Raw genomic sequence first — 115,343 nt, 5'->3', positions numbered from 1 at the left:
GGATTATTCGCAGTTGAATATGCGCATGATGATAGCGAATGAGTTGGTGCAAAGGTTTGGTAATGAAGCGGTAAAGCCCTTGAAAAAGTGGATGGAGGAGTTGTATGTAAGTGTACACCCGTCTGATGTAACTTCGAAAGAACTGCTGGCCGAGGCTAAAAGTTATGTGCAGGGCTTGTGGGCTTTGTATCGATTGAACGGCCTGACGGATGTGCTGATTAATAATGGTTTGGACCATTGGGAGCCCCTGGTAAGGGTGCATACTTTTAGGATATTGGCCGAGATGAAGGAGATTTCTGCTGCGCAGAGAGCGCGGACAATAACGGCGCTTACTTATAGGGATGTGCATGTGCGAAGGGCGGCTGGAGAGGTGCTAGGCAAGCATGTGGAGGGGGGAAGTATTGCGCCTTTGCTGGCTTTATATGAGCAGACTGAGGAAAAAGATGGTCACTTGCGGTATACAGTGTTATTGGCCTTAAGGAATAACATGAGAAATAAAGCGGTAATGCAGGCTGTAGTAGCGGGTAATTGGTCGGATGCGCAGCTTAGCGTGCTGATGAATGTGGTGCGGGATGTGGCGTCTTCAGAAGGGGCATTATTTGCGATGAAGTATTTGGAAACCCATGATTTGCCGAAGGCGGAACTATTGGGCAGTTTGGAATATATAGGCAGATTTTTGCCTGCTGGGGAGATGGAAAGGCCAATTAAGTATATTGAGAAGAAGTTTGCGGATGATGTGAACACGCAATATTTGTTGTTTAATACGATGCAGCAGGGTTTGCAGCAGAGTGGTGGTGTGGTGGTGCCGAAGATGAAAGAATGGGGGATTAGTCTGGCTGTGAAAGCATTGGAAGGGGTTGCGCACCCACTGATAGGTACATCGGCCGATTGGAGCAACAGGCCTTTGCTGGAGACGGGTGATCCGGAGAATCCCTGGGCCATGATAGACAGGGCGATAGTGGGTGAACTGCCGAGGGTAAAGCTGATGTGGAGCGAGTTTAACTGGTATGCGCCTACGGGAGTGTTGGTTTCGCCGGTATTTAAATTGCCTGCATCGCTGAAGATCAGCGTGTTTGACAATGATGTGCACAATACGGAAGCGAAGACGGGAGTGTCTAAGAACAGTGTGCGGATTGTGCTGGCAAAGTCGAGGAAAGTAATTGGCATGTACAGGTCGTCGTTTACGACACCAATGACTAATGCAGATTTAATGAAAGAAGTGCCATTTGATCTGTCTAAATATGCTGGGCAAATGGGGTATGTTGAGGTGGTGGACAGTACGAAGACAGGTTCTATTGGCGTTGGGGGCTTTAAGCCTGCAGTGCTGAGCATACCTGATATTGGACTGGCTGAAGCTGCAGAAAAGTATACGCGGGCGGCAGAGATTGTGGGTTTGTACAAGGTGGCATCGCAGGGGGCTGTAATGAAGACTTTATTGCTGAACAAGCGTGCGGATTATAAAACCCGGACGGCTGCTGCAGGGGCTTTATTGTCTATTGATCCTGCGGGGAACAGTGGCTTGGTAGAGGGCGTGTTTTTGGACCTGGATGAAAGTCAGCTGATCAAGGAGAAAATGGCGCAGGTATTGGGACAGAGTTCATCGCCATCGCGGTTTTTGGTATTGCAGAAGGGACTGGCAGGTAGCGGACGTGCGCTTCAGTTGGCCATTGCCACGATACTGGTGAATTCATCGGACGGAGCAGGAAAGTTGCTTGATGCGGTGAAACAGGGTGATGTTAAGTATGATCTATTGACTGAGATAGCGGTAAAGGAGCGTTTGGCGAGTAATATGAATGCGGTGCAACGTGTGGAATTTGAAAGGCTTTCGGTAGGGCAGGCGTCTGAAAGCGAGGCGCGTAAGGTGCTGATCGCTGCTCGGATGGCTTCGTATGACCCGTCTGCTGTGAGTGTGGAGGAAGGCAAGGCGATGTTTGCGCAGCACTGCAGCATGTGTCACCAGATAAAAGGTGTGGGAGGTATGATTGGCCCGCAATTGGATGGCATAGGAAATTGGGGGCGACAGGCGCTGACGGAGAAGGTGCTGGATCCTAACCGGAATATTTCGCAGTCATTCAGGACGTATACGATTACGCTGAAGAATGGGAAAGTGCTGTCAGGTTTGTTTAGGAGAGAGGAAGGCGCGGTATTGGTGTTTGCAAATCCGGGAGGTGAGGAGTTTTCTGTAGTGAAAGGGGATATTAAAGAACGGGTGGTGTCTAAATATACGCTAATGCCTGACCAGTTCAGGAACACGATCGCGAAGAAGGATTTTGATGCGCTGATGAAGTTTTTACTGGCAACGAGGGAAAAATAACAGAGAAAAATAACCGTTCTCTTCGAAGAATGGAATAAATGCGCTGAAGAAGCGCAATGATTCCTATGTCTTCTCTGAGAAGGTGATTTTTCTGGGATAAGCAGGTAGCAGGGAAGATTGATCATGGAATATTTAAGAATAAATGTAAATTGAATAATTTAATACAAAGAAAACCGAATAAGACGAATATGAAAATGAATGGTAAACTATTGGTAGCGGCCTTAATGGCGGGTACGGGGCTATATGGCGGGGCGGCAGCTGCGCAGAAAAATAAGGAACTTAAATTTAAAAAGCATGTGATCAGTACGGAGTTTTACTCTGAGGGGGGAGCGATTGGAGATGTGAACAAGGATGGCAGGATGGATGTCATCGCGGGTGCGTTTTGGTATGAGGCACCGGCAGCAAAGAAGGGCGAAGCGGCAGTATGGACTAAGCACGAGGTATACAAGCCGGGCAAGTTTGACTGGAATACGGGCTATAGTGATTCGTTTTTGAACCATGCGATGGATGTGGACCAGGATGGCTGGATAGACTATATCAGGGTAGATTTTCCGGGGGAGGCAGCGGTATGGTACCAGAATCCGGGGAATGCCGTAGGGCACTGGAAGGCACATCCACTGTACACTTCTGTAGGAAATGAATCGCCGCTTTTTGTAGATGTGGATGGAGACGGAAGGGAAGATCTGATCTGTGCTGATTCAAAAGGTAACAGAATGGTATGGCTGGAATCGCCTAAGGCTAAAGGTGCTACTGAATGGACAGCGCACGTGATCAGTGATGTGAAGGACAGGGGTACGCACCAGTTTACACACGGACTTGGTTTTGGAGACGTGAACAAGGATGGTCGCAAGGATGTGGTGATCCGGTCGGGATGGTGGGAATCGCCTGCTGACCCCAAGCAGAAGAACTGGGCCTGGCATCCGGCAAATCTGGGTGAAGATGCATCACAGATGTATGTGATGGACCTGGATCAGGATGGAGACATGGATGTGATCAGCTCTTCGGCACATGCGTACGGGATTTGGTGGCATGAGCAGGTGGTGGATGCTGATGGCGGCATTACCTGGAAAAAGCATGATATTATGACTACGTTTTCGCAAACACACGGGCTTGGATTGGTGGATATGAACAAGGATGGGAATGCGGATTTGGTAACTGGTAAAAGGTTTTGGGCACATCAGGGACATGATCCGGGTGAGCGCGAACCAGCAGTGTTGTATTGGTTTGAATATAAGCCAGGTAAGGTGCCGTCGTGGACACCACATTTGATTGATTCAGATTCGGGTAATGGATTGCAGACCAATGCAGTGGATATGAATAAGGATAAGCTGGTTGATATTGTGGTAGTGAATAAGAAGGGCGTGTTTTATTTTGAAAGGGTTAAGAAGTAGTGTTAGTTAAATACGCATTCTTCAGCATGGTCTTGATGCTTTCCAGTTTCATTGGCTTGGCCAGATAGTCGTTCATTCCTTCTCTGAGGCAGATGTTGCGGTCTTCGGACATCGCATTACCGGTCATGGCAGTGATGTAGGGCTGGGATATGTTTTGCTGCCTGATCTTTCTAGTGGCTTCCAGTCCGTCCATTTCGGGCATTTGTATGTCCATCAGGATCAGGTCGTACACTGCTTTTTTCAGGTGTTCGAGTACCTCATAGCCATTTTTGGTCATTGAGGCAGTATAGCCCAGTTTCTTTAAGATCTGCAAAATCAAGCGCTGATTGACCGGATTGTCTTCTGCCACAAGGATACGCAAAGGAAAGTCTATGGCAAATTGCTCATCCAGTACATTCTGGTGCTTGTGAACACCCAGTTTGTCTGACTCCTCTCTGAGCGATTCCTGTATGCTTTTGCAAAGCAATCTTTTCTTGACAGGCTTGGTAAGTATAGCAGAGAAAAGACCGGGATATTTCTTCTTGGTCTCGTCGCCTATGGAACTGAGCATGATTATCGGAAGCGGTTTGGCACTGTTCTTATTGACCCTGGCCAGGCCTACACCATCCATGCCGGGCATTTCCATATCGGTGATGATGAGGTCAAAGGAGGCATCCATAGTTAATATTTCCAACGCCTGAGTGGCCAAAGAGGCAACGACAGGCAGCAGCTTCCATTGCTCAAGCTGGGCTTTTAAAATAACAAGATTGGTGCGGTTGTCGTCTACGATCAGGACACGTTTTCCCTCCAGGTCCTGCATGTTATAGCGTTCGCCGCTGTCCTGCGAATGCAGGGTGCTTATACCGGCAAGGATACTGAAAGAGAAGGATGACCCCTTTGCAGGGACACTTTCGGCCGTGATACCGCCGCCCATAAGTTGTACTAACCGCTCACTGATGGCCAGGCCAAGACCGGTACCTCCGTATTTGCGGGTGGTAGAAGAATCGACCTGTGAAAAGGCTTTGAACAGGTTACTGATCTTGTCGTCGGTGATGCCTATGCCCGTATCGCGTACGGTAAAGCCGATTGATATAGTCCCATTGTCCAGGATGCTTTTTTGGTAGACGTTGACAAAGACTTCGCCTTTGGCGGTAAACTTAATGGCATTGCTGATCAGGTTGATGAGTACCTGTTTAAGGCGGAGGCTGTCGCCGACGATTTGCTCAGGAAGGTGCTGGTCTATCTGATAAATGAGATCGATGTTCTTTTTCACAGCTTCCTGTGCAAAGACATCCATTACATCTTCGATGATGAGGCGCAGCTCAAAGTGTTCTTCCTCAATGTCCATCTTTCCCGACTCTATCTTTGAGAAGTCGAGGATATCATTGATCACACTTACGAGGCTGTCGCCACAGGAAACGATGGTTTCTGTATATTCCCGCTGCTCGTCGGTAAGTTCAGTTTCGCCGAGGAGGGAAGCCATACCAATCACGCCGTTCATAGGTGTCCTGATCTCGTGGCTCATGGTTGCCAGGAAAATGCTCTTGGCCTGGTTGGCCCGCTCTGCTTCTTCGCGTATGGCCTGCTCGTGTTCCTTTTGTTCCAGCAGCTCTTCAGACTGTACTTGCAGTTCTTCAGACTGCGCTTGTAGTTCCTCATTGAGCGATTGGAGGTTTTCAGACTGTGTCTGCAGTTCATCTGCCTGGTTCTGGATGGTGAGTGTCCGTTCGTTTACCATTTTTTCCAGCCGTTCTTTCTGGCGGAGAATGTTATTAATCCGATAGCGGTAAAGGACATAGATAATTGTAATCAATGCTATCGCAGCCGCTATTTTGAACCACCAGGTGAGCCAGAAAGGAGGGACTATAGTAATATTAAGGCTGACCATACGAGGCGACCAATCGCCTGCCGTATTGCGGCTCTTTACTTTGAATGTATAAGGGCCTGGCGCCAGGTTGGTATACACCGCCGTGTTTTTACTGCCTACATAATTCCAGTCTGAATCAAAACCTTCCAGCATGTAGGCATAGCTTTTCCTTCCGGCAGAGATGACATCGAGGGCGGAAAATTCAAAGGAGATAAATGACTGTTCATGAGACAGGCGTATTGATGTTGCTTCCGCAATATCTGTTTTTAATGGTGAAGGGTCATTTTTATCTTTGGCTACATTGATGTCCTTATTAAAAATCTGAAACCTGGTAAGTATTACCCGGGTGTCATATTTCTTATTGATCATACGGCCTGGATTGAACTCGTTAAACCCGTTGCTGCCCCCGAAGAATAAAGTACCTGTGACGCTTCTTCTTGCAGATTTGGCTTTAAACTCTCCACGTTGCAGTCCATTTTCTGCGGTGAAGTTTTTAAAACTCCCCGTAGTGGGGTTGAAACTTGAGATTCCGGAGTTGGTGCTGATCCACAACAATCCGAAGTCATCTTCAAGGACGGCCTGGGTAGAATTATGGGCCAATCCCTGCTCAGTGGTATACAGACTGAAATTGCCGGTTTTAGGATCAAAGCGGTTCAGTCCCTGGAGCGTAGTGATCCAGACGATGCCTTTGCTGTCTTCAAGTAAACTGGTAATGGCATTGTCACTCAGATCTTTCTTTGTCTTTCCTTTTTTATAACGTGTGAAGGTGTTGGTTTTGGTATTGAGATAGTTTAACCCTGCATCAAAAGTACCTATCCATAGATTGCCATTTTTATCTGGCAGCAGCGAACTGATGAGGTTACTGCTCATGCTGTTTGTATTGGTTGGATCGTTCTGGTACCTTACAAAACCATTGGTTTGATGATTGTAAGAGGCTAGTCCGTTGCCAAAGGTGCCAATCCACATCTTTTGGTCGGTAGTGCGGGCAATGTCGTATATATTATTGCTGCTCAGGCTGCTTGGATTGCCAGGATCGTGCGTTAAGGAAGTAAATTTACCAGTCCGTGGATTTAATATGCTAATGCCGTTGCCCCATGTACCGATCCAGATATTACCTTTAGCATCATCCTTTAAGGCCAGGATGTAATTGCCGGAAATGCCTGAATTGCCGCGCGTGAAAGATTTAAACGCACCGGTCTTCTTGTCAAACCTGTTGAGGCCACCACCATCGGTACCTACCCAAAGGGTGTTTTCGTTATCCTCGTAAAAGCTCAGTACAAAATTATTGGTCAGGCTGGCGGGAGAGCTGCTGTGCGTGTAATGTCTGAAGTTTCTGGTATTTTTGTAGAGGCTGACACCGCCGCTGTAAATGCCTATCCACATATTTCCGTCCCTGTCTTTGATGATGGCATCTATGGAGTTATTGCTAATGCTGGTGACGTCAATTTCATCGTGTAGATTGGTACTGAACCGCCAGTTGCTGAAGTCAAGGATACATAGGCCGCCGTTTTCTGTGCCGATCCAAAGCCTGCCTTCGGGGCCTTCATCAATGTGTTTTACATTGTCGTGCGCCAGGGATCCAGGGTCTGCCGGATTATTTCTGAACTGCTGAAAAGTACCTTTGGCATTACCTTCAAAAAGGTTGAGCCCTGCGCCAATAGTACCGACCCAGAACCTATGCTTGCTGTCTTCGAAAAGGGCAACTATCTGATTGCCAGAAATGGCGCCGGTGCGGCCGTCTGCTACAAATCTTTTAAAAGTATTGGTTTTCCTGTCCAGCAGGTTCAGACCAGCATTGGTACCCGCCCAGATGTTGTTCCTGCTATCGCGGTATACGGTATTGACCGTATTGTTGCTCAGGCTGTTTGGTTTGTCAGGATCATGCGTAAAGTGTACCGCGGTTTTTTTGCCAGGATCAAAAAGATCTAGCCCATTTGTGGTAGCCAGCCAGATTTTGCCGTCTTTATCAGGAGCAATGTTCATGATATAATTGCTGCTGATGCTCTGTCTGTCGGTGCTGTCGTGCAGAAAGGTGTAAAATTTATTTGTTTTTCTGTCGTATTTATTCAGGCCGCCTTCCTTGGTAGCGATCCATAATATTCCATTGGCATCCTCGGCGATATCGACCACGTAATTGGTGCTGAGGCTGTGAGGATCTTTCGAACTGTTTCTGAATACTTTAAAGCTGGTTCCGTCGTACCGGTTGAGGCCATCGCGCGTACCTATCCATATAAAGCCCCTGCTGTCCTGTATGATACTGCTGACATTGTTTTCGGATAGCCCGCTGTTTGTGCTGAGGTGTTTGAAATGAAGTTGCCGGTTTTGAGCGTACCCCGCCAATGCCGCGATTTGCAGCAGGACCAACAGCGTCCCTTTCAATACTTTTATGAAATTGCCCATAACTACCCTGTCCACTAATGTGTTTTTGGGGTAGGGGCTATTGGAATTGGAAAGGAGATTAGCTTCTTCATATATGACAGTAAATTTGGTTGTTGCAATATAAGCAAAAAGCTTGTTACAAATATGTTATATATTTAAATACAGCTCAGGATGGTGAAAAATTAATAATTTCCTTCATTTGGTTGCACAGATCAATTCCGGGATGAGGGGTATCGCTCAACTATTCAATACAGCGAGCGGAGGGGTATTGAGTACTTTTCTGCTGCTCAATACTCCGGTAAGTACTACCAGGAAGCATATGGAGACGAAAAGCAGGATAACGGGCAGGAATGGCGGCGTAAAACTGCTGTCGAAACTATATATGGCGAGTAGCCAACTTCCTGTAAGTGCCAGGATGATCCCTGCACCGGCAGATAATGCACCCAGAAACAGATATTCTATGGCGGTAATGGCCATGATCTGCTTTCTGCTGGCACCGAGTGTACGGAGCAGCACACTTTCTTTAAGGCGCTGTCCTCTGCTGGTGAGTACAGCCGAGATGAGTACGATCCAACCGGTGGCCATGCTGAATGCGGCCATGAACTGGATGACAAAGCCTATTTTGGAAAGGAGTTCATCAAGTACTTTGAGAATGAGGCCCAGGTCTATCATAGAAACATTGGGAAACTTTCTGACCACTGCGGCCTGGTAACTGGCAGAGGTGCTGTTGGACGGCACCCTGGTCATGAGTACATGGAACTGGGGCGCGTCTTCGAGTACTCCTGTAGGAAATACTACCCTGAAATTGGTCTGCATACTGGCCCAGTTTACTTCTCTGAAACTTCCAACAATGGTTGGAATAAGTAAGCCCTGTACATTAAATACGATGCTATCGCCAATCTTTACGTCTATCCGCCTTGCGTAGCCTTCTTCTAAGGAGACGGGTATTTTTCCATTTGGGTTAGCTTTGCCCGTCCATACCCCCTGGGTTACTTTCTCTGCCGCGGTAAGGGTATCCTGGAAAGTGATCCTCAGTTCACCTCTGAAAGCGCGTTCTGATCGTCCGCTCGTATCCTGCGAAGCAGCTTTTCCATTGATCTTTTCTATCCTTACGGTGATGACGGGCACCTGATTCATTACCGGAAGTTTGTATGCTCTGGTAAGGTCGGCAACTGCATCTTTCTGGTCGTTCTGGATATCGAACAGGATCATATTGGCCTGGTTTTCTGAGGAGGAGATGGTGACGCGTTTCATCAGGATTCCCTGTACAAAGAACAAAGTACAGATGAAAGTAGTAGACAGACCAATGGACACGGTGAGCATAATGGTCTGGTTGTTTGGCCGGAAGAGGTTGGCAAAGCCCTGTCGCCATAAATAGCTAAAGGAATCCGGCATTAGCTTTCTGACCAGCCACATGAGCAGCCTGGAGAGCGCGAACAGCAACAAGAAAGCAATGAGAATGCTGGCGGTAAAGACTGCGGCTTCCATCCAGTTCTGCATTTGGAGGCGTGTGAAGCAAAGGACGAAAATTAGTATAAGGAAATATACCAGCCATTTTAAGGGATCCCTTCTGCTGGTAGCTTTCTCAAAAGATTGCCTGATGGCATTTAAGGGTGAGATGCTACGGACAGAAAGGAGCGAAGGCAGGGCAAAAAGTACAGAAATGATGAGGCCTAATAATACACCCTGTGAGATGGATACCCATGAAATTTGTATGTGGAGCTCTACAGGTATAAAATCTTTGAGTACGACGGGCAGTATAAACTGGATGACCGTGCCGAGGGCAGCACCAAGAACAGCGCCTATGAAACCAATACATACGATCTGGATGAGGTAGATCAGGAAGGCCTCCCGGGCTTTGAGGCCGAGGCAGCGAAGGGTAGCAATGGAGCTTAATTTTTCACCGATGTATACATGAATGGCACTGCCTACGCCAATACAGCCGAGCAATAAGGCAATGAAACCGGATAGGGCAAGAAATCTGCTTACATCCCGGAATGACCTTCCGGTGCTTTCTTTTTTGGAGGCTACAGTCTCTGTATCGAGACCTTCTTTGTCGAGGAATTTCTCGAGTTTCTTTAGCTGCTTGTCTATGCCTGCAGGATTGTTGTACCTGAAGAAGTAGCTGTATTGTATGCGGCTGCCGATTTTGGTGAGGCCGGTCTGTTCCAGGTATTTTAAGGGGATATAGACCACGGGGGCGACAGTAGCCGAAATGCCGGATTGTCCGGGTGCTTTTTCGAGTATACCAGCGATCTTGAAGTTGAGGGCGCCGACCTTGATCGAATCGCCCGGGCGGGCGCCAAACTGCAACATTACTGTACGGTCTACCAGTGCTTCTCTCTGAGACCTGAAAGATTTTGCAGCGCTGCTGGGGCTGGTTTCGATGCTTCCGTAGTAAGGATAATTTCCTTCGAGGGCACGTACCTGTACCAGTCTGCTGCCTTCATTTTTGATGAAATAGATCATAGAAGCAAAGCTTCTTTCGGCTGATTGCTCATTGCCGAGTGTATCTAGTGTGGCCCGGGCTTCTTTGCTAAGGGGCTTGCGGGACTGGACGATGAGGTCGGCACCAGTCAGTTCTTTGGCTTGGTTTTCGATGTCTTGCTCCAGGTTGTCCCTGAATGAGTAAACAGCCACCAGCGCTGCAATACCCAGGATGATGGAAGCAATGAAGAGGAATAGGCGCGAACGGTTGCGGCGTGCATCACGCCATGCCATTTTGAACAGCCAGCCTATGTTGACCGATCTGCTGAGTACGGAATTATCTGCCATTTGCTTCGTCTGAAATGATCATTCCCCCTTTTATTTTAATGATTCTGCTGGTTCGCTGTGCCAGTTCCAGGTCGTGCGTTACGATCACAAGCGTAGTACCCGCATCCGTATTGAGTTCGAACATCAGTTTCTCTATTTTCTCACTGGTCTCCGCATCGAGGTTTCCGGTGGGCTCATCTGCAAATAGAATAGCCGGTTTATTGGAAAATGCACGTGCCAGGGATACGCGCTGCTGCTCGCCTCCCGAAAGTTGCACAGGATAATGATGTGACCTTTCGGCCAGGCCAACCTTGTCCAGCAGGTCCATGGCGTGGGCACGTATGTTTTTAGTGCCTCTCAACTCCATCGGTACCATCACATTTTCGAGCGCGGTAAGGGTGGGCATCAACTGGAAGTTCTGGAAGATAAAGCCAACGTAATTATTTCTTACTGCGGCACGCTGATCTTCTGTGAGCTCATCCAGACGGATGTCATTGAGCTTTACCGTACCTGAGGTAGCCCGGTCGAGGCCTGCACACAGCCCTAGCAGCGTGGTCTTGCCACTTCCCGAAGGCCCGGTAATGGCCAGGGTAGCGCCGCTTGCTACGGAGAAGTTGATGTTGTTGAGAACAGTGAGTTCTTTGCCTGCACTTTTGTATATTTTATGTACGTTTTCAATGTTTAAGATATTTTCTGGATGCATTAGCGAAGAATAGGTTATTTTTACGTTGTTAAATATAGCAGGCCTTGGTTTAATGTTTAACATCCAAAGGTTTATTTTAGATTTATATTACATAGATATGTTACGGAGCAAAGTTTTATCGATAGTTGTCATAGGGTGTATGATGCTGGCATCCTGCGGAAATAATAATAAGCAGGCAGAAGGATCTGTTGCTGTCAAACCTTCTGAAGCGGCGCCTGTATCCACAGAAACCGCATTGAAAGACAGGAATATCCTGTTTTTTGGAACTAGTTTGACAGCAGGTTATGGGCTGGAGCAGAATGAGGCCTATCCGGCATTGCTGCAACAGCGCATAGATTCATTGAAGCTTCCTTATAAAACGATCAACGGGGGACTGAGCGGTGAGACCTCCGCAGCAGGCAAAAGCAGGATAGACTGGTTGCTGAAGCAGCCTGTGGCGATCTTTGTATTGGAACTGGGCGCCAATGACGGCCTGCGCGGAATAGCGGTGAAGGAAACCACAGGCAATCTGCAAGCAATCATAGATAAGGTGAAAGAGAAATACCCGCAGGTGAAACTGGTACTGACAGGAATGGAAGTACCGCCGAATATGGGGGATAAATACGCTACAGATTTCAGGAATATGTTTAAAGATCTGGCTGTTAAGAATGAGATGGTGTTTGTGCCGTTTTTGCTGGATGGGGTAGCGGGAATACCGAAACTAAACCAGGGAGACGGTATTCATCCGACAGCAGAAGGGCAACATATATTAGCAGATAATGTATGGTTGAAATTAAAAGATTTGCTTTGAGTGTAGTATAGTTGCAATTTATTGCGCTATATTGCTTGTCGAATGAAAAAAATCTCTTCTACGCTAATAGTTTGTTTGTTGCTGCTGGCAACTATCACAAGCAAAAGCCAGACAAAGTCGCTGGATATCGGCCTCCGGTTTCAGAAAACACAGGACTTGTATTATGAGAACGGTATTACTGCTCAATACCAATTGAGCAAACGCTGGGCTATCGGGGGCAGTTACTATACAAGCAGACTTGGATCGGCCTTATCATCAAATGCCATTAAGCAGGATAATTTTATTGTATCTGCCGCTTATTTGTTTAGGCCTGAGCGGAAACTAAGGCCTTTTGTAAGGGCGAATGTAGGTTACTTTATTGCCGATTATGAATCTGAGCTATTCGATAACCTTTCTAATACCTCTGCCATAGCTTCCGCAGATGCGGGTCTGGCTTACGAGTTTAATTGTCCGTTGAAGGTTAGTTTATCTCTTGGCTACAACGGCATTACAGGAAGTGGTGATGAGGGTGCAGGTACCTTATATCCTGTTTTTTACCAGGCAAGTGTGACCTGGAATATATTTAAAACCCATTCACGATGAGAAAGCTGATATTGATATGCGCAATTGCAATTGTTTATACCTCATGCAGTAAAGAACCGGCCATTGTGGATACCGATCTGGACAGCGGGACGTTTTTTGACCAGTCGGTTTATCAGCCTGAGAAATATCTGGTTTCCGTGGCACGGCCAAATCCTACTGCACTGGAAGCGCAGAAGCCTGTGGTCATTGCTATACATGGCTATGGAGCGAGTACTTTTGAGTGGGATGAATTCAGGACCTGGGCGGGGGCGAGAACAGATTTTTCTATTTCACAGGTATTGCTGGGCGGACATGGCAGAGATTATCAGACATTTAAGGCGGCCTCATGGAAGGACTGGAGACAGCCAATCGTAAATGAATATGAAGCGCTGGAACGTCAGGGATATACCAATATTAGTTTTGCCGGTTCTTCTACCGGATGTACATTGATCCTGGAGATGCTGGCGGACGGTTATTTTGAAGGACATATCAAGCCAAAGCATGTATTTTTGGTAGACCCGATTGTTGTACCAGGTGATAAATCATTGTCGCTGGTAGGCGCTCTGGGCCCTATATTAGGATATACTACGGTCGACAATACCAAGGCTGAGGAGAAATATTATTATCATTATCGTCCCTATGAAACGCTCAAAGAGCTTCGTAGTGTCATAAACGTGGTGAGAAAAGAACTGGAAGATGGAGTAAAATTGCCTGCCGGTTGCAGTCTGACTGTGTTTAAGTCGGAAAAGGACAACGTAGCAGATCCGGTAAGTGCTGTGATGATCTATAAAGGAGTAAGGACCAGCGCGGGAGGCCGTATTGATGTGAACATGGTAGCTTCTTCCTTACATGTGTATACGAGGCTGTCGGGCAGGGATATAGCTGGTTCGGCTAAGGATCTGGAAAATCAGAGAACGACTTTTACAAATATGGCCGCTGCCTTAGTGCGCGTAAAGTAACACCTTCCGGTAGAGTTCATCAGGAAGGAATGGTTTTACTACATAGTCATTGATACCTGCTTCAGCTATTTCGGTCCTTATTTCTTCAGGTAAGTTGGCAGTGAGGGCAATAATAGGAGTGGTGATGCCATCTGCGCGGATCTTTCTTGCTGCCTGATAACCATCCATTTGAGGCATATGGAGGTCCATCAAGATGAGTTTGTGCTTTTGTGGGTCTAATTTAGCTATAGCTTCCAGTCCGTTTACGGCAAAATCTATGCTGGCACCCCAGCGTTCGAGGTACTTTTGTGCTACGAGTGCATTGATGGGATTGTCCTCCACCAGCAAAATATTAATGCCGGTCAGGGGCTTGTCGTGCTCAGAAACTTCCAGTCTGGTGCTTTCTTTTTTCGACAGGATTTCACCTTTTTTAAGGGTTTGCGTGAAATAAAAGGTGGAGCCTTTGCCTTCTTCACTGATCAGATTGAGGTTTGAGTTTTGCAGTTCCAGGATCTTTTTAGAGATCGCGAGACCGAGGCCGGTGCCCCCAAAACTTCTGGAGGTAGAAGAGTTGGCCTGCGTAAACTGATCAAATATGATGGCCTGTTTGTCTGGGGGAATGCCTATACCAGAATCTTTAACTGCTATCCTGATGGTTATTTCGGTTTCTGTCTGGTTTATTACTTCCACATTTACCAGTACCTGACCTTTTTCTGTGAATTTTATGGCGTTGTGTACCAGATTGGTAATAACCTGCGTAGTACGGGTAGGGTCGCCCCAAACGTTGTTCTGAAGAGACTGGTCTACATTGAGCATGAGCTTGATTCCCTTATCCTCTGCCGAACTTTTAAGCCCTTTTGTGATATAAGAGGTAATTGATAAGATGTTCATCTCAATGTTTTCAAAAGTTATCTTTCCGGCTTCAATTTTATTGTAGTCCAATATGTCATTGACAATGGTCAGCAGGTTATTGGCCGAGAAGAGCATCACATCCAATTGCTCCACCTGGTCGTTTCTGGGGTCACTTCTCAGGAGGAGGTGGCTCATACCTATTACGGCATTTAGCGGTGTCCTTATTTCATGGCTCATGATACTCAGAAACTCACTTTTTGCTTTCAGGCCCTGTTCGGCAGCTGCCTTGGCCTGTTTCAGGGCATAAGAAACCCTGTGTGAGAGTACGAGTGACTGTAAAAAGAAGAAGCTCAGGTATAAGAAGAGATTGAGGACCTGCATGGGTGGTATGAGTGACCAGTAGTACAATAAGCTGAGGGCAAAGACTATGAGTATAGAAAAGGAACTGGAAAGGGTATAAATGGCACCCGGCCTCCGCTGTCTAAAAGCCTTAACATACACGTAAGGTACATAAACGAGGCAAATCACCATTACCACTAAAAATGGGTTGATCAACTGGGTAAAGTAATAGGTCGGTAATATGAAAACGGAGAGCGAGAAGGCAATGCATAACCAGAAGATCACTTTCACAACAGTTCTGTTGACATCTATCGGATACAGATAACGTGTATAGAGGCTGAAAGATCCTATACCAAGAAAGAGGCTCAGGTATTCTAACCTAATGGTGATCTGCCAGTTAATATTGGGAATGATGGTGTGGAGCATATAATTGTCCGTACCGGCAATCCTATAACTGTAGATGATGGAAAACAGGGCAAATAACAGCACGGCTTTGTCCCGATTGCCCATTAAATAGAGGCCCAGGAAATAGAAACCGCTCATCAGCAGACATCCTGTGAGCAGCAGATCGATGGCTTCTATCTGTTTTCTCTTTAGCATGACGGTGCTTTTGTTGCCTATGGTAATGTGTTTTTTTATCCCGCCTTTGACATGGGCGAAATTGGCAACCTGCAGGGTAATGCTAAGGGTGTCAATGCCTTTTTTTATGTCGACAGTTTTATGCTCCCAATAGGGCACAAATCCCTTGGCACTGGTTGTGATGGTGCCATTAGAAGCCTCCAGCTTGCCATTGATGAATAATTTGTAAGCGCAGTATACTTCTGGCATTAGTAAACTGAGGTCTTCATCCGTTTTAGGCAAATAGATGCGTATTTTGTAGGTAGCATAGCCGAAAGAAGGATATTTGATGCCGTTGACCTGACTAGTCCAGCTGGAAGGAAAATCTATTAATATGCCGTTTTTTGTTTTTTCATCCGGGGCTATCAGCTGGTTCCAGAAGAAGTGCCATTTTCCATCGAGTGGTATTTCTTCTACCAGCGACTGCTGCTGAAAGTCGATTATCCCGTTTTGGGCAAGTGGAAAGCTTTTAGACTTTTGTGCATAACTCCGTACAAGACCTAGTAAGCTCAGGACTGCAACAACATACAGGACTTTTTTTAGCATTTGATTGAAAAAGAAAACGAATGAACCAAAACTACATATATTTTTATTTTTTACAAGGATTAATGCTAATTTGCCGACACCAAATATTAGTTGAACACAGAATGAGCATGCATCCCTTTGAATCATTAGAAGCTATATAGGATATGGTGGATTATAGCGGCCATAACGAACAGGAGCTAACCAGGCTATTTATGGCTGGTGATGATGCTGCATTTAAAGAAATTTACCTTCGTTATGATAAGCCCTTGTATTTATATGCCTACCACAAGTTGGGCAATAAGGAAGAATCAAGGGATATGGTGCATGATGTGTTTGCCTGGCTGCTGAGTAACCGGAAGCAGCTGGATTTAAAAACTACGCTGTCAGGATATCTCTACAGATCAGTACTCAACAAGATTTACAATTTATATAAGCATAAAGAAGTGCTTCGTAAATATGCCGACGAGGGAAATCAATACCTGGATATAGAAAGTACAGGCACAGATTATCTGATCAGGGAGAAGGACATCACCGCCATGATTGAAAAGGAAATCTCGGCGATGCCTCCCGGAATGCGTATCGTATATGAACTAAAAAGTAAAAAATACCTGACCGCTAAAGAAATAGCAGCAGAACTTGGAGTGGCTGAATCAACTGTCAATACCCAGTTGAAGCGTGCAATGAAGCATTTAAAATTAAATTTAAAAATATTTCTATTGCTTGTACCCATTCTGCTTTGCTGAGTTGCCTTTAGTGATATCAGGGTTTATTAATAACTCAATGCAATGGAAAGAAAAAGAAATGATGAGGAACAGGCGGCCAAATACAGGTTGCATTATTTTCGCAGGAATGACGTCCCTGCGTTAACTGAATCCGAATTGGAGGAGGAAAGCGCAAGGATTTATCAATCCCTGATGGAAGGCCATGCTATTCAGCCTGTGAAAAGCTCGCGTTTATGGTATTCTGGTGCGGCCGCAGCTGCAGTGGGCCTGATTGTAGCCGGCTTGTTTTACTTTAATGAGGTACCTGTGAGTAAGCCAACCGGGGTACAGGTTGTTTATTCAAATGACATTGCGCCAGGTAAGCTGGGTGCGACCCTTACCCTGGCCAATGGGAAGAAGATAGATCTGTCGGCAGCAGCCAACGGGCTCATAGCAGAACAGGAAGGGGTGTCCATTTCCAAAACTTCAGATGGGAAACTGGTGTACACCATTAAAGATTCAAAATCAACTAATCAAGAATTCAATACGCTGTCAACTGTGAACGGGCAGCAATACGAGGTTATTTTGCCGGATGGTTCAAAAATATGGCTCAACGCCGCCTCTACGATTACTTATCCTGCAAATTTTGCTAAACTAAACAAAAGAAAGGTGGAGCTGAATGGTGAAGCTTATTTTGAAGTAGCAAAAGACAAAAGCCGCCCTTTTGTAGTACGTACAGATCGACAGGAAGTAGAAGTATTGGGTACTCATTTCAATGTTAACTCTTATGGAAATGAGGACGCAATCAAAACTACTTTACTGGAAGGATCTGTAAGGGTGTCTGATAGTAAGTCGCAAAAAGTATTGCTGCCCGGGCAACAGTCATTGCTCACTGATGATGCACTAAGCATCAGCAAAGCGGATGTTGACGAGGCAGTGGCCTGGAAGAACGGAGATTTTATCTTTAAAGATGAAGCGTTTAACACTATCCTCCGCCAGATAGCTAGATGGTACAATGTAGAGATTTCAGATAGTAAAGATAGGCCTGATTTGCGGTTGAGTGGTACGATATCTAAGTCGAAGAATCTGTCGACTGTATTGAAAGCCCTGGAAGTAACCGGAGAGATTAAATTTAAAATTGAAGGAAAGCGTGTTACAGTATTGGAATAATGAGGGTTATAGCTTTAATATTTTTAGTGGCCATTCTGCACATGGGTGTATTGTCATATGGGCAAAAGATCACTTTACAGCTGAAGAACGAAAGACTGGAGACGGTCTTTAAAGAAGTAAGAAAGCAGAGCAGGTATGATTTTTTGTACAATGAAGCATTGATAAAAGATCTGAAGCCGGTAAGCATAGATGTAAAGAATGTAAGTGTGGAAAGTGTACTTGATTCTCTGCTTTTGCATTCACAGCTAGGATATTCTATACAGGATAAACTAGTGATGATCTCGAGGAAAGACATGACCCCTTTGGCCCAGGAATCTTTTACGATCTCAGGGATTGTTAAGGATAAAGAAGGAAGAATAATGCCTGGAGCGGGGATTTTGCTGAGTAACTACAAAAGGGGTGCGGTGGCAGGGGATGACGGTAGGTTTAAGATTGAGCGGTTAAAACCGGGTAATTACAATGTACTGGTAGAAATGATGGGATATCAGCCGGCCAGTAATAATGTGCTGATTACCAACAGGTCTGAAGAGGTTGAGTTTATTTTATCGGAAAATGCCAGGTTGCTGAAAGAAGTAGCCATTTATGCTGATCCCAACCGCAGCAAATTCCTTAAAATATTTAAAAGGACATTTATTGGTACTTCGCCAAATGCCAATGACTGTGAGATACTAAATCCGGAGGTGTTGTTTCTTGAGTATGATTATCAGAATCAGCTTTTGAAGGTTAGTGCAGACGAACTGCTCGTGATTGAAAACAAGGCTTTGGGATACCGGATAAAGTATCTGCTTAAGTATTATGAGCGGGATGATCAGACAAATGTGGTGGTGTTTTATGGCTATCCGTATTTTGAGGAACTGGAAGCCTCGGGCAGACAAAGGAGGAAATACCAAAAAAAACGTGAAGTAGCATATGTGGGCTCGCCTCAGCATTTTTTCAGGGCATTGTATCATAACAAGACGAATGAAGAAGGTTTCATTATTAACGATCTGATCAAGGCGCCTAATAGTATGAAGTATTCTGAGGCGATGCTGGACAGGAGTAATAAACTGAGGGGCGGTATCCGCATAAAAGGAAATACCTGGACAAAAAAAGATTCGCTGATGTATAAAGCATTGATGAACAAGGTGTCTGACACACTTGAGGTACTGGTAAGGCGTGATGTAAACGCTGATGACCTGGTAAAATCCAGCTCCGGTCCGCTGAAATTGCTTGATTTAAAACAGGCGCTCTACATCACCTTTAAAGGCGAGAAGGAAATCGGGCCGTATCTCCACTCTGGTTATCAGATCAAAAGGCCCAGAGATTTATCACCCTTTCAGGTGTCGCTCGTTTATCAATTGAGAGGCCCGATTGGTTTTTATGAAAATGGTGGGCTTTATGACCCTGGATCATTGCTGTATGAAGGGGTATGGGGCTTTGAAAAAGTTGCGGATATGGTGCCGATGGATTACACCTTAGAAAAATAGATTTTATGAAAAATAAGCGCTCTCTTATTATTGTTTCATCGTTGATGATGCTGATCTCTCTTGCTTTTATACCCCGTGAAGATGGGGGAATAGAAAAGCTGGTGGCCTCATTGCAGCGATGGACAGATAATAATCCCCAGGAAAAAGTTTATCTGCATACTGACAAGCCATATTATGCGCTTGGAGACACACTGTGGTTTAAGGCCTATGTGACCGTTGGCAGCAGGCATCAGCTATCTGCAATGAGCGGGGCTTTGTATGTAGAGTTACTTAATCCCCAGGATTCAATGGTTAGCTCCCTGAAGCTCCCGTTGATCACAGGTACCACCTATGGAGACTTTACACTTGACGAGGAACTGCCAATAGGCAGTTACCGGCTTCGTGCATATACCCAATGGATGCGTAATGCGGGTGAAGATTACTTCTTTGACAGAACAATTATAGTTGGCTCGATCGGAAGTTCGGACGCTGTGGCAGGAGATCCGGCATTTAAGAATATAAAAAATAAAAGTAGTAGAAAAAGTATAAAGGAAGAAGTTGGTGTCCAGCAGGCAGATGTACAGTTTTTCCCGGAGAGTGGTAGTTTGGTAGATGGCATTACATCAAGGGTAGGGTTTAAGGCCGTTGGCGCGGATGGTAACGGGATAGCGGTTAAGGGAATGATCCTGGATGATTTGGATAAAGAGATCATCGATTTTCAGTCTTTATACGCAGGAATGGGCAATGTGGTTTTAAAGCCCCAAACGGGCAGGAGTTATCGTGCAAAAGTAGTATTTCCGGATAGTTCGATGAGGGTTATTGAGTTGCCAAAGGTGCTGGAAAGCGGATATGTCCTTGGAGTTTATCAGACTATGAAAGACAGCGTTTTGGTGAGGATCAATGCATCAGCCAGCATGGTCCAGCAAGGGTCGCAAAGCGTAAACCTAATGGTTCAGTCGGGCGGGGAAGTTGTATTTACATCACCAGTAAAGATCAGCAGATCGATTACTTCTATTTGGCTGCATAAAGCATTATTTCCTTCAGGTATCGCCCAGTTTAGCTTATTCCACAGCAATAACGAACCATTGAACGAACGTGTTGCTTTTATCCGTAATCAGGATCAGATGAGCTTGGAAGTTAGCACTGAGAAACAAAGTTACAAGAGCAGGGAGCCCATTAGCCTGAACGTTATCGCTAAAAATGCGGAAGGAATGCCCACTGGAGGTAGTTTTTCAGTTTCTGTAATTGATGAAAGCAAAGTGCCGTTTGACGAAGGATTGGGGCACACCATCTTTTCCGACATACTGCTCGATTCTGATCTGAAAGGGTTCATTGAAACCCCGAATTATTATTTCCACAAGGAAACAGAGGAGGTTGATGCCGCGTTGGATAACCTGATGCTTACGCAAGGCTACCGGAGATTTGACTGGAAAGCAATTAGTGCTGACAGCGTTCCGAAACCGCAATTCGCAGCAGAAGGAATTGGCACCATCTTTTCGGGCAAAGTACTTGGATTGAATGGAAAGCCTCAGCCGGGTGCTTCTGTGATGATGATGTCGCTAAAAGCAGACCTGATCAAGAACAGCAAGGCTGATATGGAAGGTAGGTTTAGGTTTGATGAAGAGCTGGTGCTCACTGACAGCATCCGAATTACATTTCAGGCCAGGAATCAGAAAAACAGCAGCAAAGTAGAGCTGATATTAGACAGTGTACCTAAGCCCCTGCCTGCCAAACCAAGGAAGAAAACATCTATAAACGAGAAGATTGAAGAGCAGCTACAGGTATATATTGAAAATAGTAAAAAGCTGGATAGTATTTACTCCAAAACCGGTCAGTTTGATCGCGTGCGGAGGTTGAAAGAGGTCAATATCCAGGCAAAGAAAGTATATCAACGGTATAGCGGTCAGGGTGGGTTAAGGGTTCCTGAAGGGCATGCAGATCTGACTATAGACATGAGTAAGGAGAAGAATTTTGCTTCTATGGAGAGTTTTATCAGGCAAAAATTATCTGGAAGGGGTGTAAAGTTTAATAGTTACAGACCAGATCCACAAGGTCCGGAGGTAATGAATTATCCCTATGCAGCTCAGAGAATGGATTATGTACCGATGAGAATAGTAGTAGATGGTCGGAGGATGAATCCTGAAGAAGCCGTCGATATCTTCAATAATTCGACTCTGGATCAGTCAGACATTGCCAAGATAGATGTTGTAATAACGGGCGCAATGGCAAACATGTTTGATGGCCCAGTAATTATGTTTTATACCAGACCAGACAGATTCATCAGGAAAGCTGAGCTTAACGTCGTCAACTTGTCACCAAGGGGCTTTAATAAGGTCAAAAGCTTTTACAGTCCGAAGTATGACCGCGGCAATACCAATCATTTTGCGGATTTGCGCAGTACCGTTTACTGGAACCCTAACCTCCGGGTGTATGCATCGGGTAAGGCAGCTTTCAACTATTTCAATGCAGATGGCCCTGGAAGTTACAAAGTCATTATAGAAGGAATTAATGCGGCTGGCGAGATGGGCAGGGCGGTTTACCGTTACAAAGTGGAAGCGTCGGGTCATGAATATAAAGCTCCTGTTGATTACAACAACAGCATTGTGGCTTCGCTTGATAGTTTACATAAACGCCTGCCTGTAGAAAAAGTTTACCTGCATACAGATAAGCCTTATTACAATCTCGGAGATACGCTGTGGTTTAAGTCTTACTTGCTGAACGCGGGAAATTTTACGGGTTCTTCAAGAAGCGGACTGTTGTATGTAGAGCTGGTTAATGACAGTGCTGAAGTGGTACGGAGGATCAGTGTTCCGGTAACAAAAGGCTTGAGCTGGGCCCAGATCCCTTTGACTGCTACCATCTTCCAGGAAGGGGGATATACCTTAAGGGCTTATACCAACTGGATGCAGAATTTTGGGCGCGACCTTGTTTTTACCCGGCGGCTTTATTTAGGTAAACCTTCTATTAATACCTGGCTGGTGCAGTCAGATTCCAGGATCAACCGGGTCAATAACCAGGATGAACTTGAGGTGAATATACAGCTTAAAAGATCGGACAATGCCCCTGTGGGCCTGAAAGATGTGGAGGTGAGGATTTATGAGGCCGACCGGTATATCAGTAAGCAGTCACTGAGTACCTTACAGGATGGGACGCTTAAATTTAGCAGTAAGCTGAAGGAGAAGGCTGATGGGAGGAACCTTAATGTAGAGATCAGAAATGTCAATAAAACGGACGGCAATCAGCTGCTGCATGTTCCCTTAAGGATCAAGAGAAACCAATTCATAGACTTGCAATTTCTGCCCGAAGGCGGGCATTTGGTAGGTGGTCTGCGGTCTTTGGTTGGCCTTAAAGCCATAGGGGAAGATGGATTGGGCATTAATATAGCCGGGAAGATTTACGACAGCGGTGGAGCTGAGGCGGCAACGTTTGCAAGCCTGCACAATGGCATGGGTTCCTTTGAATTTACCCCACGGCCGGATGAAACTTATACAGCGAAAATCACCTTGCCTGAGGAATTGACCAATGAATACAAGCTTCCGATGGTAAACAAGGAAGGGATGGTCCTTCGTCTGAGAACCGACCAGCAGTCGGATTCGATAATTGTGGATATTGCCTCCAGTAATAATGCAGTTCAGATGGACAGTGTCTATTACCTGGTAGGTACGGCCAGGGGCAAAGCATATTATGCTACAGCTGTAGATTTTGACAAGTCGACGTTGAAGGTGTCCAAAAAGACCTTTCCTACGGGGATAGTAAGGTTTACTTTGCTGAAGGGGAAGCGGCCGTTGAACGAAAGGATTGTTTTTATAGACCATAAAGATCAGTTGGATGTTAAGCTAATTGCAAATAAGCCAGCTTACCTGCAACGAGATAGCATCGCTTTGGAAGTGGAGATAAAGGACAAGATGGGAATCCCTGTACAAGGAAGTTTTTCGGTAGGGGTGACGGATGATACCCAGGTAAAACCTGACAGCCTGGGTAACTATGGAATTGGGGCTAGTTTACTTCTTAGTTCAGATCTGAAGGGTAAGGTAGAAAATCCGGGCTACTACTTAAACGGTGAAAGTCCGGAAAGGCCGGCAGCGCTGGACAATTTGATGCTTACACAAGGCTGGACGGGCTATGACTGGAAGGATGTTTTTGCACCAGCTGCTGTGCCAAAGTTTTTGGCGGAGAAAGAATTTAAAATTACGGGACAGGTAGTTAATATCAGCAAGAAGCCAGTAGTTGGTGCACAGGTGTTGATTTCCTCACAAAAACCAAGTTTTATAACGACTACTAATACGGATAATGCAGGAACTTTCACTTTTATGAACCTGCCTCAGATAGATTCAGGATCGTTTTTCATTCAGGCAAAAACTTCAAAAGGAAAAACAAGGTATTTTGGTGAAGTGTCGGTAGACCGGTTTCAGCCGGCACCTATTCTTCCGACTTTCAGGGACCAGCTGATGCCTTGGTATGTAAACAGCGATCAGGAGCAGTTGAACTATGTGCAGCAGATTGCTAAAAAAACAAAAGAGGAGTTTTTTAGACCATCCGGTATTTCGTTGAAGGAAGTAAAGATTGTATCCAAAAAGATCATCAAAGGAACTTTCAACCGAAATGGACCGGGAAATGCGGACCTGATATTTGACGAGAAGGACATTAAAGAATCGGCCGTGATGGATCTGTATCAGTTGATTAAGCAAAAGTTGCCAGGGTTTCGGGTGGTAATGGAAGATGGGTTGCCGACTTTAAGGTATAATAATTATATGGTCAACATAGAGATAGATCAGGGACCGCTGCCAGTTCGGTTAAATTCAAACCCAACAGTGGAGGAGCTGATTGAAGAACTTAGCCAGTTCAAGATAGCGGGATTTGTTGGCATGGAGGTCATGTACAGCACCAAGTATATGCATTCTTATGCCGAGCCACCAAGAATAATAACTTATACCAGCGACCAGATCTTTCAATCTGAAGTTGCTTTACGTACCGGGATCATCGATGATGACGGTCAGGATATGAATATAGACGCGTTTGTAAAAACTAGAGCACAGGGCCCGATGGGACCACAGGGTGGGGGATTACATGCGTTTTACAAACCTGGATTTAAAGGTATCGGATATCTGGATGCACGGGTAAATGTGCTGACAAATAAGACCCGGCAATTAGCAGTAATTGGCATAACTACTTCGCAGCGGGTTGGCTGGCACAGGATCAATAAACCTGACGTGGTGACCTACAGGCCATTACCTTTGATGAAACCACAGGAGTTCTATAGTCCGAAATACTCCGTCAATCAAGCTGATGTTGCGGAACCTGACTTTCGGTCGACTATTCTGTGGGTACCCAATGTAATTACTGATGCGAATGGGAAGGCTATTATTCGTTTTTATTCGGCAGATACCCCGGGTAAATATACGGTGTCGCTGGAGGGTAGTAGTACAGATGGGAATATAGCGAGTAAGAAAGTTAAACTGACAGTAGGCAATCAGCCGGGTAAGACGACAAATTGAAAAGTTAATTAAAATGGTTGTCCCCATTCAGCATGGCTGAAGTGTCTATAACAATATATTAACTCAATCTTGTCATGAAAAATAAACGTTCTCTCTTATTTTCCTTGCTGATTTCTGTATTTGGTGTCTTGGCTTTTATTCCCCGTGAGGATGGTGGCATAGAAAAATTACTATCTTCTTTGCAACGCTGGACAGATACCAACCCGCAGGAGAAAGTATATCTCCATATGGACAAGCCATACTACGCACTAGGCGACACTTTATGGTTTAAAACCTATGTGACAATTGGGAGCAGGCACCAGCTATCTGCCCAGAGCCAGGCATTGTATGTAGAGCTGATCAGCGAACGGGATTCTCTGCTGCAAACCCTAAAGTTACCGCTCATAGCCGGTATGGCGATGGGTAGCTTTACGCTGGACGATGAACTTAATGAAGGAAATTACCGCGTAAGGGCTTATACTCAGTGGATGCGGAATGCCGGTGAAGATTATTTCTTTGACAAGACTTTTGCAGTTGGGAGTCCGGGGGGTGATGAAGTGCAGGTTAAAGTAGATTACCAATATGAACTGGGTAAAGGAAAGCCGATGGTCCTCGCACATTTAAATTATAAAGACGACGATGGAAAGCCCTTATCTGACAAGAATGTCAGGTATGAACTTATTCTGAATGATAAAGTGATTTATAACAAGGAGTCGGAAACGGATATGTCGGGCAACATAATAGTACGCATTGCTAATGATGAGGCACTACAGTCAGGAAACGGTTTTCTCAGAACCACGGTTTATACTAAGGATAGGAGGAAGCTGATAAAGACCTTTCCCATCAAAGCGGCATTAGCGCGAAGTGACTTGCAGTTTTTTCCTGAAGGAGGAACATTGGTTGGTAATATTACTTCCCGTATAGCTTTCAAGGCCGTTGGCGTCGATGGTGCTGGGATTGTGGTAAAAGGAATTGTGATAGATCAGCTTGGCAAGGAAGTGACGAGTTTCGAAAGCCAGCATGCAGGAATGGGCAGTTTTCTGTTAAAGCCGGAAGCTGGAAAGCAGTATATTGCGAAAGTAATATATAAAGACAGCTCTACGGCCGAAGTGAATTTGCCTGTGGCGCAGCCCGAAGGCTATACGCTGTCAGTTTACCAGTTGGACAATGACAGCCTTTTGGTGCGGCTGACAGCTTCGGCCGGGCTGACGAAAAGCCCACAGGGTTTGGGACTGATAGTACAGTCGGGCGGAGAAACGGTATATGCATCAAAGGTACTGACCAACAGGCAAATCAATTCGGTAAGATTGCCGAAGAAGAGCTTTCCTACAGGTATAGCTCAGTTTACGCTGTTTGATTATAAGAATGAACCGATAAGCGAACGTATTGTATTTGTGCGCAATCAGGATCAGATGAAGGTGAAGATAAAAACTGCAAAAAAAAGCTACAATAGCAGAGAAAAGGTGGAAGTGGAACTGGAATCAACTGATCCGACAGGAAAACCGGTGGCCGGTAATTTTTCTGTAGCTGTGATTGATGAAAGTAAAGTCCCTATAGAAGAGCAGATGGAAAGCACTATTTTTTCAAATATCCTGCTGACCTCAGACCTAAAAGGGTATATCGAAAAACCAAACTACTATTTCACTGCTGAAAATGATGCGGTAAACAGAGCGCTGGATAATTTGATGCTGACACAAGGCTATCGGCGGTTTAGCTGGAAAGAGATCACTAAAACAGGCAGTAAGTCTGCTGAGGCCAAACCCGTCTTTAAAGCAGAAAAACTGGGGATGGATATATCTGGAAAAGTATTGACCCTTGGTGATCAGCCTTTGCCAGATGGAAAAGTTACGCTAATGTCCCTTAAAGCTGGGATTGTCATGCAGGCTATCACAGACTCGGCTGGTAAATTTAGATTTGAGGACCTGGTGCTTCAGGATAGTTTAAGATTTGCTGTGCAGGCCACTTCGGCAAACAACAGGAAGAATGTCCAGATCATGTTAGATAGCATCGAAAGGCCAAAGCTTACAAAGAACAAAAACTTCCCTGATATGGATACCGATATTGCAGGATCGATCGATTCCTATCTGGAAAATAGCCAGAAACAGGATGCACAGATGGAAAGAATGGGAAAACTTAACCGCGTGCAAAGGTTGAAGGAAGTTATGATCAGAGGTAAGCAATGGGAAAAACATAAATATGCTACTCAGGGAATGATGAGGATTCCCGAGGGGCATGCCGACCAAACGTATGTGCTGGAGCGGCCTGAAAAGTGCGGTACGCTTGGGGTTTGTCTGCAGGGAATGCTGACCGGTATAGTATTTAGACCCTTGGTAAGAAATTATTCCAGGGTTAACAATTACCCATATTTGGGTACGGTTCCTATGCAAGTGATACTTAACGGAAGAGTAATTGACAATATAGATGAGGTCGCCGAGATTTTCGATCAAAATATCGTTGATCCAAGGGACATTGCTAAGATCGAAGTAGTCAGGACTAGTTTAGCATTAAAAGCTATGCTAGGAGCGCCCTCCATCATGATTATCACTAAAAAGAACCGTTCACCGCGTATATTCCTAAACGTAGTCAACCTATCAAGAAAAGGCTTTAATAAAGTCCGTGAGTTTTATTCTCCAAAATATGATTACAGCAATGCGAACAGTCAGGTACCTGATCTCAGGTCTACGGTTTACTGGAACGCAAATGTGAAAACCCACGGCCTGGGTAAGTCGACTTTCAGCTATCACAATGCAGACGGGCCCGGCCGGTATAAAATGATTGTAGAAGGCATTAATGCTGCAGGCGAACTGGCAAGAGCTGTATACCGTTATGAAGTATCTGCGGGCGGAGCAACGACGGCAACTGCTAACACTTCATCACCGATGGTGCAGGGCTTTGTTAAGGTGGTAGACAGTGTGCGGCAGCGGCTGCCCATCGAAAAAGTTTACCTGCATACTGATAAATCCTATTATAACCTGGGCGATACACTATGGTTTAAATCATACCTGATGAATGGTACTGGACTGGCAGCCTCGTCCATCAGCGGGTTGTTGTATGTAGAGTTGCTGAATGATAGTGCGGATGTGGTAAGAAGGATCAGTATCCCGGTTGCAAAAGGCTTAGGCTGGGCGCAGATCCCCTTACCCCGTACTATTTTTCATGAAGGAGCTTATACACTTAGAGCGTATACAAACTGGATGCAGAACTTTGATGAGGACTATTTCTTTACCAGGAGGTTTTATTTAGGCGTTCCTACCGGAGACACCTGGCTGGTAAAATCGGGCACTAAAGTGAGCACTGTTGAAGGAAAAGACTTGCTGGATGTAAACCTGGGTCTCAGCCGTTCAGACCTGACGCCCGCAGGGCTTAGGGATGTAGAAGTGCGCCTGATGGAAGGGGACAGGCTAAGGGATAAAGAAATTGTACAAACCAGAGCTGACGGGGGGCTATCGCTAAAATATGAGCTAAAGGACCGTTTTGATGGCAGAAATATGCGTGTGGAAATACGGAACGTGCATAAAAATGATGGAAATCAGCAATTGTCGGTACCCCTGGTTGTCTCAAGAAACCAGGATATTGACCTGCAGTTTTTGCCTGAAGGTGGTCATATGGTCGCTGGTCTGAGTTGTGTTGTAGGCTTTAAAGCACTTGGGGAAGATGGAAAGGGAATTCAGGTTGAAGGTGAAATCATAGATAGTAAGGGAATAAAAGTGAGTACATTCGCCAGTTTTTATAGAGGGATGGGTTCATTTGAATTTACACCGCAGGCCGGCGAAATATACACTGCGCGGCTGCTGCTGACAGGTGCTGTGAAAAACTATCCTTTGCCTTTGGTAAAACCTGTCGGAACTGTGATAAATGTCCGGAATGTGGAAGAGGCCGATTCTATTAAGGTCAGTATTTTCATTTCGGACAAGGTTTTTAACCCTGCAGATTCATGGTTTTTAACGGCTTTGTCCGGCGGCAGGATCACGTATATGGAGCCGGTGAGCCCGTCTGCGTTGACCCATGTGATATCAAAAAGACAGTTTCCATCGGGGCTGACACGTTTTACGTTGCTCAAAAACAGGATACCCCTAAATGAAAGATTAGTCTTTGTAGATCATTTGGATAGGTTGCAGATTGGCATGGAAACAGATAAACCGAACTATTATAAACGTGACAGCGTATCCCTGGCGATTTATGTGAAGGATGCTGACGGGCAACCGGTAAAAGGTAATTTTTCCCTGGCAGTGACAGATGATACACAGGTAAGGTCCGACAGCACCGGTAATAACGATATTGGCACAACGCTGCTATTGACCACTGAGTTGAAAGGTAAGGTTGAAACACCGGGCTATTACCTCAGCAGGAAAGATAAAGAAAGCTGGAAAGCACTGGACAACCTGATGCTTACACAAGGCTGGACAAACTATCAATGGGCGGATATTTTTAGTAAACCTGAGACACCTGCATTTGAACCTGAGCTAAAACTTAAAATAACGGGTACAGTCACCAATATATTTAATAAGCCAATTAAAGGTGCGCAAATGCTGATCTCTTCGCAAAAGCCGGCTTTTTTAGCAAGTACATTGTCAGACACCGCTGGAAGATACAGGTTTGATAACTTGCCTGAAATAGATTCGGGGTCGTTTTTTATCCAGGCCAGGACACCAAAAGGAAGAAGCATGAACTTTGGTGAGGTTACAGTGGAAAGTTTCAAACCGCCGGTTATCGAAACCAGGTACAGGGACCAGATCGCACCTTGGTATGTGGACACAGATCCTGTACAATTGAACTATGTGAAAAACGTACTTAATGGAGGAGATGAGACACGTCTGAGAAATTCTGGGATAGCCCTTAAGGAAGTCAAGGTACACGCTAAAAAGGTAATAAAAGGAGCTTACAAAGTGTTCCGTGAACCAGATATGGCATTTGATGAGCAAGATATTAAGGAGTCGGCTGCAATGAGCCTTTACCAGATATTGAGACAAAAGCTGCCCGGTTTTAAGGTAGTAAGTGAAGAAGGTATGCCCACGGCGAAATTTAACAAATACATTGTTGATATCTTTGCAGACGGTAATGCGATTCCAATCAGGATGAATTCAAATTTCGACGTCGCTGATCTCCTGCAACAGCTTAATTCTACTATGATCGCGTCATTTGTTGGAATTGCGGTTTACTATAGTAAGCAGGGTGGAATTGGGGTAAAAGGTGCATTCGCAAATGCAAACTTGCAGGCTATTCATGCAGCTCAGCATAAATTACGATCGCGTGGCTCCGATTATTACCTCCATGCGCGTACCGTTCTTGCACAGACATCGGCAAGACAGTATGAATTTGCGACCATCCATATCACTACTAAATTCAGAACAGGCGGAGTATATAACAACAACCCTGACTTTGCCACCTTAAGGCCGGTACCCATCATGCATCCGCAGGAGTTTTATAGTCCGGGATACGGAGCTGCTGAAAATGCAGACAAGGCTGACTACCGCGCTACGGTGTATTGGGCTCCGGACATTGTGACTGATAGTCAAGGAAAGGCAATTGTATCTTTTTATACTGCAGATATACCAGGTACCTACACCCTGAATATTCAGGGAAGTGATATGAAAGGCAGTCTGGGAAGTGGCTCATCAAAGTTGAAGATCATTACTCAGGTTAAGTAAATATTTTGCTCCGATGTCCCTATTTTAATTACCTGAGTTGTCTTTATCTGTATATCCAGTTTAATATCATCATATGAAAAATAAACGCGCTCTCTTATTTTCTTTATTGGTTTCTGTGATTAGCCTACTTGCTTTTATCCCCTTGGAAGATGGCGGGATAGAAAAGCTGGTTGCTTCACTACAACACTGGACGGATACCAATCCGCAGGAAAAGGTACACCTCCATATGGATAAACCTTATTATGCACTGGGTGACACGATATGGTTTAAAGCCTATGTAACCGTGGGCAGCAAGCACCAGTTGTCTGCCCAGAGCCAGGCAATGTATGTGGAACTGATTAGTGAACAGGATTCTTTAATTCAAACACTCAAGCTGCCTGTGATAGCTGGTTTGGGTATGGGTGATTTTACGCTGGATGATGACCTGAACGAAGGCAACTATCGCATCAGGGCATATACCCAGTGGATGCGGAATGCGGGTGAAGACTATTTCTTTGATAAGACTTTCACAGTGGGTAGTCCCGGAGGTGAGGGAGTAGTGGCAAAAGTGGATTGTCAGTACGAGCTGGTTAAGGATAAGCCAATGGTAATGGCCTTGCTGAACTATAAAGATGATGAAGGCAAGCCATTATCAGAGGAGGAGGTGAGGTATGAGGTCATTTTAAATAACAAAGTTATCTATACTAAAGCCCTAAAGACCGATGCTTCGGGCAGCATGTCGGTCAGTATGGCCAATGATGCAGCAATGAACGCAGGCAGCGGGTTTCTTAGGACTACTATCTACACCAAAGGTAAGAGAAAGGTAATCAAGACTTTTCCAATCAAAGCGGCATTGTCTAAGAGTGATGTGCAGTTCTTTCCAGAAGGGGGAACACTGGTAAGCGGGGTTATCTCAAGGATAGGTTTTAAAGCGGTGGGTATGGATGGAGCAGGCGTTCCGGTAAAAGGAGTGGTGCTGGATAACCTGGGACAGGAAGTGATCAGTTTCGATAGCCAGCATGCTGGGATCGGTAGTTTTGTGTTGAAACCCGAAGCGGGAAAGCAGTATAAAGCAAAGATAATTTATCAGGATAGTTCTGAGGCTTTGCTGGATCTGCCTGTGGCACAACAAGAAGGCTATACGCTTTCTGTATACCAGATCGAAAATGACAGTCTGCTGGTGCGTGTGAGTGCTTCGGCCGGGCTGAGTAAAAGCCCGAGGACTTTAGCACTGATAGCCCAATCGGGTGGGGAGACTGTGTATGCCTCAAAGGTAACCACCAGCAAACAGATCAATTCGGTATTGTTGCCAAAGAAAAGCTTTCCGACCGGTATCGCTCAGTTTACCCTGTTTGATGACAAGAATGAGCCGATCAGCGAGCGGATCGTGTTTGTCCGTAATCCCGATCAAATGACGGTTTCAGTTAAGACTTCAAAGAAAAGCTATAAGAGCAGGGAAAAGGTGGAGCTTGAACTGGAATCTTCTGACCCAACAGGTAAGCCTGTAGCAGGTAGTTTTTCGGTATCGGTGATAGATGAAAGCAAAGTGCCGGTGGAAGAGAGCATGGAGCGTACTATTTTTTCTAACATCCTCCTGACCTCAGATTTGAAAGGTTATATAGAAAAGCCCAACTACTATTTTACTGCTGATAATGATACAGTGAACAAAGCCCTGGATAACTTGATGCTCACACAGGGATATCGCAGGTTTAGCTGGAAGGAAATCAGCAAGGCATCGCCAACTGAAATGAAGCCCTTGTTCAAAGCAGAAAGCCTGGGTATGGAGATTTCGGGCAAGGTACTGACACTCGGGAACGATCCATTGCCCAATGGCAAAGTTACCCTGATGTCTTTAAGGAGCGGGATCCTGAGAGATACAGTGACGGATGCTTTGGGCAGGTTCAGCTTTCAGGATATGGTACTGACGGACAGCATCCGCTTTGCGGTACAGGCAAGGACGGAGAAAAAGGGAAAGAAAGTGGAGATTGTCCTGGATACTGTACCTAAGATAAACCTTGGCAAAAACAGAAACCTTGCTGCTGCCAGCACCAATATCTCAGGAATACTTACCAGCTATCTTGACAACGTAAGGCATGCGGACAAGGCGGTAGAGAGAATGGGAGGTTTGAGCAGGGTTCAGCGGCTGAACGAAGTAGTAATAAGGGCCAGAAAATTAAAAAACACCCAGTTTTCTGCACAAGGCATGTATAAAATACCTGAGGGACATGCGGACCAGACCTTTTTGCTGGAGAATGCAAATGCCTGTGCTTCCCTGGGGATTTGTTTGCAGGGGAGGCTTGCGGGTGTAAATTTCCTTTCCAACGGTATCGCAAGGAGTTATCCGCATAGTTACGTTTCCGGGAAAGATGGGGGCTGGAAACCCATGCAGGTGTTTGTAGACGGAAGACGGATGGAAACAGATATAGAAGTTTCGGATGTATTTGACAACAATGTTATTGACCCGACCGATATAGGAAAGATTGATGTAGTTAGAACTAACCGCGCGCTGATCACCCTGTTAGGTGGCCCGTCTATACTCATCATTACAAAAAACGGATACTTAAGGAAGCGGTATGATCCAAGTATAGTAAACATTCGTCCGAAAGGATATAACAAGGTGCGTGAGTTTTATTCGCCGAAATATGATTATAACAACAACGCAAGCCCGGTACCTGATCTACGGTCTACCATTTACTGGAATGCTAATGTAAAGACCCATGGACTCGGAAAGACGACCCTTAGTTACTATAATGCCGACGGTCCCGGTACTTATAAAGTAATTGTAGAGGGTATTAATGCAGCCGGCGAACTGGCAAGAACTGTTTACAGGTATGAAGTAGAGCAGGCAACCAGTGTGGTTCAGGCCCCGGTAGACCACACAAATAGTATTGTGGCATCGCTGGACAGTCTGCATAAACGGCTGCCCGGAGAAAAGGTCTATGTACACACTGATAAACATTATTATAACCTGGGCGACACGCTCTGGTTCAAAGCATATTTAATGAATGCAGCTAGTTTCACCGGATCATCCCGAAGTGGATTGCTCTATGTGGAAATGACCGACGATAGCACTGAAATAGTCAGGCGGATCAGCATCCCGGTCAGTAAGGGACTGGGCTGGGCACAGATTCCATTGCCCCGAAAGATCTTTCATGAAGGTGCATACACTTTAAGGGCGTATACCAACTGGATGCAGAATTTTGGGGATGACTACATTTTTAAAAAGCGGATTTACCTGGCAAGACCCTCTGTCAACAAATGGCTGGCACAGTCGAGCGCCAAGATCGTTACAGTAGAAGATAAAGACCAGTTGGAAGTAGCCATCCGCCTCAGGCGATTGGATGATAGTCCTGCAGGCAGGCGAAATGTGGAAGTGAAGATTTATGTGGCAGACCAGTATATCAGTAAACAGGAACTGATGACCACTCAGGATGGTGAATTAAAATTCAGTAGCAAGCTGAAAGATAAGGTAGACGGGGCAAATGTCAGGGTTGTGGTCAGAAGTTTGCATAAGAACGATGGCAGCCAGTTGCTGCAAGTTCCGTTAAAAATCAATCGGACTGAGAAAATAGATTTGCAGTTTATGCCTGAGGGCGGACAACTGGTGGCTGGTTTGAAGTCGGCGATTGCCTTTAAAGCAATAGCCGAGGATGGTAAAGGCACCGATATAGCCGGGGAAATATATGACAGCGCTGGCCAGAAGGTTAGTTCGTTCACTAGCTTGCATAATGGTATGGGATCTCTTGACTTTGTTCCAAAATCCGGAGAAATTTATACTGCTAAAATAACCAAACCTGAAGCTACAGAGAAAAGCTACTCTTTGCCATTAATAAATGCTGCAGGTACGATACTGCATGTTGCGAATAAACCTGAAAGTGATTCTGTTCAGGTTAGTATAAGTGCGAGTGCTGAAGCTTTAAATCCAGACAGTGTATTTTATCTGACTGCCACTTCAAGAGGGAAGATGTTGGTTATTCAACAGGTTGATCTTAACAAGACCAGCTTTTCTTTTCCTAAATCAAGCTTTCCTACAGGGATAACCAGGTTTTCTTTGCTGAAAGGCAAACGGCCGCTGAATGAGCGTATCATTTTTATTGACCATAAGGATCAGCTGGATATTAAAATTACCCCAGGTAAATTGACATTTGGAAATCGGGAAACAGCAGAACTACTGGTAGAGGTAAAGGACAAAAGCGGAGTACCTGTAAAGGGTAATTTTTCGCTGGCGGTAACAGACGATAGTCAGGTCAAGCGTGATAGTGTGGGCAATTACAGCATTGCCGCCAGTTTGCTGCTCAATTCGGACTTAAAGGGAACTGTGGAAAATCCCGGCTACTACTTAAATGGAGACGACGGGAGTTTGCCAGGGCTGGACAATCTGATGCTTACGCAAGGCTGGACAGGCTATGACTGGAGCAACGTGTTTTTACCTGCAACAGAACCAAAATTTCTGGCCGAAAAGGAGTTCAAAATTATGGGCCAGGTAACCAATATCCTTAAAAAGCCAGTGAAAGGAGCGAATATGCTTATTTCCTCTCAAAAGCCAAGTTTTATTACAACTACTGTAACCGATTCTTTGGGCGTATTCGAGTTTAAAGAGCTGCCGCAGATAGATTCAGGATCTTTTTTCATCCAGGCAAGGACCCCAAAAGGCCGGAGTATGAACTTTGGGGGAATATCTGTGTCTAAGTTTGAGCCTGCACCAGTTCCACCTACATTCCGCGACCAACTGATTCCCTGGTATGTAAATAGTGATACTGTACAATTAAACTACGTACAGAATTTTGCTATTAAGACAAAAGAAGAACCAATTAAACAGGAAGGCATTAGTTTGAATGAAGTGAAGATTGTAGCAAGTAAGATCATTAAAGGCTCCTTCAATAAGAATGGACCGGGCAAAGCAGATCTGGTATTTGACGAAAGGGATATCAAGGAATCAGGGGTGATGAATTTATGGGAGCTGATCAAACAGAAACTTCCGGGGATAAGAGTAGTAAAAGATGAGGGAGTACCGGCGCTGTTGTATAATGAGTACCTCGCAGTTATAGAAATTGATGGTGTCGGACTTCCCATGCAATTGAATGAGCCTCCCAAAGCAGACGAATTAAAAGCGGCAATCAGTGAGTTTCAGATCGCCAATATGGTCGGCATGGAGGTAATGTACTCGAGAAAATATGTACTAAATAAATACGCTATTTTTAGACCCGGCTCGCCTGACGCTTATCCTATAGAATGGAGAGATGACAATTCGTATCTGGTAAGGCGTGCAAACGGACCCAATAAAAAAGACAGGAGCCATGCAGTAATCGGCATCACTACCTTAAACAAAACAGGATGGCATATCAATGGCAGGCCTGACTGGGTAACACTGAGGCCATTACCAATTATGAAACCACAAGAATTTTATAGTCCGAAGTATACGATTAAGAATATCGGTGTAAAAGAGCCGGATTTACGCTCGGTTATATTTTGGGAACCCAATATTGTGACAGATGGTAGTGGGAGGGCGAAGGTTATCATTACTACCGCTGATATCCCTGGTACTTACAGTGTCAGCGTGGAAGGCAGCGATATGAGCGGAAGCATCGGCAGTGGAACAGGCAAGGTTAAAGTCAATCCGGTCTCCAGCCTTAGTAAGGTGCCATGATGAAGTATAGGTACCTCCTTATCATCCTTTCAGTTATCTCCCTTGGGAGTATGCTGGCCTTTATATCCCTGGAAGAAAGCCCGGTAGAAAGGATAATTGCTGCACTGGATAAATGGGAAGATACCCATCTGCAGGAAAAGGTCTATATACACACCGACAGGCCCGGGTATTCAATTGGCGATACCATCTGGTTTAAAGGTTACGTAACGATAGGCAGTAAGCATCAGTTGTCGGCATTGAGCGGGGCACTGTATGTGGAACTCGTAACTGAAAAAGATTCTGTGGCCCAACTGCTTAAACTCCCTATAACGGCAGGTATGGCAAAGGGAAATTTTGCTTTGACAGAATCGATGAAGGAAGGTAATTACCGGCTTCGGGCCTATACCCAATGGATGCGCAATGCAGGAGCAGATTACTTCTATGATAAGCTTTTCCAGGTAATGAATGCAACGAATGATATCGTCTTCACCAGTATAGATTATTCGTATACCACGTCCGGTAATGGCACTTACCTTACCGCAAATTTGAATTACACAGATTCAATGGGTAAACCGTTAACCTATCTGCCCATAAAGTATAACCTCAGGAAAAGCTATAATACCCTGTTTAAGGGAGAAGGGATCACTGATAATAAAGGCAAAGTAAGTGTGGTATTGAAAGATTTCAAGATCGATGAGATCAGCGGTACGCATCTCAATACTACTATTGAAATGGAAGAGTTTGCTGTGGTTTCTAAAAGCTTCCCCATAAAAATAATCGCGGGTTCAGCTGATGTCCGGTTTTTCCCGGAAGGAGGAGAACTGGTGAATGGCATCCGTACAAAAATTGCCTTCAAATCAGTAGGTCAGGATGGTTTAGGTTTGCTGGTGAAAGGGACCATAACAGATCAAACAGGAAATGAAGTGGGGCTGATTGAAAGTAACAGATTCGGGATGGGTGCTTTCCTGTTAACACCGCAAAACGGAAATCAATATCAGGCAAAAATTAATTATCCTGATGGCAGTACAAAAACAGTAAAATTACCTATGGCACGTGATTATGGCTATACACTGGAGGCAAGTTACGATAAAGAGGCAGATTTTGTTGCGATCAGGGTTGGCCGCCAGCTTCCATATCCTTCTCCGGAAGATGAAGTTTATCTGATCCTTCAATCGGGAGGTAACGTCAAATACAGTGCCCGCATGCCGATGAAAAATTCATCTGTTGTATTAAATATTCCAACGGGAGAGCTGCCATCAGGCATTGCGCAGATCACCTTATTTTCTGCCACCGGGGAACCCATGAATGAAAGAATCTTTTTTGTACAGCATAACGACCAGATGGACTTGAAGTTGGCTTCGAAGCAGGGAGTCTACAAGCCGCGTGAATTGGTAGAGATCAACCTGGATGCTCAGGACAGCAAGGGTATGGATGTCACTGCCAGTTTCTCTGTGTCTGTTGTTCATGAGGATACGGTTCCCGCAGATGAGCGGAAAGAACATACGATATTTTCTCATATCCTGCTCAGCTCAGATATTAAAGGGTACATCGAACAGCCAAATTATTACTTTCATGCCCCTGACAAGAAAACCAGGAAGGATCTCGACCTGCTAATGCTCACACAGGGGTACAGGCGGTTTAATTGGAAAAAACTGTTGGGCGACAAACCTTTTTCTGCACATTATATACCCGAAACAATAGTGACAGATGTGAGTGGCAGGCTGGTAGACCTCTGGGGTGCAAAAGTACAACACGGTAGGGTTTATATGATTAATAATAACCTGGGGCTCGTATTGAGTGAAGCTACTGATGAAGTTGGTCGTTTTAAGTTTAAAAATCTTATCATCACAGAGGGGCTCCGCTTTTCTGTGATGGGCCGGAAAAAAAATAACGGGAAGCGACTGGAGGTATTATTGGATAAATATGCATTACAGCGACTAACGGTAAATGCAAACCTGCCCGATATCCTTACAGATTTTAGAAAGGTAAAGAAAGCCATGCCGGAACAGTTAACGAAAGAAGAAGAGGCGCGAGTGCAGCGTAGTTTGGCACAGGGAAGATTGCTTAAAGAAGTAAAAATCCGGGCAGTACAGCGAACCCCAGGCATTAATACCATTAAAGGCCAGATTTCTCAAACGATCATTTTTGATGAGCGTGATTCGGGTAAGACAATTCTTAAAGCGCTCAGGGATAGGGCTATTTTGGATATAACATTTGTGCGTCGGCAGAAAGGTAGTTATGCAATTGGTACTTACCTAGCTATTGATGCATATATAAAACAGCAAAAAATGGACATAGTGATCAATGATTCAATACGGCACGAAGATTCTATTTTTGATGTGTTGGGATGGGATGTAGAGGATGTGATCAAAGTAGATATCGTCCGTTCCGGCGATGTGGTAAAACCTACCATGCTAATTTATACTAGAAGTATCTATGTCAGGAATCCAGTTGACCCCCTGGATCCAAGATCTCCTTCTAAATGGACACCCGAAATAGTCAATATTTTCCCTCGGGGATTTGACAAAGTCAAGGAGTTTTATGTGCCGCGATACGATGTGCGATATGCCGACAGCAAGGCCGATTTAAGGAAAACAGTTTACTGGAACCCATCTGTTAGCCTGAACGGGAAAACAAAAGGTATCAGTTTTTATAATGGCGACAGAAAAGGTAACTACCGCATAGTGGTGGAGGGGATTAACACCGAAGGTCAGCTGGGCAGGCAGGTTTTTCGTTATCGTGTAGAATAGGGCCGACCTTTAAACATCATCTTCTTCCAGATATATTTCGTGTACCACGAACTTCACCTTGTTAGATTTCTCCAGAAGCTCTGTCACGTCTTCCGAATGGATGTTATAAATCGTTTCCCCCGTATCTGGTATTTCAGAATTGGGAACAAGCTCGAAGAACTGAACGGCCAGGTCGGTATCCAAAGCTACTATCTTAATATAGTTTACGCCGTTGTCTTTCCAATCCTTCAGAATGCTCGAAGTAAAAAGGACATAAGGGTTTCTTTCGTCGTTTTCCATAGGCTAAAGGTAATCGTTATTGTTTTATGCAGAGGAGATTTATATATTTATTGCAAATGAAACCAAATATTCTTCTAACACTCATAGGACTCGCCCTGTGTCCAGCACTATCCAATGCCCAACAATCCAGGAATCAACCTATAGGCATGATCGATATGAAATATACCCTGACAACCGATGTAAAGGAAGCTCAGGGCTTGAAAACAGCTTGGGATGATGTGCATCTCGTAGCTACCTTACAGGGAATTGTGAATAGAAAAGAACCTTTATTGTACATTAACATGGTACAGAATGGCAACGTCAATGTTGACAATTATTGGTGGAATAAGTATCGAAGGACAGGAAAATGGCTGAATGGCCGGGATACTGTACTTTATCCTGATATAGTTGAATTAGTGAGCGCCTATAAAACTGCGGTGAAAGGGGTTGTTGTATATGATCCTGCCGTTGCCTCAACAAGCAACGTAGCTTCTTCCATATCAGGCATCGAAGACCTGCTTGCTATCCGCTATGATACTGCAGCAACAAGTCTATATACTAGAATAATACTTAACGGACCTAAACTACCTGTTAAAGTATGGCTGATAAATCCTGACGGTACCAGTAAATTTACGGCTGCAACGGGTAGTATACCGGAGACTTCAAGGGCTTCCACTGGTTCGGCAAAGAACGATGCCTATATCTGGTTTATGGAACACTACCTGAAGACGGGAAAATGCAATACGAAATATGGGGCCTACTATATGGACCAATCCTGGATGAAGAATCCCGGAGCTGCCGGACGAAACCACCATACGCTCTCCAATCATGATTTTTTCATAAGCCGGAAGGGGTTCTTCTTCGATCTCAGTCCCTGGGGAGACGAGCCCGCTACGGATGATAAGCTACAGAAGCCTGGAACAGATCTGAGTACACTTAAAGAATTCCTGCTCAGTGCATACCGCCAGAATAAGGGAAAAGAGTTTGCCTACCTGGGGGGCTTTCCGCCATGGGCATTTAAATATACCAAACATGCCGGCGGCAAGCATGCGGATGTAGAAACTGAATGGGAATATTCGAGGATCATCAGTGCCTACAATGCTTTTAAAGATGCCGATGCCATAGGATATGGAGCGCTGGCCAATGCTTCTTTCTGGCAGCATTTTCCATTGAAGAAACAGTATAAGCAGTCATGGGTGACGCATGCTGATCTGAAAAAGAAAGGATATCTGACACCAAAGGGAAAGGTAGATTTCAAAGGCCGCAATTTTATGATCTTTTACGTAGGCGATTACGATGCATCCTCTTGGGTATCACAGATGACACCTGTATTGTGGGACAACAAGGAAAGGGGCAAGGTACCGATGATGTGGAGTATCAGTCCGGTTTTGCAGGAGAGGGTGCCGATGGCGATGGATTATCTGCGCGAAAGCGCTTCAGAGAATGATTATTTCGCAGCTGCGGATAATGGTGCAGGATACCTGATGCCGGGCATGCTGCAGGCCCCACGTCCTATATCGGGTTTGCCAGATGGGATAGATGCCTGGACGGCACATAACAAGCCGTATTATAAGCGCTGGGACATTACCATCAGTGGGTTTATCATAGACGGGGAAGCGCCTGGATTGAACAAAAATGGCTTGGATGCCTATGCTAAATTTAGCCCAAATGGCATTGTGCCGCAAAAAACACCACTGACACTCCTGCATGGAAATATGCCGGTCTTAAGGTCGGACTCAGATGTGATGGATGATGATCCGGCCAAGGCCGCAGCGATGGTGATGGACAGGATTAAGAAGCGCCCTATACCTTTTCATTGGTTTAGGAATATTTTGAAAAGCCCTGAGTGGTATGTAAAGGTAGCAGAGGAGATAAAAAAAGCAGACCCAACGATAGTTTTATTGGATGCGCCTACGTTTTTTGAACTTTACAGGACTTATTTAAAGCAAAATCCGGAAGCAGCAAAAGGGTTGATCAAATAAGAAAAGGCACTATGAAAAACATAGTGCCCTTACATATATAGAAATTTAGGTTAATTACTTAATACTCATTTTTGAGGTTATCGTACTTCATCTGCATATCTGTTTTAAAGCCTTTGGCTTTGTCCATCCATTCAGGAGCTTTATCTTTCAGATCGTCAACAATTGACCTTCCGTTTTCGTCCTTCTTTGTGATATATTTAATAGCTCCGTATACTGCGGCTCCTATTAATGCTGTTTTTAATAATCCCATGGTTTTATCTGTTTTTTTAAATATAACAAGGTGCGTAAATAAATTGTTTTGATAATTTTTGTAAATACATCAGACTAGGGTTTTGCGCTCTTTTCTGGTCTTATAATCAGACGTAGGGTAGGGTCATTTGTTACAAAGCTCCAGAACCAGTTGAACGCAAGTTTGCCTTTGTTTCTGAACCCTGCGATAGGAATGATGTGGATAAACAACCATACTATCCAGGCAAAGAAGCCTTTGAAAAAGCCTTTCGGCAGGTCTACAACTGCTTTATATTTGGCAATGATGGCCATGCTACCTTTATTGGTGTACTTAAATGCTTTCATGGACTTGCCATCTGCCAGATTGATCAGGTTAGCCGCCAGAAGTTTTCCTTGCTGTATCGCTACCTGGGCCAGTTGCGGGTGACCATTGGGATAATCCGGATCGGCAGTCTGGAAACTTTGATCTCCTATGGCATATATATTGGTTGTTCCATTGACTTTGTTAAATCCATCGACCAGAATCCTTCTGCCCCGGGTAATTGATTCAACAGGCAATCCGGGAGCCTCCTTTGCGATGACACCAGTAGACCAGATCAGTGTGGAAGTATTAATGCTGTTGCCATTCCCAAGGATCACTTTGTCGTCTATAAAGTCTTTTACAGTAGTATTCAATAAGATCTGAACGCCAAGTTTTTTCAAGATGCTATGGGCCTCTTCCTGCGATTTTTTACTCATAGGGCCCAATAATTCCGCACCTGAGTCTACCAGGTAAATTTTAGAGGTGCCTCTTCTTGTTGTTGGGTAATCTTTCGCAATGATGTTGCTGCCCATCTCGGCAAGCATCCCTGCTATTTCAACGCCCGTAGGTCCGCCACCGGCTATGACAATATTGCCTAGCTTTTCTTTCTCACGCAGGTCAGGTGATCTTACAGCCTTTTCCAGCATCAGGAGTATATGGTTTCTGAGATGTAGCGCATCGTCAATTGTTTTCATTGGTAAAGCCTTTTCCTTTACATTTTCCATTCCAAAGAAATTTGTCTCGGTGCCCATTGCAAGGACGAGGTAGTCGTACGTCAGGCGCCCATTTTCAGTTTCGATACTGTTGTCTGAAGCATTGATGTTCAGCAGCGAGCCCATATAAAAACTCAGGTTGGGTTTGTTCTGAAACATCCTCCTGAATGGATAACTGATGTTTGAGGCCTCAATAAAGGCTGTAGACACCTGATATAGCAATGGCGGAAAGAAATGATAGTTGTTTTTGTCCACCAATACTACTTCATAATGCTGGTTATTGGACAGTTTTTTAGCTAAATTAAGTCCGGCGAATCCTCCGCCTACGATCACGATTTTCTTTGAAGATGACGTCATATCCTATAAACTCTATAAATAAAAGAAATGTTTTTAATCTTTACCGGTAAAGGTATTATATTGCCCCTTTATTGCGTATAAATGATTATAACTATACAATGCAGTGACCAGATTGGATTGGTTGCAGATATTTCAAGGATACTTTCTGAGCACAGGCTAAACATTGTTTCTATGCGGGAACACGTGGATAAGATAGAGCGTATGTTTTTTATGCGGCTGGACGTAGACGGATCAGCTGCGGAAGCGGAACTTACCAATAGATTGGAAACGGTTTTGCCGATTGAAGCTGTGGTCCATGTAAATCCATCACCCAATAAGCGAATCGTGGTTATGGTAACCAAAGAATATCATTGCCTGGCAGATATCCTGATCAGGAATAACTTCGGTACATTGGGCGCTTCTGTAGTTGCCGTGATTGGAAATCATGATGTTCTCGAAAAAATCTGCAACAGGTTTGATATCCCTTTTTACCTAATCACTTATGATGAAGAAAAGGCTGGTTCTGAAGATAAGATCATTGAACTGATAAAATCCTATAATCCTGATTTTGTAATCCTTGCCAAGTTTATGCGTATCCTGTCGTCATTGTTCGTGGCAAACTTCAAAAACAAGATCATCAATATACACCATTCATTTTTACCGGCCTTTGCTGGTGCCAACCCGTACCGTCAGGCTTTTGAACGGGGAGTGAAATTAATTGGGGCTACGGCACATTTTGTGACCGATGACCTGGATGAGGGGCCAATCATAGCCCAGCAAATCGTTCCGGTAAATCATTCATTCACTGCACAGAGTATGGTTAAATCAGGTAAAGAGATAGAAACTGCTGTACTGGCTAAGGCCATGGACCTTGTATTGACCGACCGGGTGTTTGTTTATAAGAACAAAACAGTGGTATTTGAGTAAATAGCAAAAATATTTTATAGGACTTTTCTGCTATTTCCTTGTCCTAGCAAAGCCGGAATAAGGCATTGATATGCCCAATAATCGATGTTTCACAGTATTTTTATTACAAAGTATTAATAATTTTACAAATTAACAGAAAAATGATACCTTTATATGGAACGATATCTCGAATAAAATGATAACGTTGAACAGCGAATAACAAAACCAAATATAGAATAGCATACCAACCAAATAAAACCAAACAAACCAACAACCAATTTCCTACATATTAGAATTAATGTGTAGGAATTCTTATCAATTAGAACGATTAACCACTACTGTATGAAGAGACTTTACCCATCACTCATTTGTCTGATTTTATTGGCAGGTTGTAAACAATCCGGAAAAAAAGATGCCGATAGTATTTCAGGAAACCCACTTTTCAAACTCCTTGACCCAAGCTATACTAATGTAACTTTTAACAATGTGATCAAGGAAGAATTTGATAACAATATACTTAATTATCAGGGTTTTTATAACGGTGGTGGGGTAGCTGTGGGTGATATAAATAATGACGGACTGGAAGACGTGTATTTTTCGGGCAACATGACCGGAAATAAGCTCTATTTCAACAGGGGAAATATGCAGTTTGTAGACATTACAGAAATTGCAGGTGTTTCCGGCAGAGCAGATTCCTGGAAAAACGGGGTAAACATGGCTGATGTAAATGGCGACGGGCTACTGGATATTTATGTATGCTATTCTGGCAAGGGAGATGGGGCGACCAGAAAAAACCAGCTATTTATTCACCAAGGCCTGAATGCAGATGGTATGCCGGAGTTTAAAGACCAGGCTGAGGCTTATGGGCTGGCCGATTCGGCTTACAGTACACAATCTATTTTCTTTGATTATGACCGCGACGGAGATCTGGATATGCTGCTGGTAAATGAAAACATCAAGATACTAAGTAATCTGGACGATGTAACGATCAGGGAATTACAAAAGCAATATGATCCGCTTTCAGGAACTAAGTTGTTCAAAAATGATGGCGGACATTTTATAGATATCAGCAAGGATGCTGGCATTAACGGTTCAACCCTGTCTTACGGTCTTGCTGCGGGTGTATCCGACATTAATGGTGATGGATGGCCGGATATTTACGTTTCCAATGATTATGCGGTACCCGATTTTCTATATATCAATAATGGCAACGGTACTTTTACAGATCAGGTAAGGTCTACGCTGGAGCAGATCACACTGTTTTCAATGGGCAACGATATTGTAGATGTGAACAATGACGGATTGCCAGATATTTTTACACTTGACATGCTTCCTGAAGATAACCGCAGGCAAAAGCTACTGGCTGGCCTGGACAATTATGAATCCTTTAACATCAATTTGAGAAACGGATTTTATTATCAGTATATGCGCAATATGCTGCATATAAATAACGGCAATGGCACTTTTAGCGAAGTGGGTCAGCTGGCGGGTATATCCAATACCGACTGGAGCTGGGCTCCCTTATTTGCTGATTATGACAATGATGGATGGAAAGACCTCTTTGTAACCAATGGTTACATGCGCGATTTCACCAATATGGATGTAATTAAATACAATGCCAATTATTTTAAAAGTATCAATGGAAATGTAGAGCCAAAGCACGTGCTGGACATGCTCGATAACATGCCTTCATCAGATGTAAAGAATTATATCTATAAGAATAATGGCAATCTGACCTTCAGTAATAAAGGGTTTGACTGGGGTGTAAATACTCCCTCAAACAGCAATGGAGCAGTATACGCTGATTTGGACAATGATGGCAACCTTGATCTGATCGTTAACAACATCAACAAAGCAGCTTACATCTATCAGAATAAAGGTGATTCATTACAACATTATCTCAAGGTAAAACTGGTAGGACTGAACAAGAATACGGCTGGATTTGGTGCTAAGGTTACTGTTTATTCAGCAGGTAAACTGCAATTTCTGGAACAAATGCCTTCAAAAGGCTACTTGTCGAGCGTGTCACCGATACTGCATTTCGGACTTGGGAAAATTAAGCAGGTAGATTCTATTCGTGTAGTATGGCAGAGCGGAAAGCAGCAGATGATCAGTAAGGGTAATGGCGACAGGTTAATTTCTCTCTACGAGAAAGATGCTGCCCTTGATTATCAGAAGCCAAAAGGTGCTGCACCATTATTTACTGAAATAGCTCCTCAGCTAACAGCCTCACAGGTTAAAAATGAAATTAATGATTTCAAACGTCAGCCCTTAATGGTGAATCCGATGTCATTTTCAGGTCCATGCATGACTAAAGGAGATATAAACGGTGATGGCCTGGAAGATGTATTTGTAGGAGGGGATGTGCATGCACCAGGTACTTTATTCATTCAGCAAAAGAATGGAAAATTCAGTGCTGATCAGCAACCATTTACCGCAGATAAAGAATGTGAGGATACGGATGCCGTGTTTTTTGATGCCAATGGAGATGGTTTTACCGATCTGTATGTAGTCAGCGGCGGATATCACAATTATAGTCCCGGTGAACAGAGACTGCAGGACCGCCTTTACCTGAATGATGGCAAAGGTAGCCTTGTCAAAGCCGTAAAAGCTTTGCCTGAGATGCTGGCCAGTAAAAGCTGTGCCAGGGTGGCAGATTTTAACGGAGATGGGCATCCAGATATTTTTGTAGGTGGCCGGGTGGTTCCTTCCCGCTATCCTGAACCGCCAAAGAGCTATCTGCTGATCAATGATGGCAAGGGCCACTTTACCGATCAGATCAAAAAGATTGCCCCGGAGCTTGAGCTTTCAGGGATGATCACAGATGCTGCCTGCATAGATCTGAACGGTGATAAAAAGCCAGATTTGGTAGTGACAGGTGAATGGATGCCATTGAGTGTATATCTTAATGAAAACGGCAAACTGACGAATAAAACGACTAAATATTTTGACAAGGAATACAGTGGCTGGTGGAACAAGCTTCAAGTGGCAGACATGAACAACGATGGCAAGCCTGACCTGATCCTGGGCAACCTTGGTCTCAACAGCCAGTGCAAGGCCAGTGATGCAGAGCCTGCAGAGCTGATCTACAAAGATTTTGACGACAATGGCGCCATTGATCCCATTCTGTGTTTTTACATCATGGGCACCAGCTACCCATACCTGACCAGGGATGAACTGCTGGACCAGATGAGCATCATGCGCCCCCGCTTTCCCGACTACAAAAGCTATGCTGAGGCTACCATGAAAGATGTTTTTACCAAAGAGGAGCTCGAAGGGGCAAAGACCTTGAAAGCCAACTATCTGAAGAGTGCATATTTCGAAAGCACCAATGGCAAGTTCAAAGAAAAGCCACTGCCCGTACAGGCACAGTTTGCCCCTGTATATACCATTACCCCGCTGGACTATGATGGTGACGGCAACAAAGACCTGCTGCTGTGCGGCAATATGAACCAGGCACGCATCAGATTTGGTAAATATGCAGCCAATCATGGTGTTTTGCTAAAAGGAAATGGCAAAGGAGGCTTTGTCTATATTCCGGAACAGCAGAGCGGATTAAAGCTTAAGGGTGATGTGAGAAGTGTGATAGCCCTAAACAACACTTTATATGTAGGCCTCAACCAGCAAAAAATAAGGGCATTTCAGTTTAACCAACAACAGACCAAATAACATGATGAAAAAACTATTCTATTGCTGTGTGCTGCTGTTTTTCATATGCAGCTGCAAACAAGAAAAAACACCGGTACTGAGCAACAATGACATTGTAAAAGTCATTGACGCGATGACAGAAATGATGATTCACGACGTTACCAATCCACCACTTGCGGCCAGGTTCTTTTCCTATGCTTGCCTGTCGGGATATGAGGTAGTAGCGCTCAATGATTCCAATTGTGTATCCATGGACGGGATCTTAAATGATTTTCCAAAAATAGTAAGACCACTGGATTCAGGGAAATACAATTATCAGCTCAGTGCCGTTCTGGCTATGATCGCCACGGCAAAAAAAATGCAGCCTTCAGGTAGCAACTACGCACAGTTTGAAGAGAAGTTTCTTGATTCATGTCGTAACATAGGCTTCTCTGATAAAGTCATTAAGAACTCCAAATCGTATGCGATGCAGGTAAGCAAGCAGATCCTTGGTTATGCTAAAAAAGACAGGTACAACAGGATCAGCAATTATCCCCGCTACACCCCACTGGAAGCTGAAGGAAGCTGGTATCCTACGCCACCTGCCTTTTTTGCGCCGGTAGAGCCATATTTCAGTACCGTACGCCCTTTTATGCTTGATTCGAGTTCGCAGTTTAAGCCCGTACCTCCTGTACCTTTCTCTAAAGACAAAAACTCTGAGTTCTATAAAATGCTTGTTGCGAACTACAAAATAGGAGGTACTGAGCTTAGTGAAGACCACCGCGAGATCGCTGCTTTTTGGGATTGCAATCCTTTTGCATTGAAAAATGAAGGACACCTGCTGGTAGGAATGAAAAAGATCTCTCCGGGAGCACATTGGCTGGGTATTACAGGTATTGCCTGCCGCCAGTCTAAGCTTGGCTTTTCTAAATCCATGGAAGTCTTTAGCATGGTATCTTTTGGCCTGATGGACAGTTTTCTTGGATGCTGGGATGAGAAATTCAGAAGCAACCGTATCCGGCCTGAAACTGCTATCAGAAACCTAATAGACCCTAAATGGAAACCGCTATTGCAAACACCTCCATTTCCGGAGTACCTAAGTGGTCACTCGTGTATTTCCTCCACATCAGCCACTATATTAACTCATTACTTTGGAGATAATTACCAATATACAGATAATGTGGAGGTAAAATATGGCCTTAAGGAAAGAAGCTTTACTTCATTTAACCATGCCGCCCAGGAAGCAGGCATCAGCCGCTTTTATGGAGGTATCCATTTTATGGATGCCATAGACAATGGTATGAAAATGGGCAATGGAGTAGGTAAATTCATTATAGAAAAATTAAAAACCAAACAACTTAAACAACCAATTAAATCCCAATCTTAAAACATGAAGAAAATCTTACTATTCCTCTCTATTATTTTAGCAACAGGCAAAGTTTATTCGCAGGGTTGTGTGGCTATCCGTAGTACAGGTGGTATTTGTACCATGACAGAACATCCGGACGACGCCATGTCTGGCAGTTGGGTATTCAATGCCAATACCCGCTATTTTATGTCCAACAAACATTTCAAAGGCGATGTGTACCAAAAAGAAAGAATTGAGCTAGGCACTGAGGTGATCAACCATCAGTTTGCTACTGACCTTTCCCTAACTCGTGTGTTTAACAACAGATGGTCGGCCATGATCGACATACCCGTTATTTCAAATGCCAGGTCCTCTTTATATGAGCATGGCCGTGCATCCAGACACAGCATGCACTCTTTTGGTCTGGGTGATATTCGTTTTGCAGCATACCGCTGGTTATTTAATCCTGCTACCAGTAAAAATGCCAATATCCAATTGGGACTGGGCATTAAATTACCTACAGGAGATTATGACTATAAAGACTACTGGCAGAACGTTGGTCCGGGTGGTACGGCAGAACTGCGCACAGTAGATCAGTCAATTCAACTTGGCGATGGCGGAACGGGGCTTACTTTGGAACTCAATTCTTACCTTAACCTAAAATCTAACCTTGGCTTGTATGCCAATGCATTTTACCTGAGCAATCCACGCGAGCAAAATGGTATAAGAACCTATAGGGAACAAGTGAGTGCTACCATAGCCAATGAGGCGATCAGCAGTGTGCCGGATCAGTTTATGGCCAGATTAGGTGCCAATTATGCAGTCAACAAACTGATCATATCTGCCGGCGGACGTGTGGAAGGTATTCCGATCCATGATGTGATAGGTGGCAGCGGAGACTTTCGCAGACCTGGTTATGTGATCTCTATCGAGCCAAGCCTTACCTACCAATTTAGCAAAGTAAATGTCTACGCTTCAGTTCCCGCTGCGATATACAGAAAAAGGACCCAGAGTGTTACCGACCGTCAGCGTTCCACCGCTACGGTGTTTGCCAATGGAGATGCTGCTTTTGCAGATTATGCAATTAACGTAGGTATTTCCTTCAAACTTTAAAATCAGGAGGTGTAGGTCAGCATACACCTTATTTCAAAAGATAATCTAGATGCAGTAAAATCAATAGTGGTCCTCCTTGGGGGACCATTGTTCTTTTGTACTGGTTATATGCCTGTTACCTTATCCGTACTGGTGGGTATCTAAAGATACCTTTGAGCGGGGATTTCAGCTCCAAACATGCATAAGTACCTTTATCATAATCAAATAAGCATATATAATTTCAATTGATTATGAAAAAAATCTACATGTTGGCCTTCTGTTTTATATATACAGCAATGCCTGCCTCAGCACAGTTCGGTAAACTAAAAGCGCTTGCCGGAAAAAAGGACAAAAATGCTGCGCAAACAGAAAGCCCGCAAGCCATCGTGGGAGAGACCGACCCTGCATCTACCGGTGGAGCAAACGAAGATGGTATCCAGGTCACAAATACCAATGCCGTTAATCCTTCAGGCAAAACCTGGACGATGGATTTTGATAGGGGAATTGACTGGTTTAGGCTGAGCCCTACTGGAAAACTGATAGCAGGCACAAATGATGGTCTCTATGGCATTGACCCTGCTACAGGCAAGGTGGCATGGAAGCATGACTTTTTAAAGAACCTAACCAAGACCAATTACAATCCGATAAGCAATTCCCCTTTTATAGCGATCGTTACCGGCAGCATGTTCAACATGCAGCAGGTTGTCCTGGATGTTAGTTCAGGGAAGATCATTGCCAGCACGGCAGATCTTGGGATGAAAATGGTCAATAAACGATATACCGTCCCTTCATTAGGGGGCATCTTATTTTCCGGGTACCTGAACAACGCCCCATCGCTGGTATTTATAGATGCGGCCACGGGCGAAAAGAAATGGGTGCTGAGTAAAGTATTTGAAAATAACAGTGAAATAATGGTGGCAAGGCCCCTTGCCACTGATAAAAATTCGCTGCTCCTCGCTACCAATAAGCGCCTGTATAAAGTAGATGTGGCCACGGGAACTGTAACCTGGAAAGCGGATTTCAAAACTAATACAGACGACGGTATCCTTGCCACAGAAGCAGCTGAGGAAGTTGACGAGAAAGAAAGTACCAAAAGTGGAGAGAAAAAAGGAGGCCTGATGGGTTCACTTGGTGGCCTGGCCAAAGTTCCCGGTCTTGGGGCAGTAGGAAATGCTGCCGGTGCAGCAAATTCCGCCAGTAAGATCGGCGGAATGGGTGGTGGAATGAAAGATGGCATTGCGGTGCTGGCAGATGCAGCCTATGGTAAGTTTCTGATCCTCGATCAGCAGCCCGACATTGTTTACTACTATTGCAACCAGCAGATGTCCGCTTTTAACCTGGCTACTGGTAGTCCGGCATGGCCGACAGTTAAATTCTCTGATCCCATAGCTGATGTATTGTTCGATGAGCGTGGTTTTTTAATCTCTACCGATGATAAAAAAGCAGAGTTGCTATTGTTGGACTATAAAACAGGCGCGGAAAAATGGAAACCGGTAACGCTAAGGGGCAGGATCACCGCGCTGAAATTGAATGGTTCCAGCCTTGCCATCGCATCTGCGAAGGAATCGGGTAATAACTATGTAAACATTGTAGACATGAATACCGGTGCTACTGCGGCCAGATCTGATATGAAAGTATCCGGAATGATCCGCGACATCAAGCAAAATGCTTCGGGTCTGATCTACAGAACGGACAGGGAACTAAATATTCAGAACATGAATACGGGAAAAGACCTGTGGCCAAAGTCTTTCTCTTATAAACAAGGTGGAGGATTAGGCATAGACAAAGGCGATCTGAGTTATTTTTATGCAGACAACCAACTGTTCGTAATGGACAATAACGCAGGCACCTACAAAGCATTGGGCAAAGGTGTAAAATTTGGAGGGGGAGAGATCGCCTCTCAAATTGAACTGCGGGAGAAGGGTATCCTTTTGAGTTCCTCACAAAATATGGCCCTGATAGATTTTGAAGGCAACCTTGTTTACCATGTATTTCAAAAAGCACCGGGTACCAGTGTAGCCAATAAGATTCTCAACATCACCGCAATGGCTGTTTCCGTAAGTCAGTCTGCTTCTCATGGTTTCCAGGCCGGTCTTTCGGGTGTGGGCACCTCATCGTACAACAGCCATATGGATGCGGCCGACAGGTGGTCTAACCTGGGTGGAGCAGCATTTGCTGATATGAAACGTCGCTTTACTGCTTCGCAGGATGCACTGAATTACAAAGTAATCCTGACCAGTGTAGAAGATGGCGACGATAGCGGATATGGTCTTGTCAGGGTCAATAAAGATTCAGGAAAAATAGAAGGCAAGGTAGTATTGAAAGACAAAAAACCTGACTACATCGCTGATGATGCCGACAATTTCGTATTTTATAAAGATGGCAGCAAGAGCATTCATGGATACAAACTTTAATCGTTGATGTCAGCTATTTATTTCTATTTTTAAATATGCCAAACAACCACAAAAAATTTCTCTTACTGACTGTATCCCTGCTCTTCATTACCACTGTCTGGAGCAGGACATACAGTCAGCAAGTTAATGCGATAGACCAGGTTCTAGAAGCCAAAACCGCCCGTGCCAAAACGTTGGTCTATTCTAATGCCAAGCTCAGCAGCAAGGTCGCCGACAGCATTATTGTACTTAGTAAAAAGTATGAAAAGCCACTTGCCGAAGCTACAGCCTGGAATATCAAAGGTATAGTGATGTCCTTTATTGGTACACCCGACAGTGCGCTGTACTATTTTGATAAAATGGAAAGACTGAGTATAAAAACAGGTGATAAGAAGACCCTCGCCAAAGCAAAACAGAACAAAAACTTGCCGCTGGCCAAAGTTGGTAAATACGCAGAGGCGTTTTCGACATGCCTGGAAGCATTGAAACTCTACGAAGAACTAGACTATAAGGAAGCGCAGGCAGGATGCCTGGGAGATATGGGTAATATCATGATCAGAAGCAACAAGCCGGCAGAGGGCATCCGGTATCTGAAACAAGCACTGGACATTGCTGATCAGATAAAGGATGAAAGCCTGAAACCTAACTTTTACAACTCGCTGGCTGTAGCATACACAAATACAGATCAGCTGGAACAGGCAAAGCAAACATACCTTAAAGCGTTGCCGCTGGCCGTAAAGTTCAAGAGGGTAAATAATCAGGTTTCCATAAATCTTAACCTTGGCGACAATGCCTGGTACATGACAAAGGACCCGGAAGCAGTAATGCCTTATTTTCTGAGGGCAGAAAAACTGGCCATTGAGTACGGCGATGAGGTAAAGCTAAGTTCGATCTACCTAAACACCGCTATCATGCTCGAAAAAGCCGGGAAGACGAAGGAAGCCCTGGCCTATGGCTTTAAATCACGCGACCTGGCATTAAAGTCCGGGGATATGGTCAATCAGGAAAATGTCTACATATTACTGGCCAGGTTGGGAAAAAAAGCTGGTGATTATAAAGCGGCATATGAAGCCCTCGATGTAAAAGACAGCTTAAGCCGCATTATTTATAATAAGGAGTCTACGGCTAGTATGAATGAACTGCAGACTAAATACGAAACCGAGAAAAAGCAAAACAGCATTCTGTTGCTGGGTAAACAAAACCAGATCCAGACCCTGCAGATCAGTAAAAAAAACCTCCTGCTGGGCCTTAGTGAACTGGAACTCGCAAAGCGGATGCTGCAAATAAACAACCAGCAGTTTAGCCTTAGGGAACAGGAGGCTGCACTGAAAGAAAAGCAACTTGAAGCAAAAACTAAGGAGCAGAGGATCAGGCTGCTTGATTCAGAAAACAAACTACAGAAACTCCAGCTTCTGGAAAGAAATATTATTATCGGGGTTACCGCAGGTCTGTTTATACTGGTAATTTTGATAGCGCTGCTGATCTACAACAGACGCAAATTAAGGCAGGAAGGAAAGCTGCAGGCCGAAAGGTTCAGGCAACAGGAACAAGCTGCCAGTGCGGTAATCCATGCAGAAGAGAGCGAGCGTAATAGGATTGCGGTGGAACTGCATGATGGACTAGGACAGTTATTCTCGGCCGTTAAGATGAACCTTTCTGGTATCAGTGACCACTTGCAGTTTAAAGATGAACATAGTAAAGATATGTTTAATAAAACGCTGGACATGGTAGACGAGAGTTGCAGGGAAGTAAGGGTCATCTCTCACCAGATGGCGCCCAATGTATTGCTCAAATCAGGCTTATCTGCAGCAATCAGGGACTTTATCAGCAAGATCGACGCCCGCAAGCTAAAGATAAATCTGGAAACCTTCGGATTGCAGGAACGGTTAAGCCAGCATACTGAGGCAGTATTGTACCGGGTGGTCCAGGAATCGGTGAACAACGTAATTAAACATTCAGGTGCCACTAGTCTCGACATCCAGCTTACCAAAGATGAGGAAGGCATCAATGCCATGATCGAAGACAATGGAAAGGGTTTTAACACCCAAGACAACAAATTCTCTGCCGGTATGGGAATGAAAAATATCAGGAACAGGGTAGATTACCTGAAAGGTACCGTCGATTTTTCTTCAGAACCGGGCAGGGGTACACTTGTAGCCATACACATTCCTTTGTAACTTAACCGGATGAAACAATTGCTTCCAAACAAGATCTTCATCGTAGACGATCACCAGCTGGTGATAGACGGCATCCGCTCCCTGCTGGCCGATGCTCCCCAGTACACGATTGGCGGATTTAGTCAGCATCCAGAAGAAGTGCTTGCCATGCTCGAAACACATCCAGTCGATATATTACTCACCGACATCAGCATGCCTGGCATGAGTGGCATAGAACTGACCCGACTCGTTAAAAAGAAATATCCGCACATTAAAATAATAGCGATCTCCATGCATGGCGAAAGTGCCGTAGTCAAAGAAATGCTCGACGCCGGGATATCGGGCTATATTTTAAAAAATACTGGCAAAAAGGAATTGCTTGATGCCCTGGAAAAAGTGCTGGAGGGCAGTACTTATTTTGGAGACGCCATCACACGGGAAATCCTGAATACCATGAACCACAAAGATGGAGATCAGCGGCTTACCAACAGAGAAATAGAGATTATCAAACTAATAGAAGGCGAACGCAGTAACAAACAGATATCATCGCAACTCTTTATCAGTGAGCGTACCGTAGAAACTCATAGGAAAAATATTTTTAGGAAGACCGGTACGCAGTCTGTGATCGGCCTACTAAAATACGCTTACAAACACAAACTTATTTAGTAGGTCCGGTAATACCAGTGAGCTACTTTTTCTTAGCTGCGAAATTTCCGTTGGGCTGTATAAAAACCAGTTCGGTTACTTTCCTGTCTGAGGTAACCGCAAACTGAAGAGAGTACCCGATGAGCGCTTTTATGCTGAATCTATCCTTTCCTAAAGGCACAAGTTCATATTCCGGTTGTCCGGGCAGAAATACGTATAGGGTTTTATTCTCTTTGATATAGACCTTCACAGCCGCCTCGTTTAGGCTATACTCACCCGTATACTTCTGCAATTCTTTACTATCTATTGCTTTAGCCTCAATACCTTTAGTAAAAACAAGTGGTTTTAGTCCTGCTTCCAAAACACTCGAAAAGCTTTCTATATCACCCGCTGTATTCATCTGAAACTGAATGCTGGACTGCATCTTATTTGCGGTATCTATTGGCGAATTCAGGTTATGAATATAGATGTCAAATATGTCATAGTTGTTGTGTTTCAACCACATGCCTTTCTTCACACCTGACGCAAACAAAGAGTCGTTTTTAGTATAGATCTTTAGCGTACCATAACCCGGATTGCTATATATCCCGGCAAAATCGCTCAATGGATGAGTAGTAGGATGCACTTTACCTTTAGGTACTTTACTTTCTTTTTCCATTTTCTTTTGCTGTTCCTCTGATTTATCTCTATTGGACCTCATCTCAGAATTCCAGTCCGTATACTTTAATGTTAGCAATTTATCTGACAGTATATTTCTCACAATAGAAGGTACAGCGGAACCATTTTGATTACTCAGCACTACAATACCAATGCTGTCGGTAGGAAAGAAGCAGGCACTTGCCGAAAACCCATCGATATTGCCGCCGTGCTCAACTCGGTAATGCCCTTTATAAGAAGCCAGCATCCAGCCAAAACCATAGGATGCAAAATGCAGGTCAGGTTTAGCTTTTGAAGGTAAACCTCCACCCATCACCATCTGGGAGGTGATGGCCTGCTGAGCAAACTGGGACGGAATGACCTCTTTACCATTAAATTTACCTCCATTGATCCAGGCGATCAGATAGTTGGCCATTTCATTTGCACTACTGTTAATTGCTCCTGCGGGTGCCATTCCATTTATGTGAAAGTATTCCATTTTTTTGATCTTTCCACTAGCATCCAGTTCATAACCCAATGAGGGCTCCTTACTTTCCTCCAGTTCAGGAATTGTGGTATTTGAAGTATTCATCCCCAAAGGTTTAAATAGTTTTTCTTCCACATTTTGTTCCCATGTTTTGCCGGTCAGCTTTTCTACAATACCACCCTGGGCGGTAAACATGAAATTATTGTATTGCCAAGCTTCCCTGACTGTTTTAGTCGGTTCTTGATACTGTATGCGTTGCAAAATACTGTCCCTCGCGTTTGTATTGAACAAGTACCAGGATATATCATGCCTGGGCAGCCCGGTCCTGTGGCTCATCATGTCTTTTAAATTGATGCTGTTGTTCATGTCATTATTATAGAACCTAAGGGAAGGCATGAAAGCATTGACAGGTTTATCAATGTTCAGCTTGCCTTCTGCTTCCAGCTGACCGATCAGCGAGGTCGTAAATGACTTGGTAACAGAGCCGATGGGAAAGAGTGTATTGGCTGTTACCGGCAGCTTCTTTTCCACATCTCGGTAGCCAAATCCCTTGGCGTAGACCACTTTGTTTTTTTCTACGACTGCAACAGCAAAACCTGCCACATTCCAATTTTTTATCACACGCTGCATGGTGGTGTCCAGGTCATTAAACCGTGGATCGGCAGTAGCAGGTTTTTGTTGTGCCACTGCGTTAAGTGAGGCGAGAGAGAGCAGGAGCGATAGTAGTCTTTTCATCGAGGGGAATTAACATGATTAAGTAGGGTAATATACCAAATTTTAGAGAAAACAAACCGGAGATTGTTACGGATTAGTTTAAACTGAACAATATTTTGCCTTAACTTTTGTTTCTGTTTATAGAAAGGGAAGGTAATAGAAAACGCGTATATTAGTTGAAAATAGCCCTAACTATTATGAAATACTTCTCCACCTTAATCCTGCTGGTAACCTGTACACTGTTTTCTTTTGCCCAGCAAACCCAAAAGCCGGTATTGCATGGAAGTAACTGGATGGCGATAACAGGTAAGCCCCTGGCTGCGACTGCGGGAGCGATGATATTCCAGAATGGTGGTAACGCGGTAGATGCAGCATGTGCTATGCTGGCAGCTACCTGTACCATGTGGGACACCTTGAGCTGGGGCGGAGAAACGCAGGTACTGATCTATAATCCTAAGACAAAAAAAGTAATAGCCATCAATGCGATGGGCTTTGCGCCAACTGGTGCAACAGCCGATTTCTTTAAGAATAAAGGATATGATTTTCCACCTGAATATGGTCCGCTGGCTGCTACTACACCGGGTACGCCGGGCGGACTAATCTACATGCTGTCCAATTATGGTACAATGAGCCTGGAGCAGGTGCTGGCGCCTGCAATGCAATTGGCAGCCGGATATGCTATAGAGGCACAGGCAGCCAATATAATGGAACGCTATAAAAGCCAGATCAGGGAATGGCCCTACAGTAAAAAGGTATTTCTGCCGCATGCCGGAGAAAAAAGAGAAGCGCCTGAAGGCGGAGAGATTTTCAGACAAAAGGACTTGCTGGAAACGCTGACTAAAATGGTTGCGTCAGAAAAGATAGCTTTAAAACAGGGCAAAAGCAGGAAGGATGCGCTGATGGCAGCATACGACAGATTTTATAAAGGAGACATTGCGCAGGAATTTGTGCGCGGTTGTCAGGAGCAGGGGGGACTGATCACCATGCAGGACCTGGCCAAATGGAAGCCAATAGAAGAAGCGACACTTAAAGTAAACTACAAGGGTGTCGACGTTTATAAACTTCAACAGTGGACCCAAGGTCCGGTGATGTTGCAAGCCCTGAATATCCTGGAAAATTTTGATCTGAAAGCCATGGGGTATAACAGTACGAAGTACATCCATACCTTGTATCAGGCCATGAACCTGGCATTTGCAGATCGCGACTTTTATTACGGAGATCCCTATGTGTTGCCGGCAGAGCCTATAAATGGGCTGCTGAGTAAGGAATATGCAAAGCAAAGGGCCTCGCTGATACAATATGATAAAAATGATGTGAATATAGGTCCGGGTGATCCGTACGCTTTTGAAGGGAAGACAAATCCATACCTGTCGCTGTTGAAAAAGAGAGGCTATGAAATGGATACGACCAAAAGAAACTTTGCACCGAAACATGATATGGGCAATAATACTTCTTCAGAACTATATGAGGACAGGCTATGGCGGGGTACTACTTCCATAGAGGCCGCAGATAAAGAAGGTTGGGTAGTTTCTATCACCCCAAGCGGTGGCTGGCTGCCGGCCTGCATTGCCGGTAACACAGGAGTGGGAATGAGTCAGCGGATGCAGAGTTTTGTACTAGATTCGGCCTTGAACCCGTTTAACGTAGTGGCGCCTGGGAAAAGGCCAAGGGTGACCTTATCGCCATCTTTGGCCATGAAGGATGGAAAACCATATTTATCCTCTGCTGTGCAGGGTGGCGATACGCAGGACCAGAACCTGTTGCAGTTTTTCCTGAATGTGACAGAGTTTGGGATGAACGTACAGCAGGCTGCAGAGGCGGCAAACATCAACAGCAATCAATTGTGGTTGTCATTGGGTGGCACTAAAATGTCCGACAGGGAGCCTAAACCAGGTCAGATCCTGTTGCACGACAGTACGCCTGAATCCGTACGCAATGACCTGAAAAGAATGGGTTATACATTGAGTTTTGATGACAGGACCAGTGGGCCGATCAATGCAATATATTTCGACTGGAAGCACGGCTCGCTATGGGGCGGATCAAGTAATCATGGTGAAGATTATGGAATAGGCTGGTAAATACTAAGCTAGGCCGAAATATCCTTTAATGAGAAGCGCAAATGTTTCAACGCGCTGGTAATCTGGTTCTCTACCGTTCGTTTTGAGATCCCGAGTTCATTCGCAATTTCCTCATTGCTAAGCTGATGTCTGCGGCTCATGATAAAGATCTCCTGACAGCGCTTTGGTAAAGTGGCAAGGTGGGAATCGACTTCCAGCTCCAGTTCCTGACAGGCCATTTTGCTGTATCCTTCATTTTGAGAGGTGTGATGAAGATACTTGCTTTCTTCCAGGTCTTCTTTGTATTCAATCGGGACAACTTTAGCGCCATACTTTTGTTTGTAAATACTATAGCGGGAAGCTGAGGTAAGGTAGGCACTGAAAGATGTGATCTGAAGGGTATGTCTGCCTGTCCATAAACCCATAAATATATCCTGAACTATTTGCTCACAGACTTCATTATCCCTTACGTAGGAATAGGCTTTACTGTAAATCTTAGTGGAATAACGATAAAACAATTTAGCAAACGCTTGCTCGTCATTGTTTTTTATCGCATCCCATAGTTCATGGTCTGTAACCATACTTTTCGTTAGTTTATATCCGGCGATCTAAGCTATGACTTTAAAGGGAAAAATAAAAATAATTTCAAAATGTATGTGTGTGGATATAAAATTTTGACACTATACTATTACCAAACATAAACCATGACTGAAGAGGAATATATTCTCCTGTATGAAAGATGCGCATCCGGACAATGTACGGATGAAGAAGTAAAACTTTTAGCGTTGTACGACGATGAATTTCATTTGGACAATGTTGAATGGGACGTAAGTATTCATGGGAATGAAACAGACGTTGCCGATCAGATGTATTCGCAACTCTATGCTCAGATGCATCCAAGGCCTGTCCGCAGGTTGTCACATATTTACAGGTATGCTGCAGCGGCAGTTTTATTTCTTGTTTTAAGTACAGGACTCTATATCTACCAGAATAATTCAAACAGACAAGCGCTAGCCGCTCAAAAGGTTGCAGGAAACACGGACATTGCACCAGGAGGAAAAAAGGCTGTGCTGACTTTACACGATGGCTCTAAAATGGTCCTGGATCAAACAACAAATGGCGTAGTATCTATACAGGGAAATATCGTGATTACCAAGAGGAACACTGGCAAGGTGATCTACGATTCCTATAACCTGCCCGAAAATCCTTCTGAAAAGGACAACTACAATTCCATAAACATTCCGCGTGGCGGAGAATATGAACTTCGCCTGCCTGACGGTACAAAGGTATGGCTGAATTCGGAATCTTCATTGAAATTCCCTGCAGTGTTTAGCGGTCGTGACCGCAAGGTTGAATTAACAGGGGAGGCATACTTCGAAGTGGCAGAAAATAAGTTGGTTCCTTTTAAAGTATATGCTAATGGGACGGAGATTGAAGTCCTAGGCACGCATTTTAATGTGAATGCCTATCATAAAGACCAGGTGATAACTTCTTTGTTGGAAGGCTCTGTCAGGCTAAAGGCTGCTGGAAACGAATCTTTATTGGAACCCGGTCAGCAAGGCATTACAGCTGCAGATGGTAAGATAAACGTTAGCAAGGTGAATGTGCTGGATGCAATAGCCTGGAAGAATGGCTATTTTATCTATCAGGACGACAGTATTTATAAGATCATGGAACAGGCTGCCCGCTGGTATGACGTTGAGGTGGAGTATGTTGGTGATGTTAGAGATCAAAAATTTTATGGTAAAGTAGATCGCTATGATAATATCTCTGAACTATTGAAAAACATTGAAACAATCGGAACCGTGTACTTTAAAGTCGAAGGAAGGAGGGTGATCGTTATGTTGAAATAGTTACTCATTATAAATAAATTACATAACAGTTGCCCAAAAAAAATCCCGGAGCGTTCGAACCGCCACGGGAAATATGTCAGGGTAACTTAAATCAATTTGCCTAAACCAATTAAAATTAAAAGCTGACATTCAAATGTATAAATTTTATAATGTAATTCCTTGCGGTATCGGAACCCGCATGCAATTTAAATTCCTATTGACGATGAAGTTGATTTGCATCCTGATGCTCACTACCTTTATGCATACTTACGCAAGTTCTTATGCCCAGAAAGTAAGCCTGAACAAAAGCAATGCATCTTTAAAAGAGGTGCTTGACGAAATTAGAACTCAGACTGATTATAGTTTTATAGTTAGTTCGAGTATGCTAAATGAAGCGGTTCCTGTTAGTATTAATGTGAAAGATGTATCCTTAAAAGAAGTCCTGGAAAAATGTTTTTCCGGACAACCACTTTCTTATACGATTAATAATAAGACGATTGTCGTGACCAAACCATTGGGATCGGCTACGAATAGGTTTAAGGATGTAAAAGGAACGGTCCGTGATTCAACAGGTGTGATTCCAGGCGTCTCTGTCGCTGTAAAAGGTACCAGGATAGGTACTACAACTGATCAGAATGGTAAATATATTCTGGATGTTCCGGAAGCTAATGCGGTACTCGTGTTTTCCATGGTGGGATTTGAAACCCAGGAAATAGCCGTCAATGGAAAAGAAACTATTGATGTAACCATGGTTTCATCTGACAAGGGTCTTGACGAGGTAGTGGTAGTAGCCTTTGGTAAACAAAAAAAGACAGACATGGTAGGATCAGTGACCTCTATTAAACCTTCTGATCTGAAAGTACCTTCGAGTAACCTTACAACTGCTTTGGCAGGTAGAGCGGCTGGTGTAATTGCTTATCAAAGGAGCGGTGAGCCAGGAGCGGACAATGCCGAGTTCTTTATCAGGGGTGTTACATCTTTTGGTTACAAAAGAGATCCGCTTATCCTGATAGACGGTGTAGAGGTAACGACTACCGATATGGCGCGTTTGCAGGCCGATGATATTGCCAGTTTCTCCATCATGAAAGATGCCACGGCAACGTCATTATACGGTAGCCGTGCGGCAAACGGGGTAATCCTCATCAGCACCAAAGAAGGTTTGGTAGGTAAAGCTGCAATTGAAGTTCGCGTTGAGAACTCTGTGTCAGCGCCTACAAGTGAAGTAGAAATCGCCGACCCGATCACCTATATGAGGCTGAATAACGAAGCGATATTGACCCGCGACCCACTTGGTATCTTGCCATATTCAGATGAAAAAATCGATAATACAATCGCAGGAACCAATGCGCTTATGTACCCGACTACTGACTGGAAAAAAGAGCTGTTTAACCCTTATACCGTAAACCAGCGCGCTAATCTGAACGTTAGAGGTGGTGGCGGTGTGGCTACCTACTTTATAGCTGGTTCCTTTAACCAGGACAACGGTATATTAAAGGTGGATAAGCGCAATAACTTTAACAGTAACATCGACCTGAAGAGTTATACATTGAGATCTAACGTAAATGTCAACCTTACCAAGAGCACTGAAGTGATTGTTAGGATGAGCGGTAGTTTTGATGATTATTCCGGTCCGGTAAGCAGCGGGGCAGATATCTACAGAAGAGTAATGCGCACTAACCCTGTAAGATTTCCAGCATACTATCCCGCCGATGAAGAACACGCTCATGTTAAACACATCATGTTCGGTAATTACGGAAGTGAATCTGACGGTTACCTGTTGAATCCTTATTCAGAGTTGGTAAAAGGTTATAAAGATTATTCTAGATCTGCGATGTCTGCCCAATTTGAAGCAAAGCAGAACCTTAGTTTTCTGACCGAGGGCCTAAATATCAATGCTTTGGCCAATATCACCAGAAATACATTCTTTGATGTCAGAAGAGAGTACGCTCCGTTTTGGTACATGCCTACCTCATATGACAGACGTGCCAATACATTCAGGACGGTTATGGCCAATGAGAATACCGGTACAGAATATCTGAACTATATTCCTGGTGCCAGAACTGTCAATTCAAGATTTTATCTGCAATCGTCATTGAATTATGCACGCACGCTGAAAGAAAAGCACTCATTAAGTGGTTTATTTGTGTTCATGCTGCGCGATGAATTGACTGGTGACGTTACAGACTTGCAATCATCTCTACCTTTCAGAAATATCGGACTTGCAGGTCGCGCTACTTATGGTTATGACAACCGTTATTATGCTGAGTTTAACTTCGGATACAATGGTTCTGAACGCTTTTACGAAACTAACCGCTGGGGTTTCTTCCCATCTGCGGGAGTTGCCTGGAACGTATCCAATGAAAAATTCTGGGAGCCGTTGAAAGATATCATCACAAAATTGAAACTGAGAGGTACCTACGGTCTTAGTGGAAATGATGCTATTGGTTCTGCAACAGACCGCTTTTTATACCTGTCTAACGTAAATATGAACGATGCAGGCAGAGGCGCAGTATTTGGACGTGACAACGGATACCAGAGAAACGGTGTTTCCTTGTCAAGATATGCCAACAATGACATTACCTGGGAAACTGCGCGTAAGACCAATATTGCATTGGAGTTAGACCTGTTCCGTGACTGGAGCCTACAGGTGGATTTCTTTAAAGAGAACCGAGACGGAATTTTGATGACGCGTACTGCTACTCCAGCTACCATGGGTCTCTCTGCCCAGCCAAAAGCAAATATAGGAGAGGCTGAGGGTCAGGGTGTTGATTTGTCGATCAATTACAATCATTCATTTAACAATGGTCTGTGGCTGCAGACAATGGGCAATTTCACTTATGCTGCAAGTAAGTATTTGAAATTTGAGGAGCCATTTTTTGACGAAGCACCCTGGAAACGTCGTGCCGGAACGCCTATCAGCCAGAACTACGGCTACATTGCCGAGCGTTTGTTTATAGATGATGAGGAAGCACTCAGATCACCGAGGCAATTCGGTGAATATGGTGGCGGTGATATTAAATACTATGATGTAAATGGAGATGGACAGATCACTACCCTTGATCAGGTGCCTATCGGTCACCCAACCACTCCGGAGATCACTTATGGTTTTGGTTTCTCACTGGGGTATAAGAACTTTGATGTTTCTACATTCTTTCAAGGACTAGCAAGAGAATCATTTTGGATAGATGCCAATGCTACTGCACCATTTGCGAACTACTTTTATTCAGGAGAGACACTTCCAGGTATGCCGCAGAACCAGTTATTAAAGGCATATGCTGATAATCATTGGTCGGAGGAGCATCAAAACGCTTACGCACTTTGGCCTAGGCTGAGTACTACTTCTGTTGGTAATGAAAACAATAACCAAACCAGCACGTGGTTTATGCGCAATGGATCATTCCTAAGAATAAAGCAAGTTGAAATAGGTTATAATTTGCCGCAAAGATTGAGCAAACGATTGGCTATGAAAAAGTTCAGAGCTTATGTTAACGGAACTAACCTTTGGTCATTTAGCGGCTTTGATCTATGGGATATAGAGATGGCTGGAAATGGATTGGGATATCCGGTACAGCGAGTGTTTAACCTTGGTCTTCTTGCATCATTTTAATATATACATGTCATGAACAAATTAATAAAAATAACGCTGATACTGGTAGCTGTTTGTACGCTGGGTGCCTGCAAGAAATTTCTTGACATCACGCCTGACAACGTAGCCACTATCGATTACGCTTTTCGCCTGCGCAGCACAGCTGAAAGGTATTTATTCAGTTGCTACAATTATATGCCTGCACTGGGCGCATTCGACAGTAATGTAGCAAATGCTGCTGGTGATGAGTTTTGGTTGCCGGTAAATCATGGTTCAAATGCCTGGAAAATCGCCAGAGGCGGGCAGAGCAAAGCAAACTCCTATATGAACTACTGGCAGGGAAATAATGGTGGAAAGGATCTTTATCAGGGAATCAGGGAATGTAATATCTTCCTTGATAATATAAATAAAGTACCTGATTTGGCTGATTTTGAAAAGGCAAGATGGGAGGCAGAAGTTAAGTTTTTAAAAGCCTATTACCATTATTATATTTTCAGAATGTACGGACCGGTTCCTATCATTAAAGTGAATGTACCAGTAGATGCTAGTATAGAAGAGGTATATCCGGCCCGCGCACCTATAGATTCCTGTGTAAACTATATGGTACAGCTATTGGATGAAGCGATACCAAATTTGCCAGAGCGCATAGATAATGAAGTGTCTGAACTGGGCAGAATTACCAGAGCAATTGCTATGTCTATAAAAGCGGAGATTTTGGTAACTGCAGCGAGTCCGTTGTTTAACGGAAACCCGGATTATGCAGGTTTTAAAGATCCGGAGGGCACCCTTCTTTTTAGTCAGAGCTTTGATCCAAAGAAATGGGAACGCGCCAGAGACGCAGCTAAAGAAGCGGTAGAATTCAGTGAGTCACTGGGGCATAAGCTATATGTTTTTAATCCGGCATTTTTCCAGTACAAAATATCAGATACCATCAAAATTCAGATGAATATCAGAAATGCACTGGCAGAGAAATGGAACCCGGAGATCATCTGGGGAAACACCAACAGTATGGTTGGTAGTTTGCAAAATCAGTCGACACCAAGGGGCCTGGACCCGGCCAGGGTATCCAACTCTACTACTAACGGAAATATTGCGCCTCCATTGAAAATAGCAGAAATGTTTTATAGCAGCAATGGAGTACCAATAAGGGAAGATAAGAGTTTTGACTATGCCGGTAGGTTTAAGCTGAGAAGCGTAACTGCTCCTTATAAGCGGTATTTGCAGGAAGGTTATGTTACTGCATCACTTAACTTTGACCGTGAGCCTCGCTTTTACGCAGACTTAGGTTTTGACGGAGGTGTCTGGTACGGGCAAGGACTGTTTGATGACGCTAAAAATATGCTTTTTGTGTCGGCTAAAAAAGGCCAGCCTGCTACTGCTCAAAACGAGTCAAGCTATTCTGTAACTGGATACTGGCCTAAGAAACTGGTAAATTTTAACAACGTAATCGGCGAGACAACCTATACTGTACAGACCTATCCATGGCCGATGATCAGGCTCGCCAACATGTACTTGTTATATGCGGAAGCAGAAAATGAAGTTAGCGGACCAAACAGTGTAGTGTATAATTATGTGAACCAGGTAAGGGCAAGGGCGGGATTGTTTTCTGTTCAAGATTCATGGTCTAATTACTCTAATAATCCAACCAAATACACTACTCAAATTGGTATGCGTGAAATCCTTCATCAAGAGCGTCTGATAGAACTTGCTTTTGAAGGGCAGCGTTTTTGGGACTTGCGCAGATGGAAGAAAGCTGGAGAAGAGCTAAATAAACCTATTACAGGATGGGATCTGATACAGGAAGATGCAGCCTCATACTATCGTGAGCGAGTGATTTATAACCAAACATTCACTGCACGTGACTATTTATGGCCGTTGCCTGAAAGCGAGTTGCTAAGTAACAAAAGGATCAACCAAAATCCAGGATGGTGATGATGAGTTATAAAAAAGATGTTTCAATTAAGAAATCAGTAATTATGTTAAAATACCTGCTATCAATATGCCTGGTGATCATCATGATCACTGGCTGTAAGCAAATGAAAACAGAACCGTTCAATAAGAGCGACAGCGCACCGGCACCAGTCACGAACGTTAAGGTAGTAAGTTTACCAGGCGGAGCCAGTATCAGCTATGACAGGCCGGAGAATATGATGTACGTTAAAGCCGTATATTCTATCCGCCCGGGAGTAGAGCGGGAAACTAAAGCTACCTATTATAAAAACTCTTTGACTATTGAGGGTTTTCCGGATACTAAAGAATATGAGGTAAAACTGTACGCAGTGAGTAGGGGTGAGAATGCTTCTGAGCCTGTTACAATTAAGGTGAATCCATTGATCCCACCTGTAATGACCACTTTCGAATCCTTAAAATTTGAGGCTATTTTTGGCGGTATAAGAATTGGCTTCTCCAATCAATCTGAGGCAGAACTGGTGGTTAATTTATTAACGCAGGATTCCATTGGCGACTATGTTCCTGCAGAAACTTTCTATACTAAGAGAAAAGAGGGATTTTTAAATGCGCGCGGATATGAGTCGGCACCAAGAAAGTTTGCGGCCTTTATTCGTGATCGCTGGAATAACCATTCTGATACCATTTATACGGAAGCTACACCAATCTTTGAACAACAATTGGATAGGACTAAGTTTAAAGAACTGCGTCTTCCTACAGATACCTATGTGTCTCATTGTTGCGGTAACGGTATGATCAGTATATGGGATGGTGCATGGAATAACGGAACTGTATTCCATACAAAGCCCGGTACCGGACTGCCTCAATGGTTTACCTTTGATCTTGGTGTGACGGTTAACCTGAGCAGGTTTAAGTTTTACCACCGCCTGGGTGGTGGACAGCAGTCTACCGATGGAGCTTATACCGGTGGCGACCCAAAAATATTTGAGCTGTACGGCAGTAACAGCCCTCCACAGGACGGTTCCTGGGCCAATTGGGAATTAATATCTGAGTTTGAATCTATTAAGCCATCCGGATCTCCGGTTGGAACCGTAACAACTGAAGATTTTCAGTTTGCTGTAGTGAATGGTGAGGATTTTGATATCCCGCCTGGAACACCAAAGTATAGATACATCAGATGGAAAACGAACAGGGTATGGGGTGCATTGGATCATCATTACATAGCCGAACTGATGTTCTGGGGAAGTAAAGATTAATAATTTCATTAAATACAAACTAATCAGATCGATATGAAATTGAAAAATATCAACAAAGTGAAGCATGTAGCAGGACTTTTCGTCCTGTTGACTTCACTAATAGCATGCAGTAAAATGGATGCGACATATGTAGACTTTATAAAGAAGGGATCAATCACTTATGTAGGTACTCCCGATTCCCTGAAAGTTTATCCTGGAAAAAATAGACTTAAGCTGGAGTGGCTGATTTCAGACCCTACTGCTACGAGGGCTCAAATCTACTGGAATAACAAGAGTGACTCACTTAACATACCTGTAGTTGTAGATCCGGTGACCAAAAAAATGACTGTCTGGTTAAACAACCTAAGGGAAGGATCCTACTCCTTTCAAATCACATTTTATGACAAGGATAACAACCGCTCGGTAGTTAGCAACACGATCGGCAGAGTATATGGTGACAATTATGTAAATACACTACTAACAAGGCCCGTAAAAAGCGCCATATTCAGGAATGATTCGCTGGTGGTAACCTGGGGAGCCGCAGATTTAACTGTAGTGGCGACAGAGTTGAATTATAATGATAAAAACGGGCAACTGCACACCGCTATTACTCCTCCAAGCGAAATAGTGACTAAGTTTCCTAACTATAGTATGGCAGCCTACGGAACGTTTCAATACCGTTCTCTTTACGTTCCGGACTCTTTGGCGATAGATACTTTTTACACGCCTTATCAGACTGTAAAAGTAACCGGACCGCCAATAGACTATGTAAGAACTGCCTGGACCGCAAGTGAGACAGACTATGACCTAACGAATCCCAGGATGCCTAAAAACGTTTTGGACGGTGTTCAAGGTACCATTTGGCACATGGATAAAGTAAAAGGCTATCCGCAGCAAATGACTGTGGATATGAAGACAGAAAACCTAGTGAACGGGTTCTTCTACAACCAGCGCACGGCGCTGGACGGTCCCGTAAAGTTGGTGGAACTATTGTCAAGCAATGATGGTGTTACCTGGAAGTCACTAGGTGCTTATACTTTCGAGAACATTGGAACCAAACAGTATTTGGAGCTACTGGAACCTTCAACTTTTAGATACTTCAGATTAATTGTGCGTTCCGACTACAAGAATGGTACAGCAACAGCTTTGGCTGAACTCGGAACCTATAGAAGGTAAATATTATATACTCGCTCTTTTTGCGGGACTACCGAAAGGTAGTCCCTTTTTTATTATCCGATGGGTTGCATTAAACCCTTACTTAGACCTGCTCAGATATCCCACCAAATCTATCACTTCCTTATCCGTCAGTGTTTCAAACAACCCGTTTGGCATCATGGACACTGGCATTACTTCCCTGGTCTGAATATTAGACTTATTGATCAGTGTTGTTTCCTGACCTACTATACGCATCGTTATCTGCCGCTCGTTTTCTGCGATTACATTGCCGGAATATGTACGTCCATCGCGGGTAGTGATCACCACCAGTTTATAATCGTCCTGTATCTCAGCACTTGGGTCAAGTACATTAAACAACAGGTAATCTATTTTTGACCTATTAGAGCCTGTCAGATCAGGGCCTATTAACCCACCTTCACCATAAAGTTTATGGCAACTGCCGCATGTTCTCTTAAACAATGCTTGTCCTTTTAGCATATGGGCATTGTCCAGCGCCTTGGGTGTAAGCAATGTATTGTACTTTTTATAAGCAAGCTCGTTGGACGGCAACTGGTCTATCGGCCCCCAGATCTCTACAAAACCACTTCCTGCCACGCGCCTCAGCTGCCTGGCTACACTTGGCGGGATATCCCGTTTTTCTATAGACTTATCTTTGATTGCCAGGGCCAGCAACCAGCCAGATCTTGATCTGGAAGCAAGTGTCTGTATGGTCGCTTCCTTATCCTTCTCATTGAAGCTGGAGTATTTGCTGAGCAGGAGCTTGGCCAGTCGCTCGTCATCAAAGTTTGCAATGGCACGGATGGCGTCATTGCGCAGCGCAGCATCGTCCAGCAGCAGGGCGAGTTCTTTCAGTAGGTCAGGACGCTGCTGCGAGGCCAGTGCTACCAGTGCTTTTCTCCTGTTCTCTACCGCAGCAGATTTATGGCGGAGCGTAGCAAAGTACTGATTGGCCGCTTCTGTATCCCCAAAGAACTGTGCTATTTCCAGCGAAAGCTGCTTGTTTCTTTCACCCGAGCCCTGTAATTTGGCATAAGTTGTTTTCCAGTCGGCAGGAGTTTTGAGGTCTGTCCGTCCTTCCAGTGCATCACGCATACCAGCTATCATGGCAGTATCTGCACTGTTTTGCTTACCCAGCCAGGTCACCAGGGTATTGGTCTGGTCGGCATCTACTGTACGCCTGGCGATATATTTCCTGATCAGGCTCAGTTTACTTTGGGCAGCAAGATCTAGCGCTTTAGCAGGGTATTTTGCGACCAGGGGCTCTATACCAAACCACAGCATCTTAGGTAGGTTATGGTCTTTCTCGTCTGCAGCATGCTGTAGCAGGCCACTTGCAATTGCCCAGCGCTGATCAAGACCGAGCCGCTGCATGGCAGAGGCCAGGTAAAGCCGTACTACAGGCGATTTTTCCTGTGAGGCCATCTTGGCAAACTTTGCGATAACCGGTTCGGCAGGTGCGCCATCCTCCCAAAGCAACTGTACGGCCCAGCCGCGGATATACGGCTCTTTGTCGTCCAGGGCGCTTACAAGCTCAGTCTGTGACAGCCCTTTAGTAACATGCAAGGCCCACATAGCCCTTAGCCGGTAGTTGACCTCTGGGTTGCTGGTGTAAATAGCCGTTAAGGCTTTATGCGTGTCTTTTTTCAGCTTTCCTGTATAAGCCCTGTTCTGCAGGATTACCCGCGCACGTCTCGAGTGCCAGTCGCTCTTGCTGGTCTGCAATGCTACCAGTTCTTTATCTGCCAGTTTATTTAAATCTGCATACCTGTTTTTAAAGTTCTCTGCCAGTGATGTTTTAGGCGAGATGCGAAACACGCGGCCGGTTTCTTTGTGGAGTACCGAACCACCGCAGATATCTGCATCATGCCAATCCAGTACATACAGACTGCCATCAGGGCCGACGGATGTGCTAAAACCGACCCATTGTGCATTGTTGGCCGACATCAGGTCATCGCCATGCGATCCTGAAAAGCCTGAACCTTTAGGTGTTAAGATATCGGTAAGGATGGCATGCTCATGGATATTGGCCATAAATATCCGGCCTTGCTGATCCTGAGGGAAGGCATCTGACTGGTAAATACTCGCGCCGCCATGCGCAGACCTGTGGCTATGGTCTGCAATGGTTTTGATATCAGAATAGGTATACGGATTGAAATGCTGGCCGCCCTGACGGTGATAGATTCCTCCGGGGATCACATACCAAAGGTGGGGTATCACACAGGCGGTAATGAACAACTGACCCTTGGCATCATAATCTATGCCCCAGGGATTGCTAAAGCCGTGTGAAACTACCTCAAACTTATCTTTGAGCGGATGATAGCGCCATACACCGCCATTGATGTCTACACCTTCACCTCTTAGTATCTCATCATCTGGAAAGGGCTCTTTGTGACTATACAATTTTCCTTTGCCCACAGGTTTCTTTATACGCGAAGGCGTAGCGAAACCTTGCAAGCCATAGAGCCATCCATCAGGCCCCCAATGGAAACTGTTCATTGTCTCGTGCCTGTCGCGGATGCCCCAGCCGGTCAGCCGGACTTCTATATCGGCCATATCCGCTTTGTCGTCGTGGTTCTTGTCTGGTATAAACAGCAGGTTTGGCGGCGCGCCGATAAACACGCCGTCAAATCCCACAGCCATCGCGGCAGGGAAGGGGATGCCATCGGCAAAGACCTTTTTAGTGTCGGCCTTGCCATCATGGTCAGTATCCTCCAGGATCAGTATCCGGCTGTTGCCATCGTTGGAGAAGCCAGATGATCTTGCTTCATAATCGCGGTTTTCCGCTACCCATAGTCGGCCTTTATCGTCCCAGCAAAAGGCCATCGGCTGGGTGATCATAGGTTCTGCCGCATATACATTGGCCATAAAGCCATCTTTGAGTGTCATGGCATTTACTGCTTCTTCAGGATTGAGGAACTTCGCATCGCGGCCTTCCTGCTTGGCCAGTGCCCAGAGGTCTACCGTAGCCCAAGCGGGGTCTTTACCTGCAAATTTACCCCAGGCATTGTTGAGTTCCAGGTCATTGAAATTGCCGGTATAGGCCAGCAACTGGTATCTTAGTGTTTCTGTTTCCCCTTTTTTTATCGTCCAGTCGGCATCAACAGAGCGAACCGGGCCTACGCCCATTTGTTGATCTACCCGCCATTTCTGCGGATAGCCTTTATTACCAGGATGATCAAAGATCGCCATATGGGCTTTGTCACTTCTTCCTGCTACCTGCATGGCAATATCTACCCAGGTAGAAGGCTGTCCTTCAGCTTTTTCATTGCGCTGGCGTGAGGCATTGATGACCTCAGCATCGATACCCGGCTTCCAGGGCATCCTTAAAAACAGACCCCCGTAAGGATATTTGCCTACTGTGACGTCCGTTTTTGCTTCACCTTTCCATTCCAGGCTGAGTACAAATTTTCCGTTCAGGCATTCCATGCTCCAGTTCTGGGTTTCAGTCATGACCGTGCCACCTTTTTCATCCAAAAGATCATATACGGTTTGCCATGTTACGGTAGTGCCTGCTTTTTCAATGGTGCGAACTGCTACCCGCTTCCAGTAGCCATTGCCGGGGTTTTGGAAATAGTTGCGGCCGTTTACATTGGTCAGGCCCCAATAGAGGCCGGTTTGGTGTTTGTGGTGTTCGGGACTAAATTCGGTGAGCACCCCTTTGCCATCAGGAGCGGCTATGGGGTGGATATATGGACGGAAGTTTTCTCCTGCGTTTTGTACCAGAACGGTTTGTTTTGTGTCAGTTCTGACAATAGAGATGGTTCCTGTCTTTTCATCCTGTTGTGCCAGGAGCTCAACTTCGGCCTTATTAGTGAAATATTTGGGGCCAAACCAAAGGGTCAGCACAAAGGTGATCAATAGCAGAACAGATTTTAACATACAGGAAGTGGTTTATATTCGAGTAATAAATATAGGCATCCAGTCCAGTATATCAAGCGTTTATTTAAATATTTGTATAGACAAGTTAGCCACCTTCTTTGGGGTCATATTCAAAAGGCAACTGATCACCGACCCGCAGTTTAGACCAGAATCCTTGCATCAGGATATTCTGATTTTCCGAATAGCGGCCTTTGGCATCAATTTCTGCCTTGATCATCAGCACAGAGCCAGTCTTGTCCAGATATTCTATGATCTTATCTCCTTTCGCCAACCTAAGCTCATCTGCTGCCTTCTTGGGGTCATAGACTGTATACAAACGCTTTGGATATTTTACGACGATAAAGTTGCTGTCTACCCGTGTAATAAGCTGAATGGTAGATACCGGATTTGGATCGGCTACCATCGGAAATAACTGGTTGGTAACTGCATACGTCAGAAATCCTTCCTCGCGGGTAGTATTGGTATATAATGCCCTTAGGTAGTGCATCAACGATCCCTTATAGGTCTTCTCCCTGTTTACCTTCCATTCTTTTTTTTGCGCTTCAGTTCCTTTTAATGGTTCAAAAAAAGCTTCACCATCATAGGTGGTCACGTCACCGGCACTGTTGTACTGAAAGTTGCGGAGCAGGTATTTAATGCGATAGCCTAATTTGTTGTTTTCTACGATCAGGAAGTCCTCGGCTGTAGCCTGCATCAGCGCTTTGTTGGTAGAGAAGTCCAGCACATCCGGGTTCATGAGCACACAGCCTTTGGCATTTTCCGATTCTCCCAAAAAGTATTTGTTAAAAGTCTTTAAAAAGTTCTTTCGCTTGGATTCATCGCCGATCACTACACCTTTCAGGGCAATTCCCTTTTCCTGGAGAACCAGGTTTACCACTTCTGAACCTCCTTTGATCACTACTTCCTGCTTTGCCGGAGCATAACTAAGCAGGTTAACGATGAGCTGGTAGGTACCCGCACTAAGGCCGGAAATACTGAAAACCCCATCTTTATCGCTTACGGTAGCGATTTGAGAATTACCAATGAACACCGTAGCTGATTCCAGCTTTTCACCTTTGGCATTGGTGAGGGTTCCACTGATGGTGAAACTTTCCTGCGCAGGTAAGACAAAATGAGACAGCAGTAAGATTAAGAGTAAAAGCGTTTTATTCATTTCAGAGAGATTAATTGCATCTGAAACTAAGCTACAGAAAACAGTTTAAGATTCAAACTATCCCTGGCGGAATTTATGTCATTCCCTGGCCAGCACCACCTGTTGGGTAAAGCGGATTGCATACTGCAGGTTTTTTCTAAAAACAGGAAGGCATTCGTGGATGTGATTTTTGATATCAGGGTCCGTAGTATTCAAGCTGCTTTCATAAAACTTAACTGAGTTCTGATAATCTTCGATCATCATCTTTACATACGAAACGTCAAATATGTTCTTAACCCTATCGGGCGTTTCATCTGATGAAAACTGCATGTCCATATCTACAGGTATTTCTTTAAGCAAGCTGGGGTCGGCCAATATATTTGGCAATGAGACATTCTTTTTGCCGGCCAGCAGCAATAATTTGTTGTTGACCTTAACCTGGTCATTATGTGCCAGTATTGAATACTTCCGTAAATGTTTATCCACTACTTTTTTTTGTGCAAAAATACCAAGCGCCACCCCATTTATTCCATCTATTTCAGACTGCTGTAAAAAAGTCTCGTTACTGATGGGTTTCTTTTCCTGACCAATGGTACCCATGGATAGCATTAAAAGAATGATTGAAAAGAATGTCACTGCGTACTTCATAACAAAGAGCTTTCGTTGAGTGATACTTAATGAACAATATACGAGTAATTTAGTTTTAACTATGGCATTATTTCTCATGGATTATGTTTATATACAATCCAAATAATATATAGTCAAGTTCTTTAAATTAGCATCTCACTGAGTACCAAATAATTTCTAATTATTATCTTGCGGTATAATTGTAAATATGCACCACCATCTACTCTTAATCCTCAGCTTATTATTTTCTGCATTCCTGCTGGTAATGCTGGCACAGCGAATAAAAATCGCCTATCCGATCTTTCTGGTAATTGCCGGATTGGGCATCAGTTTTATACCGGGAATTCCCAGGCTGCACTTGGACCCGGAAATCATATTTCTGATTTTCCTTCCGCCATTGTTGTACGAAGCAGCATGGTATACCTCATGGAATGACTTTTGGAAATGGAAGCGACCCATTGCCTTGCTGGCCTTCGGTCTGGTATTTACTACCTCTATGGTGGTAGCTTATACTTCTGTGGCCATTATCCCTGGTTTTACGCTGGCATTGGGCTTTTTGTTGGGCGGGATCATCTCGCCGCCAGATGCGGTAGCGGCTGCTACCGTATTGAAAGGGATGAAGATGCCGAAACGCATCATGACCATTCTGGAGGGTGAAAGCCTGATCAACGATGCCTCCTCACTGATCGTATTCCGCTTTGCGCTGATGGCCGTGCTGACTGGTACCTTTTCTCTGCAACAAGCCACAGGCCAGTTCTTCTTGGTAGCAGGAATGGGTATTGTGGTCGGCCTGGTTGGGGCACACATCATGTACGTGGTACACCGGTTTTTACCGACCACACCCGCCATTGATGCCGCATTTACGGTCATGACTCCTTATCTGTTATTTCTTGGTGCAGAGCAGTTCCACTTTTCAGGTGTAATGGCAGTTGTAACAGGCGGACTGTTCATTTCGTATCGTTCGCATGAGATCTTTCAAACCGGCAGTACGCGCTTGAATATGCTGGGGGTATGGACTACCATGATCTTTGTGATGAATGCTGTGGTGTTTATCCTGATAGGTCTGGCCCTTCCGGATATCATAGAAGGCCTTGGCAACTATTCGGTAGCTGATGGGATCAAGTATGGTTTGATCATTACCGGTATCATCATCGGGATCCGCTTTATTTGGGTGTATCCGGCTACCTTCATCCCCAGGATGATCAGTAAGAAAGCAGCTCAAGAGCCTAATCCAGGCTGGAAAGGTCCTTTGGTGATCTGTATGGCGGGCATGAGGGGCGTGGTATCGTTGGCTACGGCCTTATCTATCCCTTTGCTAATGACCGACGGAACCGCATTTCCACTCAGAAACATCATTGTCTTTATCACCTTTGTGGTCATATTTGTGACGCTGGTATTCCAGGGACTGTTATTGCCACTGGTGGTCAGGCTAATTAATCTGACGGAAATAGATCCCGTAATTCCAGAAGAAGAGCAACAGGCAAGTATACAGGTAAGGCTGAACAAAATTGCTATGCAGACACTGAGTGGGAAATATACCGCTGATGTAACTAAGAATGAACTGGTGGCTTTTTTAAAGCAGGACCTGGAAAGAACTACCGGCGGACTGGAACTGCAACTGGCCGCCATGCAGTGCAATGAAACTCAGCTGCATGAAATAGAACGCTATCAGGAAATCCTGCTGCATATTTACAGCCTGCAGCGCAAAGAACTATTTCAGTTGAGAAAGGAAAAATTTCATAGTGACGAGGAGATTCGTAAGGCCGAGCTGCAGCTGGACCTGAACGAATTAAAGATAAGTTGAGCGGTATGACCGGGTATTTGATATTAGATTATTTATTGACCTTGCTGCACCTGCTAATCGTAGGCTTCAATCTTCTGGGCTGGATCTGGCCTGCTACAAGAAGGGCCCATTTTATAGTGGTTGTGGTGACTGCCTCCTGCTGGCTTTTATTGGGTATTTGGTACGGTATAGGGTATTGTCCGCTTACCGACTGGCAATGGCAGCTAAAGGAGCATTTAGGGGAGCAGGGATTGCCAAACTCGTTCATCAAATATATGGTGGATAAAGTTAGCCCGGTAGCAGTGTATTCGGATACGATAGATACATTGACCGCCGGTGGCTTTGCAATAGCGGCCTTTATGTCGGTGTATCTGAATTTCTTCAGGAAGAAGAAGCGTAAATAGGTACCGATTTTTGAATGGCAAATCTATAGCCTTGCTGACAAATGGTATCTTGCGGACTGAAAATAGGATAATATATGCAAACAGAAAAGGAGAAAATGCTGGCAGGGGAATATTACCTGGCAAATGATGAAACACTGGTAAAAGAAAGACTGGAATGTAAGCGGCTGTTGAAGCAACTGAATGTAGATGAATACCTGATGAATGAAAATTCCAGAAAGGTATTGAATAAACTGATTCCAAATGCTCCGGACAGCCTGTATATAGAACCACCTTTTAACTGTGATTATGGCTATAACATCAGTTGTGGTGAAAATGTATACTTTAACGTGAACTGTGTGGTATTGGATGTAATGCCTGTAACGTTGGGAAGTAACGTGTTTTGCGGGCCTGCGGTTCAGATTTATACAGCTACGCATCCGCTGGATGCGGTGGCAAGGAGAAGTAAGGAGAATGCAAAGCCGGTGACTATAGGCGATGATTGCTGGATAGGGGGCGGTTCCGTGATTTGTCCGGGTGTAAAGATTGGAGCCAGGTATGTGATAGGGGCAGGATCAGTGGTGACGAAGGACATACCAGATGATTCACTGGCTGTAGGAAATCCGGCAAGAGTGATCAGGAAGCTTGAAGTACCTTTAGCCTAGTACAAACAGCGGAATAAAGAGTCTATCTATATACATTTCTGAATTTCTGGACATTTGGTGCTTTATTTGTGTTTTACTTGAGTAGGTTCTGCCAGCGGATGAGCAGCGGAAGATCTCCGGCTCAGGTTCGGCTCAGCAGCGGGTTTTTCCGAACCTGAGCCGAACCTGAGCCGAAGCTGGCCCGAAGCTGGTCCGAAGCTGAAAGGGTGTCAGATCAAACGCAAATCGCAGACAGACAGAAAAGCAGACACATCGCTGTCTTACTTTGGGGGCTTGAGAAGTTTTCCTGAATAGGAGATAAATCTGCGCTTGTCTTGGGTACTTTAAATTAAATATGTAGATTAGTTTTGTGGTATTGATGTCCAAATGATGCACAATGAAAGTATTCACCAAACGCCCTGATAATGAACTGGCCCTGCTGGTAAAAAAAGGTAATAAAGAAGCATTTACGGAATTGTATAACCGGTACTGGACAGTGCTGTTTCTGCATGCGCGTAAGATGCTGAAAGATGACGAAGAGGCTAAGGATGTGGTACAGGAGCTGTTTGTGCATTTATGGAACAGGGCTGATACGCTGGATCTTAATAGTTCTATTGCTGCTTATCTCTATAAAGCAGTACGGAACAAAATCTATAACCTGATCGCACACAAAAGGGTGGTCAATGATTATCAGCAGTCGCTGATCAGCTTTTTGGAAGAAGGGGAACTCATAACAGAAGAACTGGTCAGGGAAAAAGAACTTGCGCTGATCATAGAGCAGGAAATTCAACTATTGCCGCCAAAAATGCGCGAGGTGTTTGAACTGAGCCGCAGGCAGCACCTTTCGTACAAAGAGATCGGTGCCAAGATGGGTATTTCAGATCATACGGTAAAACGGCAGGTAAGCAATGCATTGAGTATATTGAGGACCAAACTTGGCGTATCGACAGGCCTGATCTTTTTATTGCTATGTAAATAGTGTACTACAGAAATATTTTACTTTCGTCTAATACCTGCAAGCGGGTAAACTGTCTTAACAATATATAGCCAAACAGCCATTGTTATGAACGACATTTTACTGACAGATCTTTTAAGGAAACAACGTGAGCATATTGCTACTTTAGCGGAATTGAACCTGCTGGAGAGCTGGTATCTGCATGAAAGCAGTAGGGCTGCTGAGGCAGTTGAGGAAGGGCAACTGGAAAAGGCAGGACAAGAGATCTGGAACAGGATACTGGAAGATACAGGTATAGATGAACCTGAACCTGCAAGGAAAATGTGGTATACACGGGCTGCAGCAGCGGTAATACTCGTCACTCTTTCTACCGGTTTATTCTTTTATTTAAACACAAAGCCTGTGAAGGAGGATGTGATAGTACCGGGTGAAGATCAGGCTACACTGACACTGGGAGATGGAAGGGTGATCTTGCTTAATAATACAGGCGAGGGACAGCTGGCAGACCAGGAAGGTGCAGTTATTTCTAAAACTGCTGATGGAAGACTGATCTATGGTAATTCCCATGCAGGAGCAGTGCCGAGATACCATACCATAAAAACGCCTAAAGGCGGACAGTATAAGGTGGTATTGCCCGATGGGAGTACAGCCTGGCTTAATGCTGCTTCGTCGCTCAAGTATCCTTCATCTTTTGCTCCTTTGAGGGAAAGGAGGGTGGTACTGACAGGTGAGGCATATTTTGAAATTAAGAAGGCCGGAAAGCCTTTTAAAGTAATCAGCAGGGGACAGGAAGCGACTGTGCTGGGTACTAAATTTAATATCAATGGCTATGCAGATGAGCCTACGGTAAGGACCACTCTGGTAGAAGGTTCGTTGAGAGTCGTGGCGCTGAAGGCACCCATAAAAGGAATTAAGAGGGCCTCTGTTATACTTAAAGCAGGAGAGCAGAGTGAAGTGGCGGATTATATGATTCAGGTAAACAGGGAGATTGCCGCAGAAAATGACCTTGCATGGAGAGCTGGTGAGTTTAGGTTCAATAACCTGGGAATAAAAGGGTTCATGCGTACGATAAGCAGGTGGTATGATGTAGATGTCTACTACAAAGGGGAAGTACCTGATATCAGCTATGGCGGAAGTATATCAAGAAGCACTAAGTTTAAAACATTGTTGGAAATGATGGAATACATAGGATATGTGAAATTTGAGGTGAATGGAAGAAAGGTGATCGTAAGCCGACCACCCATTCCTACCCCAAAGCCTGTTAATAAATAAGCTTGTTATAAAAATACTGGTCTGTCCAATTTTATGGCGATGCGGTGGGCCGCATTCATCAACCCCACATGGCTGTATGCCTGAGGGAAATTGCCCCATTGGCTTCCGTCTTTTTCATCAACATCTTCACTGAATAATAGCATGTGATTGGCATATTGTATCAATGATTCAAATTCTCTGATGGCATCGTCTAGCCTGCCTACACAGGCCAGTGCTTCTACATACCAAAACGCGCAGATCAGGAAAGTTGTTTTTGGCTTGCCAAAATCGTCTGTATGTTTATATCTGTAAAACAATCCGTTCTCAGCTTTGAGTTCGTTTTCTAATGCAATTAAATGATCTTTGGCTCTTTGTGAATCCGGATCTAAATAGTTCATCAGAATGAGCTGCAAGGTACTGGCGTCAAGATGCTCACTACCGACTGCATGGTTGTAAACTTTTCTTACTGGATCGTAACAGTCTTCTATGTGCTTTGCTGCTTTGTTTATCAGTAAAGTGGCGCGCTCTTCATATTCTTTATTACCAATGGTCTTAGCCATTTTTAAAGCCGCATTGGCACCTGCCCATTGAAACAGATTGGTATAGCAATGGGTATTGGCGATGTTGCGGAATTCCCAGATGCCGGCATCTTTTTCGTCTATGGTACGTTCTATTTTTCCCAGCAGATAATCCAGCCATTGAGAAGAATCCTGTCTTTCTCGGAAAATGAAGCGGTGGTCTGTATACAAGGGAAGCATGGAAACCAGTACCTGCCCGTAAATATCGTTTTGGATATGTTCATAAGCCTGATTGCCAACACGTACAGGCTGATTACCGAGGTAGCCTTTGATGTCTGTGAGGATGCGCTCTGTAAGCTTTCTTTCTCCGGCAATGCCAAACAGTGGTTGGTATCGTTCATCGTCTCTGAATGAAATATCGGTAACATAATTAAAGTATTTTTCCATTTCTTCAAAATGGCCAATATGGTTTAGCGCAGTGATCACGTAATAGGTGTCACGCATCCAGCAATACCGGTAATCCCAGTTTCTGGTACTGCCAGGAGATTCGGGCAAGCTGGTGGTGCTGGCCGCAATGATAGCGCCTGTGTCTTCATACTGATGGATCTTCAATACCAGTGCAGAGCGGATCACAATGTGCTGGTAAAAACCGGCAATGTTGGAGTGCTTGATCCAGAGCCGCCAGTATTTGACAGTCTCTGTAAGAAATCTTTCGGCAGTGCTGATGATGGGTGCATCCAGCTCATGACCATAAGTGAGGATTAGGTATTTGGGCTCGTTTAGTGCAAAATATCTTTCATCTTCGATATAGCTCAGTGATATATTGGTGGTGAGGCGCATGCTTTCTGCACAGCCCTCGTACTCGATGTGATTGCTACCGCGGCTACCATTTAGCTTTTTTGCTCCATAATCACATACAGGCCTGCATTTTACTTTTATTCTTGGATTTCCTTCTATAGGCTCAATTTTACGGATCAACATGAGCGGTTTATAATACCTTTCATGCTGGAAGAACCTGGGTGCAAAGTCGGTGATCCGGTATTTGCCTTCGGGATAGCTGATCTCTGTGCAGACGATATTGGTATTTTCCAGATAATACTGTCTGGAGATGAATTCGCCATGCGGACGGATGGAAAATTCGCCGCCTTTATCATCGTCCAGCAGTCCGCCGAACACAAAGGTGCTGTCAAATCTGGGCCAGCAAAGCCAGTCTATATTGGTGTTTTTATTAATATGGGCAAGATAGGCACAATTGCCGATGATGCCGGTTTTATAGAGGTGTTTTTCAGCCATGTGATCAGGTGTTTTCTATTGTCTGTTTTTGTCTGAGCAATTCTTTAAGTAGTTCTCTTACTTCTTTATAATCCCTTAAATAATACCGGGCAGCAGAAATATTACTGCCTACTTTTATGGTATAAGCTTGGGGAGGCAGGGCTTTGAAAATATCTTCGTCTGTATGGTCATCGCCCAGCGCTACAGTAAAATCAGGATTGTTATTGTAAAGCCAGTTTAAGACGGCTTTTCCTTTGTTTACTTCTATGTTCTTAAATTCTATGACCTTATTGCCTTCCATCATCTGTAACCCTTTGTCGGCAATGAAGATTCTTAGGTGATTGGTAATCTCGTTGGCCCTTAGCTCACCCAATCCTTTTTCTACCTTACGGTAATGCCATACCAGCGAATAGCTTTTTTCTTCTATGAAGGAGCCGGGCGTACGATCTGTATAAGTGTCCAGCACGGTTTTTACTTCCTGTTTCCATTTATCGGTGAGAAGTGGCAATGCTTTCCAGTCCTCGTTGAGGTGTTTTTGCCAGGCACCATGTTCTGCTATCATATCCAGGTTGATGTGGCCAAACCACTTTTGCATGGTCTCGTAATTTCGTCCGCTGACCAGTACTACCCTGTTTGCAGGATCTGCGGTAAGCTCGGTCAGCAGTTCATAAAGCCGCTGATCTGGCGATGCTTTGTCTATATCACCCTGAAAACCGACCAGTGTTCCATCATAATCCAGGAATATATACCGGTCTTTTGCAACAGCATAATCTTTACTGATCTGAGATCTTACTGCCTGTACCGCATGTTTAGCAAGCAGGGATTGTTGCATTTCTTTTACTTCTTTTAGTTTATCCATAAAGTTTTTGACCCACAGATGAATGTTGAATTTTTTTACAATATGCCTCATGCTGCTCATGCGCAACTGCTGCTCATCGAGCGGCATGTCTATTGCTTGTACAATGGCACGCATAATATCACCTATGTTGTTTGGATTTACGATAAGTGCATCATTGAGTTCCTTGGAGGCACCCGCCATCTCGCTCAGCACTAAGACACCATCGTTATTTGTTCTGGAGGCTACATACTCTTTACTTACCAGGTTCATTCCATCACGCATGGGCGTTACCAGACAAACGTCTGATATGCTATATAATGCCGACAGGAATTCTACAGAAAATGATCGGTAAAAATAATGTATCGGCGTCCAGCTAAGGGTACGGAAGCGCGAGTTGATATTACCTACCAGCTGATCTATGTTGTCCCTAAGTTCCCTGTATTTAGGTACAGTATCCCTTGAAGGGACGACAACCATAAATAAAGAAATCTTTTCTATCAGGTGTGGGTGCAATTGTAAAAGCAGTTCCATAGCCTGGAGCCGCTGAATGATACCTTTGCTATAGTCGAGCCTGTCTATAGATAAGATGATCTTAAGGTTTTTCTGGCTTTTTTTGAAGGTTGCTGAATGACGTGCTACTTTTTCATGTGTGGTAAGGCGTTCAAATTTTTCGTAGTCTATCCCCATAGGGAATGCTTCTACAACTACCTGCCTGTCTTTATATAGGATGATATTGTCCTGAAGTTTGCCTGATGAAAGCCTTGAAGCAGCGCTAAGGAAATGTCTGACGTCATCAAAAGTGTGGAAACCCAGCAAATCTGCACCGAGCATTCCTGATATAAGTTCCTCACGCCATGGTATGAGCCTGAATATCTCGTAAGAAGGAAAAGGGATGTGCTGGAAAAATCCAATGGTAATATTAGGTTTTTCGGTTCTGATAAGATAGGGGAGCATGAGGAGCTGGTAATCGTGTACCCATACGGTATCGCCATCCAGAATATTATCAATAACAGCTTGTTTAAACTTTTCGTTTACCGATTTATAGAAATTCCAGTATGTTTGGTCGAAATTTGCATAAGTAGCGAGATAATGAAATGTAGGCCATAATACCTCGTTTGAAAAGCCCTCGTAATAAAGATTGATCTCTTCAGCGGTTAAAAAAACCGGTACAAGATTGAGTTCGGCCAATTTGTCGGTTACTTCCGCTTGCCGCTCTGGCGGTACTTCAATGCCAGGCCAGCCTATCCAGATATTGTTGCCATCCTTATATACGGATCCTAGACCAGTAGCTAGACCGCCTTCGCTGGGTCTTAAAATATACTCGCCATTTTGTTCTGTAATCTTGACTGGCAGGCGGTTTGATATAATGATTGTTTTGTTAATAGTTATCATATTCTACTAAAACAACCCATTTAACGCCCGGTTGTTTGGAATAATTAACTAAATAGTCTTAGGATTGATTTTCAAGGTGGTTACGCATAGCATTCCTGAACAATAGAATCAATTGCCCGTCCCGACTATCGAAAAAAGTTTGCAGTCCAATGTCGTACCTTGGCGTTAAATTTGTTGATGCTCAGCAAACATTCAGTAAATAGTGTCCATTTTATGTCCAAAATCCGAAATTCCTGTCTCCACCTGTCTTTAATATTGCTTAGTTCTTGTTCTTCTGTATACATGCCAAATGTGCCCAACACACCGATGCTGAGCACAAAGGGTGAGTTTAGCGGAGGTGGACATATTTCATTGCGCGGAAATGCCAGCATCAACGGCGCATATGCTGCATCTGAACATTTTGGTGTACTGTTTAGCGGCTCGTATATGAATAATGACGGTAGGAGCAAAGATTACAAGCACAAACTTGTGGAAATAGGAGGCGGGTATTTTAATAATTTTGGGCCGGATGACAACCGGATTATTGAAATATATGCAGGTTATGGAGGAGGAAGAACGGATCGGGTATTTCGCGACTATGATGATGATATGCTGATCAGTACAGATATAGAAGAGGTAACCTATAACAAAACGTTTTTTCAAGTCAACTACAGTTCAAAAAAGACAGACAACATCAGGATGTTTGGCAAGGATTTTCCGGTCAACTTCGGAACAGCATTGCGTATCAGCAGTGTGGAGATGAAAACCTTTATACGGAATGGCAAGGGTCAGTTAAGGGAAGGAAATGTATTTTTTGAACCTATATTTTTTACGAGGATGCGCTTAAGTGATACCTGGCAATTACAATATACCTCCAGTGGTAATTTTGGATTGAACAACAGGAAGTTTATGACTGCTGGAAATTCATTGTTCACTATAGGCGCAGTAGTAAACATCGGTGGTACTAAAAATAAATAAGGCCAGGCTATTTAGCCTGGCCTTATTTATCTGTTGAAGATTTCTTTTAATTTGACAGAAATATCAGTGTTTTTAATGCGTGTCTTTCTTTAGAAGCAGGCTGATCTGCTTTTACCTTGATAAATACATCATGAAATTTTCCATCGGTAACAGGAGATATATCTATCCGTCCTGATACTTTATCTGCTTTTCCAACCTGCGTCCCATTTTCTGAATCTATCCTGATCTCAAACGTATAGTTGATGTCTCCGCTTTTTTGTATGCTGGTCCCAATTGCTGCAATACCGGTCAAGTCGATGCTTTTAAGTTTGATCCATCCTTCTTTTTCAGGGAAGATAAGGGATATATCTCCTTTATTGTCTTTACGGGCAAAGCCTGAGAGGTCTTTTAAATCCCTTGCATCAATCACACTACTTCTAAGATTGGCAACATAAGTGTCACTAAGTGGTTTCAGACCTACACCACCCATATCAGTATAAGTGGCTTTGATATTTAATACCGGTGCCGTTGCTTTAGCTTCAGCAGGAGTAGTGATTTTGCCAACTGCCGGAAGAGTAGGGGTACTATTTCCACCCGCACTAAGGCTCAGGATCCACTCGGCGATCTGTTTGGCTTCAGATTCCTTCATTGTAGGATGTGCTGGCATCGGCACTTCACCCCAAACACCGGAGCTTCCTTTTATTACTTTACCTGCAATGTATTCAACAGCATTACTTTTCGTTTGATACTTCGAAGATACCTGCTTAAACATGGGGCCAATTGATTTGGTGTCTACTTTATGACAAGTACTGCAATCTGATTTAGCCATCAATGCCTGGCCTACTAAGGTTTGCGCAGCTTGCTGATGACCAAGTTGTGCACCGGCCATATCAAGACCTTCCGTAAAGCTGCTGGAAACATAGATTCTGCTTTTATTTACCACAGCACCTTTGTCAGAAACCTGAACATTATAGCTCACCGGATTACCCGGGAACCAAAAGCTTTTGTTTCCAGACAAAGCGATATTTACCGAAGGTTGTGCATTTCCGGCAGAAACGACAATCGTTTGGCTTTTCGAGCTGGCTCTACTTTTATCCATCACTGTCACGCTAACCGAATATTGACCGGCTTTTGTGAAAGTATGCTGTACTTGGGGAGTAGTTGTTGTTTTAAGTATAGCACCTAACTTCCATACATAGGTTAGTGCATCTTTGTCAGGATCTGAAGCTTCTACCTTTGCGGTCATTTTATAAGGCAATAAGCCACTGGTATTTTCGATAGTAAGGTTTTTTACCACAGGAGGTCTGTTACCTTCCAGGTAGTCAATCCTTGCGATACCGGCATCTGGATTTTTAGCGAACCATCCCTTACCATATTCCAGTATGTACAATTTACCATCAGGACCTTGTTCCATATCAATGGGTGCTGCCAGGGGTACATTCTCCATGAAAGGTTCCATACTTAAGTAATCTCCATTAGGGGCCATTGTTACCGCTTTTACCCAACCTCTGATCCATTCATAAATCAATAGCTTACCATTGTAATAGGCAGGGTATGGTGATGCGCCAGGTTTGGTATAATAAACAGGTCCTGTCATAGCCGTACGGCCACCTGCACCAACTTCCGGAAACTCTTTAGATTCCGCATATGGATAATATATAAATGCCGGATTTGCTTGAGGCAATTCTGTAAGTCCTGTATTATTAGGTGAATTATTGATCGGCTTGGCCGGATCAAAAGCAGCTCCATTAGTTCCATTTGTAAAATCGTAGGCTTTATAAGGATAATTGTTTCCTATAAATAAAGGCCATCCAAAATAACCGGCTTTACGAGCCTGGTTCATTTCGTCATAACCCCGCGAACCTCTTAAGTCATCATCCGCATTTGCATCCGGGCCAACTTCACCCCAGTATAGAAATCCAGTTTTCTGATCTACCGAGATCCTGTATGGATTTCTGTTTCCCATTACATAAATTTCAGGCTTTGTTTTTGGAGTTCCTTTAGGAAAAAGGTTACCATCAGGAGTAGTGTATGAGCCGTCTTCATTTACTTTGATCCTTAGGATCTTCCCTCTTAGGTCATTGGTATTACCGGCAGACCTTCTGGCATCGTACTGCTCAAAGCCAGGACGATTGTCCAATGGCGCATATCCTTTATTTACATATGGTGTATTTGGTGCATCAAAAGGGGTAGAGTTGTCACCTGTAGAAACATACAAATATCCTTCAGGTCCAAAAGCAATAGAACCACCGGTATGGCAGCAGATTTCCCTCTGAGAATAAAACTCTAAAATTACTTTTTCAGACTCAGTAGTGATCTTATCATTTAAGAGCTTAAAACGTGAAAGCCTGTTTACAGATTTAGAAATCGGGCTGTAAAAGGCGTAAACGTACTGATTTTTAGCAAAGTTAGGATCCAGTGCCATGCCCAATAACCCTTCCTCGGCATTTACATTGGGTACACTTGTTTTTGAGTAAACCTCCAGCTTTCCAGCATCCTTTAGAGTTTTAGTCGCATTTTTATAGATTAGGAATTCCCCTCGTCTCTGGGACACCAGTATATCTAAGTTGGGAAGTACCGCGAGTTCGGTCGGCTCTGTAAGCTGTCCATGAACTAATTGAACTTTTACAAATCTGTCCTGATCCGGTGTGTCTATTCTGTTATTGATCTTTGATTTGTTTGCAGGGGAATTCCTGTTTAGCCAGGTACCCGGGCCACTAGTCTGATTAAACGGTATTAAAGCAGTAAATGCAATACCGGAAATTAATAAAGCAAAAGAAGTTTTCATTTAAGTCAATCGTGTGTTTTTGGTTTCGATTGCTAAATATAGATGATTATTTTATAAAATAAATATTCTTCGCAATCGATTTCCAAACTATACTAAAAATCCTTATGAAGGACCTAATAAATATAATCAAATCAACCATAATCATTAAATGCTTCTTGTTACGCTACAAAATAGATTTAGCAAATAAATCAAGGCTTATTCCTTCATAAAAAAAGGTTCTTGTTTTTTGTAACAAAATCATTATTTTGCGAAGCTTTTTTTGACCAATCAAATTAGTACTTTTAACTTTTTATAAACCAAATAACACACTATGAAGCTTAATTATTTAAGGTTTGGAACAACAGCTTTTGTCTGGTTGTTAGGAACTGCGCTTGTGTCAGGTCAGCAACTTGCCGACCAGTCAGGATTTGATCTGAAAGATCTTTCTTCATTTAAGGACCCCGGTAAGACATGGTCTGTAGCCGGCGGTGTTACAGCAAACTTGAATGAGACAAATGTGCTGAACGTTACCAAAGGAACTGGGATTCTAGTGAATCTGCCATCTAAGAAAACTCATGGAACCGACCTTTTGACACTTGGATCACATGGAGACATTGTACTGGATCTTGACTACATGATATCCAAAGGAGGAAATTCAGGAATCTATTTGCAAGGCGTTTACGAAATTCAACTGGAAGATTCCTGGGGTATGATCAATACATCAGCAGCCAACAATGGTGGTATCTATCAGCGCTGGGATGATTCCAAACCAGAAGGCAGAAAAGGTTACGAAGGTTCTGCGCCACGTCAGAATGTATCGCGTGCGCCAGGCTTATGGCAGCACATCAAGATTGCATTTCAGGCACCAAAATTTGATGGTTCAGGTAAAAAAACTGAAAATGCAAGAGTGATCAGCATCGAATTAAACGGTGTATTAATTCATGACAATGTTGAACTATCTGGCGTTACCAGGGGTGCTAACGGAGAAGAAAAACCACTTGCCCCGCTTCGTCTTCAAGGAGATCATGGAGCGGTTGCGTTTAAAAATATTAAATTCTCCAAGTTGACTGCCGACGCATCCAACAGAAGAGGGGACAATACCAACCCAATCTATATAGACGTTAATACTACTCCTAATATCCGCAGTTTTGTAGACATTCCCGGAGGTTCTAAAGTTGTTCATGCAATTTCTGTAAGCAGCCCGGTTCAGGTACACTATAGTTATGACCTCGATAACGGGTCACTGTTTCAGATTTGGAGAGGAGATTTTGTTGACGCAACTCCAATGTGGCATGAAAGAGGTAATGGTACCTCCAGACCCCGCGGAAGTACGACTGTTTTTACAAAGAAACCGGTTCCGGCTCTATCAAAACTTGCTGATGCACAGGCTGCATGGCTTGCAGATACTACTGGTACAGGCTTTAAAACTAAAGGCTATACTGTAGATGCTCAGGACCGTCCTACGTTTCACTACAACATGTATGGAACAACCGTGACTGATGCAATTAAAGCCATAGATGGTGGACAGGGCATAAGCAGAACAATCAGCCTTGCAGCTCCTGTTGACAATGTATATGCTTTAATAGCTGATGGAACCAGCATAGAGGAAGTGTCAAAAGGGCTATATGTTATAGACGGGCAGTCATTCTATTTAAAATTTGACGATGTAAAGGACAAACCTGTAATCAGAGATGCAAACGGCAATAAGCAGTTAGTTGTATTTGTGCGAGGTAAGTTAAATTATTCTATTTTATTATAATTCAGGGTTAGATGAAATATACGTTTAAGACGCTGGCAATGCTGGCTTTAAGTTTTAGTTTTACAATGGCGTTAGCACAGGATGCGCCTAAGGAGGAAGACTTTTATAGGGCTTCTAAAGTAAGAGTTCCTGAAGGTCCAATCCTTGAAGTAGGTGGATTGGTTACTTTACCAAACGGGGATCTTGGTGTTTCAACACGCAGGGGAGATGTTTATATCGTTGAAAATCCAACAAGCAGCAGACCTCATTTTCGCAAATTTGCAAGTGGCTTGCACGAAATATTAGGTCTTGCTTATAAAAATGGTGCTTTGTATTGTGCCCAAAGAGGTGAACTAACCAAACTGATCGATACAGATGGTGACGGTAAAGCTGATGTTTATGAAACTGTTTATGCCTGGCCTTTAAGTGGTCACTACCATGAGTATAGTTTCGGACCAAAAATAGCTAAAGACGGTAGTTTCTTTGTAACTGGAAACGTTGCTTTTGGTGACGAAATGTGGTATCGTGGTGAAAGCCGTGTACCAATGCGCGGATGGACAATGAACATATCTGAAGACGGTGTAATGAAACCATGGGCTACTGGTCAGCGTTCTCCTGCCGGTCCAAATGTAATTGACGGACAGCTGTATTATACTGACAATCAAGGTGACTGGTTTGGTTCAGGTGCCATCTGGCAAGTAAACAAAGGAGACTTTTTGGGTCACCCTGCAGGCTTAAGATGGACTGGACGTTCAGATTCTCCTGTTAAGTTAACCGAAGAACAGTTTAGGGCTAAAATTGACGAAAGAAGAGATGTAAATGCGCAGGGAAGAGCAATTAAACCTGAAAACAGGGTTAACGAAGACTTCAAAATGCTGTTTGAATTAAAAAAGGATTTCCCTGAACTTAGATTACCTTCCGTATGGCTGCCATACGGTATTCTTGGTATCTCTACGTCAGAGCCTGTTAAAATTCCTGAGGGTGCTTTTGGTCCGTTTTCGGGTCAGATTCTGGTTGGTGATCAGGGTATGAGTATCATTTCAAGGGTATTCTTTGAAACTGTTAACGGTGTGGAACAAGGTGCATCTTTTATGTTCAGAAGTGGTTTCCACTCCGGAGTATTGAGAATGGCCTGGGGCAATGACGGATCCTTGTTTGTAGGTGAAACTAACCGTGGATGGGGTTCAGCAGGTGATGCAAACGAAGGTTTGGAACGTTTAACTTATAATAAGGACAGAACTCCGTTTGAAATGAGAGCTGTAAGGGCAATGCCTGATGGGTTTGAGATTGAATTTACTTTACCGGTAGATACAAAGACAGCAGAAGACCTTGCTTCATATAATGTAGAGAGCTATTTGTACAAATATCATCCTGTTTACGGATCGCCTCCTGTCAACAAAGAAAGCCTGAAAGTAAAAGGTGTAAAGGTATCTGCTGATGGCATGAGAGCAAGGATTATAGTAGACAACCTTCGTCAGTATTACATCCATACCATCACAGTAGAAGGTGTACGCGAGAAAGGCAATGCGTATTCATTGCTTCACCCGGTAGCTTACTATACTTTAAACAGCATTCCGACGGGGGATAAGTTGTCTTTGTCTGAAGTAAGTACTAGAAATTCAGGAAGTTCGCCTAAGGCTGCCAATACTACTAAAACTACTGACGCTATTAAAGCCAAAGTAAACAACCCTGCAAAAAATGCACCGGAGCAAAAAGCTGCACCTAAAGTAGCCATTGTGCCAACTTTTGCCCAGGTAAAAGGCATGTTGACCAGCTATACTTGTACAGCTTGTCATAACACCGACAAGAAGCAAATTGGCCCGGCATTTCGCGATGTTGCAAAACGCAAATATACTAACGAGAAAATCGTAGAACTTATCCACAACCCACAGCCTCAGAACTGGCCTGGCTACGCGACTGAAATGCCGCCTATGCCTCAGGTTACTAAAGAAGATGGTTTGAAGATCGCAGCCTGGATCAACTCGTTAAAATAAACAGTTATTCCTTATTTATATGCACGGAAATTTATTTGGTATAATCGTCATTAATTGATGGTTATGCCAAATAAATTTTTAATTTTAATCCCTCATTAAACAAACCAAATTTAAATGATGAACAAACTCGATTACCGCGATTACATTGTATTCTTCATATACTTTATAATCGTATCTGCCTACGGTTTCTGGATCTACTATAAAAAGAAAACCAAAACAGCTGATTCAAAAGATTATTTTCTAGCAGAAGGCTCGCTTACCTGGTGGGCTATTGGTGCTTCTCTCATTGCCTCAAACATCTCTGCTGAACAGATGATAGGTATGAGTGGTTCTGGTTTTAAACTTGGACTTGCCATATCCGCTTACGAGTGGATGGCTGCTGCAACACTCATTATTGTAGCAGTATTCTTTATGCCGGTTTATCTTAAGAATAAGATTTTTACCATGCCTCAGTTCTTAAGCCAGCGATACAATGAAAAAGTAGCCATGATTATGGCCGTGTTTTGGCTAATGCTGTATATTGTTGTTAACCTGATGTCTATCCTTTATCTGGGCGCATTGGCCATCAGCGGTATTTCTGATCTTCCTATTACGTTCTGTATACTTGGTCTGGCTGTATTTGCCATTATCATCACCCTGGGCGGAATGAAAGTGATTGGTTACACTGACGTGATCCAGGTATTCTTCTTAGTGCTTGGCGGTCTTGTAGCATCCTATATTGCATTAAACATTATTTCAGATCAACAAGGTATTGTAAAGGGTTTCTCTATCTTAACAGACGGAGCATCTGAGCATTTCCACCTGATATTTAAAAAGGACGATCCTAACTACATGGACCTTCCAGGGCTAAGTGTCCTGATAGGAGGTATGTGGATTGCCAACTTAAGCTATTGGGGCTGTAACCAGTATATTACCCAGAGAGCACTTGGTGCATCTTTGCCAGTCGCCAGATCAGGGCTTTTATTTGCTGCATTCTTAAAAATGCTGATGCCTGTTATCGTAGTTATTCCTGGTATTGCAGTGTATTATATCATTAAACATGATATCCCGGCTATCAGCGGCGATCAATTACTTACCTCATCAGGGGTGGAAGATCCAAACAAGGCTTATCCTGCATTATTGGGCTTATTACCTGTCGGACTTAAAGGACTTTCATTTGCTGCTCTTACAGCGGCTATAGTTGCTTCGTTGGCGGGTAAGGCAAACAGTATCGCTACCATCTTTACTTTAGATATTTACAAAAAAGCATTCAATACTACGGCAGGGGAGCAGACGCTTGTTAACGTTGGTAAGATAACTGTTGTTGTATCGATGTTAATGGCTGTACTTTTATCTTTGGTAATAGGGGATGCCTTAATGGGCGAAGGTAAACAAGGCTTCCAGTACATACAGGAATATACAGGTTTTGTATCTCCAGGGATCTTTGCCATGTTTATATTGGGTTTCTTCTGGAAGAAAACTACCTCAAATGCAGCATTGTTTGCTACAATAGGCGGGTTTGTAACTTCAGTTGTTTTAAAATTCCTTCCTGGATGGGTTGATCTTTCTCCGTTATATGAATATGGATGGGCAGTTGCGAATTCTTCAGGTGTCTTCGAAATTCCGTTTATGGACAGGATGCTGATCGTATTTGCAGTCTGCCTGATCGGAATGTACTTCATCAGTATTTACGATAACAAAAAAGGCATCGTTCCTAAAGGACTGGAAATAGACACTAAAATGTTTAGGGTCTCTACATCCTTTGCAGTTGGGTCACTAATTATTATTACGATGCTGGTAGCACTTTATACCGCATTCTGGTAATGAGTAATTTTGATTAGCTCCTCTACGGCTGACGTTCGCCAGGCGCTTTGAAGGAAGCGCAGCCGACCGAATGCCGATCGGAGTAATCAAAATTCAGGAGTAAAAAAGGCCCGTCATGATATTTAGTATGACGGGCCTTTTTTATTTGTTGAAATTTATCATTCTGGATTTGAAATACTCGAAACTACTGTCTAGTTTAGAGTGGGATCTTAAACAAAAGATAAAATGAAATTATGGAGTAAGTTTATACTCTTTCTGTGCCTGTATATTTGTAATTCAGCCCATGGCCAACTCTGCGGAACACCCGGACTGGACGGGCCGGCAAACATTTCAGTCTCCATAAATACTTATTTTCCGGTATCAGGTGCTTATAACCTGACAACCGGCGGGCGCAGCGTGCCACTAGCCGCCGTGCCACCGGATGATCCTTACGGCAACAATTTCGGTTTAAAGCCGATTAGTAAAGGAGATTTGCTCCTGATCATACAGATGCAGGATGCTACCATCAGTTATACTAATGACAATTTATATGGGTCAGCAAATTCGGGTTCCGGGCCTGACGGTCTTGGAGGTACTGGTTTTATCTCACTGGGCAATACTGGGAAATTTGAATATGCAATTGCAACGAGTGATGTAGCGCTTAGTGGAGGAGCGCTGACTTTCAAAGGTTTTGCACCTGATGGCGGCATAGTAAATTCCTATGTAAATGCGGAGGCAACGGCAACGCGCGGGGCGAGAACATTTCAGGTAGTCCGTGTTCCCCAATATTCAAATCTTGTACTTTCAAAAGACATTAAAACCCCGCCTTTTAATGGAAAGGCAGGCGGAATCATAGCGTTCGATGTGTCAGGGACAATGGATTTTAACGGATTTGTGGTAGACGCATCGGCAAGGGGTTTTAGAGGTGGCTATGGACCTGTTGGTGCTTCCGGAAGCAATATCAACAGTGTATACGTGATCCCTTCTAGCGATCCTCATTCTGTTGGAAAGGGCGAGGGGATTGCCGGCACACCCCGTTTCATGTGGGATGGCTTCAATCGGGTAGATAATGGTACGGAGGGCTTACCTGGCGGTTCATATGGAAAAGGTGCACCAGGAAATGCAGGTGGAGGAGGAAATGATCATAATTCCGGGGGCGGGGGCGGCGGAAACGGAGGTCCAGGGGGTGTCGGCGGTAATGGTGTAGCTTTAAGAATACCTAATGATACCTTTCCCAATGGAGGACGTCCAGGTTGGGTCAGTTACAACGGGATTTCACCTGATATTGGCAGGCTGGTTATGGGTGGTGGTGGTGGTGGTGGAGATGCCAATGATGCCCTGGATGGTGTTAAGGGAGGTGTTGGCGGCGGAATTATCTTAATCAACGCAGGAAGTATCAAAGGCATGGGGGTGATCAGATCGAATGGGAGTAGCGGGGCGATCGGCATTTCAGGGGTGAATCCTGATGGTGCAGGTGGTGGTGGGGCCGGAGGAACGATTTACATCAAGGTTAACACCCCTGACCTTACTGCAAAATTGATATTGGAGGCCAGGGGTGGTAACGGGGGAAATACAGCAAGGGACCAGAATAACAATCATGGCCCAGGTGGTGGTGGTGGTGGCGGACAGATTTTTTATATGATGCCTGTTTCTACCGTGACAACAAACATCACCGCAGGAGCCTCAGGCAGTACTGCTGATGGATCAAATCATGAAGCTGCACGCGGTACTGACGGTTACCAAAAGTTCTTTGCTATTGCTGATCTGCCAGCCTATTTACAGGGCAGTGGCTCTGGTTGTTACCCAGAGCTCAGTACAGTAATGTCACAGCTCAATGGCAATGCTATTTTGTATCCTGGCAGCCTGGTGAAATATAGAATCGTAGTCAGGAATGCTGCCGGAGGCGGCAATGCAGGTGGTGTGGAAGTACAGGTGCAACTACCGGCCGGCTTCCTGTTTGATTCAGCTACCGCAAGTCTTGAGGGGGACGCCGGAGGCCCGACGGTACTCACTAACCTTACCAGTAATGCAGTTGACATTGGTACACCAAACCGCCCTTTATTGGGTGACTTCAATATTTCCCCGGGAGATGCTGTGACCATTACGCTGATTGCCAGAGCCGACTGCGGTATATCCGCAGGTAATTATAACAGTAGCGCACAGGCACTGTACCTCGACCCATCAAGAACGCTAAACGGGATTTATCGCAGGGTTACACCAAAGATAAATGCCTTTGCAGATGCTAAAACAAATTATGAAACGGGTTCAGAAGGAACGGTGTTGGGCTCGAATTATGACGGATCAACTTCCAGTGCGGAGAACATAATTATCACCACTTTTATCCTTTCGCGGAACTCCATACAAATCCCTGCCAATGATGTCTACTGCGTGGATGGTGATCCAGAGAAGTTAGCCGGCTCAGTACCTGAAGAAGATACACCTGAAAGTTTCTCTTATCAGTGGCAGGTTTCAGAGGATGGTTTGGATTTCGTAGATGTCGCCATAGCAACAGATGCTGATTTCGATCCCGAGACAATTACCACTACGGTATATTACCGCCGAAAAATCTTTCATCTGGGCTGTCCGCTGACTTCCATTAGTAACGTCGTAAAACTTAGTGTTTATGTACAGGTAGTTTTTGATTCGATTCCCGGCATTTGCGAAGAGATGCAACCTTTTCAGCTAACGCAAGCAAGAGAAAAATGGGGCATTGAATCCGGAATAGGTAGCTATTCCGGTCCTGGTGTAGATGTAGGGGGGATGTTCAACCCTTCGCTTGCAGGTGCCGGTCAGCACCCGATAACCTATACATTTCTTGCAGACAATGGTTGTTCCGACAGCAAAACAATGAATGTTACCGTATTTCCCACACCCCATGCAAATGCAGGAGCTGATCTGGTCATTTTGGAAGGAGGTGAGGCTCCGATAAATGCAATAGCTACGGGAACAGGTTTGTCTTATAAATGGACGCCGTCAGTGGGACTAAACCGGGATGATGTGTTAAACCCGGTGGTGGCGCCAAAGGAGGATACACAGTACACCCTTACGGTTACATCAAATGAGGGTTGCCTTACAACCACGCAGGTCTTCGTCAAGGTGCTTAATAAGCTGAATATTCCAAATGCGTTTAGTCCGAACGGAGACGGCATCAATGACGAATGGAATATCAAATATCTGGATACTTATCCGAATGCGACCTTTACCATTTTTAATAGATATGGAGTAAAAATATATTCCGGAGGATCACAGACCAAAGGATGGGATGGCAGGTATAAGGGAGCAGATGCTCCTGCAGGCACTTATTATTTTTTACTAGACCCTGGGAATGGCAGAAGAGTCTCTTCAGGGGCGGTGACTTTGATCAAATAAAAGGCCATGTCAAATGACATGGCCTTTTTTATCTCTTAAATTTTAATAACTCCGATCGGCATTTGGTCGGCTGCGCGCAGCGCCTGGCGAACAGCAGCCGTAGAGGAGTTATCAAAATTTAACTTTAGTATTTAAATACTTTACCACCCACCATTACGTCCTGTGTCTTCTCATCAAACGTAGCTTTCTGACCAGTTCTGGCCGAGGCATTTGTCATGATATTCGCAATTGAATGATAGTAACCAGCTTCTACAGGAGCATTGGTTTCCTGTCTGCTGCGTACACATTCCATCCAGTTGCGCATATGTGCAGAGGTTAACTTGTCACCGCCTGTATTTGCGGAAGCAGATACCTTTTCTATCATATCGGTTAGTTTTAGCTCGGGCAATAAATTGGCTTGCATGTTCATTGCTTTGGCAGCACCTGCAGTCAATCCACCTTTTGGCGAAACCATATTGGTGTTTAAATTTAATTCACCACCGTTGGCATAGTAAATTTCTGTTGGGTTCTCATCACCGTTGTGCATTCTGGAAGTAAAGACTACCTGGAAACCGTCATTCGGATCATTTGGTTTACCATAATCAAATACTGCAGTAGTGGTATCCCAGTTTCTGCGGCCATCTTTCCATTGATAAATGCCCCCATTAGCGACCACACTTCTTGGGTGTTTCAATCCGGTAAACCAATGTACCGTATCGATCTGGTGCGACATCCATTGCCCTGGCATCCCTGAAGAGAATGGCCAGAATAAGCGGTATTCCAAATATTTTCGTGGATCCCATTCTTCAAATGGACGGTTCAGTAAAAAACGTTTCCAGTCAGTATCTTCTTTCTTTAATCTGGCCACCAGTTCAGGTCTGCGCCATCTGCCCGGCTGATTTACGTTCCAGCTAAGCTCAACCATCGTAACATTGCCAAATTTGCCCTCTTTTATGAACTTATCAGCAGCTTTATAGTTCCCGCCACTTCTGCGTTGCGAGCCGATCTGCAAGATCTGTTTAGAGTTTTTGACTGCTTTTAGCGTTGCCCTTGCATCTTCCATCGTTTCTGCAAATGGTTTCTCACAATACACATCGCATTTAGCATTGACTGCTTCAATGGCATGTGAGGCATGCGCAAAATCAGGAGAGCTGATAATTACAGCATCTATGTCTTTAGTGGCATATAACTCATCATTGTTGCGGCAGGCTTTAATATCATGACCAAACCTATTTTTCAATAAGTCTGCACCCAAGCCTCTGCGGTAGTTCCACAGATCGGATACTGCTACAATATCAAAATTAAGCTCTTTGTTATGATGCAAAAAACTCGGCAGCAGACTATCCTTAAAACGATCAGAAAATCCTACTACACCTACTCTAACCCGGTCATTTGCACCAATTATGTTACCGTAACTTTTTGCAGTCCACCCCATTGTGCCGATATAGGTTCCTGCGGCAGCAATAGCAGACTGTTTAATAAATTTTCTTCTTGAATCTAACATGATTATTAGGGTTTATTTAAGTTGTTTCAATTTAATGCTTCTAAAAGAGACGCTATCTCCATGATCCTGCAAAAGAATATGCCCTTTAGGTGCCATACCAAAATCTTTCCAGTCCTTGTATTTACTGCCTGCTACCAGTGTTTTGAATTCTTCAGATCCTCTGGTAAATTCTACTGTTTTAAAGCCGTTCAGCCAGTATTCAATTCTATTGTCAGGATATACCCTGATCAGGCCTCTGTTCCATTCTCCGATTTTCCTCTTTGCATTGGCAATCTTCTTGCTGGTGATCAGATCATAAAGAGAACCTAGTGTACGATTACCATTTTTACCCATTTTCGCATCAGGATGTTTTTCATCATCCAAAATCTGGTATTCGGGGCCTATGGCAGAGCCTTTATTACCTTCGCTCAGCGTTACAAAATACTTTACCCCACTGTTGGCACCTTCTGTCAGTTTAAAATCAAACTTCATTTCAAATGCACTGTATTCTTTGATGGTTACAATGTCTCCGCCATTCGTAGATTCGCCGCCGTTAGATTTTTCCACACTGAGTTCTCCATCTTTTATCGACCATCCTTTTTCCGGAAAACCAGGTTTATATGCACCTTTCCAGCCATTGCTGGTCTTTCCGTCCCATAGCAGTGAATATCCTTCTGATTTTTCCTGAGCAGAGAGGTCATTCGGTACCATATTTACCACAAAGATGTCATCTGTCTTTGATGGCTTAAGGCCTTGTGTCTGAATGCGTACGTTTCTCCAGCGGATTTGCTTGCCCGGCTGATCATCCTTACCTATAGAATGAACTTGCAATGCGATAAAGCCGGAAGGAGTGAGTGCATCGACTACGTTAGCTGTTGGAATGCCATTTACCCATGTCCTGATAGAATTACCTATACATTCAATATGGTACTTGTTCCATTCTCCTTTTTTAAAGGCTGCCTGGCCTTTGGGATTAATGTCCAGGGGATATAACCATCCTCTGCGGGCTTCATCATACAGACCGCCGCTCCATTTTCTATCTGAAGGATCTACCTCAACCTGGTATCCGTGAACCCTACCGTTCATTACATCTGGTTTGCTCAGGCTCCTGATCTGAATACCCGAATTCATAGAGTTGTCTACCAATAATTCCACTTCAAGAATAAAATCACCATAATCCTTCTCTGTAGTCAAAAAGGAATTAGGTGTATTAGAAACAGTCGTGCCGACTATCTCCCCGTTAACTACTTCATATTTCGCCTGTCCATTTAACTGTTTCCATCCCGTTAAGTCTTTTCCATTAAAAAGTTGCTGCCACTTTCCAGTTTGAGCATAGGAAACTACTGGGGTGGTTCCCAGTATCAACCCAGCTAAAACTAATAGTCCTGTTTTCTTCATTTGTATATTAATTGTGATTAGTGTATGTTATTTTTTACTAAAATCTTTTGCCTGCTGATCTAAAACTGCCGCAGTTGGAAGCTCATCTGAGTCAACTACAATCCTGTATTTAAAAATCACGGATTGTCCTGGTTTCAATACCATGTTCAACTTTTCTTTGCCGTTACTGAAGACTTCCTGTCCCAGGGGATTGGCGGCAAACAGACCATAATCCCTTGCATGCCAATAGGTAGGATAGCCAGGGTTCTTTGGATGGTCTATCATAGTAACGGAAAGGGGTTTGCCCGCCTTATTTGCATAAAGGAGGCACCACACTGCTCTTGTACCCCATACTCCGGCACCTTTTGCACCGGTACTTGTCAGGTAATTACCATTGGCACCATTGCCAGAAGCCGACACTTTAGTCACATTTCCCTGGGCATCTGTAAATTCTTCCACTTTATCAGTTTTAAATTCGAGCTCCTTGGTCAGCCTTAGTCCCAGCATTCCATCTTTCACGTCTTTGAAAACCACTGTGTCCTGCACTGCAGTCAGCGTAGTAGTCCTGTCGATGCTACGCGAATTGCCCGTACCTGTAAATACAAAAGTGGTTTTTTCTTTCAGCAATACTTTTGCAGCCTGGTTTTCCCAATTGGCAGAGTAACTCAAGGTTCCTTTATTTTTACCTTCCTGAACTTGTTCTACTTTAACATTCCTGATCCAACCATATTTTGCCTTTTTATCAGCTGGTATATTGTACGAATTATTCCAGAAATCAAGACCGTTCACACTTTCATAATTAAACCATAAGCCAACATGATGCGGATGATCTACCCGTTCACCCTCACGGGTATTTAAAGGAAAGCCCCGGGTCAGCAATTGCCCATTTGCTGCCAGTATGGGATACAATACTGGTTTTTCCAGGTTGTCGGGATAGATAAAACTGGTAAAATGTTTCCCACCGACGTTGACCTCCACCTTCTTCTGGTCTTCATGTTTGACAAAGGAAACTTTTTCAGTTTGAGCATTTACTTGCAGGCTAATTAGGCAACAGGCGCTGAATAGGATTTTATTTTTCATATTTGGAAGTCCATATTTGGTTAAAGACAATGTCTGTGTTAGATCAAAAGCCAGGTTAAATATAACGCTCTTAAAAGTAATTCATTCAGAAAAACAGCTATTTACATTGAAAATTTACGAAAACGATTGCGCTTTTTCGGAAGAAACGGCTAATAAGCCTTATACTTGTGTCACACAAAAAATGCAGTTTAAATGAATCGTAAGCACTTTTTATCTTTTCTGATTACTGCTGGTACTGCTGCTTTCAACAGCGAGGCCTTCGCTGGGTCTAAAAACGAAGCCGGACGTCATAGCAGCCGCATTCCACCATATTTGATGGAGGGGGACACGATAGGTATTACCAGTCCCGCAAGCTTCATCTCCATGGCAGAAATTCAACCTGCAGTCGCACAATTACAGCACTGGGGATTCAAGGTTGAAATCGGTAAAACAATTGGAAGCAGGGATTTTACACGGGGCGGAACCGATGGGGAAAGGGCCGCAGATCTTCAACAGATGTTGGATCGTCAGGAGATTAAAGCGATCCTATGTGCCCGTGGGGGCTATGGCTTAGTAAGAATTATAGATCAACTTAATTTCAGGCATTTCAAAAAGCATCCTAAATGGCTGATCGGTTTCAGTGACATTACCTTATTGCATACACACATCAACAGCAAATATAAAATAGCCTCTATCCATTCAAAAATGTGTAATAGTTTTCCGAATGTATGGGAAGAGGCCTTGCCGATACAAATAGAAACCATACTGTCTATCCGTCAAGTGCTCACAGGTCAGGCGGTAAGGTACACTGCAGCCTACAATGAACACAACCGTGAAGGTAGGGCAGAAGGCATACTGGTAGGGGGCAACCTTAGCCTGATTGAAACGGCGACCGGGAGTTCTTCTGAGTTGCATACAGCTAATAAAATCTTATTTATTGAAGATACCAATGAACCGCTTTATAGCCTCGACAGGATGCTGTGGAACCTGAAGCGAAGCGGTAAACTGGACAAGTTGAAAGGACTGATCATTGGGGGTTTCAAATTGAAACCGGAAGAACCAGGAGAAGAATTTGGCATAAGCCTCCACGAAATAGTTCTGGAAAAGGTAAAGGAATACGATTATCCCGTCTGTTTTGATTTTCCTGTTGGCCATCAGATCAATAATTTTGCACTTAAATGCGGAGCAGCGCATATCCTCAACATAGATCAAAATGGCAGCACACTCACCTCCATCTAGTCCCGTATCGATCAGGCTTTCTGAACTTACACATCAGGTCCAGCAGGCGATAGAGGGGGTATTCGGACAGCAGACCTTCTGGATCATAGCAGATGTGACCAATTACACCTATAAACCGCAAAGCAATTACCATTACTTCGAACTAGTAGAGAAAGATAAATCTTCCGCCCGGATTCTGGCAAAGATTGCGGGAAGGGCATGGGGCAATGCATCGGTAAATATCACCAATTTTGAGCATGCCACCGGACAGAAGTTCCGGAACGACATCAATGTCCTGATCCAGGTTTCCGTGCAGTACAATCCTTCATTTGGCCTGCAGCTAAATCTGCTGGACATTGACACCAATTTTACACTAGGCCTATTTGAGCAGCAGCGAAAAGATACACTAGTACGTTTGGTAAAAGACAATCCGGATTTCATACAACTACAGGGCAATGAGTATATCACCCGCAACAGCATGTTGCAATTCAATAAAGTCATCCAGCGCATAGCAATTATCTCCTCTGATACTTCAGCAGGTTACCTGGATTTTATCCATACCCTTGAAAATAATGCCTTTGGTTATCAATTTAATCTGGATAAATACTTTACGCTGGTACAGGGCGAAATAAATGCAAAGCAAATCCTGGCCAGGATCATTGATGTGTACCAGTCGGCAATTGCTTATGATGCGCTGGTGATCATCAGGGGTGGGGGTGCCCAGACAGATTTCCTGATCTTTGATAATTATGAACTGAGCAGGGCCATTGCGAAGTTTCCCATCCCGGTTATAACTGGTATAGGTCATCAAAAAAACGAGACCATCGCTGACCTTATGGCACACACTTCCACCAAGACACCTACTAAGGCAGCGGAAATGATCATTGCGCACAACCGCCAGTTTGAAGAAGTCATTTTAAATATACAGAATGCACTGCTGATCAAAACTTATCAAATGATCAGCCACCACAAAGACCGGTTGGTTCATATCAACCAGATCACCATACACACTACCCGCAACTTATTGCACGAATACCACCGCAGTATCATCAATCTGTCTGCGCTTATTTTAAGCAATCCGAAGATCATCATTTCCAACAGGCGCAAGGACCTCAGCAATCTTCATGGCAACCTGCAGTCGTACAGCCGGATGTATTTCTCAAACAAAAGTGGCTACATAGGTCATTTTCAATCGGTAGTAAAGCTGATGAGTCCGCAAAACATATTAAATAAAGGCTTTGCGATCATAAAAGTAAACAATAAGATTGTCAGCAATCCAGATGATATTGAGATAGGAACGGACCTGAGCATAAGACTGGCATCCACATTAATTGAAACAACAGTAAAATCTAAATCACCAAACGATGGAAACGAATTTGACATATGAAGCTGCCTACAAGGAGCTCGCAGAAATAGCAAGGGAAATTGAAAACGAATCTGTCTCGGTAGATATACTTGCAGAAAAGGTTAAGCGTGCCTCAGAACTGATAGACTTCTGTCAGACAAAACTAAGGGCCACAGAAACTGAAGTAAATAAGATCATCAAACAAATGGAAGGGTAGCTTATTAAAGCCACTTATTCATCTGATACCACGAAACCGTTTCCAATAGTCCTTTTTCCAGGTCAAATTGCGGATCATACCCCAAGTCATGCCTGGCCTGATCTATATTACAAGCCCAGTTAATCGCCGTAAGCTCTGCCATTTTTTCCTTATTTAAGGTAGGGGTAGTCGCACTGTTTCTATAAATCAGCTCCATAAATGCAGCCATTGAACCCACAATGCCTATCGGTAAATGAAATTTCAGCGTTTTCTTATTCATGGCCTTTTTTATCAATGATGCCAGCACATACCGGTCATAAATACGACCATCCGAGACATTATACTGTTTGCCAGTCACATTGCTTAGCGAGGCGTGAATGATGACCTGGGCCAGGTCTTTAACATAAATAAAGCTCAACTGTTGTTTAAAATTGCCTATATGAGGTTCCAGTCCACGGCTAATGCTCTTAAACAAGATAAATATATCCTTCTCCCGGGGACCATAAACGGCAGTAGGCCTGATGATGATCAAGGGCAGGTCAGGAATGTTCTTTAAATATTCCTCAGCAAGCAGTTTACTGATGCCATAACTGGTCACAGGTTTTCCTGCAACGTCGTCCCTGATCTCACCCGAAAGATCCAACAACGGCCCTAATGCAGCCAAGCTGCTTACAAATACAAATTTCTTCAGATCTATATTTGCAGTACCCGCTGCTATTGCCAGATTCCTACTATAGTCCGCATTCACCTTATTATAAGCTGCCAGGTTCTTCGCCTTGGTAATACCGGCTGCATGTATAATATATTGATATTTCCCTGCTTCCAGATGTACTTTTAGCGCATCAACAGAACTATAATCAAGGTCAACGTAATGAAGGTTAAATTCTTTAAGATGAGAAACATCACTGCTTTTGCGCACTGCAGCATACACTTCAAAGCCAGCCCTTAAAGCAGCTTCTATCAGGTGATAACCAACAAAGCCAGAGGCACCGGTTATCAATAACTTTTTACTCATATCTTTTTCTCGTAGAGCCTGTATTTCTTGTAAGGATCTCCTTTGATGGCCAGGATCGCATTGTTTACCAGGTCATTGTGCTCCAGCGTCCAGCCGGCTTCGGCATATTGAAAACCTTTCTCCCGATAGGCTTTGATGATCCGTGCATAGATACAAGCCTCTATTCCCATTTTACGGTAGCCGTCTATTACACCAAGCAGCAGGATTCTGATCCCCTTTATATTCTTCTTACCAAATAACAGCTTAAAGATACCTGTTGGCAATAACCTTCCTTTTTTAATCTTGATCTGAATCTGGTTCATATCAGGAATAGCGGTACCAAAGCCAACCAGTTTTCCATCCTGTTCCGCAACAAGGCAAAAATCAGGATCAAGCACCAGCTTAAGGTCCTTTGCCTGATAGTCAAACTCCTCATCATTCAGTGGCACAAAACCAGTATTTTTGTCCCATGCTTTGTTGTAAACTTCATGCAGTTTAGCCGCTTCCTCTTTAAAATTCTTTAGGTTGATTTTACGGATCGTAATGTTATTTCGCTTCAAACGCTCTTCAAGACGGTCAAGTAACTTAACAGAACGGTCATCATAATTATCGCCGGTAAATCTCCAGGCTATCAGGTCCACCTTTTTTGTCAGACCCACACCTTCTAGCAAAGCAGGATAATAGCTGGCATTGTAAGGCATCATTACCACAGGTGGGGAATCAAAACCCTCGATCAGCAATCCGCAGCTCTCATTCGTTGAAAAGTTGACAGGCCCGATTATCGTACCATCCACACCTTTATCTTTAAGCCATTTCACTGCCGTCTCCATCAGCAGATCTGCAGCTGGCTGATCATTGATACAATCGAAAAAACCAAAGAAACCATCATTGGCATTGTTCATCGTATTGTGGCTGTTGTTTAAGATAGCCGCAATCCTGCCAATAATCTTATCCCCGTCATACAGCAAAAAACACTGCAAAGCCGAATGTTTATGAAAAGGGTGGGTAGTTAAAAGATCTTTCTGGGCGATAAATAATTCAGGAACGTAGTTGGGATCACCTTTGTAAAGGTCATGTGGAAAATCAATAAATAGGCCTAACTGTTTCTTATTGCTTACTGCAACTACGCTTCTCATGAAATCTAAATGGTTACTTGTGATATATTTACTTTGACCTCTTTAGCAGCAGCAGATAATTTATCCACAGCCTCCTCTATTTGCGCAAAGGTATGGGTCGCCATTAAAGAAAATCTGATCAGAGAAGAATCTGATGGTACGGCAGGTGATACTACCGGATTAACAAATATTCCATTGTTACTTAAAATATTGGTAACTAGAAAAGTTTTGTCATTGTCCCTGATGTAAACTGGAATGATTGGACTATCTGTGTGTCCTATATCAAAGCCGGCATCCAGCAACAGTTTCTTGGCATAATTGGTATTTGCCCAAAGCTGATCTATTCTTTCAGGTTCTGATTCAATAATATCCAATGCAGCAATCACACTGGCTACCGCAGCAGGAGGCATACTCGCGCTAAACATTAGAGAACGTGCCCGGTGCTTTACAAATTCGATGGTTTCATCAGTACCCGCTATGAAGCCCCCCAGAGACGCCAGCGATTTACTAAACGTTCCCATGATCAGGTCTACTTTATCCGTCAGTCCGAAATGCGAGGCAGTTCCAGATCCATTATGTCCTATCACGCCCAGGCTATGTGCATCGTCCATCATGATATTTGCACCAAATTCGTCAGCTATCTTTACAATTTCAGGCAAGTTTACCAAATCCCCTTCCATGCTAAATATCCCGTCTGCAACTATCAGTTTAGCCGCATCTTCCGGCAATCTGCTCAATTTCTTGCGCAGGTCGTCCATGTCATTATGTGCGTACTTAATGGAACGGGAAAAGGATAGGCGACTGCCGTCTATAATAGAGGCATGATCGTATTCATCCAATATCAGGTAATCATTTCTATCCAGTAAACAGGAAATAACCCCTAAGTTTACCTGAAATCCGGTGCTGAACAAAACAGCAGATTCTTTACCAACATATTTGGCCAATCGCTTTTCAAGTTCTATGTGGATATCAAGCGTACCGTTTAAAAATCTCGATCCGGCACATCCGGTGCCATATTTATCGATAGCCTTTTTAGCGGCTTCCTTGATTTTTGGATGATTGGTAAGTCCAAGATAAGAGTTAGAACCAAACATCAGTACTTTCTTTCCATCTATCACAACCTCTGTATCCTGTCCCGATTCTATTGCTCGGAAATATGGATATAAACCCCTTTCCTTTATCGCTGTAGCATCTTTAAAAGCTGCTATCCTATCATGTAATTTTTTACGCATGCTCATCTATTTATATATTCCAGAGGTGATTGTTGGTTTCAAGGCTTATTTTAAGGACACTATTGAGAAATTTGATAACATAGTCTTTACATTCAGTTAAAAAATCAACATTTATGCCAATAAATAAACTTTCCAAATCTAAGACCATAAAAAGAGAAAACAAAACTTAAAGTCAACGCTAGTTTGAATATATTACTTTTTAAAACAAAAATTACAATTTTCTTATAATTTCTTAATATTGAACTGTCCGCGGTACTGTAAATTCAGTAAAAGGAAACAGGGATAGCTCTTTCGAAGTATCCCTGTTTTAATAGATGGTTAGTCCACCACAGACCAACCTAACCAAACAAACTACAGCTATAACGGCTAATATTTTAAAATGTTTTGCATCTATAGAAATAGACAATATTATGACAATTCATGTTTTGCCAGAATAATCTTATATTAGATAAAACTTATTTCAACCATGGATCAGAAAATAATCACCCTGTACGACCAGTATACACATAGCGGCATCAGCCGAAAGGAATTCATGAAAAAGTTAGCTGTCCTTACAGGCAGCACAGCTATAGCATTGACAATATTACCACTGCTGGAAAATAATTATGTAGCAGCTGCAACATTCAGCGACGACAGTATCGAAGTTGAAAACATCACCTACCCAGGTGTAGAAGGAAATATGAAGGCTGTTCTAGCCAAACCAAAGAACAAGAAAAACCTGGGTTGCGTAGTGGTTATTCACGAAAACAGGGGACTAAATCCGCATATCATTGAGGTCACTAAGCGTGTCGCCGCAGAAGGTTTCCTCGCCCTCGGTATAGATGCCCTTTCGCCATTGGGCGGCACTCCGGCCGACGAGGACAAGGGAAGGGAACTGATCGGACAGCTTGATGCGGAAAAGAATCTGCAAAATTACCTCAAAGGACTTGAGTACCTGCGTAGTAGAAAAGACGGCAACGGAAAGGTAGGATGTGTGGGCTTTTGCTGGGGTGGAGCAATGTCCAACAAGCTTGCAGTAAACGATCCAAAATTACTGGCAGCCGTAGCCTATTATGGCGGTCAGCCCAAAGGCGAAGACGTAAAAAATATTAAAGCTTCTGTGATGCTGCATTATGGCGGACTGGATGAAAGGGTAAATGCAGGGATTCCTGCTTATGAACAGGCACTTAAAGATAATAAAGTAGATTACAAGTTATATATTTACGAAGGTGTTAATCATGCGTTCAATAATGATACTTCGCCCACCAGGTACAATGAGGCGGCCGCAAAACTTGCCTGGCAGAGGACTATAGGACTGTTTAAAACTACATTAAGCTAGTTATTGTTGCTACTATACCATTTATATCGATTTTCATTAAAAAAATCAATGCCCGGCAAACAAATCTTTTGCTCGCGATGTTATAAATTTAATTAAATAATTATACTTATAACTGACACTAGCATTGGAATTTAAGTGAAAAATGCTTAACTTTGTGCAAATTTTTAGACATTAATGAAGATATTTATTACAGGCCTTCCGTTAGAAGTAGGGGAAGATGAATTAACAGCCGTATTTGGTGATTTCGGTCAAGTAAAATCACTTAGGATTATCAAAGATCGCGAGACTGGTCAAAGTCGTGGGTTTGGTTTTGTGGAGATGCCGGTAGATGAAGAGGCAAGAGAAGCAATCAAACGTATGAACGGTGGCGATTACAATGGTAACCGTATTAAAGTAGCGGAAGCTCAGGAAAAACCCAATACCGGCGGTAACGCAGGTGGAGGTGGTTTCAAGAGGAATAACCGTACTGAAAAAAGCTACTAACTAGCTTTTCAATATTTCAGTTTACTGATTCTATTTTAAATATATTAGAGCAGCAGTGGTGACATGTGTCATTTTCTGCTGCTTTTTTTATTTAATCATCCTATTGCTAAAGCAATTGTTTAGCTTTATATCCGTATTGCGATGAGCTAACCAAATATTCTGAATGAACTACATCACGCTATCTGTACCTGTGTTTTTTATCCTGATAGGGGTGGAACTTGCCTATTCATTTTATAAAAAGCTGAATTATTACCGGCTCAACGATGCTATAGCCAACCTGAGTCAGGGTATCGGACAGCAGTTGATAGATGTATTTATGAAGACCATCCTTTTTTTTGGTTACAAATACATTTTTGAAAACTGGAGGATGCTTGACCTTCCAAAGAGTATATGGATATGGATCATTCTCTTCATCGGTGTCGATTTCTGTTATTATTGGTTTCACCGCATGAGCCATCAGATCAACCTTTTATGGGCAGCTCATATTGTACATCATCAATCGGAAGAATACAACCTCACCGTAGCACTCAGACAATCCTGGTTTCAGAGCTGGTTTTCATGGGTTTTTTACCTGCCGCTTGCTTTTCTGGGTTTCGACCCGCTTATTTTCATCACTTTAAGTTCATTCAACACCCTATACCAGTTCTGGATACACACCAGGGCTATCAAGAGTCTCGGGCCGTTGGAATGTATTTTAAACACCCCTTCCCATCATCGCGTGCATCACGGCTCCAACCCCAAATATATAGACAAGAACCATGCAGGTACGCTCATTATCTGGGACAGGATGTTTGGCACCTTCCAAAAGGAAGAGGAGGAGGTCTACTATGGCATCACAACTCCACTGGCCAGCTGGAACCCCGTGTGGGCAAATGTCCACTATTGGGATGAACTCCTGCGAACGGCAAGAAAAAGTCCGCGCTGGCGCGATAAAGTAAATGTATTTCTCAAAGCACCCGGGTGGTTTCCGGAACACTTGGGCGGTTTTCAAAAACCAAAGGAGATAGATGCCCAGGATTATGATAAATACAATCCTGAATTTCATCAGCGACTCTCCGGCTATGTGCTATTGCAGTTTGTAATAGGCATTACCGGAGGCTCAGCCATTCTTTTCCTGCACAAAACCTTGCCTGTGCTGCCCACAACCATTGGTTCTGTTTTCATTGTACTTACCTTGCTCACCTGTGGGGCATTGCTGGAGCAAAAGAAATGGCTCAGGCATTTCGAATACTCCAGGCTTGCGCTTGGAATTGCGATCGTTTTATCCCTGGAGTTTCCGATAGGATACCAGGTCATATTTACAGGCATACAGATTATTTCCGCCGTCTGGTTCTATAACCTTAATAACGCTAAACCCAATGCTGAAGAAATACCCGAAGTTTAACCTGCTGTTTGCGCTCATCTTTATCCTGCACCTGATTGCCATATCCAATGGTTCAGCCATCTTGCAATACATCACCAAACCGCTTATTGTTGTTTCGCTAATGGCCATGCTTGCCATCAGCACCTCCTTAAAAGGCCGTTTTCATAAACGCCTTTTTACAGGTTTATTTTTTGCCCTTTCGGGCGATGTTTTACTAATGTTCAGCTCCGGCAACCAGGCCTTCTTTATATACGGACTCATTGCATTTTTAATCGGACATATCTTTTACATTTCAGCCTTTTACCTCGATTTCAGTTCGGCACCTGAACTGGACAAGAAGGGGGCAAGGATAGCTATACTTGTCTGTGCTGTTATTGGCATGGGTTTCTATATTTACATCAGGGAAAGCTTAGGTATCCTAAAACTGCCGGTTATGGTCTACATCTTTGTGATCAGCTTTATGATGATGATGGCCAGCTTCAGGAACCTGCGTGTCAATGTAATCAGCTTCCGGCTAATCCTCGTTGGCGCTATGTTCTTCCTTATCTCAGATTCCCTGCTGGCGTACAACAAATTTGCACAACCTTTCAATTATGCGCACCTGCTGATTATGGCTACTTATATGACTGCACAATACCTGATTACCATCGGGGGTATAGAGCGTAAACTCATTGCAACACAGTAAATACCTGCACCAGTCGTTCCCCATACTCATCTACTAAAGTAAGCATATGCCTGCCCGGTGGCGGACTTACAGCCAGTTGGTGATAAACCTGGGTAGTCCCGACGTATTCATTGTCTATGTGCCAGTAGATTCTGGTATTCGCACTGCGATGTGTGGCATTCAACACTACTTTTCCGCGACTCCCGTCAAACTCCAAAGGGATATACACGCTTGCATAATTCTTAGGGTAGATCATTTCCATTGCAGTACCACTGCCTTCGGCTCCACAGCCTGTCTTAAACGGTGGCAGTTCTTTGTAATCGCTGTTCTTGATCTTATAGTAATATTCCATAGCAGGGGGAAGCACAAACCAGGGCTTATGCACCATATTTACCGTCGAATCACAGGCATCCGTCACTCGTTGCGTCTCCGTCCGGTCCAGGTGAACTAGCACATGATAAGGACATATGCGTGTTTTTTCACCGGCGGGAGAGACTAGCTGCTGGACTTTATCCACACAATTCTCACCTGCTTTATAGCCGCTCTTTCTGCATACCAATAACTTCTTCAATTTGTTTTGAGGGATTTTAAACCATTTGCTCACAGGTAGTTGTTTAAAAATATCAAACATTACCGGAGCAGCTGCATCAATACCGGTCAGGCCCGGACGTCCCTCACCGTCGGCATTGCCCACCCATACACATACCACATGATCCGGCGTCAGTCCGATTGCCCAGGCATCTCTGAAGCCGAAACTGGTTCCGGTTTTCCATGCCAGCCTTTGCGAGGAAGAAAACTGCTCCCAAAGTCCCTCTTCACCGGGCCGCATCAGTTCCTCCATGGCATTAAAAGTATTCCATATAGCTGCATGGTCTACCACTGAAGTCAGTTGTGTTTCATATTGATCAAAACGCATATCCCGCTCTGAACGCTCTCTTGTTTCACCTTGTACATACACAGGTGCATCATAATCATGCGGATTATACCTGCCTTTATACTCATTATAATGGTTCAGGCTTCTTGCCATACCCATATAGGCCTTCGTCAGGTCCCACATAGTTACTTCGCTGCCACCAAGTATCAGCGATAGCCCATAATGATCCGCAGGCTTATTCAACGAAGTAAAACCCAATTGTTTGAGTTTATCATAAAACCTTTGGTACTTATAGTTCTGCAGCATTTTTACCGCAGGGATGTTTAATGAGCGGCTCAGCGCTTTATCTGCCGGAATAGCTCCATCATACCCAAGATCATAATTCTGTGGCGTATAGCCGCTTATTTGCGTCGGAATATCCGGTACCAGGGTTTGCGGCAATATAAATCCCTCATTCAGCATGCTTGCGTACAATAAAGGCTTCAAGGTACTCCCCGGACTGCGGGCAGCCCTGACCATATCTACATGACTTTCCAGTTCCTTTTGGTCCGGCTGATAATTATTGCCCACATAGCTGAGCACTTTTCCTGTACGGACATCGAGTACCAGCGCCGCAATATTATTAATGTCATTGGCCCTGTACCGGTTATTATAGCGTTTTAATAAAGAATTTACATTGATCTGCAGCTCATAATCTATTGTAGAGGTGATCCTGGTTGATGCAGACTTATCGTAACCCTTTGAATGGTCATTATATTCCGATTTGAACCTGTTCAATAGGTGGACAGCATGCTGTGGAAGCGGCAACGGCTTTCCGGGAATGGGCTCAAGTTTAGACAGTTCGGCAGTAGCCTGATCAATGATCTTTAAGCGGGCAATTTTATCCAGCAGGTCATTTCTCTTTTTAATCAGCCGCTCAGTGTTCTTTCCCGGGTGTATCAGGGAAGGGCTATTGGGCAAGACAGCCAGTGTAGCCATTTCTCCCCAGGACAGGCGCGCTGCACTCCGTCCAAAGTACCGCCAGGATGCGGCATCGAGGCCAACTACATTGCTGCCAAAAGGAGCATTAGCTGCATACAACCCTAAAATATCCTCTTTTGAAGAGCTGAGCTCTAGCCTTACTGCCAAAACCACCTCTATCATTTTTTGCCACAAGGTTCTGCTTTCCCGGCGCGATAAGCGGATCACCTGCATACTGATCGTACTGCCACCGCTCACTACCGAGCCCGATTTCAAATTTTGCCGCATTGCTCTGGCCATCGCTATCGGATCTACCCCCGGATGTGCATAAAAGCGCTTGTCTTCAAACGCGATCAGGCATTTGGTAAATTTATCCGGCACAGTGTCTGCCGCAGGAAACCGCCATTGCCCGTCCTTAGCTATCGAAGCACTCAGCAATTCTCCATTTGATGCGGCTACAACGTAAGAAGTGGGCGATTTAAAAAGTTGTCCCGGTAATGAAAATAGAAAAGCCAATAGCAGTACTACACAGGCTGCATCAGCAAGAGGTAACATTTTTCCATGATGTCTGATATATAATAAATCAAACATCATGGAAAAATTAATTGCTTTTTTAAGACTCTTTGCTGGCTTTATCCGCTTCCTGTTCATCAATGTATGGCCAAGGTTATAACCAGCGTTTACTTCACAACCTGCACCCATTTACCACCCTCAGTGGCAGTAATGGTATTGTTGTACATCGCTTCACATTGTGCAGCAGATAGGTAATATCTGCCTATATAAGAAGCATTCAACAATACTTTATACACCACTGTTTCATTCTCCCGCAGGTTGAAGTAAGTAAATACCCTATCGTCCCTGATATCCCTGTAAATATACGGCGAAGAGGCCAGTATGCTTTCATTGTCGTTCACACGGGTATTGATGATCTCCCATCCCGAAGGGAAGATCTGGGTCAGCGCCATCTGTTCATAATAGCCCATTTTGCCTGGGTTCTTAACCGTTACTTCGGCATAGAAATCAATACCCTGCTTCAACAGCGTTGGGTCCAGCGCTTTGCCATTTAATAGTTTATAGCTGATATTCATGTCCAGCACATCTGGATTAGCAGCAATAAAATTGTTCTGACCTGCTGCCGGCTGTCCTTGCAGTACCAGTCGGGTAAACAGGGTACGGTCGCTGGTGTTGTAAACCATCACTGTACCTTTATCAGTCAGACTGTTGCTGTTCACATAGCTCGTCGTATTCACCTGTCCGGCTTTTCCATTCAGACTGTAAGTGTATTTAAGCTTGTTCGACGCACCGTTCTTTCCGCATACCTTGGCGACAGCTAGTAAACTATACGCAGTGGTTTGCGTGCTGTACCATTGGTCGCTGCCCAGTTTGGAAGCAACAGACATCAATAAAGAAGACGTATTCTGGCCCAATAGGGTCAACGTTTCCAATATCATAGCCTCATCTCTGGTGTCAGAACCATAGGTGCCGCCCAATTGTGTATAGGCTTCTACTTCCTGTGGCAATCCTTTGATCAGTGAACGTGCCGCATCGCCCTGTCCCGCCAACTGATACGCCGCTGCCAGTCTCCATTTGGCAGTGGCCGATAAATATTCAAATCCCCTCAACCGGTTCATGGCCGCCATATCTGGTCTTTTAGCAAGTGCCAATACATATAACCGGTAGGCCTGGGATAAATCGCCACCATAAAAGTTCGTGCTATTTGGCTCCCAATTGGCAGCTTTTCCTCTCAGATACCTAACCAATCCATCCACCATACCAACAGGCAGGGTATAACCTTCTTTCTCTGCTTCCAGCAAGAAATGCGAAGCATAATTGCTGCCCCATTCGTCAGACGCACCTTCACCCGGCCAGTAGCTTAATCCACCATCTGTATTCTGGTAGCCCCGCAACTTATTTATCCCTGCTTTTACATTCCTGCCTATTTCAGCCTGCTGCTGCTCCGAAAGCGGGGTAACCATTTTCAAAAACAACTGCGGGAATACCCCAGAGGTTACCTGCTCCACGCATCCATGCGGATACTGCACCAGATAGCCCAAGCGCTTTTTCAGACTAATAGGAAATATATTAGATACCTCCAGCGTAGCGGAATTTGAACCAGCCATACCCACCGGATTATAGCTGTAACTCCATTTCTGACCAGGGGCAATGCTGGCTGACACTACATTGGTTACATACGGATTCGGATTTCTGATGTCCATTTCTACATCATAAACCGCCTTTTCGGCTCCACTCTGTGCAATCACACGAACTTTAGCAATACCCGTAAGCTCAGGTGCCTTCACCTCAAAATAAGCCAGTTGCTCACCTGTCTGCTTAAATAGCAATTGTTGCGTTTTACTGCCCAATACCTGTAGGTTTTGTGTCTGAAGCTGCACTGTCACATTTTTAAGGTTACTTTCTGTAGCAAATACGGTAGCAGGGAGGGTAAATGACTCACCAGGACCAATCACTCTTGGTAACGTAGCCAGCAGCATCAATGGTTTTTTGACTTGCACAGGTTTCTCTGCCGAGCCATAGGCGCCGTCCTGTCCGGCCACTACCATCACACGCACTGCGCCAATATATTGCGGCAATTTAAACTTATGACTGGCCTTGCCGCCTTTGCCCAATGCAAAAGGCCCCAGATACTTCACTACCGGAACAAACCTATTGGCCTTTGCCGGGTTCAGGTTGCGGTTGATCGAACCGTCACCACCAATGCTCAGGATCCGTTCCAGGTTACCGCCCCAGGCACCAAGTACATAGTCAAACAAGTCCCAGGTCTTTACGCCCAGTCCTTCTCTTGCATAGAAAACCGCATGGGCATCAGGGGTTTTAAATCTGGTCAGATCCAGCAATCCTTCATCTACTATCGCAATGGTATAGGTCATGGCCTTTCCTGTGGCCTCCGAAACAGTCACCGTACTTTCCGTTTCTGGTTTTATTTTATCAGCCATCTGTATCACGGGTTTCAATATCGTCTGCGGATCTTCAACCAGCAAAGGGAAAGCCCCGTACATCCTGATCGGCAGGTCGTTTATCGTCTGCGCATGCGGCTGCAGCAAAGTCACATTGGCAAACACATTGGGCGCCATTTCTTTCTCTGCCTTAAAGGTAAACTGTGTCTGCCCTGGCTTGGTATCCGTCCAGAATGTCTTAAGTACCCTGCTGCCATTTTCTATAGAGATCAATGCCCTGCCGCCTTTTCCTGATGGAATGGTCAGCACCACATCTTCTCCAACATTGTATTTCGTTTTATTGGCAGTAAAAGAAAGCATCGAGGCCTCAGTAGGATTGCTGGCCTGTTCCCGTTGCGCCCATCCCGGCCAGTCTACATATACCGATTTGCCGGTCACATGCCCACCATTGGCATCCCTTACCAGGATCAGGTAACGGCCCCATTCAGGTTCGTCTACCCTAAGCGTCCAATTTCCCTTACCGCCACGCAAAACAATATTGTCTTTCTTGATCATTTGGTTATAAGAGTTTTGAGAAAAATCTGCATACGCATACTCATCATCCTGCTGCCACCACCAGCGCCATTGTAATTTGTACAGCTCTACGCTCACAGTTTTCTCTCCCTTTACCAGCGCACCGTTTCTGTCCACATTTACGATGTCTACTTTATGGTCCTTTCCGGTCACCAGCATTTCACTCAAGCGGTCGCCTTCAGGGGTTTTAATTCCATAATAACTACTGTAAACATGGTAGGGGATACTAAAGTTATCAATGCTAAACCCGCCGCCGGCTTCAAATACCTTGGTCGTGAAATTGGCTTTCAGCATACCAGGAGCAGTGTTATTTTCATTTAAACTGGTATTGACCTTAGCAGTACCATTTTCATTCAATGTACCTTCAAAAATCGTCTTTACCTGCGACTGAAAGACAACCGTCGGATTGTCAAAGTCGTACGCTTCATATCCTTTGAAGGTTGTTTTCATTGTATTTAAGTTCACATCCACCTTGGCCTTCAGGTTCTTGCCCACCGCGCCAAATAACCAGTTGGCAGA

66 protein-coding genes (2 of these 66 running past the window's edge) are annotated in these 115,343 nt (G+C 44.1%); 43 read left to right on the top strand and 23 right to left on the bottom strand.

Annotated elements, in window-relative coordinates:
• A protein-coding gene (locus tag EZ437_RS15910) for a PVC-type heme-binding CxxCH protein (RefSeq protein WP_131597051.1) crosses the window boundary here: on the top strand, nucleotides 1-2,314 show its 3' portion. The gene continues 1,343 nt to the left of window position 1, outside the view; the window shows 2,314 of its 3,657 coding nt (coding positions 1,344-3,657); its start codon lies beyond the left edge, outside the window; the stop codon is at nucleotides 2,312-2,314.
• 194 nt (nucleotides 2,315-2,508) lie between these two features.
• Complete coding sequence (locus EZ437_RS15905) at nucleotides 2,509-3,705, top strand: FG-GAP repeat domain-containing protein (RefSeq protein WP_131597050.1); 1,197 nt, start codon at nucleotides 2,509-2,511, stop codon at nucleotides 3,703-3,705.
• Here EZ437_RS15905 and EZ437_RS15900 read toward each other — a convergent pair.
• From EZ437_RS15900 to EZ437_RS15890, 3 genes are all read right to left on the bottom strand, one after another.
• Complete coding sequence (locus tag EZ437_RS15900) at nucleotides 3,695-7,966, bottom strand: hybrid sensor histidine kinase/response regulator (RefSeq protein WP_131597049.1); 4,272 nt, start codon at nucleotides 7,964-7,966, stop codon at nucleotides 3,695-3,697. The two genes, EZ437_RS15905 and EZ437_RS15900, sit on opposite strands and share 11 nt — an antisense overlap.
• Nucleotides 7,967-8,167: 201 nt before the next feature.
• Nucleotides 8,168-10,705: an ABC transporter permease gene (locus EZ437_RS15895; RefSeq protein WP_205942732.1), complete on the bottom strand. Its 2,538-nt coding sequence runs from the start codon at nucleotides 10,703-10,705 to the stop codon at nucleotides 8,168-8,170.
• Nucleotides 10,695-11,450, bottom strand: a complete 756-nt coding sequence (locus EZ437_RS15890; protein WP_225869603.1) for an ABC transporter ATP-binding protein — start codon at nucleotides 11,448-11,450, stop codon at nucleotides 10,695-10,697. The genes EZ437_RS15895 and EZ437_RS15890 overlap by 11 nt, the downstream gene beginning before the upstream one ends.
• Before the next feature lie 34 nt (nucleotides 11,451-11,484).
• On the opposite strand from EZ437_RS15890, the gene EZ437_RS15885 reads away from it, so the two are divergent.
• From EZ437_RS15885 to EZ437_RS15875, 3 genes are read left to right on the top strand one after another with little or no spacing between them, the layout of a single operon-like run.
• Nucleotides 11,485-12,177 carry an arylesterase gene (locus tag EZ437_RS15885; RefSeq protein WP_131597048.1) on the top strand — a complete coding sequence of 231 codons (693 nt, stop codon included), beginning with the start codon at nucleotides 11,485-11,487 and terminating at the stop codon, nucleotides 12,175-12,177.
• Nucleotides 12,178-12,219: 42 nt separating this feature from the next.
• Nucleotides 12,220-12,759 (top strand): outer membrane beta-barrel protein, encoded by a 540-nt coding sequence (locus EZ437_RS15880; protein WP_131597047.1) that lies wholly within the window; start codon nucleotides 12,220-12,222, stop codon nucleotides 12,757-12,759.
• Complete coding sequence (locus tag EZ437_RS15875) at nucleotides 12,756-13,697, top strand: alpha/beta hydrolase (RefSeq protein ID WP_131597046.1); 942 nt, start codon at nucleotides 12,756-12,758, stop codon at nucleotides 13,695-13,697. Before EZ437_RS15880 ends, EZ437_RS15875 begins: the two co-directional genes overlap by 4 nt.
• On the opposite strand, the gene EZ437_RS15870 is transcribed toward EZ437_RS15875, so the two are convergent.
• Nucleotides 13,680-16,031, bottom strand: a complete 2,352-nt coding sequence (locus EZ437_RS15870; RefSeq protein ID WP_131597045.1) for an ATP-binding protein — start codon at nucleotides 16,029-16,031, stop codon at nucleotides 13,680-13,682. The two genes, EZ437_RS15875 and EZ437_RS15870, sit on opposite strands and share 18 nt — an antisense overlap.
• 191 nt (nucleotides 16,032-16,222) lie before the next feature.
• On the opposite strand from EZ437_RS15870, the gene EZ437_RS15865 reads away from it, so the two are divergent.
• The 7 genes from EZ437_RS15865 (at nucleotide 16,223) to EZ437_RS15835 (ending at nucleotide 38,803) form a co-directional block, all read left to right on the top strand.
• Entirely contained in the window at nucleotides 16,223-16,753 is a 531-nt protein-coding gene (locus EZ437_RS15865; RefSeq protein WP_225869602.1) for an RNA polymerase sigma factor, read from the top strand.
• A gap of 42 nt (nucleotides 16,754-16,795) precedes the next feature.
• A complete protein-coding gene (locus tag EZ437_RS15860) occupies nucleotides 16,796-17,881 on the top strand; it encodes a FecR family protein (protein ID WP_131597043.1) in 1,086 nt (361 codons plus the stop codon).
• Nucleotides 17,881-19,347: a carboxypeptidase-like regulatory domain-containing protein gene (locus EZ437_RS15855; RefSeq protein WP_131597042.1), complete on the top strand. Its 1,467-nt coding sequence runs from the start codon at nucleotides 17,881-17,883 to the stop codon at nucleotides 19,345-19,347. Before EZ437_RS15860 ends, EZ437_RS15855 begins: the two co-directional genes overlap by 1 nt.
• Nucleotides 19,348-19,352: 5 nt before the next feature.
• Nucleotides 19,353-24,821 carry a carboxypeptidase-like regulatory domain-containing protein gene (locus EZ437_RS15850; RefSeq protein WP_131597041.1) on the top strand — a complete coding sequence of 1,823 codons (5,469 nt, stop codon included), beginning with the start codon at nucleotides 19,353-19,355 and terminating at the stop codon, nucleotides 24,819-24,821.
• A gap of 74 nt (nucleotides 24,822-24,895) precedes the next feature.
• A complete protein-coding gene (locus tag EZ437_RS15845; RefSeq protein ID WP_131597040.1) occupies nucleotides 24,896-30,448 on the top strand; it encodes a carboxypeptidase-like regulatory domain-containing protein in 5,553 nt (1,850 codons plus the stop codon).
• 73 nt (nucleotides 30,449-30,521) lie between these two features.
• Nucleotides 30,522-36,074, top strand: a complete 5,553-nt coding sequence (locus EZ437_RS15840; RefSeq protein ID WP_131597039.1) for a carboxypeptidase-like regulatory domain-containing protein — start codon at nucleotides 30,522-30,524, stop codon at nucleotides 36,072-36,074.
• Nucleotides 36,071-38,803: a hypothetical protein gene (locus tag EZ437_RS15835; RefSeq protein ID WP_131597038.1), complete on the top strand. Its 2,733-nt coding sequence runs from the start codon at nucleotides 36,071-36,073 to the stop codon at nucleotides 38,801-38,803. Before EZ437_RS15840 ends, EZ437_RS15835 begins: the two co-directional genes overlap by 4 nt.
• A 9-nt stretch (nucleotides 38,804-38,812) precedes the next feature.
• Here EZ437_RS15835 and EZ437_RS15830 read toward each other — a convergent pair whose 3' ends face one another.
• Complete coding sequence (locus EZ437_RS15830) at nucleotides 38,813-39,082, bottom strand: hypothetical protein (RefSeq protein WP_131597037.1); 270 nt, start codon at nucleotides 39,080-39,082, stop codon at nucleotides 38,813-38,815.
• A gap of 56 nt (nucleotides 39,083-39,138) precedes the next feature.
• Between EZ437_RS15830 and EZ437_RS15825 the strand changes: the two genes are divergently transcribed.
• Nucleotides 39,139-41,043: a GxGYxYP domain-containing protein gene (locus EZ437_RS15825; RefSeq protein ID WP_131597036.1), complete on the top strand. Its 1,905-nt coding sequence runs from the start codon at nucleotides 39,139-39,141 to the stop codon at nucleotides 41,041-41,043.
• Nucleotides 41,044-41,101: 58 nt separating this feature from the next.
• Here EZ437_RS15825 and EZ437_RS15820 read toward each other — a convergent pair whose 3' ends face one another.
• Nucleotides 41,102-41,293: a YtxH domain-containing protein gene (locus tag EZ437_RS15820; protein ID WP_131597035.1), complete on the bottom strand. Its 192-nt coding sequence runs from the start codon at nucleotides 41,291-41,293 to the stop codon at nucleotides 41,102-41,104.
• Nucleotides 41,294-41,367: 74 nt separating this feature from the next.
• Entirely contained in the window at nucleotides 41,368-42,642 is a 1,275-nt protein-coding gene (locus EZ437_RS15815; RefSeq protein ID WP_131597034.1) for an NAD(P)/FAD-dependent oxidoreductase, read from the bottom strand.
• An 81-nt stretch (nucleotides 42,643-42,723) separates the two neighbouring features.
• Between EZ437_RS15815 and purU the strand changes: the two genes are divergently transcribed.
• From purU to EZ437_RS15780, 7 genes are all read left to right on the top strand, one after another.
• On the top strand, nucleotides 42,724-43,548 hold the full coding sequence (gene purU, locus EZ437_RS15810) for a formyltetrahydrofolate deformylase (RefSeq protein ID WP_131597033.1): 825 nt from the start codon (nucleotides 42,724-42,726) through the stop codon (nucleotides 43,546-43,548).
• 321 nt (nucleotides 43,549-43,869) lie between these two features.
• Nucleotides 43,870-47,196: a VCBS repeat-containing protein gene (locus tag EZ437_RS15805; RefSeq protein ID WP_131597032.1), complete on the top strand. Its 3,327-nt coding sequence runs from the start codon at nucleotides 43,870-43,872 to the stop codon at nucleotides 47,194-47,196.
• A gap of 1 nt (nucleotide 47,197) precedes the next feature.
• A complete protein-coding gene (locus EZ437_RS15800) occupies nucleotides 47,198-48,541 on the top strand; it encodes a vanadium-dependent haloperoxidase (RefSeq protein WP_205942731.1) in 1,344 nt (447 codons plus the stop codon).
• A gap of 3 nt (nucleotides 48,542-48,544) precedes the next feature.
• Complete coding sequence (locus EZ437_RS15795) at nucleotides 48,545-49,615, top strand: transporter family protein (RefSeq protein WP_131597031.1); 1,071 nt, start codon at nucleotides 48,545-48,547, stop codon at nucleotides 49,613-49,615.
• A 230-nt stretch (nucleotides 49,616-49,845) separates the two neighbouring features.
• The gene (locus tag EZ437_RS15790) at nucleotides 49,846-52,008 is read left to right on the top strand and encodes an outer membrane protein assembly factor BamB family protein (RefSeq protein WP_131597030.1); all 2,163 of its coding nucleotides are present in this window, start codon (nucleotides 49,846-49,848) and stop codon (nucleotides 52,006-52,008) included.
• Between the two features lie 35 nt (nucleotides 52,009-52,043).
• Nucleotides 52,044-54,164 (top strand): tetratricopeptide repeat-containing sensor histidine kinase, encoded by a 2,121-nt coding sequence (locus tag EZ437_RS15785; RefSeq protein ID WP_131597029.1) that lies wholly within the window; start codon nucleotides 52,044-52,046, stop codon nucleotides 54,162-54,164.
• 9 nt (nucleotides 54,165-54,173) lie between these two features.
• A complete protein-coding gene (locus tag EZ437_RS15780; RefSeq protein ID WP_131597028.1) occupies nucleotides 54,174-54,809 on the top strand; it encodes a response regulator in 636 nt (211 codons plus the stop codon).
• A 22-nt stretch (nucleotides 54,810-54,831) separates the two neighbouring features.
• On the opposite strand, the gene EZ437_RS15775 is transcribed toward EZ437_RS15780, so the two are convergent.
• Nucleotides 54,832-56,646, bottom strand: a complete 1,815-nt coding sequence (locus EZ437_RS15775; RefSeq protein ID WP_131597027.1) for a serine hydrolase — start codon at nucleotides 56,644-56,646, stop codon at nucleotides 54,832-54,834.
• A gap of 176 nt (nucleotides 56,647-56,822) precedes the next feature.
• On the opposite strand from EZ437_RS15775, the gene EZ437_RS15770 reads away from it, so the two are divergent.
• Nucleotides 56,823-58,703: a gamma-glutamyltransferase family protein gene (locus EZ437_RS15770; protein ID WP_131597026.1), complete on the top strand. Its 1,881-nt coding sequence runs from the start codon at nucleotides 56,823-56,825 to the stop codon at nucleotides 58,701-58,703.
• Nucleotides 58,704-58,711: 8 nt separating this feature from the next.
• On the opposite strand, the gene EZ437_RS15765 is transcribed toward EZ437_RS15770, so the two are convergent.
• A complete protein-coding gene (locus tag EZ437_RS15765) occupies nucleotides 58,712-59,263 on the bottom strand; it encodes an RNA polymerase sigma-70 factor (RefSeq protein WP_131597025.1) in 552 nt (183 codons plus the stop codon).
• 123 nt (nucleotides 59,264-59,386) lie between these two features.
• Here EZ437_RS15765 and EZ437_RS15760 point away from each other — a divergent pair, with 123 nt between their 5' ends.
• From EZ437_RS15760 to EZ437_RS15740, 5 genes are all read left to right on the top strand, one after another.
• Nucleotides 59,387-60,535: a FecR family protein gene (locus EZ437_RS15760; protein WP_131597024.1), complete on the top strand. Its 1,149-nt coding sequence runs from the start codon at nucleotides 59,387-59,389 to the stop codon at nucleotides 60,533-60,535.
• Between the two features lie 202 nt (nucleotides 60,536-60,737).
• Nucleotides 60,738-64,121 carry a TonB-dependent receptor gene (locus EZ437_RS15755; protein ID WP_225869601.1) on the top strand — a complete coding sequence of 1,128 codons (3,384 nt, stop codon included), beginning with the start codon at nucleotides 60,738-60,740 and terminating at the stop codon, nucleotides 64,119-64,121.
• A 12-nt stretch (nucleotides 64,122-64,133) separates the two neighbouring features.
• Nucleotides 64,134-66,032: a RagB/SusD family nutrient uptake outer membrane protein gene (locus EZ437_RS15750; RefSeq protein ID WP_131597023.1), complete on the top strand. Its 1,899-nt coding sequence runs from the start codon at nucleotides 64,134-64,136 to the stop codon at nucleotides 66,030-66,032.
• Nucleotides 66,032-67,264 (top strand): DUF5000 domain-containing lipoprotein, encoded by a 1,233-nt coding sequence (locus tag EZ437_RS15745; protein ID WP_165500439.1) that lies wholly within the window; start codon nucleotides 66,032-66,034, stop codon nucleotides 67,262-67,264. Before EZ437_RS15750 ends, EZ437_RS15745 begins: the two co-directional genes overlap by 1 nt.
• Nucleotides 67,265-67,297: 33 nt before the next feature.
• Nucleotides 67,298-68,419: a DUF4998 domain-containing protein gene (locus EZ437_RS15740; RefSeq protein ID WP_131597021.1), complete on the top strand. Its 1,122-nt coding sequence runs from the start codon at nucleotides 67,298-67,300 to the stop codon at nucleotides 68,417-68,419.
• Nucleotides 68,420-68,497: 78 nt separating this feature from the next.
• On the opposite strand, the gene EZ437_RS15735 is transcribed toward EZ437_RS15740, so the two are convergent.
• The 3 genes from EZ437_RS15735 to EZ437_RS15725 all read right to left on the bottom strand — a co-directional run bounded on the left by EZ437_RS15735 (nucleotide 68,498) and on the right by EZ437_RS15725 (nucleotide 74,078).
• Nucleotides 68,498-72,298 (bottom strand): PVC-type heme-binding CxxCH protein, encoded by a 3,801-nt coding sequence (locus EZ437_RS15735; protein WP_131597020.1) that lies wholly within the window; start codon nucleotides 72,296-72,298, stop codon nucleotides 68,498-68,500.
• Between the two features lie 85 nt (nucleotides 72,299-72,383).
• Nucleotides 72,384-73,451, bottom strand: coding sequence for a carboxypeptidase-like regulatory domain-containing protein (locus EZ437_RS15730; RefSeq protein ID WP_131597019.1), 1,068 nt, complete (start codon nucleotides 73,449-73,451; stop codon nucleotides 72,384-72,386).
• A gap of 78 nt (nucleotides 73,452-73,529) precedes the next feature.
• Complete coding sequence (locus tag EZ437_RS15725) at nucleotides 73,530-74,078, bottom strand: DUF4142 domain-containing protein (protein WP_165500438.1); 549 nt, start codon at nucleotides 74,076-74,078, stop codon at nucleotides 73,530-73,532.
• A gap of 187 nt (nucleotides 74,079-74,265) precedes the next feature.
• Between EZ437_RS15725 and EZ437_RS15720 the strand changes: the two genes are divergently transcribed.
• The 5 genes from EZ437_RS15720 (at nucleotide 74,266) to EZ437_RS15700 (ending at nucleotide 79,091) form a co-directional block, all read left to right on the top strand.
• The gene (locus EZ437_RS15720; RefSeq protein WP_131597017.1) at nucleotides 74,266-75,861 is read left to right on the top strand and encodes a Na+/H+ antiporter; all 1,596 of its coding nucleotides are present in this window, start codon (nucleotides 74,266-74,268) and stop codon (nucleotides 75,859-75,861) included.
• 5 nt (nucleotides 75,862-75,866) lie between these two features.
• Nucleotides 75,867-76,244, top strand: coding sequence for a DUF2784 domain-containing protein (locus tag EZ437_RS15715; RefSeq protein WP_131597016.1), 378 nt, complete (start codon nucleotides 75,867-75,869; stop codon nucleotides 76,242-76,244).
• A 74-nt stretch (nucleotides 76,245-76,318) separates the two neighbouring features.
• Nucleotides 76,319-76,885, top strand: a complete 567-nt coding sequence (locus tag EZ437_RS15710) for a sugar O-acetyltransferase (protein ID WP_131597015.1) — start codon at nucleotides 76,319-76,321, stop codon at nucleotides 76,883-76,885.
• Between the two features lie 376 nt (nucleotides 76,886-77,261).
• Nucleotides 77,262-77,843, top strand: coding sequence for an RNA polymerase sigma factor (locus EZ437_RS15705; protein ID WP_131597014.1), 582 nt, complete (start codon nucleotides 77,262-77,264; stop codon nucleotides 77,841-77,843).
• A gap of 84 nt (nucleotides 77,844-77,927) precedes the next feature.
• Nucleotides 77,928-79,091: a FecR family protein gene (locus tag EZ437_RS15700; protein WP_131597013.1), complete on the top strand. Its 1,164-nt coding sequence runs from the start codon at nucleotides 77,928-77,930 to the stop codon at nucleotides 79,089-79,091.
• A 5-nt stretch (nucleotides 79,092-79,096) separates the two neighbouring features.
• Here EZ437_RS15700 and EZ437_RS15695 read toward each other — a convergent pair whose 3' ends face one another.
• Together EZ437_RS15695 and EZ437_RS15690 are read right to left on the bottom strand one after the other, a co-directional pair.
• Nucleotides 79,097-80,881, bottom strand: a complete 1,785-nt coding sequence (locus EZ437_RS15695; RefSeq protein ID WP_131597012.1) for a glycoside hydrolase family 15 protein — start codon at nucleotides 80,879-80,881, stop codon at nucleotides 79,097-79,099.
• A 4-nt stretch (nucleotides 80,882-80,885) separates the two neighbouring features.
• Nucleotides 80,886-83,090: a bifunctional alpha,alpha-trehalose-phosphate synthase (UDP-forming)/trehalose-phosphatase gene (locus tag EZ437_RS15690; protein WP_131597011.1), complete on the bottom strand. Its 2,205-nt coding sequence runs from the start codon at nucleotides 83,088-83,090 to the stop codon at nucleotides 80,886-80,888.
• A 213-nt stretch (nucleotides 83,091-83,303) separates the two neighbouring features.
• On the opposite strand from EZ437_RS15690, the gene EZ437_RS15685 reads away from it, so the two are divergent.
• A complete protein-coding gene (locus tag EZ437_RS15685; protein WP_131597010.1) occupies nucleotides 83,304-84,047 on the top strand; it encodes a hypothetical protein in 744 nt (247 codons plus the stop codon).
• A gap of 46 nt (nucleotides 84,048-84,093) precedes the next feature.
• On the opposite strand, the gene EZ437_RS15680 is transcribed toward EZ437_RS15685, so the two are convergent.
• A complete protein-coding gene (locus tag EZ437_RS15680) occupies nucleotides 84,094-86,814 on the bottom strand; it encodes a PQQ-dependent sugar dehydrogenase (protein ID WP_131597009.1) in 2,721 nt (906 codons plus the stop codon).
• A gap of 310 nt (nucleotides 86,815-87,124) precedes the next feature.
• Here EZ437_RS15680 and EZ437_RS15675 point away from each other — a divergent pair, with 310 nt between their 5' ends.
• From EZ437_RS15675 to EZ437_RS15660, 4 genes are all read left to right on the top strand, one after another.
• Complete coding sequence (locus EZ437_RS15675; RefSeq protein ID WP_131597008.1) at nucleotides 87,125-88,552, top strand: 3-keto-disaccharide hydrolase; 1,428 nt, start codon at nucleotides 87,125-87,127, stop codon at nucleotides 88,550-88,552.
• 11 nt (nucleotides 88,553-88,563) lie between these two features.
• Nucleotides 88,564-90,525, top strand: a complete 1,962-nt coding sequence (locus EZ437_RS15670; protein WP_131597007.1) for a c-type cytochrome — start codon at nucleotides 88,564-88,566, stop codon at nucleotides 90,523-90,525.
• A gap of 117 nt (nucleotides 90,526-90,642) precedes the next feature.
• Nucleotides 90,643-92,328 carry a sodium/sugar symporter gene (locus EZ437_RS15665; protein ID WP_131597096.1) on the top strand — a complete coding sequence of 562 codons (1,686 nt, stop codon included), beginning with the start codon at nucleotides 90,643-90,645 and terminating at the stop codon, nucleotides 92,326-92,328.
• 225 nt (nucleotides 92,329-92,553) lie between these two features.
• Entirely contained in the window at nucleotides 92,554-95,676 is a 3,123-nt protein-coding gene (locus EZ437_RS15660) for a T9SS type B sorting domain-containing protein (protein ID WP_131597006.1), read from the top strand.
• A gap of 124 nt (nucleotides 95,677-95,800) precedes the next feature.
• Here EZ437_RS15660 and EZ437_RS15655 read toward each other — a convergent pair whose 3' ends face one another.
• The 3 genes from EZ437_RS15655 to EZ437_RS15645 are packed head-to-tail and all read right to left on the bottom strand — an operon-like array spanning nucleotide 95,801 to nucleotide 99,595.
• Nucleotides 95,801-97,159 carry a Gfo/Idh/MocA family protein gene (locus EZ437_RS15655; protein ID WP_131597005.1) on the bottom strand — a complete coding sequence of 453 codons (1,359 nt, stop codon included), beginning with the start codon at nucleotides 97,157-97,159 and terminating at the stop codon, nucleotides 95,801-95,803.
• A gap of 12 nt (nucleotides 97,160-97,171) precedes the next feature.
• Nucleotides 97,172-98,536, bottom strand: a complete 1,365-nt coding sequence (locus EZ437_RS15650) for a 3-keto-disaccharide hydrolase (RefSeq protein WP_131597004.1) — start codon at nucleotides 98,534-98,536, stop codon at nucleotides 97,172-97,174.
• Nucleotides 98,537-98,563: 27 nt separating this feature from the next.
• Nucleotides 98,564-99,595, bottom strand: a complete 1,032-nt coding sequence (locus EZ437_RS15645) for a DUF6807 domain-containing protein (RefSeq protein WP_131597003.1) — start codon at nucleotides 99,593-99,595, stop codon at nucleotides 98,564-98,566.
• Between the two features lie 192 nt (nucleotides 99,596-99,787).
• Between EZ437_RS15645 and EZ437_RS15640 the strand changes: the two genes are divergently transcribed.
• Genes EZ437_RS15640 through xseB form a run of 3 tightly spaced genes read left to right on the top strand, consistent with a single transcriptional unit; the run spans nucleotide 99,788 to nucleotide 102,354 of the window.
• A complete protein-coding gene (locus tag EZ437_RS15640) occupies nucleotides 99,788-100,813 on the top strand; it encodes a S66 peptidase family protein (RefSeq protein ID WP_131597002.1) in 1,026 nt (341 codons plus the stop codon).
• A complete protein-coding gene (gene xseA, locus EZ437_RS15635; protein ID WP_131597001.1) occupies nucleotides 100,788-102,179 on the top strand; it encodes an exodeoxyribonuclease VII large subunit in 1,392 nt (463 codons plus the stop codon). Before EZ437_RS15640 ends, xseA begins: the two co-directional genes overlap by 26 nt.
• The gene (gene xseB / locus EZ437_RS15630) at nucleotides 102,157-102,354 is read left to right on the top strand and encodes an exodeoxyribonuclease VII small subunit (protein ID WP_131597000.1); all 198 of its coding nucleotides are present in this window, start codon (nucleotides 102,157-102,159) and stop codon (nucleotides 102,352-102,354) included. The genes xseA and xseB overlap by 23 nt, the downstream gene beginning before the upstream one ends.
• A 4-nt stretch (nucleotides 102,355-102,358) precedes the next feature.
• On the opposite strand, the gene EZ437_RS15625 is transcribed toward xseB, so the two are convergent.
• From EZ437_RS15625 to spt, 3 genes are read right to left on the bottom strand one after another with little or no spacing between them, the layout of a single operon-like run.
• On the bottom strand, nucleotides 102,359-103,348 hold the full coding sequence (locus tag EZ437_RS15625) for an NAD-dependent epimerase/dehydratase family protein (protein WP_131596999.1): 990 nt from the start codon (nucleotides 103,346-103,348) through the stop codon (nucleotides 102,359-102,361).
• Complete coding sequence (locus EZ437_RS15620; protein ID WP_131596998.1) at nucleotides 103,345-104,463, bottom strand: hypothetical protein; 1,119 nt, start codon at nucleotides 104,461-104,463, stop codon at nucleotides 103,345-103,347. Before EZ437_RS15620 ends, EZ437_RS15625 begins: the two co-directional genes overlap by 4 nt.
• Before the next feature lie 5 nt (nucleotides 104,464-104,468).
• The gene (spt, locus tag EZ437_RS15615) at nucleotides 104,469-105,674 is read right to left on the bottom strand and encodes a serine palmitoyltransferase (protein ID WP_131596997.1); all 1,206 of its coding nucleotides are present in this window, start codon (nucleotides 105,672-105,674) and stop codon (nucleotides 104,469-104,471) included.
• Nucleotides 105,675-106,140: 466 nt separating this feature from the next.
• On the opposite strand from spt, the gene EZ437_RS15610 reads away from it, so the two are divergent.
• From EZ437_RS15610 to EZ437_RS15595, 4 genes are all read left to right on the top strand, one after another.
• Complete coding sequence (locus EZ437_RS15610) at nucleotides 106,141-106,992, top strand: dienelactone hydrolase family protein (protein WP_131596996.1); 852 nt, start codon at nucleotides 106,141-106,143, stop codon at nucleotides 106,990-106,992.
• A 174-nt stretch (nucleotides 106,993-107,166) separates the two neighbouring features.
• Nucleotides 107,167-107,475, top strand: a complete 309-nt coding sequence (locus EZ437_RS15605; RefSeq protein WP_131596995.1) for an RNA recognition motif domain-containing protein — start codon at nucleotides 107,167-107,169, stop codon at nucleotides 107,473-107,475.
• 163 nt (nucleotides 107,476-107,638) lie between these two features.
• Nucleotides 107,639-108,859: a sterol desaturase family protein gene (locus EZ437_RS15600; RefSeq protein ID WP_131596994.1), complete on the top strand. Its 1,221-nt coding sequence runs from the start codon at nucleotides 107,639-107,641 to the stop codon at nucleotides 108,857-108,859.
• Complete coding sequence (locus EZ437_RS15595; protein ID WP_131596993.1) at nucleotides 108,834-109,523, top strand: lysoplasmalogenase; 690 nt, start codon at nucleotides 108,834-108,836, stop codon at nucleotides 109,521-109,523. Before EZ437_RS15600 ends, EZ437_RS15595 begins: the two co-directional genes overlap by 26 nt.
• On the opposite strand, the gene pbpC is transcribed toward EZ437_RS15595, so the two are convergent.
• Entirely contained in the window at nucleotides 109,507-112,038 is a 2,532-nt protein-coding gene (pbpC, locus tag EZ437_RS15590) for a penicillin-binding protein 1C (RefSeq protein WP_225869600.1), read from the bottom strand. The two genes, EZ437_RS15595 and pbpC, sit on opposite strands and share 17 nt — an antisense overlap.
• Nucleotides 112,017-115,343: the 3' portion of an alpha-2-macroglobulin family protein gene (locus EZ437_RS15585; protein ID WP_449421231.1), read on the bottom strand. It continues 2,214 nt past the right edge of the window; only the last 3,327 of its 5,541 coding nucleotides appear in the window; its start codon lies beyond the right edge, outside the window; its stop codon occupies nucleotides 112,017-112,019. Before EZ437_RS15585 ends, pbpC begins: the two co-directional genes overlap by 22 nt.

Origin of the sequence: Pedobacter psychroterrae (assembly GCF_004331695.1) — a bacterium.
Classification (GTDB): domain Bacteria; phylum Bacteroidota; class Bacteroidia; order Sphingobacteriales; family Sphingobacteriaceae; genus Pedobacter; species Pedobacter psychroterrae.
Note: the sequence above shows the minus strand (reverse complement) of the source record. Positions and strands in the feature narration are given on the sequence as shown.

Excerpts from the sequence above, each read along its gene's own strand:
- EZ437_RS15770 (WP_131597026.1), top strand. The coding sequence starts at position 56,823 with ATGAAATACTTCTCCACCTTAATCCTGCTGGTAACCTGTACACTGTTT.
- EZ437_RS15845 (WP_131597040.1), top strand. The coding sequence starts at position 24,896 with ATGAAAAATAAACGTTCTCTCTTATTTTCCTTGCTGATTTCTGTATTT.
- EZ437_RS15750 (WP_131597023.1), top strand. The coding sequence starts at position 64,134 with ATGAACAAATTAATAAAAATAACGCTGATACTGGTAGCTGTTTGTACG.
- EZ437_RS15670 (WP_131597007.1), top strand. The coding sequence starts at position 88,564 with ATGAAATATACGTTTAAGACGCTGGCAATGCTGGCTTTAAGTTTTAGT.
- EZ437_RS15830 (WP_131597037.1), bottom strand. The coding sequence starts at position 39,082 with ATGGAAAACGACGAAAGAAACCCTTATGTCCTTTTTACTTCGAGCATT.
- EZ437_RS15650 (WP_131597004.1), bottom strand. The coding sequence starts at position 98,536 with ATGAAGAAAACAGGACTATTAGTTTTAGCTGGGTTGATACTGGGAACC.
- EZ437_RS15765 (WP_131597025.1), bottom strand. The coding sequence starts at position 59,263 with ATGGTTACAGACCATGAACTATGGGATGCGATAAAAAACAATGACGAG.
- xseB (WP_131597000.1), top strand. The coding sequence starts at position 102,157 with ATGGAAACGAATTTGACATATGAAGCTGCCTACAAGGAGCTCGCAGAA.
- EZ437_RS15895 (WP_205942732.1), bottom strand. The coding sequence starts at position 10,705 with ATGGCAGATAATTCCGTACTCAGCAGATCGGTCAACATAGGCTGGCTG.
- EZ437_RS15755 (WP_225869601.1), top strand. The coding sequence starts at position 60,738 with ATGAAGTTGATTTGCATCCTGATGCTCACTACCTTTATGCATACTTAC.
- EZ437_RS15820 (WP_131597035.1), bottom strand. The coding sequence starts at position 41,293 with ATGGGATTATTAAAAACAGCATTAATAGGAGCCGCAGTATACGGAGCT.
- EZ437_RS15660 (WP_131597006.1), top strand. The coding sequence starts at position 92,554 with ATGAAATTATGGAGTAAGTTTATACTCTTTCTGTGCCTGTATATTTGT.
- EZ437_RS15690 (WP_131597011.1), bottom strand. The coding sequence starts at position 83,090 with ATGATAACTATTAACAAAACAATCATTATATCAAACCGCCTGCCAGTC.
- EZ437_RS15715 (WP_131597016.1), top strand. The coding sequence starts at position 75,867 with ATGACCGGGTATTTGATATTAGATTATTTATTGACCTTGCTGCACCTG.
- EZ437_RS15745 (WP_165500439.1), top strand. The coding sequence starts at position 66,032 with ATGATGAGTTATAAAAAAGATGTTTCAATTAAGAAATCAGTAATTATG.
- EZ437_RS15665 (WP_131597096.1), top strand. The coding sequence starts at position 90,643 with ATGAACAAACTCGATTACCGCGATTACATTGTATTCTTCATATACTTT.
- EZ437_RS15865 (WP_225869602.1), top strand. The coding sequence starts at position 16,223 with ATGGCTGGTGATGATGCTGCATTTAAAGAAATTTACCTTCGTTATGAT.
- EZ437_RS15875 (WP_131597046.1), top strand. The coding sequence starts at position 12,756 with ATGAGAAAGCTGATATTGATATGCGCAATTGCAATTGTTTATACCTCA.
- EZ437_RS15595 (WP_131596993.1), top strand. The coding sequence starts at position 108,834 with ATGCTGAAGAAATACCCGAAGTTTAACCTGCTGTTTGCGCTCATCTTT.
- EZ437_RS15680 (WP_131597009.1), bottom strand. The coding sequence starts at position 86,814 with ATGAAAACTTCTTTTGCTTTATTAATTTCCGGTATTGCATTTACTGCT.
- EZ437_RS15890 (WP_225869603.1), bottom strand. The coding sequence starts at position 11,450 with ATGTTAAACATTAAACCAAGGCCTGCTATATTTAACAACGTAAAAATA.
- EZ437_RS15825 (WP_131597036.1), top strand. The coding sequence starts at position 39,139 with ATGAAACCAAATATTCTTCTAACACTCATAGGACTCGCCCTGTGTCCA.
- EZ437_RS15760 (WP_131597024.1), top strand. The coding sequence starts at position 59,387 with ATGACTGAAGAGGAATATATTCTCCTGTATGAAAGATGCGCATCCGGA.
- EZ437_RS15800 (WP_205942731.1), top strand. The coding sequence starts at position 47,198 with ATGATGAAAAAACTATTCTATTGCTGTGTGCTGCTGTTTTTCATATGC.
- EZ437_RS15855 (WP_131597042.1), top strand. The coding sequence starts at position 17,881 with ATGAGGGTTATAGCTTTAATATTTTTAGTGGCCATTCTGCACATGGGT.
- EZ437_RS15705 (WP_131597014.1), top strand. The coding sequence starts at position 77,262 with ATGAAAGTATTCACCAAACGCCCTGATAATGAACTGGCCCTGCTGGTA.
- EZ437_RS15700 (WP_131597013.1), top strand. The coding sequence starts at position 77,928 with ATGAACGACATTTTACTGACAGATCTTTTAAGGAAACAACGTGAGCAT.
- EZ437_RS15840 (WP_131597039.1), top strand. The coding sequence starts at position 30,522 with ATGAAAAATAAACGCGCTCTCTTATTTTCTTTATTGGTTTCTGTGATT.
- EZ437_RS15730 (WP_131597019.1), bottom strand. The coding sequence starts at position 73,451 with ATGAATAAAACGCTTTTACTCTTAATCTTACTGCTGTCTCATTTTGTC.
- EZ437_RS15790 (WP_131597030.1), top strand. The coding sequence starts at position 49,846 with ATGAAAAAAATCTACATGTTGGCCTTCTGTTTTATATATACAGCAATG.
- EZ437_RS15850 (WP_131597041.1), top strand. The coding sequence starts at position 19,353 with ATGAAAAATAAGCGCTCTCTTATTATTGTTTCATCGTTGATGATGCTG.
- EZ437_RS15620 (WP_131596998.1), bottom strand. The coding sequence starts at position 104,463 with ATGAGAAGCGTAGTTGCAGTAAGCAATAAGAAACAGTTAGGCCTATTT.
- EZ437_RS15815 (WP_131597034.1), bottom strand. The coding sequence starts at position 42,642 with ATGACGTCATCTTCAAAGAAAATCGTGATCGTAGGCGGAGGATTCGCC.
- EZ437_RS15795 (WP_131597031.1), top strand. The coding sequence starts at position 48,545 with ATGAAGAAAATCTTACTATTCCTCTCTATTATTTTAGCAACAGGCAAA.
- EZ437_RS15725 (WP_165500438.1), bottom strand. The coding sequence starts at position 74,078 with ATGAAGTACGCAGTGACATTCTTTTCAATCATTCTTTTAATGCTATCC.
- pbpC (WP_225869600.1), bottom strand. The coding sequence starts at position 112,038 with ATGGGTGCAGGTTGTGAAGTAAACGCTGGTTATAACCTTGGCCATACA.
- xseA (WP_131597001.1), top strand. The coding sequence starts at position 100,788 with ATGGCAGCACACTCACCTCCATCTAGTCCCGTATCGATCAGGCTTTCT.
- EZ437_RS15835 (WP_131597038.1), top strand. The coding sequence starts at position 36,071 with ATGATGAAGTATAGGTACCTCCTTATCATCCTTTCAGTTATCTCCCTT.
- EZ437_RS15625 (WP_131596999.1), bottom strand. The coding sequence starts at position 103,348 with ATGAGTAAAAAGTTATTGATAACCGGTGCCTCTGGCTTTGTTGGTTAT.
- EZ437_RS15605 (WP_131596995.1), top strand. The coding sequence starts at position 107,167 with ATGAAGATATTTATTACAGGCCTTCCGTTAGAAGTAGGGGAAGATGAA.
- EZ437_RS15870 (WP_131597045.1), bottom strand. The coding sequence starts at position 16,031 with ATGCTAAAAAAAGTCCTGTATGTTGTTGCAGTCCTGAGCTTACTAGGT.
- EZ437_RS15710 (WP_131597015.1), top strand. The coding sequence starts at position 76,319 with ATGCAAACAGAAAAGGAGAAAATGCTGGCAGGGGAATATTACCTGGCA.
- EZ437_RS15675 (WP_131597008.1), top strand. The coding sequence starts at position 87,125 with ATGAAGCTTAATTATTTAAGGTTTGGAACAACAGCTTTTGTCTGGTTG.
- EZ437_RS15860 (WP_131597043.1), top strand. The coding sequence starts at position 16,796 with ATGGAAAGAAAAAGAAATGATGAGGAACAGGCGGCCAAATACAGGTTG.
- EZ437_RS15600 (WP_131596994.1), top strand. The coding sequence starts at position 107,639 with ATGAACTACATCACGCTATCTGTACCTGTGTTTTTTATCCTGATAGGG.
- EZ437_RS15775 (WP_131597027.1), bottom strand. The coding sequence starts at position 56,646 with ATGAAAAGACTACTATCGCTCCTGCTCTCTCTCGCCTCACTTAACGCA.
- purU (WP_131597033.1), top strand. The coding sequence starts at position 42,724 with ATGATTATAACTATACAATGCAGTGACCAGATTGGATTGGTTGCAGAT.
- EZ437_RS15785 (WP_131597029.1), top strand. The coding sequence starts at position 52,044 with ATGCCAAACAACCACAAAAAATTTCTCTTACTGACTGTATCCCTGCTC.
- EZ437_RS15640 (WP_131597002.1), top strand. The coding sequence starts at position 99,788 with ATGAATCGTAAGCACTTTTTATCTTTTCTGATTACTGCTGGTACTGCT.
- EZ437_RS15685 (WP_131597010.1), top strand. The coding sequence starts at position 83,304 with ATGTCCAAAATCCGAAATTCCTGTCTCCACCTGTCTTTAATATTGCTT.
- EZ437_RS15905 (WP_131597050.1), top strand. The coding sequence starts at position 2,509 with ATGAATGGTAAACTATTGGTAGCGGCCTTAATGGCGGGTACGGGGCTA.
- EZ437_RS15735 (WP_131597020.1), bottom strand. The coding sequence starts at position 72,298 with ATGTTAAAATCTGTTCTGCTATTGATCACCTTTGTGCTGACCCTTTGG.
- EZ437_RS15655 (WP_131597005.1), bottom strand. The coding sequence starts at position 97,159 with ATGTTAGATTCAAGAAGAAAATTTATTAAACAGTCTGCTATTGCTGCC.
- EZ437_RS15880 (WP_131597047.1), top strand. The coding sequence starts at position 12,220 with ATGAAAAAAATCTCTTCTACGCTAATAGTTTGTTTGTTGCTGCTGGCA.
- EZ437_RS15805 (WP_131597032.1), top strand. The coding sequence starts at position 43,870 with ATGAAGAGACTTTACCCATCACTCATTTGTCTGATTTTATTGGCAGGT.
- EZ437_RS15720 (WP_131597017.1), top strand. The coding sequence starts at position 74,266 with ATGCACCACCATCTACTCTTAATCCTCAGCTTATTATTTTCTGCATTC.
- spt (WP_131596997.1), bottom strand. The coding sequence starts at position 105,674 with ATGCGTAAAAAATTACATGATAGGATAGCAGCTTTTAAAGATGCTACA.
- EZ437_RS15780 (WP_131597028.1), top strand. The coding sequence starts at position 54,174 with ATGAAACAATTGCTTCCAAACAAGATCTTCATCGTAGACGATCACCAG.
- EZ437_RS15740 (WP_131597021.1), top strand. The coding sequence starts at position 67,298 with ATGAAATTGAAAAATATCAACAAAGTGAAGCATGTAGCAGGACTTTTC.
- EZ437_RS15610 (WP_131596996.1), top strand. The coding sequence starts at position 106,141 with ATGGATCAGAAAATAATCACCCTGTACGACCAGTATACACATAGCGGC.
- EZ437_RS15645 (WP_131597003.1), bottom strand. The coding sequence starts at position 99,595 with ATGAAAAATAAAATCCTATTCAGCGCCTGTTGCCTAATTAGCCTGCAA.
- EZ437_RS15885 (WP_131597048.1), top strand. The coding sequence starts at position 11,485 with ATGTTACGGAGCAAAGTTTTATCGATAGTTGTCATAGGGTGTATGATG.
- EZ437_RS15695 (WP_131597012.1), bottom strand. The coding sequence starts at position 80,881 with ATGGCTGAAAAACACCTCTATAAAACCGGCATCATCGGCAATTGTGCC.